Origin of the sequence: Xanthomonas hyacinthi (assembly GCF_009769165.1) — a bacterium.
GTDB classification, from domain to species: domain Bacteria; phylum Pseudomonadota; class Gammaproteobacteria; order Xanthomonadales; family Xanthomonadaceae; genus Xanthomonas_A; species Xanthomonas_A hyacinthi.
In genome coordinates this window covers 4,085,464-4,200,806 of the sequence record NZ_CP043476.1, presented here as the reverse complement: position 1 = coordinate 4,200,806, position 115,343 = coordinate 4,085,464, and the positions used below count along the sequence as shown (strand labels likewise).

Here is a 115,343-nt window from a genome sequence, read left to right as displayed (position 1 = left end):
ACAGTGCGCGACCACCGCCCCCGGGGCGGCCATGTTAGCGGCTCACCGGCCTGCCCGGCCATCGCCGGACGCCACAAGCGTCCGCGCTGAACATGCCCCGTGCGGCGCCCAGCCTGGCTGGAGTCGCCGCCGGTCCTGAACCACCTAAAAGAAAGAAGCGCTCCCGCGGCTCGCCGTGGTGTCGTAGCGCTGGAAACCCAAGCCGCCCTCCCCGCGCCTGCGCGATGGGCGGCGAAGCGTGACCAGAAGCGAAACCCCATGGCGTTCCGCGCGGTAGCAGCGCGAGGAACGCAACAATGAAGCGAATGCTGATCAACGCCACGCAGGCGGAAGAACTGCGTGTGGCCATCGTGGACGGCCAGACCCTGTACGACATCGATATCGAGCAACCGTCCAAGGAACAGAAGAAGTCCAACATCTACAAGGGCCGCATCACGCGGCTCGAACCCTCGCTCGAAGCCGCCTTCGTCGAATACGGCGGCGAGCGCCACGGCTTCCTGCCGCTGAAGGAAATCTCCCGCGATTACTTCCAGGCCGGCGTCGACCACAACAAGGCGACGATCCGCGAACTGCTGCGCGAGGGCCAGGAGGTGGTGGTCCAGGTGGACAAGGAAGAACGCGGCAACAAGGGCGCCGCACTGACCACGTTCATCTCCCTGGCCGGCCGCTACATGGTGCTGATGCCGAACTCGCCCAGCGCCGGCGGCGTCTCGCGCCGGATCGAGGGCGAGGACCGCGCCGCGCTGAAGGAAGCGCTGGACAAGCTGAACATCCCCGACGACATGGGCGTGATCATCCGCACCGCCGGCGTCGGCCGCGATGCCGAAGAGCTGCAGTGGGACCTGGACTACCTGCTGCAGGTATGGAAGTCGATCGCCGAGGCCGCGCTGGCCAAGCCGGCACCGTTCCTGATCTACCAGGAATCGCGGCTGATCATCCGCGCCCTGCGCGACTACCTGCGCGCCGACATCGGCGAGATCCTGGTCGATACCGTCGAGATGTACGGCGATGCCCAGGAGTTCATGCAGCAGGTGATGCCGCAGAGCCTGCGCAAGCTCAAGCACTACACCGACGACATCCCGCTGTTCAACCGCTTCCAGATCGAATCGCAGATCGAGGCGGCCTACGAGCGCAGCGTGCGCCTACCCTCCGGCGGCTCGATCGTGGTCGACCAGACCGAGGCGCTGACCGCGGTGGACGTCAACTCCTCGCGCGCGACCAAAGGCAGCGACATCGAGGACACCGCGTTCCAGACCAACCTGGAGGCCGCCGAAGAGGTGGCCCGCCAGCTGCGCCTGCGCGACCTCGGCGGCCTGGTGGTCATCGACTTCATCGACATGGCCTCCAACAAGCACCAGCGCGAAGTCGAGAACCGCCTGCAGAACGCGCTCAAGTACGACCGCGCGCGGGTGCAGATCGGCCGCATCTCGCGCTTCGGCCTGCTCGAGATGAGCCGCCAGCGCCTGCGCCCGTCGCTGGGCGAGTCCAGCCAGATCGTGTGCCCGCGCTGCGACGGCCATGGCCGCATGCGCAGCGTCGAGTCGATGTCGCTGTCGATCATCCGCGTGGCCGAAGAGCACGCGATGAAGGAGAACACCGGACAGGTACTGGTGCAGGCCCCGGTGGAGATCGCCAACTACCTGCTCAACGAGAAGCGCCGCGCGCTCAGCGAGATCGAGAAGCGCCACGACGCGCCGATCGTCATCGTCGCCGACGAACAGCTGCACACCCCGCACTACGAAGTGACCCGCCTGCGCGAGAACGAGCTCGGCGAGGAAAGCGCCAAGCCCAGCTACCAGCGCAACACCCCGCGCAAGCTGCCGGTGCATGCGCTGACCAAGGCGCAGCTGAACATTCCGGCGCCGGCGGTGACCAATGTGAAGCACTCGCAGCCGGCGCCGGTGCGCGAAGTGGTCGAGGTGCCCGAACCGGTCGCCGCGCCCGTGCAGATCCAGGCCGCGGCGCCCGCCCCGGTCGCGGCCCCGGCCCCGACCACCGGCGTGGTCGGCTGGCTGAAGCGGATCTTCGGTGCCGGCGAAAGCACGGCCCCGGCTCCGGCCGCGAGCGAGCCGGCGCAGCGCCAGCGCGCCCACGACGGCAATCGCAACCGCAACGATCGTGGCGACCGCAACGCGCGCCGCGACGGCAACCGCAACGGCGGCCAGGGTGGCAATGGCGGCAACGCCGCGCGCGGCAACGGCGGCAACCTGCGCCGCGACGAGCGCCGTCCCGGCAACGGCGGCAGCAACCCGCAGGGCGGCCAGCAGAACCTCGCGGCCAAGCCGCCGCGCAACGAGCAGGCGCCGCAGCAGGTCAAGCCGCAGCAGAACCCGCCGCCGCCGCCGAAGGTGCCGAAGCAGCCGCAGCCGCAGAACCCGCCGCGTCAGCCCAAGCCGCAGCAGGAGCCGGCGCAGGCCGCGCTGCAGAGCGACAAGCCGCAGCGCCAGCCGCGCCAGGACGAGGTCGCCGCCAAGCCGGCCACGGCAGCAGCCGCCGCAGCAACCCAGGACGCCACCACGCTCGCGGCTGCCACCGTGGCCGCTGGTGCCGCCGCGCTGAGCAGCGATGCACCGGCCAGCGAGGTCGACAGCGCCGCGCCGGCGCCGGCCGCACCGCAGCCGAGCGTGGCGCAGGCGAGCATCGATGAACGCGAGAGCGTCGCGGAAACCGCGCAGGCCGTTCCGGCCGGCGAGAACGGCGACGCCGACGACGCCAATGGCGAGGCCGGCGGCCGCCGCCGTCGCGGCCGTCGCGGCGGCCGTCGCCGTCGTCGCGGCAATGGCGAAGCCGGCAGCGGCGGCGAAGGCGCAGCGTTCGACGACATCGAACTGGATGCCGGCGACAGCGACGGCGAAACCGCGCCGGCGCCGAGCCGCAGCCAGCCGGAATTCGATTTCGTCGACGATGCCTCCCCGGCCGAAGCCACCGAAACCACCGAAGCCAAGCCACAGCAGGCACCGCGCGCGGCGCGGGAAAAGCGCGAGCCGCGTCCGCCGCGGCACGAGCAGGCTGCTGCCGCGCAGACGCCTGCCGCTGCTGCGCCCTCAGTACCGGAAGCCGAAACCGGCCCCGCCGCAGCGCAAGCTGCGCCGGTTGCCGCAGCCGCGGTCGCAGCGACCGCAACGGCGCCTGCGGTTGCCGAGTCGGCACCGGCACCGGTCGCTACAGCGCCTGCGCAAGCAGCGCCGCCGGTAGCGGCTGCGCCCTTGCCGCCAGCCAACGGCGTGCCTGCCGCGCAGGTCGAGGCAGTGCCTGCAGAAGAACCTGCTCGGCCGTTCGTCGCCGGGCCGGCAGCGTCCGACACGCCGCCGCTGGCGACAATCGAAGCCGCGCGGCAACCGACGACCCCGACGCCAATCGTCGAACGGCCTGCTCCGATCGCCGCAGCGACGCCAGCGGCGGAAACGAAAACGGAAACTGCAGCGGCACCGCTCGCAGCAGTTGAGGAACCTGCAACGCCGTCCCCGGTGGTTGCCGAGCCGCAGCAAGCAGCCGCTCCGGCAGCGCAACCGATCGCCGAGGAAGAAGCGCCCGGCAAACCGGCCTACGTGCCGGTACAGACCACGCTGCTGGACGCCTTCCACGAGGAGCCGGCGGCCGAACCGACGCCGCTACACGCGCCGGTTGCAGCAGTCCCGGTGTCGAACGGCACCGGGAGCAGCAGCGCCGGCACTGCCGAACCGGCAGCGGCCGCTGCGGCCGGCAACGGCCTGTTCGATGCGCCGCCTGCACCGCCGGCGGATGCGCCGGTCGCCGTCGCCCAGCATCAGCTGCACGCCAAATCCGGCGAGGGCGAGAGCGACGACGACAAGGGGCACAAGGAACGCGCCAGCTGATCCGGCGCCCGTTCCTTGCAGCAGAAGAAAAGCGGCCTTCGGGCCGCTTTTTTTGTCTGCCACTGGCGAGCCTTGCAGCTTTTGCGCCGCGTGATGCGGAGGTGGTCCGGACGCGAATCCTTGTCTGCGCAACGCAGGAATCGGGCTCCGCACGCAGCCGGACTGCGGACACCCCACAAGCCGCTTCGCGCCGGCCACCTGGCCGCACAACGGCGCCGATACCCAAGTCGGCCGACGATCCCCGATCCTGCCCCCCTGTGGAGCCGCGACAGGCGTCTGCATAGCGCCTATCGCGGCCGAAATCGGGCCTGCACGGCCTTGAACGAGCAACGGAAAACCCGCCCCATCCTGCCGACCGGGGGATACGCTCCGCCACTACACCCGGCCATGCCGGACGCACGCACGCACGCACGATGCGGCACAAAAAAAGCGACCGGTCAGGTCGCTTTTTTGCATGACGCAGATACACGATACACCCGCTCCCGCTACAGCGGATGCGCCGGATCCAGCAGGCCGTACTGCGTCGCCAGGCGCGCCAGCGCGATGCTGTCGTGGATGCCGACCTTCTCGAACAGCCGCGCCTTGTGCGTGTTGACCGTCTTGGCGCTGAGGCTCAAACGCTTGGCGATGTCTTCCTGGCGCAGCCCGCGGGTCAGCAGCATTGCGACTTCCAGCTCGCGCGGAGACAGCGCATCGAATGGCGAACCGCCGCCTTCCAGATTGGCCAGCGCCAGGTTCTGCGCGATGTTGGCGCCTAGGTAGCGCTTGCCGATCGCCACGTCGCGTACCGCGCGCAGCAACTCCTGCGCGTCGCCCGCCTTGCCCACATAGCCGGACGCACCGGCCTCGAGCAGGCGCTTGGGCAATGGGCCGTCTTCCAGCACCGACACGATGATGACCTTGGTCCCGTGATCGCCCTTGATGATGCGTTCGGTGACCTCGAGTCCGCTGACACCCGGCATGTGCAGATCGCAGAGCACGATGTCCGGCTTCAGCTGGCGGATCTGCGGCATCGCGGCCTCGCCGCTCTCGGCCTCACCGACGATTTCGATATCGATCTGATTCGAAAGGATCAGCTTCATGCCGGTACGGACAAGAGCGTGATCGTCGACCAAAAAAACTCTAATGGCCATCTCGTATAACCCCAACGCAGCGAACGCCGCACGATCAGACTAGCGGCGTGAATTGTTCAGGGCAACCGAAAATTGTAGACAAAATCATCCTGAATCGCCCAGGGTTTTGAGCAGGCTCGACCCTCTGAGAGGATTGCGTCATGAGCAGGTCGAACAAGTTCTCACCCGAGGTGCATGAGCCGAGGTGCATGAGCGGGCGATGAGGAAGCTGCAGGAGAACCGCGGGGAGTACGCATCGACACTAGCGGTCTTTTCTGCCTTGCATTGTTCACCGCGGTCGATGCCCGCAGCCAAGCAACTTGCGGGCCGCGTCGCGTCGGCCACAAGCCTCGGCCAGGCCAACGTCGGGATAGCCCATCCCGGACACCACCGGACGCCGGGCAACAAAAAGCCCGCATTTCTGCGGGCTTTCTGGACTTCCTCGGACCTTGCAGCAGTCCCTTGAATTGGTCGGGGTAGCCGGATTCGAACCGACGACCACTAGTCCCCCAGACTAGTGCGCTACCAGGCTGCGCTATACCCCGGTAAAAACGTCCGCCGTTGCGGCGGCTCCGCCTCGTGGCGAGTTGTCGATTATAGCGGGATCGGCGCGGCCATTCCTAGCCGCTTGCGCCGCTGTCGCTCAGCGCCGCAGCAACTGCAGCACTTCTTCCAGTTCCTGCCGCACCTGCTTGATGATCTGGTTGCTCAGCGCCGACTCCTGCCGCGCGCCCTCGCCTTCCAGGCGCAGCCGCGCGCCGCCGATGGTATAGCCCTGTTCGTACAGCAGGCTGCGGATCTGCCGCACCATCAGCACGTCGTGGCGCTGGTAGTAGCGGCGGTTGCCGCGGCGCTTGACCGGTTCCAGGCTGGGAAATTCGGTTTCCCAGTAGCGCAGCACGTGCGGTTTGACGTCGCACAGCTCGCTGACCTCACCGATGGTGAAGTAGCGCTTGGCCGGAATCGGCGGAAGTTCGCGGTTACTGCCCGGATCCAGCATAAGCCTCCACTCGCTCCTTGAGCTTCTGTCCCGGGCGGAAGGTCACCACCGTCCGCGCCGAGATCGGGATTTCTTCGCCGGTCTTGGGATTGCGACCGGGCCGTTGGTTCTTGCGGCGCAGATCGAAGTTGCCGAAGCCGGACAGCTTCACCTGCCGCCCCTGCTCCAGCGCATCGCGCAGCACATCGAAGAAAGCATCGACGAATTCCTTGGCCTCGCGCTTGTTCAGCCCGACTTCGTCGAACAACCGTTCGGCCATTTCCGCTTTGGTCAACGCCATTGCCCTGCCATCCCCTACGTCTCAGCCGCGAATCCGCGCATCGTGTTCGCGCGCCAGCGCCGCCACTGCGTCGGCGACCACGGCATCCACATCGCGATCCGTCAGAGTGCGCGAGTTGTCCTGCAAAATCAAGCCCATAGCGAGACTCTTGAAACCCGCCTCGACCCCCGGCCCGACGTAGCGGTCGAACAGCACCACCTCGCGCAGCAGCGGCCCGACCGCGCCGCGCACGCTGTCCGCCAGCGCCGACCAGGCCACCGCCTCCGGCACCAGGAAGGCCAGGTCGCGGCGCACCGACGGGAACCGCGACAGCTCGGCGGCACGCGGCAGCGCGCGCGCGGCCAGCGGCGCCAGATCCAGTTCGAAGCCGAGCACGTCCACGTCGATCTGCAGCGCCTGCAGCAGGCGCGGATGCAGCTGGCCGATCCAGCCGATCCGCGCGCCATCGCGGTACACGTCGGCGGCACGGGTCGGATGCGCGAACGGCAGCGCCGACGGACGGTAGTCCAGGCGCGCGCCGGCGGCGCTGGCCAGCGCGTCCAGGTCGCCCTTCAGGTCGTGGAAGTCGACCTTGCGCGCCGGCAAGCCCCACTGCAGCGCGTCGGCATCGCCGCACACCGCCGCCGCCACGCGCTGCGTTTCCGCCGGCGCCGCGCCGGCGGTTGCGGCCGCCGCGAACACCTTGCCCAGTTCGAACAGGCGCACCCGCCCGGCCTGCCGGGCGACGTTGCGGCCCAGCGCCGCGACCAGTCCGGGCAACAGCGACGGGCGCATCACCGCCAGCTCGGCGCTGAGCGGATTGGCCAGCGCCACGACGCGCCCCTCATCCAGGCCCCACTGGTCGAGCAGGGCCGCATCGACGAAGGCATAGTTGATGGTTTCCAGCAGCGCGCGCGCGACCAGCTGGCGGCGCACGCTCAGTTCGTCCAGCTGCGTCTCGCTGCCCATGGCGATGCGCGAGGCACCGCCCGGCAGCGTGGTCGGCAGCCGGTCGTAGCCGTGGATGCGCGCCAGCTCCTCGATCAGGTCCTCTTCCAGGGCGATGTCGAAGCGGCGGCTGGGCGCGGTGACCTGCCAGCCGTTGGCGGCCGCGGCGACCTGCATGCCCAGCGCGCGCAGGATGCGCTCGACTTCGGCGTCGGCGATCTGGATGCCGAGCACGCGCACGATGCGCGCGCGGCGCAGCGCAATCGGCGCCGGCATCGGCAGGTGCTCGCGCAACTCGGCCTCGACCACCGGACCAGCGCGGCCGCCGGCCAGCTCCAGTACCAGCCGCGTCGCCAGTTCCAGCGCCGGCCGCGGCAGCGCCGGATCCACGCCGCGCTCGAAGCGGTGGCCGGCATCGGTGTGCAGGCCGAGCCTGCGGCCGCGGCCCATGATCGCCGCCGGTGCGAAATGCGCCGCTTCCAGGAACACGTGCCGGGTCGCATCGGTGACGCGGGTGTCGTACCCGCCCATCAGTCCGGCCAGGGCGACCACGCGATCGCCGTCAGTGACGGCCAGGAAGCCGTCGTCGAGCGTGGTATGGCGGCCGTCGAGCAGTTTCAGCGTCTCGCCAGCGCGCGCGCGGCGCACGCCGACCGGGCCGTGCAGCGTCTCCAGGTCGAAGGCATGCATCGGCTGGCCCAGTTCCAGCATCACGTACTGGGTGATATCGACCAGCAGCGACACCGGACGCACGCCGCTGCGGCGCAGGCGCTCGGCCATCCACAGCGGCGTCTTCGCCGCCGGGTCGAGATCCTCGACGACGCGGCCGCAATAGCGCGGCGCAGCGCCGCCCGCCTGCAGGCGCACCTCCAGGCGGCGCTCGCTGGCGACGGCGACCGGCGCGGCCGTGAACGGCAGCACTGCGCTGGCGCAGGCCGCGGCCACGTCGTAGGCGATGCCGCGCACGCCGAAGCAGTCGGCGCGGTTCGGGGTCAGCTTGATCTCGATGCTGGCGTCGGGCAGACCCAGATAGTCGGCCAGCGCCTGACCGATCGGCGCATCGTCGGGCAGTTCGAACAGGCCCGACGCGTCGCTGTCCAGGCCCAGTTCCTTGGCCGAACACAGCATGCCGTTGGACTCGACGCCGCGCAGCTTGGCCGCCTTGATCGCGATGCCGCCGACCTGGGCGCCGACCAGCGCCAGCGGCGCGACCAGCCCGGCGCGCGCGTTCGGCGCGCCGCACACGATCTGCAACAGGGCGCCCTGCCCGGCATCGACCTGGCACACCTGCAGGCGGTCGGCCTCCGGATGCCGCACCGCTTCGACGATGCGCGCCACCACCACCTGCTGCAGCGATTCGCCGAGCGGCGTGACCTCCTCGACCTCCAGGCCGATGGCGGTCAGGGTCGCGGCCAGTTCATCGCGCGTGGCCTGGGTGGGAACGTGGCTGCGCAGCCAGTTTTCGCTGAATTTCATTGAGGGGCCGGGAATCGAGAATGGGGAATGGGGAATGGAAGAGCGGTTTACTGGAACGGATGGAGATGCGGGAAACGAGCTTCAGCCTTGCTTTTACCCATTCCCGATTCCCGTTTCCCGACTCCCAGCCTCAAGCGAACTGCCTGAGGAACCGCACATCGTTCTCGAAGAACGCGCGCAGGTCGTTGACGCCGTAGCGCAGCATCGCGAAGCGTTCCACGCCCATGCCGAAGGCGAAGCCGGTGTAGCGTTCCGGATCGATGCCGACGCTGCGCAGCACGTTCGGGTGGACCATGCCGCAGCCGAGCACTTCCAGCCAGCGGGTGCTGCCGTCGGGCTGCTGCCAGGCGATGTCCACTTCCGCGCCGGGTTCGACGAACGGGAAATAGCTGGGGCGGAAGCGCATCTCGAAATCGCGCTCGAAGAACGCGCGTACGAACTCGGACAGGGTGCCCTTGAGGTCGGCGAAGGTCGAGTGCTCGTCGACCAGCAGGCCTTCGACCTGATGGAACATCGGCGAATGGGTCTGGTCGCTGTCGCTGCGGTAGACCTTGCCGGCGGCGATCATGCGCAGCGGCGGCGCGCCGCCACTCTCGACAAGCCGGCCCATGTAGCGCACCTGCACCCCGGAGGTATGGGTGCGCAGCAGGCGCCGGTCGCCGCTGCCGTCATCGGCGATGTAGAAGGTGTCGTGCATCGCCCGCGCCGGATGGTGCGGCGGAAAGTTCAGCGCCTCGAAGTTGTGCCAGTCGTCCTCGATCTCCGGGCCGTCGGACAGCTCGTAGCCGAGCCGCGCGAAGATCTCGGTGATGCGCTCCAGCGTGCGCGTGACCGGGTGCAGCCCGCCGCGCTCGCCGCGCCGGCCCGGCAGGGTCACGTCGATGCGCTCGGCCGCCAGGCGCGCATCCAGCGCCGCGGTTTGCAGCAGCGCGCGACGCGCGGCCAGCGCCGCGGAGACCGCATCGCGCGCCTGGTTGATCGCCTCGCCGGCCAGCTTGCGCTGCTCGGGCGGCAGCGCGCCGAGCTGTTTCAGCTGCGTGGTGATGCTGCCGCTCTTGCCGAGCAGCGCGACCCGCAGCTGCTCCAGCGCTTCGGGACTGGCCGCCGCGGCGATGTCCGCCAGCGCCTGTCCGCTCAGGGATTGGATCTCGTTCATTGCACTCGCGCCTCACTTCAGCCGACCACCCGATCCGCATCTTTTGCTCGGGAAACCTCCCGCAAGTGGGATACATCTCACTTGCGACAGGCACAAAACGCAAAAAGGGGAAGGACTCGCGCCCTTCCCCTGCATGTCTGCTATTTCCCTGCTGTTGTTCAACAGTCCGCACATGGATGTGCGGGCCGTTGCAGAGGGACCTGCATTATGCCGCCAGCGCGCCCTTTGCCTTCTCCGCCAAGGCGGCAAAGCCCTGCGCGTCGTGCACGGCGATGTCCGCCAGCACCTTGCGATCCAGGGTGATGCCGGCCTTGAGCAGGCCGTTCATGAAACGGCTGTAGCTCAGGCCATTGATGCGGGCCGCCGCGTTGATGCGGGTGATCCACAGCGAACGGAACACGCGCTTCTTCTGCTTGCGGCCGATGTAGGCGTACTGCTGCGCCTTGATCACCGCCTGCTTGGCGACGCGGAAGACCTTGCGACGGGCGTTGTAGTAGCCCTTGGCCAGGTTCAGAACTTTCTTGTGACGACGGCGTGCCTGGACGCCACGTTTTACTCGAGCCATGGTTCAGTCCTCAGAGGTAAGGCAGCATACGGTCAAGACGGCCAGCGTCCTCGGCACGAACATGGTTCGTCTGCCGCAGATTGCGCTTCCGCTTGGTCGCTTTCTTGGTGAGGATATGGCTACGGTTGGCGTGGCCGCACTTGTATTTGCCGGAGGCGGTCTTGCGGAAGCGCTTGGCCGCCGCCCGGTTGGTCTTGATCTTGGGCATTGCAATGTCCTTGATGGTGTTTTGTCACTGGTCAGGGCGGTGGCCGCGCCACGCTTTCCGTCCGTGCCCGTACCGGCTTGTAAGCCCTCGATCCTCAAAGAATCGGGGCGGGTCCTATTGCCGCGTTGACGGCAAACCCGATGCACCGGGCCGCGCAGTATGCCAGGGCTTGGAATGCCTTGCAAATCATGTATTTCGATCCGGGCGCGTGGCGCCGGGAATCGAAAATCGAAAATCGAAAAGGCTGCGGCATCGGCGGGTACTTGTCGCACCATCAGACTGGGAAGCGCTCGCAGCGTGCTGCCGCCTCGAACGGATACCGGCCTGGCCCTGCGTGCCGCACCGGACGGGCACGGCGGGCGACTTGCCCCCAGGCAGCGGGTAGCCACGCGCCTCCACCGCCAGGCGGCGGCAGGAAGCGACGATCGGAAAACGCATACGGGCGCCAGCAGGCGCCCGGGGGCGGCCGCGCCCCCGCGCGAGGCGGGGCGCGATCCTGACGCGCTGCGGTCAGCGCTTCTTCGGCGCGATCATCATCACCATCTGCCGGCCTTCCAGGCGCGGACGCGATTCGATGACGATGTCTTCGCCGAGGTCGGCCTCGATCCGCGACGCCATTTCGCGCCCGAGTTCCTGGTGGCTCATCTCGCGGCCACGGAAGCGGATGTTGACCTTGACCTTGTCGCCCTCCTCGAGGAAGCGGCGCATGTTGCGCAGCTTGATCTGGTAATCGCCCTCGTCCGTGACCGGACGGAACTTGATTTCCTTGATCTCGACCTGCTTGGTCTTCTTCTTGGCTTCGTTGGCCTTCTTCTGCTGCTCGAACTTGAACTTGCCGAAGTCCATGATCTTGCAGACCGGCGGATCGGCCTGCGGCTGGATCTCGACCAGGTCGAGCCCATCCTCTTCGGCCAGCGCCAGCGCTTCGTCGCGGGTCAGCACGCCGACCATCTCGCCGTCCTTGCCGATCACGCGAACGCGCGGGACGCGGATCTCTTGGTTCTTACGGTTCTGTTTGTTGTCAGGGGTACTGATGTTGCAATCTCCCAGGGGAATCGGACCGACGTGGACGGAGGCTCCGCCCGCATCGGGGTTGTCTTACGCCAGTTGCTCGGCGCGCAGCCGTTCGGCGAAGGCGGCAACCGACATGGTTCCCAGATCCTCCCCCGATCGCGTGCGGACTGCAATGGCGCCGTTTTCCTTCTCGCGGTCGCCCGCCACCAGCAGGTACGGCACCCGCTGCAGCGTGTGTTCGCGAATCTTATAGCCGATTTTTTCGTTCCGCAAATCGGCCTCGATGCGGAAGCCTTGATTTGCAAGGAGTTTCCGCACGCTGTCTACATAGTCGGCCTGCGCATCGGTGATGTTCATCACCATTGCCTGCACCGGCGACAGCCAGGCCGGGAACGCGCCGGCATGGTGCTCGATCAGGATCCCGATGAATCGCTCCATCGAGCCGACGATGGCCCGGTGCAGCATGACCGGGGTTTGGCGCTGGCTCTGCTCGTCCACGTACTCGGCGCCGAGGCGCTCGGGCATGAAGTAGTCGACCTGCATGGTGCCCAGCTGCCAGGTGCGGCCGATCGCGTCCTTCAGGTGGTACTCGATCTTGGGCGCGTAGAAGGCGCCCTCGCCCGGCAGCTCCTCCCATTCCACGTTCACCGCGCGCAGCGCGCGGCGCAGCGTCTCCTCGGTGCGGTCCCAGAATTCGTCGGTACCGATGCGCTTGTCCGGGCGCAGCGCCAGCTTCACCGAAATGTCGGAGAAGCCGAAATCCGCATAGACTTTCAGCGCCTGCAGGTGGAAGGCGGTGACCTCGGACTCGATCTGCTCTTCGGTGCAGAAGATGTGGCCATCGTCCTGGGTGAAACCGCGCACGCGCAGGATGCCGTGCAGCGCGCCGGACGGCTCGTTGCGGTGGCAGGCGCCGAACTCGCCGTAGCGGATCGGCAGGTCGCGGTAGCTGTGCAGGCCCTGGTTGAACACCTGCACGTGGCCCGGGCAGTTCATCGGCTTGACCGCGTAGGTGCGCTTCTCCGACTCGGTGAAGAACATGTTGTCCTGGTAGTTGTCCCAGTGGCCGGACTTCTGCCACAGCGACACGTCCAGGATCTGCGGGCAGCGCACCTCGCCGTAGCCGCTGGCGCGGTACACCTTGCGCATGTACTGCTCGACCACCTGCCAGATCGACCAGCCCTTCGGATGCCAGAACACCAGGCCCGGACCCTCTTCCTGCAGATGGAACAGGCCCTGCTGCTTGCCGATCTTGCGATGGTCGCGCTTGTCCGCTTCCTCCATGCGCAGGATGTAGGCGTCCAGCTGCTTCTTGTCGGCCCAGGCGGTGCCGTAGATGCGCTGCAGCTGCTCGTTCTTGGCATCGCCGCGCCAGTAGGCGCCGGAGATGCGGGTCAGCTTGAACGCCTTGAGGAAGCGCGTGTTGGGCACGTGCGGGCCGCGGCACATGTCCACGTATTCCTGGTGGTAGTACAGGCCCATCGCGGTGACGTCGTCGGCCATGTCCTCGATCAGGCGCAGCTTGTAGTCCTCGCCGCGCTGGCGGAACAGTTCGATCGTCTCGGCGCGCGGGGTGACCTTCTTGACCACGTCGTAGTCCTGCGCGATCAGCTCCTGCATGCGCTTCTCGATCGCCGCCATGTCCTCGGGGGTGAACGGGCGCTCGCTGTAGATGTCGTAGTAGAAACCTTCGGCGATGACCGGGCCGATCACCATCTTGACCTCGGGGTACAGCTGCTTGACCGCATGGCCGACCAGGTGCGCGCAGGAGTGGCGGATGATCTCCACGCCCTCGGCGTCCTTGGCGGTGATGAGGCGCAGGCTGGCGTCATGGTCGATGAGGTCGCAGGCATCGACCAGGCGGCCGTCGACCTGGCCGGCGATGGTCGCCTTGGCCAGGCCCGGGCCGATGGACTGGGCCACGTCCATGGGACTGACGGGGTGTTCGAATTCGCGGCGGCTGCCGTCGGGGAGCGTGATCGTGATCATGGGAATCGGCAAGAAGGGGAGCGAGACGGATCGGGCGTTTCCCGCGCCGCGCCGGAAGCCGGCGGCGCAAGGCGCGGGATACAAAGAAGGCGCCACAAGGGCGCCTGCTCGGACAGCCTTGGACGGGGTTTCATGCTGGGGCGATGGTAGTGCTCATGTCGCACGCTCGGCCGGCGTTGCCGCGGGCCACCCGTAGTTCCGCATTGAAGAATTACCAAATGGTAACCCATTTGGCGGAATTGTGAATTCGCACCGTCGGCAACGCCGCTGCCGCCGCGAATCCCGAATCCCGAATCCCGAATCCCGAGCCTACGCTGCGCCGCAGCAGGTGCTCTTCCGTACGCCATGGCATGCTTCGAGCTGTTTCCCTGCACTGCGAGCGCCGTCATCAAAGGCAAGGCCACATCGCTCGATATCGCCTATCTGGCGGGCGTATCGCAGCCCACCGTGTCGCGCGCACTGCGCGGCAGCCCGGCGGTCAACGAGCAGACCCGGCGCAAGATCCTGGCGATCGCCAACGCGCTGAACTACAAGGTCGACAAGCACGCCTCCAGCCTGCGCCTGCGCAATGCCGGCACCCTGGCGCTGCTGTTCTTCGAAGACCCGACCACCGACGATTCGCTGATCAACCCGTTCTTCCACGCGATGCTGGGCTCGATCACCCGCGCCTGCGCGCGCCACGGCTACGACCTGCTGGTGTCGTTCCAGCAGCTGTCGGACAACTGGCGCGCCGACTACGGCGACAGCCAGAAGGCCGATGGCCTGATCCTGCTCGGCTACGGCGACTACCTGCAGGCGCAGCAGCGGCTGCAGCACCTGGTCGAGCAAGGCACCCACTTCGTGCGCTGGGGCGCGGTGCTGCCCGGGCAGCCGGGGGTGTCGATCGGCAGCGACAACTTCCAGGGCGGCCACGACATCACCGCGCACCTGCTGCAACAGGGTTGCCGGCGCGTCGCCTTCCTCGGCGACGCCTCGAACCACTATCCCGAATTCCTCGAGCGCTACCGCGGCCATGCCCAGGCGCTGCGCACGGCCGGATCGGACATCGTGCCCGGCCTGCAGCTGGATGCGATCACCACCGAGCAATCCGGCTACGAAGCGGCCTTGGCGCTGCTGCGCGGCGGCGAACGCTTCGACGCGGTGTTCGCCGCCAGCGACCTGATCGCGATCGGCGCATTGAAGGCGCTGCGCGAACACGGCCTGCGTGTGCCCGAGGACGTGGCCCTGGCCGGCTTCGACGACATCCCGATCGCCGCCTGCGTGGCGCCGGCGCTGTCGACGGTGCAGCAGGACACCAAGCTGGCCGGCGCGGTGCTGGTCGAGACCCTGCTGGCGCAGATCGCCGGGCAGCCGGTCGCCAGCCGCACCCTGCCGGTGACGCTGGCGCTGCGCGGTTCCTCGCTGCGCAGCTGAGCGCTTGCCGGCCGGCGAACGCGGCCGCCACCGCAGCATTTCCGCCTCCAGAACGTGCCCGCGCGCCGCGGCCGGATTTTGCTTACGAAAGCAGAATGATTATCATCCGCGAGAGAGCGTCGCGGACTGCCGCGGCTGCACGCCGCCGCCTGGAACGCCGATGCCCCCTGCCCGTCCCGCTTCCCACCCGACCTCCCCGCTCCCGACCACAGCCGCCTCACGCCGCAGGCAGGTGCGGTCGGCAGCGTGGATCGGCGCCCGATGAGCGTGACCATTGCCGGGATCGCCTTGGCCGCGGTGTGCGCGGCGCTGTCGGCGCTGGCTCTGTACGCGGGCTCGCCGAACTGCCGCCTGGCGCCGTTGCGGCGCCTGCGCCGGTTCGGCAACGGGCTGGGCCTGGCGCTGGCGATCGCCTCGCTGGTGGCCTGGATCGCGCAATTGGGCGTCGGCGCCGGGCTGTGCGCGATGCTCGCCAGCTGGATGCTGGCGCTGATGCTGGTACCGACCGTCGGCGCGCTGCGCGGCGATCCGGGCCACGGCGTGCGGAGCCGGCCGCGATGATGTGGAGCCGTGGACTGGCCGGGCTGATTGCCGGCTTCTTCCTCGCCACCGCGCTGACCGGCCTGGTCTGCTGGCTGCCGCCCGGGCCGTGGCAGCAGGCGCTGGTCCCCGCGCTGATCGCGTTCGTGCCGCTGTGGGTGGGCGTGGCGATCGGCGCCTTCGCGTTCGCCAGCGGCCGTCGCGCCTGGCTGTGGTTGAGCGCGCTGGCACTGGCCGGCTTCGCCCTGCTATGGGCGCTGAAGGCCCTGGGCTGGGCGCAATGAGGACATTCGCATGAAACTGCACGCCGCCACCCTGCGCACCTTCACCACGCTGCATACCTGGATGGGCCTGGTCGCCGGCTTCGCCTTGTTCGTGGCCTTCTACGCCGGCGCGATCACCGTGTTCCACCACGACCTGCCGCGCTGGCAATCGCAGCAGGTGGTGCCGGTACAGACCCTGGACGATGCGCAGCGCCTGCTCGACGCCACCCTGGCGCGGCATCCGCAAGCCAAGCCGATGCTCGGCATGCTGTTCCCCAGCAGCGAATTTCCCAAGGCGCTGATCTACTGGCCCGATGCCGAGGGCGTGTGGCAGATGGCCACGCTGGACGATCTGCAGGGCGGGCCGGACCTGCCGCAAGCAGGACTAGCCACGCTGGTCAACGAGCTGCACTACACGCTCGGCCTGCCGGTGGCCGGCATCTATCTGATGGGCATCGTCAGCCTGCTGTACGCGGTGGCGATCGTGTCCGGGGTGATCATCCATCTGCCGAAGCTGCTCAAGGACCTGTTCGCGCTGCGCCCGGGCCGCAATCTCAAGCAGTTCTGGCTGGACGCGCACAACGTGGTCGGGGTGCTGAGCCTGCCGCTGCACCTGATGTTCGCGGTGACCGGCGCGGTGCTGTGCCTGTCGCTGGTGCTGATGGCGGCGCTGAATCCGCTGGTCTTCGACGGCAAGCTGCCCGAGGCGGTGCCGGTGGCGATGGACACCGCGCCGGTGCGCAGCGCCAGCGGCGCGCCTGCGCCGGTGGGCACGCTGGCCGACTGGAACGCGCGCGCCGTCGCCGAGGCACGGCGGCAGGGCCTGCACGACTTCGAGCCGGTGTACATGAAGCTGCAGCACGCCGGCGACCGCAACGCCACGGTAGAGATCAGCGGCGAGTCGCCCGACACGCTGGGGCCGACCGGCACGGTGGCGCTGGACGCGGCCAGCGGCAAGGTGATCGCCACCCAGCTGCCCGGCCGCCGCGACGCCAACCACGCCACGCTGACCTCGGCCTACGCGCTGCATTTCGGCGAGTACGGCAATGCGCTGGTGCCGTGGCTGTACTTCCTGCTCGGCATCGGCGGCGCGTTCCTGTTCTATTCGGGCAACCTGTTGTGGATCGAATCGCGGCGCAAGCGCCGCCAGGCGCAGCAGGGCCGCGCGCAGATCAACATGGCGCGGGCCACGGTCGGCGTGTGCATCGGTCTGTGCGTGGCGATCTCGGCGGCGTTCGTCGCGGTGCAGGTGCTGGAACGCGCCGCGCCGGACGCGGTGGATGCCGGCATGCGCTGGACCTGCTTCGGCAGCTGGGCGCTGTGCGCGCTGTGGGCGGCGCTGCGCGCGCCGGCGCAGGCCGCGCGCGAGCTGCTGTGGACCGCGGCCGCGGTGACCGCGGCGATCCCCCTGGCGCACGGCCTGGCCAGCGGCTGGTGGATGTGGACCAGCGCCGCCGCCGGGCAATGGCCGTTGTTCTGGGTCGACGGCATGGCCGTGGCGATGGCGGTCGGCTTCGCCGCATTGGCGCGCGCCACCGCGCGCCGTGCACGGCATGGCGAACCGAACAGCGTGTGGGCCGAGCCGCAGCCGGCGGCGGCGTGAACACCGCCAGCTTCTTGTAGGCGGCTTCAGCCGCGACGAACGGCGCAGTCCAGTCACCCAGCTTCGGAAGCAGTCGGGACTGAAGTCCCTCCCACAGTGCACCCAGCCGGCTCGCCGCAGGTCCCTGTGGGACTTCAGTCGCGACGCTTTATCGATAAAGCGTTGCGGCCAAGGCCCGTTCTACAAGAACAAGCATCAAGGGAGACGCTATTGCGACGACGCCACGCCGTCCTTGGCCGCCATCAGCCAATCCAGCCGCGCGCGCAGGTCCGAACGCACGATCGGCGCGTCGGACAGGAACACGCGCACCCCGTGCGCCGGCACCTCGGCACGCAAGCGGTCCGCGACCTCGAGCGCGCTGCCGTCGAAGCCGTCGTGCCAGGTGCCCGGCTGCAGGTAGCGCCGCACTTGCAGCGTCTTCGGCGCGTCGCTCTTGTTCAGCAGCACCAAGGCGGTCTGGGTGCTGCCGGCATGCTGGAACACGCGATAGAACACCGCCTCGTCGCCGGACAGGCGCAGGTTGAGCTGCAGTCCGCGCTGCAGCGCCGGCGTGCGCTGGCGCAGCGTCGCGATGCGCTGCAACGGCGCGAAGATCGGGCTCTGCGGCGCGGCATCCACCCGCGCCTGGCCGAAATAGTTGCGACTGCCGGCATGTTCGGCACGGCCGCGCATGAAGCCGGTTTCCGAGCCGTAGTAGATCACCGGAATGCCACGCGCGGTGAACAACCAGTTGTGCGCGTCGATGAAGCCGGCATCGCTGGCGTCGAGCCGCGCCATGTCGTGGTTGTCGTAGAAGGTCATCAGCTCGTACGGGTTGGCGTACGGGCCGCGCTCCAGGTACAGCGGCGCCTGCAACTGCTCGAAGCCGCCGCGCGTATGCCCGAACACCGTGGACAGCGCCTGCTTCAACGGGAAATCCAGCACGCTGACCCCGGCGTTGCGCGCCCAGGTGTGCCCGGCGATCTTGCGCGCGTCGTAGTCGAAGGCCTCGCCGAACATGAACATGCCCGGCCGCTGCGCGCGGATGCGGCGCACGAATTCGTGCCAGAAACTGTCCGGCATCCAGCCGATGGTGTCGATGCGGAAGGCGTCGGCGCCCTGCTCCAGCCATTGCGAATAGGCCCCGACCAGATACTCCATCACCGCCGGATTACGCTCGTTGAAATCCGACAGCTCGGCCAGGCCGCCGCCGGTGTTGTAGAACGCGTGCAGCGGGTTGTGCGCCGGATCCAGCCTGGCCGGCGGCAGGTTCTGGTGGTCGGCGACGAGCGTGCCGTCGCGATCGAACACCTGGCCGAACATCGGCTGCCGCTTCGGCATCGTGTACGCTGGCGAGCCATGGTTGCCGACAATGTCCAGCACCACCTTCAACCGCTGCGCATGCATCGCCTGGGTGAAGCCGGCGAAATCCAGGCCCGGGCTGGGCAGGTGTTCGTCCAGCTTGTAGAAATTGACGCCCCAGTAGCCGTGGTAGCCGGTCTTGCCGCGATCGCTCAGGTTGCTGCCCCAGCTGATCGGCTTGCCGCCGGTGAACGCCTGGTCCGGGTTGTCGACGATCGGGGTGATCCATACCGCGCTGAAGCCCAGGCCGCGGAGATAGCCGGCATTGTCGACCACGCCCTTGAAGTCGCCGCCCAGGTAGCCGATGTTGTCGCTCTCGCCGGGCGGCGCCGGCAGCGGGATGTCGAAGCTGCGGTGCGCGCCGCCCTGGTCGCGGTGATCGTTGCCGGGATCGCCGTTGACGAAGCGGTCGGTGACCACGAAATACACCGCCTCGCTGGCGAACGGCTGCAGCGTGCCGTAATACTCCGCCGCGTCCTGCGCACGCGCCGATTGCGCGCAGGCGCCCAGCAAGGCCAGCGCCAGCAGCGAAATCCGATACGTCATTGTCTTGCTCCGGGTTCGGCGGGAACCCGCAGCACGCACAGCGCCGCCAGCAGCAGGCTGGCGCCGCCGATGCCCAGCGCGTACAGCGGGCGGCCGCCGAGCCAGTGCGTGAGCACGAAGCCGAGCACGCTGACCGCGACCAGCTGCGGGATCACGATGAAGAAATTGAAGATGCCCATGTACACGCCCATCTTCGCCGCCGGCACGCTGTCGGACAGCAAGGCATACGGCAGCGACAGGATCGAGGCCCAGGCGAAGCCCACGCCGAGCATCGACAGCAGTAGCCATTGCGGGTCGCGGATCCACAGGAACGACAGCAGGCCGGCCGCGCCCAGGCACAGGTTGAGCATGTGGCTGAAGCGCAGGCCGACTGAGCGCACCAGCAGCGGAATGGCGATCGCCGCCAGCGCGGCGAAACCGTTGTAAGCGCCGAACAGCACCCCGACCCAATTGGCGCCGTCGTTGTACGCCGCCGAGGCGGTGTCGGTGGCACCGTAGTGCGTCTGCGTCACCGCCGCGGTGGTGTAGATCCACATCGCGAACAGCGCGAACCACGAGAAGAACTGCACCCAGGCCAGGCGTCGCATCGCCTGCGGCATCGCCTGCACGTCGCGCATGATCGCGGCCAGCATGTGCTCGGGCCGCAGCCGCGGCGCCAGCCATCGCAACACTCCGTAGCCGGCGAACAAGCCCGCCAGCACGTACAGCATGCGGTCGCCGCCGCTGCCGAAGATCGCCGCCGCGCCGGCAAGGCCCAGTAGCAGCCAAATCGCCGCGGCGGCATCCGAACGCGGCATGGTTGTCGCGTGTTCGGCGGCGTGCGACGGCGGCGCGTCGTCGAACTCCTGCAGCGTTTCGGGCGGATACTCGCGCGTGCGCAGCACGGTCCAGCCGATGGACAGGAACAGCACCGCACCGCCCAGGTAGAACGCGTAGCGCACCGTGGCCGGCACGTGGCCGGGCCCGGCGGTATTGCTCACGCCCCACTGCGCCAGCAGCCACGGCAGCATGCTCGCCACCACCGCGCCCACGCCGATGAAGAAACTCTGCATCGCATAGCCGCTGGCGCGCTGGCGTTGCGGCAACTGGTCGCCGACGAAGGCGCGGAACGGTTCCATCGAAATGTTGATCGACGCATCCAGCACCCACAGCGTGCCGGCCGCCACCCACAGCGCCGGCGAGTTCGGCATCACCAGCAGCGCCAGCGTGGTGAACAGCGCGCCGACCATGAAATACGGGCGGCGCCGGCCGAAACGGTTCCAGGTTCGGTCGGACAGATGGCCGACGATCGGCTGCACGATCAGCCCGGTCAACGGCGCGGCGATCCACAGCCCCGGCACCTGCTCCATGTCCGCGCCCAGGGTCTGGAAGATGCGGCTGGCATTGGCGTTCTGCAGCGCGAAACCGAACTGGATGCCGAGGAAGCCGAAGCACATGTTCCAGATCTGCCAGAACGACAGCGCCGGCTTGGTGCGCGGCACCGTGCTCATCGGCGCACCTGTACGGCGCCGGCCGGCGCGATCAGCAGCGCGGCGATCTCGGCCGCATTGACCACGCCATCGGCGCCGCCCTGGCCGCCGGTATAGCGCGCGAAATGCTGCAGCGCGCTCATGTTGGCCGCAGGCGCCAGGCGGATGCGGCAGGCCTGTCCGGCCTTCAGCGCGAACACGGCGGCCGTGGAGTCCTGCTCGCCGACGCTGTGCGGCATCACCACCGGCATGCGCTGCGGCGCGGCAGCGCCGCATTGCAGCTGCAGTTGCTTCACCGCGGCGGTGACGCCGGTATTGATCGGGCCGTGCGCGTTGACGTAGCGCAGGCTCAGCCGGTACTCGCCATCGCGTGGCGCGGTCCAGCGCCAGTCGTCGCGCCCACTCAGGCGGACCGCGTCGCCGATGCAGACCGTGGGGCTGTGCAGCGACTCCCAATGCGCATCGCGGCGGGTCAGGCTCAGGCACTGCACGTACTCGCGCAACGGCAGGCGCGCGCCGTCGGCAGCGCCTGGCTGGCGCTGACCGTCGACGTACAGCACCGTGTCCGCGGCCGCCGCGATGCGCCAGCCCTGTGCATCGCGCTCGACGCGCGGCGCCATTGGTGCCAACGGGGCGAAAGCATCCGCAGCCACAAGCAGCGGCACCGGCGCACTCGCCGTGTCGCGCGCGACCAATTGCACGGTGGTCACGCCGTCATCGGTGCGCGTGTCGCCGGCCACCAGCAGGTCGCCGTGCAGCTGCGTGGGCCGCCGCAGCACGATGCGCCGGTCGCGCAGTTGCAGCGCGATCTCCTTGCGATCGCCGAACAGCATGGGCAGCAGACTGACCGGTAGCTTCGGCGCGACCCTGCCGTCGTCCTCCACGCCGAACACGCCTTCGATCACCATCGCCAGGTAGCCGGCCACCGACCACAGCTGCCGCGGCGAATTGACCACCGGCCCGCTGAGCGGACCATCGTCCACATGCGCGGCCTGGCTCAGGAATTCGTAGTTCTCCATGTTCGAGCCGGCCAGCGCGGCGCCGCGCAGCAGCGAGCGCACTTCGAAGGCGATGCGCGCGCTGTCGTCGGTATGCCGCGCCGCGCGCAGCGCATAGGCGCTGACGAACGGCCAGATCGCGCGGTTGTGGTAGATCGGCACGTCCTGCTGCTGCGGCCAGACCACCGGGCTGCCGGCCTCCACCGCCGGATAGCGCGCCAACGCCTGGCGTGCGCGCTCGCGCGGCAGCACGTCGGCCAGCACCGCCAGCGACAGGCCGAGCAGGTCGTAGCGTTCGTAGGCCACCGGATGCGCGGCGCTGCCGAGATAGCTGACGTAGGTGCCGCGGTCCTCGCGCCAGAAGCGCTGCGCGATCGCCTGTTTCAGCGCATCCGCCCAACCGGCATAGCGCGCCGCCGCCGCAGTGTCGCCCTGCTCGCCCGCCAGGCGCTCGCCCAGGCGCAGCGCCTGGTAGTGCAACACATTGGTGGACAGCGCGAACGACTCGGCGATGAAGCGCACGTCGTTGCGTGTCCAGGCCGGATAGGTCTGCTCGCGCCAGTCCAGGAACGAGGTCTCGCCCCGGTACAGGCCGAGGTGCGGATCGAACGCGAATTCGCGGTCCTGCGCCAGCGTCGCGTCGAGCACGGCACGGGTGTCGGCAGCGAACTGCGCATCGTCGAGCAGATGCCGCGCAGCCAGGAACCAGACCACGCGATCGCTGCTCACCGGCCAGCTGCCGCCGGAGCCGGTGTCCTGGGCCACGAACAGCCCGGGTCGCGCGTCCGCGCCGCGCATCGCCGACAGCTTGAAGCGCAGCGAGCGCCGCGTGCGCTCCGGATCCAGCCGCGCCAGTGCGAGATCGGCGGCATAACTGACGTCGCGGGTCCACACGTAGGGCCAGCGTTCGCCGGTCTGGTAGCAGTCGCACGGCAGCGGCTTGCCATGGTCGAAGGCGGGATCGCGGATCGCGTCCACCTGGTCGTCGCGCAATTCCTGCTGCGCCAGCGCGAACAACCCATCGAACAGCGGGCTGGCGGTCTCGCTGCGCAGCGGCTGCGCCGCCAGCGTGCGACTGCCCTGCGCCGAGGTCAGCACGAAGCCGCCATCGGCGGTGGCCGCGGCCTGCGCGGTCCGGCCGCGCCATTGCAACGACGTCTGCCACGCAGACACCGACACCGCAGCACCCAAGGTGGCGGCCAAGCAGATCATCTTCAGCATCGAAGCGGCGGACCGGCTCGCGCCCGTCGGCCTCCCTCCCTCTTTGCCTGCATTGTAGGTTCGCCGCACCGGCATGCCGGCGCCGCGGTCGCGGCCTCTTCGAGAAGCGCTGCGGACATGGTAGACGCGCCGCAGCGCAGCGCGCGCATCTGCATACGTATTCATCGCCTTGGCCGCAGCGGGCTCGCAGCGCCTCGCTATAGTCGCCGCAGGTGCAACGGCCGCCTTGGGAGGGGATATGCCGCAGCTTCATGCCATGCCACGCATGCGTCCGTCGCCGCCCCTGCGGATGCTGCTCGCGGCCGCGCTGTTGTGCATCGCACCGCTGCTGCGCGCAGAACCGAAGACCGTGGCCAGCGTGGACTCGCCGGGCAAGGTGCTGCAGGTCGCACTGCAACTGGACGACGGCAAGCCGAGCTACCGCGTGCAACGCCTGGGCGACACCGTGATCGGCGAATCCAGGCTGGGCTTCCAGTTGCGCGACGGGCGCCTGGACCGCGATCTGGCGGTGCTGGCGCAAGCCATGCGCAGCGTGGACGAAACCTGGGAGCAGCCGTGGGGCGAGCGCCGCTACGTGCGCAACCATTACAACGAATTGCGCGTGGAGCTGGGCGAGCGCAGCGGACTGCGGCGGCGCTTCACCGTGGTGTTCCGGGTCTACGACGACGGCCTGGGCTTCCGCTACAGCTTCCCGCAGCAAGCCGGCCTGCGCGAAGCGATCATCGACGAGGAACTGACCGAGTTCGACATCGTGCCGGAGGCGACCGCGTGGTGGATCCCGGCCGGCGAGCCGATCCACTCCGAATACCTGTACCGGCAGACGCCGCTGAACCAGGTCGCGCTGGCGCATACCCCGATCACCTTGCGCAGCCGCGACGGATTGCACATCGCCCTGCACGAAGCCGCCCTGGTCGATTACGCCGGGATGTGGCTGCGCCGCGGCGACGGCCAGCGCCTGCACGCGCAGCTGTCGCCGTCGGCGCAAGGCTGGAAGGTCAAGCGCAGCCTGCCGTTCGACACGCCGTGGCGCACCGTGCAGATCGCCGACCACGCCGGCGGCCTGGTCGACTCCAATCTGATCCTCAACCTCAACGAACCCAATGCGCTGGGCGACGTGCGCTGGGTGCATCCGGCCAAGTACGTGGGCGTGTGGTGGTCGATGCATTTGAACCAGGAAACCTGGGCGACCGGGCCGAAGCATGGCGCGACCACCGCCAACACCCGCCGCTACATCGACTTCGCCGCCGCGCACGGCTTCCGTGGCGTGCTGGTGGAAGGCTGGAATCCCGGCTGGAACGGCGAATGGTTCGGCAACGGCGGCGGCTTCGATTTCACCCGGCCAACCCCGGATTTCGACATCGAAGCGCTCAGCGCCTATGCCGCCAAGCGCGGCGTACACCTGATCGGCCACCACGAAACCGGCTGCGCGGTGCAGCACTACGAAGACCAGCTCGATGCCGCCCTGGAGCTGTATGCGCGCCTGGGCGTGGACACGTTCAAGACCGGCTACGTCTGCGACGACGGCCAGGTGGATCGGCGCAATGCGGCCGGCGGGCCGCTGTGGCGCGAATGGCACGACGGCCAGTTCATGGCGCAGCATCACCTGAAGGTGGTGCGCGCAGCGGCGGCGCGGCACCTGTCGGTCAACGCGCACGAGCCGATCAAGGACACCGGCCTGCGCCGCACCTATCCCAACTGGCTGTCGCGCGAAGGCGCGCGCGGCATGGAATACAACGCCTGGGGGCAGCCGCCGAACCCGCCCGAGCACGAGGTCAACCTGGTCTTCACCCGCATGCTGGCCGGGCCGATGGACTACACCCCGGGCATCCTCAGCCTGAAGGGCCGCGACGGCCAGCCGATCCCGAGCACGCTGGCGCGGCAGCTGGCGCTGTACGTGGCGATCTACAGCCCGATCCAGATGGCCGCCGACCTGCCCGAGCATTACCTGCAGCACCGCGACGCGTTCCGCTTCATCGAGGACGTGGCGGTGGACTGGGACGATAGCCGCGTCCTCGACGGCGAGGTCGGCGACTACGTGACCATCGTGCGCAAGGACCGCCATAGCCGCGACTGGTACCTGGGCAGCATCACCGACGAACACGGCCGGGTGCTGCCGGTGTCGCTGTCGTTCCTGGAGCCGGGTGTGCGCTACCGCGCCGAGATCTACCGCGACGGCGACGCCGCCAACTACCGCAGCAACCCGTTCGACTTCGTGCGCGAGCAGCGCGAGGTCGGCAGCGGCGATGATCTGCAACTGAAGCTGGCGCCGGGCGGCGGCCAGGCGATCCGCTTCACGCCGGTGGACGCTGCGGCCGCTGCCGGCGGCAATTCGGCGGCACGTCGCTAGCGCATTTCCGCTGCAAACACGGTCACGCGGTGATAGGACTTGTGTGCGACTTCAGTCGCGACGGGCTTCGCCGGGAATGCCTGTCGCGGCCGAAACCATTCCCCAGCCTGCAACAGCCGCGAGAAAAGCATATTCAGTCGCCCGAGCATGCTACGCGCGAACGCATGCCGCCCTGGCCCATGGCAATGGCTGCGCCTCGTATCTGCACCTTTCCCCCAGGCATCGTCCCTGCGCATCCGCACGCGTCGATCGCCACCACCGGTTGCATACCGCGCATCCACGCACTTCGCCGCGCACTGAGCGCGAAATCCCCCCGACACCGACCTCGCGATCACGACGCTCTCGTTTCACCGCCATCGCCATCGCCATCGTGGAATCGATTCCAATGCGATGAAACCCAGTGAATACGTATGCAGCCGGCGGTCGCGGCGGATCGCGGTGTCTACCATACGTCGCAGTCGCGTCGCCGAACAATGGCGGCGCGATCCCTACATTCGGTCGATGTACCGGATCAGAAAAATTCGCAAGACAACATTGCCTGGGAGGGGAAAATGTTGAACCACAAGCGCAATGCGCTGACGCTGGCCTTGGCCATCGCCATGACGCCGATGCTGGCCGCCGCACAGTCCCAGACGCCGCCCGCCGCCGCCACCACAGCTGCCGACGGTCCGGTCACCGAACTGGACAAGGTCGAGGTGACCGGCATCCGCCGCGGCATCGAGAACGCGATCGCGATCAAGCAGGATTCGACGTCCATCGTCGAGGCGATCTCGGCCGAGGATATCGGCAAGCTGCCCGACGTGAGCATCGCCGAATCGCTGGGCCGCCTGCCCGGCCTGGCCGCGCAGCGCGTGGCCGGGCGCGCACAGGTGATCAGCGTGCGCGGCCTGTCGCCCGACTTCGCCACCACCCTGCTGAACGGCCGCGAAGTGGTCAGCACGGGCGACAACCGCAGCGTCGAGTTCGACCAATACCCCTCGGAACTGGTCAACGGCGTGACTGTGTACAAGACTCCCGACGCAGCGCTGGTCGGCCAGGGCCTGTCGGGCACCATCGACATGCAGACCGTACGCCCGTTGAGCTTCCCGGACCGGGTGATCGCCGTCAGCGGCCGCCTGCAGAAGACCTCACTGGGCAAGGCCGCCGATGTCGACGCATTCGGCAACCGCTTCAGCGCCAGCTACATCGACCAGTTCTTCGACAAGACTCTGGGCATCTCGATCGGCTATGCGCACAGCGACAACCCGATCCAGGAGAACCAGGTCGGTCTGTACGAACCCTGGACCACCGAGCATACCGACGCCGGCGATCGTGCCGGCGTGGCCCCGGGCACCTATTTCTCCGACGGCATCAAGGCGTTGCGCCGCACCGGCAACAACAAGCGCGACGGCGTGATGGCCACCGTGCAGTTTCGTCCGTCCAACGCGTGGACCAGCACCTTCGATGCATTCCATACCGAAGCCGAGCAGATCGACACCGCCAACCAGTTCGAGCTGAGCCTGAGCGGCAATGGCGAGGATGCCAACGATCCGAATGCGATCCTGCCGGTCTTCAGCAACGTCGGGCGTAACGCCGATGGCAGCTTCACTGGCGGCACGATTTCCAACGCGTATCCGCTGGTGCGTGGCATGTACAACAAGCGCAAGGACAAGATCGATGCGTTTGGCTGGAACAACGCGTTCAACTTCGAGAGCGTCAAGCTGGTAGCCGACCTGAATTACTCCAAGGCCACCCGCAAGGAGACCAACCTGGAGAACAATCTCCAGCTTGTTCCGCGCCCGCAGTTCGACACCATCGGCGTCACGGTCAACCCGAACGGCTTCTCGCAGATCAGCCCCGGCTTGGACTACTCCAACCCCGATGCGCTGTTGCTGACCAACACCATCTATGGTTCCGGCTACGGCAAGGTGCCGCAGATCGAGGACCGCCTGAAGGGCGTCCGCCTGTCGGCTGCCTTCCCGGTACCGCAGGCCTTGTCATGGTTCTCGGATGTCGATGTGGGCGTGAACTACGCCGACCGGCGCAAGCAGAAGACCCAGGCCGAAGGCAACATCCTGCTCGGCGCGCAGGGTGATACCAGCATCGCCAGCGACCTGCAGTACGACCCGGTCAACCTGGGCTTCGCCGGCATCGGCTACATCCCGGCCTGGAACGTCCCGGCTGCGGTTGGACGCTACATGACGTTCAATCCGGTTACCGACCTCGACTACCTGATTCCGAAGTCGTGGACCGTGCAGGAAAAAATCACCACCGCCTGGCTGCGCGCCAACATCAACACCGATATCGGCGAGGTCGCCGTGCGCGGCAACATCGGCGTGCAGATGCAGCGCACCGATCAGAGCTCGCAGTCCAGCTACTTCGATCGCTCGCGCCCGGCTGGCCAGAACGTGCTGCCGATCGATGCCGGCAAGACCTACAACGACTGGCTGCCGAGCTTGAACCTGGCCTTCACATTCCCGCACCAGCAGACCCTGCGCTTCGCCGCCGCCAAGCAGGTCGCACGCCCGCGCGTGGACCAGCTGCGTGCCGGCCTGGAGTTCGGTGTCGACACCTCCACCGGCAGGCCCGGCGGCAGCGGCGGCAACCCGTTGCTGGATCCGTGGCGCGCCACCGCGCTGGACCTGTCATACGAAAAATATTTCGACGAAAAGGCCTACGTGGCCGCGGCGATCTTCTACAAGGATCTGAAGAGCTACGTCTATACGCAGTCGCGCGACGACTACGACTTCTCCGACCTGGTCGCCAGCTATGTGGTGCCGCCGGGCATGACCGCCCCGGTGCAGACCATCGGCACCTTCTCCTCGCCGCAGAACGGCAAGGGCGGCACCCTGCGCGGCCTGGAACTGACCGCCTCGCTGCCGCTGGACATGCTGACCGACGGCCTGCGCGGTTTCGGCATCCAGGCCAGCGCCACCTTCAACGACAGCGATATCAAGATCCTCGACCCGGAAAGCGCCTCCAGCGTTGGTTCGGATCCGATCAGCCTGCCGGGCCTGTCCAAGCGCGTGTACAACTTCACCGCCTACTACGAGCGCAACGGCTTCGAAGCGCGCGTCAGCCAGCGCCGGCGCTCGGACTTCATCGGCGAGATCGGCAACTTCAACGGCAACCGCACCCTGCGCTACGTAGTCGGTGAGAACGTGACCGACGCGCAGCTCAGCTACACCTTCGGCAACAGCAGTACCTTGAGCGGACTAACCCTGCTCCTGCAGGCGAGCAACCTGACCAACGAGGCGTACCGCACCTATGCCGGCAGCAAGGACCGCCCGCTGGAATACACCGAGTGGGGCCGCACCTACGTGCTCGGGGTGAACTACACGTTCTAGGCCAACCCAGGGTGCCTGCAGCAAGCCCGTCGGCGCCATGCCGGCGGGCTTTTCTTGCAGTATCCGCTGCGCAGCGGCGTCCATACTGAAGAATTAGGCCTCGCTGCCCGGCAAGCCGGGCAGCGGGCCAGAGGGCGCAGCGACGGCTACACGCCTTCCAGGCACATCATCGCGTAACCGGGCAGCTGCAGGCCGCCCTCGCGCTTGCCTGGGTCGATGCCAGGGACTGCCAGCGCCCGCCATTGCCCCTCGGGCAGCGCCACCTCGGCGGCTTGCGCCGACAGATTGAACGCCAGCAGCAGCGTCTGCTGCGCATGCCGGCGCTGGAACATCAGCACCGGCTCGGCGGTCTCGGCGAACACGATATCGCCTTCGCGCAAGGCCGCATGCTGTTTGCGCCAGGCCTGGAACTGCCGGAACGCGAGCAGCACCGAATGCGGATCGGCCAGCTGCGCCGCCACCGATTGCGCGCGATGCGCCGGCGCCACCGGCAGCCAGGGCTTCCCGGTACTGAACCCCGCTTGCGCGCTGTCGTCCCATGGCATCGGCGTACGGCATCCATCGCGGCCCTTGAAGCTCGGCCAGAACGCGATGCCATACGGATCCTGCAATGCCTCGAACGGCACCTCGGCCTCGCCCAGGCCCAACTCCTCGCCCTGATAGACGCAGACCGAACCGCGCAACGCGCATAGCAACGCGAACAGCAGCCGCGCCAGCGCCGGCGTCTGCGCGCCGCGCCCCCAGCGCGTCAGCGCACGCGGCACATCGTGGTTGGAAATCGCCCAGCACGGCCAGCCTTCGGTCATCACCGCCTCGAGGCGCGACACCGTCTCGCGGATGTAGCGTGCGCTGAAATCGTCGGTCAGCAGCTCGAAGCTGTAGCCCATGTGCAGATGCCCGGCCCGCGTGTATTCGGCGGTGGTGGCGAGCGAGTCCTCCGACGAGATCTCGCCCAGGCTCACCGTTCCGGGATAGCGATCGAGCAGACCGCGCAGCTTCTGCAGGAACGGCAGATTCTCCGCCTGCGTGTTGTTGTAGTAGTGGTACTGGAACGCATACGGATTGTCCGGACTGAAGCCCCGCCCTAGCCGCTTTTCCGGGGGCTTGGGCGGATTGTCCCGCAGCAACGGATCGTGGAAGCAGAAGTTGATCGCATCCAGCCGGAACCCATCGACCCCGTGCGCGAGCCAGAACGCGACATTGTCCAACGCGGCCTGCTGCACCTCGGGATTATGGAAGTTCAGATCCGGCTGCGACGACAGGAAGTTGTGCAGGTAGTACTGGCCGCGACGCGGCTCCCACTGCCAGGCGACGCCGCCGAAGATCGACATCCAGTTGTTCGGCGGCGTGCCATCCTCGCGCGCATCCGCCCACACGTACCAATCAGCCTTGGGATTGTCGCGGCTCTGCCGACTTTCCTTGAACCATGCGTGCTCCACCGACGTGTGGCTGAGCACCTGATCGATCATTACCTTCAGGCCCAGCGCATGCGCCTTGGCCAGCAAGCGATCGAAGTCGGCCATCGTGCCGAACAGCGGGTCGACCTCGCGATAGTCGGCGATGTCGTAGCCGAAATCGGCCATCGGCGACTTGAAGAACGGCGAGATCCAGATCGCGTCCACACCAAGCGACGCGATGTAGTCCAGCTTGCGCACGATGCCGGGCAGATCGCCGATGCCATCGCCGTTCGCATCGAGAAAGCTGCGCGGATAGATCTGATAGATGACGGCACCGCGCCACCATGCAGCCTGAGTCATGCAACGCCCCCCTTCGGGCAGAGATCGCGTGCGCAGTGGGCACGCGGAAAGCTGCGTTAGGGTAACCTCGATGTGCGAATTGCAGAGGTGCTTGCATACGTATTCAGCGCAGCCGCACATCGGTACATGGGAGCCGCCTTGGTAATTATCGGACCACCAGACGCTGCAGCGCTTCCCGCGTTCCCTCCAAGACGCGTTGCTCCGGCAGATGTCGTCATCCCCATTTGCATCAACGCCAATTCTTGTCGATTCCCTGGGAAAGACTGTTCTCGGTCCCCAATCGTCGTGTCGGCGATCGGGTCGTTCACCCTGTCGGTCGACATCGAAGTTGTGGAGATCGCCGATCGCCAAGGCTGGCTGTCGGGCGAGCATTTCAGCGTGGACGGGACGCTGGTCCAGGCCAGGGCCAGGCACAAGAGCTTCAAGCGCAAGGACGGCGATGACGGAGGGCGGCGATTTCCGTGGGCAGTCCCGCAGCCAAGGAGCGGCTTCAGTCGCGACGGGCTGTCTCAGCAAAGCCCGGCCGCGGCTGAAGCCGCTTCCTACAAGGGATTTCAAGACCCGCAAGCATCCGAACGCACTGCACTGGCGCCGCCGCAACCCGCTCCCTTCGCCCCAAACGCAACGGGCGCCCTGCGGCGCCCGTTGCTCTACGTCGTAACGGCCGGCGCGAACGCCGAACCGGCTACGCGCGCGCTTGCTCAATGGCCGAGCTTGGCCTTCAGCGCCGCAATCAGCTTGACCGGCGCATCGCCGCTGGCCGGCAGGCCGCGCGGGTCGACCGCCGACACGTACACCCCGGCATCCACCGCGACCACGCGGATCAGGAAGTTGCTGCCTGCGTAGGCCACGTCGTAGGAACCGAGCACCTGCGCGCGGCTGGCGATGGTGACGCCCTCGATGCCGCCCAGCGCGTCGCCGACCTGGCCGAACACCTGGTCGCGCGCGCCCGGCACCACGAAGCCGCTATTCGACGCCGCCGGTACCTTGCCCGGCGCGCTGCTGGCGCCGGGGCGCTGCGCGGCCGAGGCCAGCGCCGGCACCTTCATCGCCGCCGAGGTGTCCGGCTCGGTCAGGTCCGGCGGCACTTCCAGCGGACGCATTTCGGGGGCCAGCGCGTAGTCGCCGCGCGGCTTGCCCTTGTGGAACCAGCTGCAACCGCTGGTGGCCGCGACCATGGTGGTCGCCAGCACGGCGGCCGACAGCACGCGGACGTAGGGAACGGAAGCATGCATCGATAAATCTCCTGAGGTCAGGCCGCGAGCGTTTCGCGGCTGGATAGTTCTTCCAACGCGGCTGCGTCGGCGGCGAGACGGTCGGCCGTGGCGTGGTGCGCCGCGGACAGCGGCAGTAGCGGCAGCCGCAGGCCCTGGCCGATACCGACGCGCTGCAGCAGCGCCTTGACCGGGATCGGGTTGGATTCGATGCCGCAGAAGGCATGGAACGGCTGCAGCCGCGCATCCCAGGCCTGCGCCGGTTCCACCTGGCGCGCGCGCGCCAGGTCGCACAGGCGCCGGTAGGCGCCCGGCAAGGCATTGGAGGCGACCGAGATCAGCCCGTCGTAGCCGCCGAGCATGGCCTGCGCGGCGCTGCCGTCGTCGCCGCTGAGCACGGCGAAGCCGTCGCTGCGCAAGGCCAGCAACGCGGCGATGCGCTGCGGATCGCTGCTGGCTTCCTTGATGCCGACGATGTGCGGATGCTGCGCCAGTTGCGCCACCGTCTCCGGCAGCAGGTCGCAGCCGGTGCGCCCGGGCACGTTGTACAGCACCACCGGCAGGCCGCCGTGTTCGGCCACCTGCAGGTAGTGCGCGAGCAGGCCGGCCTGGGTCGGGCGCACGTACGGCGGCGCCACCACCAGCGCGTACTGCGCGCCGTTGGCCGCGGCGCGGCGGGTCAGCGCGACGGTCTTGGCGGTGCCGGACAGGCCGGTGCCGGCCAGCAGCGGCACGCGTCCGGCGAGCGCCTGCGCCGCTTCGCGCAGCACCAGGTCGTACTCCTCGTCCAGCAGCATGGCCGCCTCGCCGGTCGATCCCGCCACCACCACGCCCTGCACGCCGCCGTCCAGCTGGCGTTTGAGCAGGCGCTGCCAGGCGTCGAGGTCGAGGTCGCCATTGCCCTGGAAGGGCGTGGCCAGGGCGGTGATGATGCCGGAGAGGGACAAGATGCCGGATGCTCGCTGTGAAGATGAAGGGCCGCGTGCGGCCTGCACGGACGGGATTCGTCCCGCATGTTACTTGCGGCCTGAAAGCGCGGGCAAGTATGCTGCATACTGCACCGAGCGACCGCCCGGACGCCGTTCAGCCTTACGCAATGCCGGAAGCCCCTTTGACAGACACCACGCCCCGGCCCGCGCCGACCGAAAACCACCTCCTGATCAACGCCTATACGACGCATCCGGAGTCGCCGCTATTGCCGGTGACGCGGCGCATCGCCGACAGCGGCTGCAATCTGGTCGATGCGCGCCTGGCCACGGTCGGCCGCGACGTGTCGGTGACCGCGCTGGCGACCGGCTCGTGGGACTCGGTGGCCAAGCTCGAGGCCATGCTGACCCGGCTCGACCGCGAGGAAGGCATGAAGCTGGTGTGGTACCGCACCGGCGCCAAGCAGGCGCAATCCAACCTGCTGCCCTACATCGTCGAGGTCATCGCCGCCGACAAGCCGGGCATCCTGTTCCAGCTGGCGGACTTCTTCGACCGCCAGGGCATCACCATCGAGAACCTGCAGAGCACCCGCTACCGCGCGATGCAGACCGGCGCGGAGATGTTTTCGGCGCAGGTGACCATCGGGGTGCCGGCGAACATGCACATCGCCGCGCTGCGCGACGACTTCCTCGAGTTCTGCGACCACCTGAACCTGGACGCGATCATGGACCCGATGAAGTTCTGAGCGGTGCTGGACATCGACGCAGTCGAACGCAGATGATGGCGATGCACGCGGAGGACACCCGATGAAGGACGGCGACACCCTGGACCGCACCACGCTGGCATTGCCGCTGGCCTTGTCCGGCGGCGCCAGCGCCACGCTCGGCGATTACGCCGGCCGCTGGCTGGTGCTGTATTTCTATCCGAAGGACAGCACCCCCGGCTGCACCACCGAGGGCATCGACTTCAACGCGCTGCTGCCGCAGTTCGAGCAGGCCAACGCCGCCGTGCTCGGCGTCTCGCGCGATTCGCTGAAGTCGCACGACAACTTCTGCGCCAAGCAGGGCTTCCGCTTCCCGCTGGTCAGCGACGCCGACGAGGCCCTGTGCCGCGCGTTCGACGTGATCAAGGAAAAGACCATGTACGGCCGCCAGGTGCTCGGCATCGAGCGCAGCACCTTCCTGATCTCGCCCTCGGGCCGGCTGCTGCGCAGCTGGCGCAAGGTCAAGGTTCCCGGCCACGCCCAGGCCGTGTTCGACGCGCTGCAGGCCGCCGCCCAGCAGTGATCATTCGCGTTTCCCGCACGCCGCATCACCCTGCCCTGCGCAGGCCGTGATGGTCTTTCCCTGTCCCATTCCCAGGAATCCACGATGACCCGAGGCAAGCGCATCTACGTGCTGGATACCAACGTGCTGATGCACGACCCGACCGCGCTGTTCAAGTTCGAGGAGCACGACGTGTTCCTGCCGATGCAGGTGATCGAGGAGCTGGACAACGCCAAGAAGGGCATGTCCGAAGTCAGCCGCAACGCGCGCCAGGTCAGCCGTTTCCTCAACGAGCTGATCGAAGGCGCCGGCGCCGAGCAGATCGAATCGGGCATCCCGCTCAGCCATCCGCAGGGCATCCAGCTCAAGAGCAGCGGCAGCATCGGCCGGCTGTACTTCCAGACCCGCCCGGTCGAGCCCGGGCGCAGCTTCGGCACCGTGGCGCCGGACAACAAGATCCTGGCCGCGGTGCTGGCGCTGCGCGAGGACGGCCCGGAAACGCCGGTGATCCTGGTCTCCAAGGACATCAACCTGCGGATCAAGGCGGCGATCAGCGGCCTGATCGCCGAGGATTACGAGAACGACCGCGCGCTCGACGATTTCAGCCTGCTGTACACCGGCGCGATCGAGCTGCCGGAGGATTTCTGGCAGAAGCACAACCAGGACCTGCGCAGCTGGAGCGACAAGGGCCGCACCTGCTACGAGATCGCACTGGCCGAGGACGAGGACTGGTATCCGAACCAGTACCTGTACCTGCCCGGCAACGACGAAGTGGAACTGCGCGTGGTCAAGGTCAGCGGCGAGCGCAAGGCGACGCTGGCGCTGGTCGACGATTTCCGCAGCGGCCAGCACGCGGTGTGGGGCATCGCCGCGCGCAACCGCGAGCAGAACTTCGCGCTCAACGCGCTGATGGACCCGGAGATCGACTTCGTCACCCTGCTCGGCACCGCCGGCACCGGCAAGACCCTGCTGGCGCTGGCGGCGGGACTTGCGCAGACCATGGACCAGCAGCGCTACCGCGAGATCATCATGACCCGCGCCACGGTCAGCGTCGGCGAGGACATCGGCTTTTTGCCCGGCACCGAGGAAGAGAAGATGACACCGTGGATGGGCGCGCTGACCGACAACCTGGAAGTGCTCACCCACAACCAGGAAGGCGGCGCCTGGGGCCGCGCGGCGACCAACGACCTGCTCGCCAGCCGGATCAAGATCCGCTCGATGAACTTCATGCGCGGGCGCACCTTCCTGTCGCGTTACCTGATCCTGGACGAAGCGCAGAACCTGACCCCGAAGCAGATGAAGACGCTGATCACCCGCGCCGGCCCCGGCACCAAGATCGTGTGCCTGGGCAACGTCGAGCAGATCGACACGCCGTACCTGACCGAGACCACCTCGGGCCTGACCTATGCGGTGGACCGGTTCAAGGCCTGGCCGCACAGCGCGCACGTCACCCTGCGCCGCGGCGAGCGTTCGCGCCTGGCCGACTACGCCTCGGAGGTGCTGTGAACGCCGCCAGCGCCCGCCTGGCCGGCGCGGCGCTGGCGCTGGCGCTGCTCGGCGCATGCACCACCACGCGCGGGCCGGCCAGCGTGCCGACCGCGATCAAGGCCGGGCAGTCGTGGGTCGTCACCCGCAACAGCACCGCCGCGCAGGTGCTCGACACCTGCTCGCGCGACAGCCCGGCGCGCCACGACGGCGCGGTGAGCGGCTATTGGGTGCCGAGCGTGGAGCAGGTCGCGCAGCTGGAAACGCGGCTGGCGCAATTGCAGCCCGGGATCGCCGATCCGGGCAGCTACGACCGCCAGTACGTCGGCATCCTCTACCGCGGCACGCAGGCGATCTACGTCAACGCGTTCAAGCCGCACGACGACAGCGCGCTGGACCCCAGCGTCGATGCGGTGCGCGTGTGCGGCGGCGGCGGCGGCTTCTGGGGCGCGGTGTTCGACCCGGCCAGCGGCACCTTCTCCGAGATCGCCGTCAACGGCGCGAAGTAGGCCGCAGCGCATGCGCCGGCAGCCCTCGCCCAGCCCGTCGCGCGCCGCGCGCCGCAGCGGCACATGAACTTCGAACTGCCGCGCTGGGCCTGGGCGTTCGCCGGCGCGCTGGCCTGCGTCGCCGGCATGGTCAACGTGGTCGGCTACCTGGGCTTCGAGCACCAGGCGGTGACCCACCTGACCGGCACCACCACCCTGCTCGGCGCGGCGCTGGCCGATGGCGACATGCGCGTGATCGGGCAGCTGCTCGGCGTGGTCCTGGCCTTCCTCGGCGGCGCCGTGCTCAGCGGCATCGTGGTGCAGGACAGCCGCCTGCGCCTGGGCCGCCGCTACGGCGTGGCGCTGGCGCTGGAGGCGCTGCTGCTGCTGGCGGCGATGCAGGCGTTCAAGCAGCAACAACTCCTCGGCGCGCTGTTCGCCGCCAGCGCCTGCGGCCTGCAGAACGCGATGACCACCACCTACAGCGGCGCGGTGGTGCGTACCACCCACCTGACCGGCATGTTCACCGACCTGGGCATCGGCCTGGGCCAGGCGCTGCGCGGCCTGCCGCTGCCGCGGCGGCGCATCCGCCTCAGCCTGCTGATCATCGGCGGCTTCCTGCTTGGCGGCGTGCTCGGCGCCTGGGCCTACCGCCATGTCGGCTTCGATGCGCTGCTCGCGCCGGCGCTGCTGACCGGGCTGGTCGGAACGAGCTATGCGCTGCAGGCCCACTACCGGCGCCACGAGCGCTGAACGCGCAGTCGCCAAGCCGCGGCGGGCGCTGCACAATCGGCGCATGAGCGCACCCTCCGTCGTCTCCGCCCTGAGCATCGCCGGCACCGATTCGGGCGGCGGCGCCGGCATCCAGGCCGATCTGAAGACCTTCGCCGCGCATCGCGTGCACGGGCTGTCGGCGGTGGCCGCGCTGACCGCGCAGCACACCCGCGGGGTCGGCGCCGTGCACGTGCCGCCGCTGGCGTTCCTGCGCGCGCAGATCGACGCCTGCTTCGCCGATTTCGATATCGGTGCGGTCAAGCTCGGCATGCTCGCCAATGCCGCGGTGATCCACCTGGTCGCCGATGCATTGCAGGAATACCGCCCGCCGTTCGTGGTGCTGGACCCGGTGATGGTCGCCACCAGCGGCGCCAGGCTGCTCGAGGACGACGCGCTGGATGCGCTGCGCCAGCGCCTGCTGCCGCTGGCGACGCTGGTCACCCCGAACACGCCGGAAGCGCAGTTGCTGCTGGGCCGTGCGATCGAGAACGCCGACGATGCCGAACACGCCACCGCCGCGCTGCTCGAGGCCGGCGCGCAGGCGGTGCTGCTCAAGGGCGGCCACCTGGCCGAAGGCCATCGGGTGATCGACCGCTACGACGACGGCGTCAGCCGCAGCGAATTCAGCCACGCGCGGCTGGAACTGCAGGCGCACGGCACCGGCTGCACCCTCGCCGCGGCGATCGCCGCGCAGCTATGCCAGGGCCTGGCGTTGCCGGTGGCCTGCGAAGCGGCGATCGACTACGTCGCCCGCGCGCTGCAGGGCGGCTACCGCCCCGGCCGCAGCGAGGTGGTGGTCCTGGACCACTTCGGCGCCGCGCGCCACGCATGAGCATGCACGCATGCATCGAGCCAGCCGCTGCCGGCCGGCGCCGGCGACGGCCAGCGCTGGACCGTAGCTTGCGCGCATCCCCACGGCGCCGCGCCAGGCGCTGCTGTGGCTGCCCGCGCTCGGCGTGGCGGTGTTCCTGCACGCCGCGCACGCTCGAGGTGCAGTCGCTGGATGCGGCGCAGCTGGGCACCGCTGCCGACCATTTCGCCTGGATGCAGCCGCCGGCGGCGGTGGCGCAGGCCCTGCTCGGCGCCGCAGAATGAATTTTCTCCGTGCAGGGCATTGACGGGTCCAGGGGACTCGGTAATAATTCCGCTCCTGATCACGCGCCCGTAGCTCAGTTGGATAGAGTACCTGGCTACGAACCAGGCGGTCGGGAGTTCGAATCTCTCCGGGCGCACCAGTCAGATAAAAAACGACAAGCCCGGTTTGTCGTTTTTTTTTGCGTGCGTGCCGCGTGCACGCAGGCAATGCGAGCGCACCGCTGCGCGCAAGCCGCGCGGCACGCCCTGCGGCAGCCGCGCACGCCGGTGTAGACGAACTGGCAGAACTCGGGAATAATCCCGCGCCTGAGCACGCGCCCGTAGCTCAGTTGGATAGAGTACCTGGCTACGAACCAGGCGGTCGGGAGTTCGAATCTCTCCGGGCGCACCAGTCGGATGAAAAACGACAAGCCTGCGCTTGTCGTTTTTTTTGCCTTGCGGCTGGCCGCATGCGCGCGCCGCAAACGCGCGCACTACGCCTTCACGCGGCGACCTTGCCGCCGATGCCGGGCGCCTGCGCTGCCGCCGCGCCCTGCAGCTCGATCACCGCATAGCCCGCCGCACGCCATGCATCCAGCCCGCCGCGCAGCGGCACCACGTCCTCGTAGTGGCGCTGGCGCAGGCGCGTGGCCAGCACCGCCGCCGACACCTCGTTCGGACAGGCGCAGTAGATGACGATCTTGCGATCGCGCGGCAACGCCGCGACGATGGCGTCGATGCGGCGATCGTCCACCTCCAGCGCGCCGGGAATCGCGAACGGCTCGATCGCCCGATAGCCCGGCGCACGGATGTCCAGCAGCACCGGCGTCGCCTCGCCCTGCATCAGCGCGTACAGCTCATCGACATCGATGCGCAGCGTCTCCATCGATTTCAGCAGCGCATGCCGGCGCCAGGCGCGATAGCCCACGTAGAGCGCCAGCAAGCCGGCCAGCAATAGCACCGCACGCGTGCCGAGCAGGCTCAACCAGTCCAGCACGTCCTGCACCTGGTCGGCGAACAGCAGGCCCAGCAGCAACCCGCAGCCGGCCCACAACGCCGCCCCCAGCGCGTCGTAGCACAGGAACAGACCCGGCCGCGCGCGCATCGCCCCGGCCATCGGCACCGACACCATCGACAGGCCGGGCACGAACTTGGCCACCGCCAGCACACGCACGCCCCAGCGGGCGTAGAAGCGCTCGGTCTGTTTCATGCAGGTATCGCGCGACAGCGACAGGCGGCACAGCGACTGCAGCGTGCGGGTGCCGTAGCGCCAGCCGGCGCCGAACCAGACCAGGTCGCCGATCAGGCTGGCCGCCATCGACACCGACAGCGCCGCCAGCAGGCCGCTCCACACCGCGCCGCCGTCGAGCAGCGCATAGCTCGCGCCGACCAGGATCAGGGTCGGCAATGCCGGCACCGGCAGGCCCAGCGATAGCGCCAGCACATTGACGAAGACCAGGCCCAGGCCGTAACGCGCGATCAGTTCCTGCATGGCCGTGCCTGCGCCCGGAAGAAGAAGGGATGCGGCATTATCCTCCCGGCATCGGTGTCCGGCGCGCGCGACCGCGCACCACCGGCGGAACAGACCCGCCCGCCCTCTCAGTCCAATCGCAACTGCAAGCGCGCCAGCCACGCCTCGAACACGCCAGGCTGGCGCATGCGCGCGCGCCACCAGGCCAGCGCCGCGCCCTCCTCGCCACTGCGCCACGCCAGCTGGAACAGCTCGTCCGGTTTCGGTTCCTCGACCTGCTTGCGCAGCAGCGCACCGCGCGCCAGCGCCGCCCGCGCGTAGGGTTCCGGCAGGAAACCGAAGCCCAGCCCGGCCAACTGCAGGCGGTACTTGCTGCGCATGTCCGGCACGGTCAGCGCATCCTGGCCGAACAACAGCCCGACCGTGCGCGGCAGCAGCCGCCGCGCCGAATCGGCGACCGCGATCGCCCGATGCTCGGCCAGCTGGCTGCGGCCGAGCGGCTCGGCCGCCTGCGCCAGCGGATGCGTGGGCGCGACCACGAACACGAACGCCAGCGTGCCGAACGCTTCGGCGACATAGCCGCCGCCGCCGGGTCCCTCCCCGGCCGCGCCGAGCAGCAGGTCCACGCGCCGGTCCAGCAGCGCCTCCCAGGTGCCGGACAGCGATTCCTGCAGGATCCGCAGCCGGGTCTGGTCGGCCACCGCATAGAACGCGGCCACGTCCTCGGCCAGGCAGTCCGGCGCGAACACCGAATCCAGGCCCAGCGCGAACTCGGTCTCCCAGCCGGAGGCGACGCGGCGCACCCGCAGCTCCAGATCGCCGGCCGCGCGCAGCAGGTGCCGGCCCTCGCGCAACAGCTCGGCCCCGGCCGCGGTGAGCGCCACTTTCGGCCCCAGGCGTTCGAACAGCTGCACGCCCAGGTCCTGCTCCAGCTTGGCCACCGTGTAGGAAATCGTCGACGGCACCTTGTACAGCGCCTTGCCGGCGGCCGAGAACGAGCCGCGGCGGTCGATGGCGTCGATGATCTGCAATGCGTCGAGGCTGATCTTGAGCATTCGAATTTTTCGATGATAGGTGCCGAATCTATCCGTTTTTCAAACCCGGCGACAGTGCGGATACTTGCCCTCACCGCAAGGCAGCCACGAAATCAAGCAGATATCGCGACCGCCCTGCCTATCGATCCACTTGCACATACCGCCACTACCAGGAGCTTCCCATGCTGCAGATCCGCACCAGCGATACCCGCGGCCGCGCCGAACACGGCTGGCTGTCCTCGCGCCACACCTTCTCCTTCGGCCATTACCACGACCCGCGCCACATGGGCTTCGGGCCGCTGCGGGTAATCAACGAGGACCGGGTGCAGCCGGGCCAGGGCTTCGGCACCCATGCGCACCGCGACATGGAGATCCTGTCCTACGTGCTCGACGGCGCGCTGGAGCACAGGGACAGCATGGGCAACGGTTCAGTGCTGCGCTACGGCGACGTGCAGCGCATGAGCGCCGGCTCCGGGGTCACCCACAGCGAATTCAACCACTCCGCCAGCGAACCGGTGCACTTCCTGCAGATCTGGCTGTTGCCGGAACGCGCCGGGATCGAACCCGGCTACGAGGAAAAGCACTTCGCGCCGGAGACCAAGCGCGGCCAGCTGCGCCTGGTCGCCGCGCCGCAGGGCGAGGACGGTGCGGTGCGGATCCACCAGGATGCGCGCATCTATGCGGCGATCCTGGACGGCGAGGAGCGCATCGCCTACCCGCTGGCCGCCGGGCGCGGCGCCTACGTGCAGGTCATCCGCGGTGCGCTGACGCTCAACGGCCAGGCGCTGCAGGCCGGCGACGCGGCGCAGATCGCCGATGAGCCCCAGCTGCGCTTCGCCGACGCGCAGGACACGGAATTCCTGTTGTTCGACCTGCCGCGCTGAACCGCAGCGCCAGCCCGGAAGCCGGCGTGCGCAATCTCACCTGGCTCAATCCCGGCGGCACACAGATGGAAAAGGCCGCGAATAGATCATTACCAGTCTCACCCAAGGCTGACCAAGGACACGATTCCAGCATTCCGACCACCGCAGCGGCCGGCTTGTACCTGCCTGGATACCCATGAACCGCATCAAGGCAGGCGCACGATCCCAGCCCCGGCTGGAATCTGGCCCCCGCCCGATGCGCCACGGATGGCGCAACATTCCTCGCTTCGACGCCGGACGCGCCTTTGGACGCTGCATCGTCCCAATTTACCAAAATTGGGAATTTTGGTAGTAGGCTTGAGTCCTACCCACTCCCTCGGCATGCCCCATGGCACTCCCCCTGGACTTCCTCGACCTGGAAAAAGCCCCCGCCAGCGACATCAAGACCAAAGGCTGGCCCGGCCTCATGCGCAAGGTGCGTGCGAACGGTGCCATCGTGGTCACCAACCACCACCATCCCGAAGCGGTGGTGGTGGACGCGGAGCAATACCGCCGGCTCGTGGCCGAAGCGAGCGCCGCGTCCACGGCCATTGCCCGCACCCAGTCGCTCAAAGCGCTGCAAGCGAAATTCGACGCGCACCTGGCCTCCTTGAAGGACGCAAGCAGCCTGGCCCAGGCGCTGAGCCGCCCTGCCCGACGCGGCAAGAAAATCGCCCTCGGCAAATCCCTGTAGGCCGTGGGCAGGATTCTGGTCCTGGCCGGCGTCAACGGCGCCGGCAAGAGTTCGCTGCTGGGTGCGATGCTGCAAGAGGACCAGGCGACCTGGTTCAATCCGGACTCCTTCACTCGAGCGCTGACGGAACAAGGATGGCCGCTCGAGGAAGCCAATGCCCAGGCTTGGCATGAGAGCAGGCGGAGGCTGCAGCGCGCCCTCGCCGAAGGCACGGACTACGCTTTCGAGACCACGCTCGGGGCGACCACGATTCCCGCCCTGCTGCGCCAGGCCTGCGAGCAGCACGAGGTGACGATCTGGTTCTGCGGCCTGGCAAGCGTGGATCTGCACCTGCAGCGCGTGGCTGCCCGGGTGGCGCACGGCGGGCATGACATTCCGGAAGCCAGGATCCGTCACCGCTATGACGCCTCTCGCGCCAACCTGATCGACCTGATTCCCCACCTGACCACCCTGCACGTCTACGACAACAGCAGCCCCGCAGATACCGACGGCCAGGTCGCTGCGCTGCTGGTGCTGGAAATGGAGCAGAGCCGCGTCCATTACCCACTCGCCGCCGAGGAGTTCGAGCAAACTCCGGAATGGGCCAAGCCCATCGTCATGGCAGCCCTCGAGGCGCACGCCCCTCGAATGCCGCACAGATTCTGATCGGCACACGCCGGAGCAAGACAAGCGTGCGGGCAAGGATGCTGCGGCCGGACTTCGCATAGCCACTGGTCTTGGATGCGCTTCATCGGGTTCTTATCCGCCGGCACGACATGCGCATCGTGGGAACCGGCAGGCGAAGCTTCAGACCCTACCGTGTCCGGGAATGAGCGCCGCGCAAGCGGCGCGCAGCGAAGAGCCGCAACAGAATGCCAGCGCCGGGGAGGAGGCATGCCTTGCGGTCGGGACAGCGACGCCAGGATTCCCTTCAAGAGGCCCGGCGCTGGTGGAGATGGAATGCGTTGCAACCCAATTCAGCCGACATACCGAGCCGAGTGGAAAGGCGGACAGGCGGTATCCTCGGCCACCGGATTTGATGGATCTGTTCTTCAGCGGATTTTCGACTTCGTCTGAACGAAGGTTTCAGGCTAAACGCGTCATAAGCCGCAAAGCCGATAAATTTTTGAAACGTTATCCGGTTAGTCAGATATTCAAAAACTGCGGATTTCAATTTGCTTTACCTGGAATGAATGTTCGCCCAAAGCGCAGGTTGGTTATTTCGTTCCAGAATCTGGACATTCGCAGACCCAATGCGCCCCTGCGCATGCAGAGCGGAGCATCGCCGCATCGCATCCTGTGGATTTTGATATGCGTATCCAACAGCACACACGCAGTTCTGCCTGCCCGCTCGATCCATCCATCCCAGACGTGCCAGTCGCACCGAAACACACACAAGTCGCCTACGGCTGGCCGCTTGGGCTAGAAGCGTTGAAAAAGAATCCGGTGCAGGGACGGTCGGACTCCGGCCACGCGCCCAAGCGGCACCGTGGCGAAAACACCGTCGCCGAAATCCAGGAGGCCGAAGCAGCCTACGACGTATTCGTCGTCGCCAAATACCTCGCCGACCCACTGCATGGCACGGCCGACAATACGGCCGAACTGATCAATGAAGTGCCCATGTCAGGCGAACCCGAGCATCCCCCGAAAGCCGAGCAGCCCGTCCCCAACGAACACACGCATGCCAACCACACGCCAGTGCCGGCACACCACCACGCTCAGCCCGCTGTCGATGCCGGGCATCGCCAGGATCTGCACCCGATCGCACATGCAACGCGCGAGAGCATCCTGCACACACTGGCCGAAAACGGCGCACCGGACGGCACCTTCGAACTGGCGATGAGTTTGAGCATCAGCGGTGCGATGCTGCCGTTGTCGGGCCTGGCGATCTACGCCGCCTACAAGGAAACACGCGAGGTAACCGAACAACGCAGCGCATTGCGACAGCGCAGCCACCAGCTGCAGTCGCAGCGGACGTTGCTGCAACCGGCACTGGAGAGCGACACGCTTGCAGATGCAGCAGGCGCTCAGATCCATGCCCTGAACGATGCGATCGATACAGTCGCTTATCATCAACAACGCAACACACGCGATGGCCGCATTGCGGTGACCTCGCTGGCATCCGCCGCCGTGATCTCCACGAAGGCTGCGGAGGAACTCGCAATCCAGGGCGGGCTGGCAATCGGTGCCAAGAGCGCAACTGCTGCTGGCTTGATCGGCCACAGCACCGCTGCAGCAGGCGCCGCGTCCGCAGCCGGTATTGCCGGCACCTTCGTGCTCGCCCCGTTGGCAAGCGTTGCGGCCGTCGGGCTGGGCGGCACGTTCCTGCACCAGTCGCGCAAGGAGAAAGCGCGCGTCGTTGCCGATGTGGCGCGTGTCGAAAGCTTTCTCCAACAACTGGAACCCAGCGACCTCAGCCCTGGCGCACAACGCTACCAGCACTTCTTGAGCACCAAGCTGGCGCAGCGCAGTGGCTTTGCTGGCAGCTTCAACACCTGGAACAAGGGTTTCGTCGTCGGCGGCGCCACCTACACGGCCAGCGCCTTTGCAAAAACCGGGATCAGCGCCGCCGTGTTGCTCAGTGCCGCCACCGTGACCGGACCAGTGGGCACCGGATTGATTGTCGGCGCCGGCCTGCTGGGCGCGGCCACGATGGGTGTCGGCGGACATCAATTCCTGCTGGCGCATGGCAGGCAGAAACGCTATCGCAATTACGAGACGTCGGACATGCCCAACGTGGACCGGGCATTGCTCGCAGTGGCCGACCTGCTCCCCGCCAGCAAGGCAACCGCCGCGGCCACACAAGGCGAGTCCGAACTGCGCAGTGCACTGCCCGCCAGTACCGGTGATCGGGAAACGGCGCCGGATATGGTTGTGGAGGGCAGCGCCGCCGACCGACAAAAGCAGTACCACGCCATGCCCCGCTGCACCGACGAACCCGCGGCAACCGCTCAACCGGCAAAGGCGGATCAGGCATTGCCTGCTGTGGCCGATGCGCTGCCTGCTACCGAGACCGCTCGCACCGCTCCGCAGCATGGGTTCGAACTGCGTAGCGCACTACATGCCTGTACCGACGGTCAGGAGAAAGCACGGGAAACGTTCTTGCAGAGCTGCGCCGACGACCAGAAAAAACATTATCGTGCCGTGCCGCGTTCCACCGACGAGCACAGGGCAACCGGGCAACCGGCTCACAAGGCCTCGCTCAAGAAACGGGCCAAGGCAGCGCTTCTTGCAGGTGCGACCTACGGACGCGCCGTGCTGACCGGCAAGCCCCACGAGGCTGGCGAGAAAGCCGCACGAAGCTATGCAAAACACACCGACACGTTGACCGAAACAGGACTGGCGCAGTGGCTGCAAACGCCAGGCTCGGTCAAGCCACAGATTGCGTACATGCAATGTTGCCTGGAGTTACAGAAAAAATATCTTCAATCCAAACTGCGCGCGCGTGTGGAGCTCCCACCGATGGATGCCGCCACTGGTCCGGCCCGTGACGCAGAGACCGTACGCACGCCCGCTCAGCAGGCGCAAACACGCCTGACGGTGCAATTGCGTGAAGCGCATGAGCGCGACGAATTCCAGCTGCGAACCGTGAACCTGATGCTTGAAGAGCTGGGCATGGCAGAGGAAGAGCTGGAAAGTTCGGACACGAAAAAAAATGAGCGCGCGGGAAATAGGATGCAAGGGCTGCAACAGCGCCTGATCGGCGTATTGACCGCGAACGAAATCACGCCGCAGCCAGGTGCCACAGGCTTCGCGCATTTCTGCATGAAGCAGGCCCGCCAGTACACAACCGATTTGCGCGGCACTTTACTGTCCACCGAAATGCAGGCGGCACGCATCCGCGAAGACGCTGCGGCTGCCGCAACGTCCGCGCCCACTGCTTAGAGCGGCTAACAAAACCTATCCTGATTAGCCCCGTTGCTCAGCCACCAGTTGCAGGATTTGCGACGGTGTAGCCGGACGATGGCATCGTCGCGAATAACGGAGGTGGGCCATGGGCATCAATGTCGTGCAGTTTCAGCCGGGATTGTCGATGAGTGAGTTCACGGATCGCGATGGCACCGATGCCAGGTGCTACCGGGCGCTGTACCGGTGGCGTTGGCCGAAAGGATTCCGCTGCCCGAAGTGCGATGGTCGTGCGCGCTCGCGCTTTCGTCGCGATGCCCAGGTCTACTACCAGTGTCGAGCGTGCCGCCATCAAACCACCTTGCGCGCCGGAACGCTGCTCCAGTCCAGCAAGTTGCCTCTGCGCCTGTGGATGCAGGCGATCTACCTGCTCACCTCCAGCAAGGCCAACCTGGCGGCGCTGGAGCTGAAGCGGCACTTGGGGGTGAACTACAAGGCGGCCTGGCGCATGAAGCACAAGATCATGCAGGCGATGAGCGAGCGTGAAGACCCCAGGAAACTCAGCGGGTTCGTGCTGAACCGCCCCGGGTTTTCCGGAGGCCCCTTGGTTTGAGTCACGCCGACATGACGGACTCAGGGGAGTGCGAATAGTAGTTGGCCTCCGCCTCGGTCGGCGGGATATTCCCAATCGGCTCCAGCAATCGGCGGTTGTTGAACCAGTCGACCCAGGTGAGCGTGGCCCACTCGACCTCCTCGCGCGTTCGCCAGGACGACCTGCGATGGATGACCTCGGCCTTGTAGAGGCCGTTGATGGTCTCGGCCAGCGCGTTGTGCCCCGAGGGCAGGCTTCGCGCTCATAGGAGTCCCCCACGCTGCCTACCGAGGGCTCCAGGCCGGCCTCAGCGAGCCGCTCCGTGTAGCGGATCGACACGTACTGAACGCCTCGGTCGCTGTGGTGAATCAGGCGATCCGGGCCGACCGGCTTCCTCGCGTAGAGCGCCTGTTCGAGCGCGTCGAGCACGAAGTCCGTCTGCATCGAGGACGACGCCTTCCAGCCCACGATGCGACGGGCGAAGACGTCGATGACGAAGGCGACGTAAACCCATCCTTGCCACGTCGAGACGTAGGTGAAGTCGCTGACCCACAGCGCGTTCGGCCGATCGGCCTTGAATTGCCGATTCACATGATCGAGCGGACACGGTGCTTTCGGGTCGCTCACCGTCGTTCGCACGGTCTTGCCTCGAATGACGCCCCGCAAACCCTGCCGCTTCATCAGCCGCTGTACGGTGCATCGCGCCACGTCGAACTGCTCGCGTCGCATCTGCCGCCAGACCTTGCGCACACCGTAGACCTTGAAGTTGTCGTCCCACACGCGCTGGACTTCCGGCATCAACGCCTCATCGGTCTTCGCGCGCGCGCAGCGCAACGCGGGATCGGCCAGCCTGGCCGCGTGCGCGTGGTAGGTCGACGGGGAGATCGGCAGCACCCTGCAGATCGGCTCGACCCCGTGGACGACTCGATGCTCATCGATGAACTGCTTCATCGCTTGAAGGGGCGGTCGAGCTCCGCCTGCGCAAAATACGCCGACGCCTTGCGCAGGATCTCGTTGACCTGGCGCAGCTCGCGAACCTCGCGCTCAAGTGCCTTGATGCGCTCCTTCTCGGACGTCGTCATCCCCTCGCGCTTGCCAACGTCGCGCTCGTGCTGCCTCACCCAACCCCGTAGCGTCTCGGCCGTGCAGCCCACCTTGGCCGACACCGACACCATCGCCGCCCATTGCGATTCGTACTCGCATTGGTGCTCCAGGACCATCTTCACCGAACGTTCCCGGATTTCCGGGGAGAACTTGCTTGCTCTGCTCATGGCTCCATCTTCTCAAGAAATGGAGCCTCCGGAATTCCCGGGGCGGTTCAAAGCAGAGCGGCTCTATCCGCTGGAGGCCTACGCTGCTCGGCAACGGGACCAAGGTTTCACTTGGGGCCAGTGGTGGGTCATGACGCCCCTGGCCGCCATGATGGCGATAGGAGCGCTGGCCTTTCTGAAATGGTTGCCGATGGCGCTCATTGTGATCTGGGTCCAGCTAACCACTTAGGACCGCTGGACAAAACCGATAATAGTGGCACTACAGCGCGCCGTGCGAATCGCTAGGGCGTTTCGGATATATGTAATTGACGAGCAAAATCCAGAACCTTTCGGCGCAGTGGCTCCACGGCAAGACACTCGTCACTGAGCACCTCAAATGGAGGATCCAACAAACGCTGCTTAACTAGCGTTAGGCAGCGAGAGGAGTCATGAAGCCTTGACCCATAGCCTATAGCTTGAGCTTCTGGCCGCTGTGCGAACGCCGCCTCGGCCCAAGGCCTAGTGTTCCTGTAAAACGCAGGCATGCTCTCAATCAGTTCCGTGCGCGTCAATCCCAAAGCCGGTAAAAATTGACTATGAAAACTCACATAGCTAAGCGAGTTAGCCAGTCGCAGCTTGACTAAATGATATCCAGCCAAACTTGACACAGAAAGATGGCCAGGCGGGCTTAGTGGCACATCGTGAAAAACAGACTCCATGATGGCCGCTCTCGCCGTTGAAGCAACGTAGTAGGTATGTGCGGCGGATCCATCGGGAAGATTTATCGGCGCAAAACGAGTATCCCCCCACCCTTGTGAGAAGGTGAAGGCCGTGTTGCTATAGGAATGCGTAGCGTAGACGTGATACCAGAAGCCTGGATCTTCTTCATCGAGAACTGACAGATTGAAATCTTCCGCCTTTCCTGGCGATTTCATTCAAAAACTCCTTAGGCTTGATAACTGCGCAACCGTTTGCTGGCGGCCTTCACAACGTCAGCCGGCCGATCCAGAGCTTCCTTAGGAGCAACCGCACTTCCATCTTGGCCGGCAATCCACCCATTCGGGTAGTGAAACCATGAGGCGATTGACCAAGAATCTGGAATAGGGCCGAGAGCGGCGAGAATATCCTTGATTATAGGAAGAGGACGCCCCATCACATCGAACTGATAACTTGCATAGCGATCCTTCCCATCCATATCAACGGAGTAAATCCGTCCGCGCCTCTTCCAATCACTGGCGGGATGATTTTTGTTCGCTGGAGGCGAACTTTGCATTTCATTGATCTGCTCAGCCGTTAGCCACTCATCAGCCTCAATAATGGTTTGCATGGAGCGCCTTTGCGCAATGCGCTCAAGCAAAAGCGACTCGTTAGGGGTTGCGCTTTCTACAACGGCCTCAGCCACTTGCTCAGCTCGACGCAACAACGGTGTCGGATCAGCCTGCAGCATCAGATGAGCAGTTCTTTCCAGCGCTTCAGTCAAAGACGAAAGCGTTGCTAGCCGAGAGGCCGGCACCGAAATCTGAAAGTGAACAAGGCTAGACACTTCCCGTTCGGCTTTGAGACCGACAAAGGTATTGATTTCCTTACGGGTACTCATTTTGATCTCCGCTGATCAGCTCGCGCCAAATATGCTAAAAATCTACATGATGTTGGCATTCTTGTCAAATCAACCGTTGGGCAACGAGCCCTCCCTGAATTCCCTTATCGCCCGCCCCAGAGCTGGGTGGCACGCGTCTGCCAGTGCACTAGGACTGAACTCCGTCTCATATGCGTGGGCATGCTCTTACCGGTCTGACAGCTCGTGCCCGGTGTATTCCTCCCGCATCTCCCGGTGGACCCCAGCCGCCTTCAAGGCCCCGATGACCGTATCCCGGAAGCTGTGGTGCCCCACCCTGCCACCGCCCCGCGCCTTGATGCCCAGCTTGACCAGGTAGCGTGAAAACGCGTGCTGGGTCCGGCCTGCCGGGCCGTTCTTGGCGTCGAAGCTGAGTTCGGGGAAGAGCTTGGTTTCGCCGGCCGCCTTAAGCCGCTCCACGCGCTCCCACAGGCCCAACTTGATAAGATCCGGGTGCACGGGGGTCTTCCGCTCGCTGGCATCCGTCTTGAGGCTCTTGTCCTCGCCCATCCAGGTGAAATGGAAGATGGGGATGCCGTCTTCCTCCCGACAATCCTCCAGCTCCAGCCTGGCCACCTCGTTGGACCGGGCACCGGCGCGGGAACGGCGCCAGCGTCGACGCGGGCGCCGAGTGCTCCGCCGTCAGCTTCTGGAACAACGACAAGTCGTTGTGGTCGTTGATCTCCACCTGCCCGAACGAGGCCCCACCCGGCAGCTTCACGTCCTTGAGGATCAGCTCGAGCGACGACGTGCCCTCCAGGCTCCTCAAGAGCTCATCCAGCTCTGACCCCATGCTGCCGTTCCTGATGGCTGCGAAGGCTCGAGCATAGCGCTGCTGCAACAGCAACGCGTAGCCAAGCGCCGCGCGATCGCACGTCGTCCCAGCGCTGCGTTTGATGACCTTGCGCCCGAAGCGCGCCTGCAGATCCGCAGGAATGCGCAAACGAACGTAGTAGCGGCCGGTCGTGCCGCGGGTGAGGTAGTGCGCTACTCGCATGGAAGTGTCCAAGCGAGTGTCCAAGGTCGGGAAAAAGAAAAACGCCCGCAAATCGTTGATTTGCGGGCGGTTTCTTGACACTGGCGGAGTGAGAGGGATTCGAACCCTCGATAGAGCTTTTGACCCTATACTCCCTTAGCAGGGGAGCCCCTTCAGCCGCTCGGGCATCACTCCGGATCTAAACGCTGCGGATATTCCGCGACCGGGCGCGAAGGATACCGGTTTGTAGGGCTTCAGGTAAACCCTTTCGGCGCATCAATCGGAAGATTGATCGCCGTGACCGCCACCGTGCGAGGTGTGTTGTTCGTCGCCGCGTTGGATGCGCTGATAGATTTCTTCGCGGTGCACCGGGACGTCTTTTGGTGCGGTGATGCCAATGCGTACTTGATTGCCCTTGACCCCGAGCACCGTCACGGTGACCGAATCGCCGATCATCAAGGTTTCGCCTACCCGGCGAGTCAGGATCAACATTTTTAAAATTCTCCAGGGAACCGGTGATTCCCACCGGTACGGCGTCCCGACCTGGGGCGCCCCATCACGAAAGGGAACAAAGAGGATCGATGTTAAGGGAAGCCACGCCCTGCCAGCAAGGCGGCGCGACTTCGTGTTCAGGGGAGATGTTGCTTGACCCAGGCGGGCACGCCCTCAAGCGCAAGGGCAAGGGCGGACCCGTCCTCGCCACCACCCTGGGCGAGGTCCGGGCGGCCGCCGCCCTTGCCCGAGATCTGACCGGCGATATGGCTCAGCAGTTCCCCAGCCTTGACCCGGCCCATTGGGCTGCCGTTCACCCCGGCGACCAGGGCCGCCTTGCCGTCGCTGGCACCGGCCAGCACGATCACGCTGTCGCCCAATTGCTGCTTCAGGCGGTCCATCGCCTCGCGCAAGGCCTTGGCATCGAAGCCTTCCAGGCGCACCGCGAGCACCTTCACCCCGGCCACCTCGACCGCGGCGGCGGCCAGATCGGCGGTGGCGCCGGAAGCCAGCTTGGCCTTCAACGCCTCCAGCTCGCGCTCCAGGCGCTTGTGCTTGTCGCCCAGCTGGCGAATCTTCTCGACCACATCGCCGGCGCTGCCGCCGACCAGTTCGGCCGCCTCGCGCAGCTTGGCCTCTTCCGCCGCCACATGGTCCAGGGCGCCCTGCCCGGTCACCGCCTCGATCCGGCGCACGCCGGCGGACACACCGCCCTCGCTGGCGATCTTGAACAGGCCGATGTCGCCGGTGCGCGCGACATGGGTGCCGCCGCACAGCTCGGTGGAGTAGTCGCCCATCTTCAGCACGCGCACGCGCTCGCCGTATTTCTCGCCGAACAGCGCCATCGCGCCGAAGTCCAGCGCTTCCTGCATGCCCATGTGGTGCACTTCGACCGCATGGTTGGCGCGCACCTGCGCGTTGACCTTGCGCTCGACCACGGCGAGTTCTTCGGCGCTCAGCGGCTGGAAGTGCGAGAAGTCGAAGCGCAGCCGGTCCGGCGCGACCAGCGAGCCCTTCTGCTGCACATGGGTGCCGAGCACCTCGCGCAGCGCGGCGTGCAGCAGGTGCGTGGCGGAATGGTTGAGGATGGTGGCGCCGCGGCGGTCGCTGTCGACCTGCGCCGACAGCGTGGCGCCGACCTGCAGGCGGCCGCTGCGCAGCTGGCCGACATGGCCGTGGAACTGGCCGGCGAACTTCTGCGTCTCCACGACCTGGAACAGCACGCCGTCCGCGCTCAACTGGCCCAGGTCGCCGACCTGGCCGCCGGATTCGGCATAGAACGGCGTGCGATCGAGCAGCACGATCGCCGCATCGCCGGCCTCGATCGCCTCGACCGGGCGTCCGTCCTGCAACAAGGCGACCACCTTCAGTGCATCGGCCTGCAGCCCGTCGTAGCCGAGGAACACCGTCGGAACCAGCTGCGCCACCAGGTCGGCCGGCAACGTGGTGCCGCCGCCGAACTTGCCGGCCGCGCGCGCGGTCTCGCGCTGGCGCTCCATCGCGCTTTCGAAGCCAGCCATGTCCACGCCCATGCCGCGCTCGCGGGCGATGTCCGCGGTGAGGTCGACCGGGAAACCATAGGTGTCGTACAGGCGGAACGCATCCGCACCGGGGATGCTGCCGCTGGCGCGGGCGGCGATCTCGTCGAAGATCTTCATGCCCGAATCCAGGGTCTCGGCAAAGCGCTCCTCCTCGGCCTGCAACGCGCGTTGCACGGTGGACAGCGCCGCAGGCAGTTCCGGATAGGCCTCGCCCATCAGTTCGGACAGCGTGGCCGCCATCTTGTGGAAGAACGGCTGGCGCACGCCGAGCATCCAGCCGTGGCGCAGGGCGCGACGGATGATCCGGCGCAGCACGTAGCCGCGGCCCTCGTTGGACGGCAGCACGCCGTCGACGACCAGGAACGAGCAGGCGCGGATATGGTCGGCGATCACGCGCAGCGACTTGTTCTCCAGGTCGGCCATGCCGGTCAGCTCGGAGGCGTGGCGGATCAGCGTCTGGAACAGGTCGATCTCGTAGTTGCTGTGCACGTGCTGCAGGATCGCGGCCAGGCGCTCCAGGCCCATGCCGGTATCCACGCACGGCGCCGGCAACGGCACCAGGGTGCCGTCGGGCTGGCGATCGAACTGCATGAACACCAGGTTCCAGATCTCGATGAAGCGGTCGCCGTCCTCGTCCGGCGAGCCCGGGGGGCCGCCGGCGATATGCGCGCCGTGGTCGTAGAAGATCTCGGTGCACGGGCCGCAGGGGCCGGTGTCGGCCATCTGCCAGAAGTTGTCCGAGGCGTACGGCGCGCCCTTGTTGTCGCCGATGCGCACGATCCGCTCCGGCGGCACCCCGATCATGTCGCGCCACAGTTCGTAGGCCTGCTCGTCGGTGTGGTAGACGGTGACCAGCAGGCGCTCCGCAGGCAGCTTCCAGACCTGGGTCAGCAGTTCCCAGGCCCAGGCGATCGCCTCTTTCTTGAAGTAGTCGCCGAACGACCAGTTGCCCAGCATTTCGAAGAAGGTGTGATGGCGCGCGGTATAGCCGACCGAATCCAGGTCGTTGTGCTTGCCGCCGGCGCGCAGGCAGCGCTGCACGTCGGCCGCGCGCACGTAGCTGCGCTTCTCGGCGCCCAGGAACACGTCCTTGAACTGCACCATGCCGGAATTGGTGAACAGCAGCGTCGGATCGTTGCCCGGCACCAGCGGTGCGGACGGGACGATGGTATGGCCCTTCCCGCGGAAGAACTCGAGGAAGTCGCTGCGGATCTGGGAGGTGGAGAATTTGGCAGATGCGTTCATGGGCTGGCTATAGACGAGCGGACGGATTTCCGGGCCTCCCCCCTCAGGATGAGGGCGTGCGCAAACCGGACAAGACAATCCGCCAAGGTTAGCAGGCCCGGCCCGCTCAGTCCTCCGGCGCGCAGCGCGTGGCCGCGCGGATGCTGTCGCCATCGAAACCGCGCCGCGCCAGCAGATCGGCGGCCTTGCGCCGCTGTGGCAGGTCCGCCGGTCCGGCCGCGCCGAAGCGCCGCTGCACCAGATCGCGGGCGTTTTCGGTCCAGTCGCCGTCGAATGCGGCCATCGCGGTGGCGATGGCCTCGCCGTCCAGGCCATGGGTGCCCAGTTCGGCGCGAATGTGCAACGGTCCGTAGCCGGTATTGGCACGGCTGCGCACCAGCAGCTCGGCGAAGCGGCCATCGTCCTGCCAGCCCTCGCCCGCCAGGCGCTCCACCGCCGCGGCGGCGGCGTCCGGCTCCACGCCGCGCACCCGCAATTTGCGGGTCAATTCCTTGCGCGAATGTTCGCGGCGCACCAGCAGGCCCAAGGCCCGCTGCAGCGGCGTCTGTTCCGGCTGCCGGCGGCGCCGGCGCGGTTCCTGTGCTTGTTCGTCGTCACCCATGCAGGCTCACCACCACGCGCGTCAATGTGCCGTCCTTGGCACCTGCCCTCCTGGCTTGCTCAAGACTGCCGAGAGAGACGAGCGGCACTGACTCCACCGCTCCCCCGGCAGAAGACCATCACGCCTCGGCGTCTGCGTCTTCGGCTTCGGCCGCGCTCGGCGCGATTTCCGTCGGCTGGAACTTCTCGCGCAGCTCGCTTTCCAGCTTCGCCGCCACCTGCGGGTTGTCGCGCAGGTACTGGCGCGAATTGTCCTTGCCCTGGCCGATGCGCTCGCTGCCGTAGCTGTACCAGGCACCGGCTTTCTCGACCAGCTTGGCTTCCACGCCCATGTCGATCAGCTCGCCTTCGCGGCTGATGCCTTCGCCGTACAGGATCTCGGTGATGACCTGCTTGAACGGCGGTGCCAGCTTGTTCTTGACCACCTTGATCTTGGTCTGGTTGCCGATGATCTCGTCGCCCTTCTTGATCGCGCCGATGCGGCGGATGTCCAGGCGCACCGAGGCGTAGAACTTCAGCGCATTGCCGCCGGTGGTCACTTCCGGGCTCTGGCCGGGCATCATCACGCCGATCTTCATGCGCAGCTGGTTGATGAACACCACCAGCGTGTTGGAGCGCTTGATGTTGCCGGTCAGCTTGCGCAGCGCCTGGCTCATCAGGCGGGCCTGCAGGCCCGGCAGCTGGTCGCCCATCTCGCCTTCGATTTCGGCCTTCGGAGTCAGCGCGGCGACCGAGTCGATCACCACGATGTCGACCGAGCCAGAACGCACCAGCATGTCGGCGATTTCCAGCGCCTGCTCGCCGGTATCCGGCTGCGACAGCAGCAGTTCGTCAACGTTGACGCCGAGCTTGCCGGCATAGATCGGGTCCAGCGCATGCTCGGCATCGATGAACGCCGCGGTGCCGCCCTTCTTCTGGCACTCGGCGATGGCCTGCAGGGTCAGCGTGGTCTTGCCCGAGGATTCCGGACCATAGATCTCGACCACACGGCCCTTCGGCAGGCCGCCGATACCCAGCGCGATATCCAGCATCAGCGAGCCGGTCGGAATCACCTCGACGGCCTCGATGATGCGATCGCCCATCCGCATCACCGAACCCTTGCCGAACTGCTTCTCGATCTGGCTCAGGGCGGCAGCGAGCGCGCGCTTCTTGTTCTCGTCCATTTTGGTGTCCTTCGGAGGTGAGGATGATTTACGGGGTAGGTTCAATTTAGCGGCCAGGTATCGCACGGGCTGAGACGGTGTGCGGCGAAGAAAAAATAATCCGTCCGAGCCCATGTACGACAGCGGCGAATGGCGATGTGCCAGGTCGGAAAAATCCGGCTGGCGGTGTAGTGCAATGTCCTAAAATCAGCGATTGGGCCGCAGCAGGCCGCAGTACAGGCCTTCGATGGCGAAGTCCTGGTCGGGCAGCACTTCGATCGGCGCGTAGTCCGGGTTGCGCGGCAACAGGCGGATGCGGTCCTTGCCGATCTTGAGCAGCTTGACCGTGATCTCCTCGTCGATCCGTGCCACCACGATCTGCCCGGAGCGGGCGTCGCGGGTGCGGTGCACGCCGATCAGGTCGCCGTCGAAGATGCCTTCGTCGCGCATCGAGTCGCCCTGCACCTTGAGCAGGTAGTCCGGCGCCAGCGAGAAGAACACCCGGTCCAGCACCACGAAATCGTCCGAACCGATGTCCGCGCCGATCGGCAAGCCGGCGGCGACCCGCCCCAGCACCGGCAGGCGCAGGATGTCGGCGTTGTCCACCTGCGGCGCCGGTGCCGGCGCGGCCGCGCCGGTCACCAGCCGGATCCCGCGCGCCTGGCCGGGCACCCGGCGGATCGCGCCGGCCTGCTCCAGGGCTTCCAGATGGTATTGCGCGGCGCGCACGCCCTTGAAGCCGAAGGCGCGGGCGATCTCGATCTGCGAGGGCGGCGCGCCGTCGTGCTCGATACGCTCGGCGATCAGGTCGAGGATCGCTTGCTGGGTTTCGGTCAGTTCCATGGTTAGTAGTAATACTACTAAAAACGGAAATGGGCAACTGTTGTGTGGCCCGCCGCCGCATCATCACTTCGGCGGCGCAGCACCGCTCCGCTCAGCGGCCGCTGCGCCAGATCGAGATCAGGATCCACACGCCCGACAGCGCCGCGCCGATGAAGCCGCCCACCCCGATCGCCAGCAGCCAGCGGCTGGAGACGCCGCCGACGCTGTTCATCACAATCGAGGAACCGATGATCAATGCAGCGGTGACGATGCCCATGGTCAGCCGATTCGCGGCGCGGTCGACCTGGTCGCCGAAGCCCTTCAGCGAGGTCGTCTCGACGTTGAGCTGCAGCCGTCCGCGCCGCGCCGCCTGCAGCAGCCGGCGCGCGTCGCGCGGCAGGTCGCCGAGCAGTTCCAGCGCGCCGAGCACGGTGCGGCGGCCGCGCTTGGCCATCGCGCGCGGGGCGAAGCGCTGCAGCATCACCCGCTCCAGATACGGCGCCGCGGCGCCGGCCATGTCGAAGTCCGGATCGAGCTGGCGCCCTATCCCTTCCAGGGTCAGGAAGGTCTTGATCATCAGCGCCAGGTCGGCCGGCAGCGCCAACGCGTGCTGACGCAGGATCGCGGTGACGTCGCCGAGCATCGCGCCGACCCGCAACTCCTTCAACGGCACACCGCGGTACTGATCGACGAAGCCGGCGATCTCCAGCTGCAGCCGCGCCTCGTCGATCTCGACGTCGCCGTCGGTCCATTCCAGCAGCACGTCGGCGACCGCCTCGGCCTCCTGCGCGACCAGGCCGTGCAGCAGTTGCACGACCTGGTAGCGGCGCTGCTCGGAGATGCGCCCGACCATGCCGAAATCGATCACCGCGATGCGCTCGCCGGGCAAATAGAAGATGTTGCCCGGGTGCGGATCGGCGTGGAAGCAGCCGTCCTCGAGCACCATCTTCAGCACGATGTCGGCACCCACGCGGGCCAGCCGGCGGCGGTCCAGGCCGGCGGCATCCACACCCGCCAGGTCGCGCCCGCCGATGCCGGCGACGAAGTCCTGCACGTTGAGGGTCTCGCAGGTCCACTGCCAGTGCACGCGCGGGATCACGATCTCGTCGTGGCCCTGGAAATTGGCGGCGATGCGCTCGGCGTTGCGACATTCGCCGGCGAAATCCAGCTCGCGCCGCAGCGACACGGTGAACTGGCGCACCACCTCCGCCGGGTGGTAGCGCTTGAGGTCGGCCGCGCGCGCCTCGACGATCTCGGCGAGCCGCGCCAACAGCCGCAGATCGGCCTCGATCACGTCGCGGATGCCGGGGCGGCGCACCTTCATCACCACCGGCGTGCCGTCGTGCAGCCAGGCGCGGTGGGTCTGCGCCAGCGACGCGGCGGCCAGCGGGGTTTCCTCGACCTGGGCGAAGATCGCCGACGGCGCCTGGCCCAGTGCCTCCAGCAGCTGCGGCAGGATCTGCGCGTAGGGCAGCGCCGGGGCTGCGTTCTGCAGTTCGCCGAGTTCGTCGATCCACTCCGGCGGCAGCAGGTCCACACGCGTGGCCAGCACCTGGCCGAGCTTGACGAAGGTCGGGCCGAGATCCTGCAGCGCGCGCCGCACCCGCTGCGGCGCCGACATGCGCAGCATTTCTTCTGCGTTATGCCAGTGCAGCAGGCGCCCGGCGCGTTCCAGCACGTCGGCCATGCCGATGCGGCGGACCACGTCGCCGAAACCGTAGCGGATCAGCACCGAGGCGATTTCCTGCAATCGCCCCAGGTCGCGGACCGTGCTCAGCGCCTCCCACATCGCAGTCGCCATCTAGAGTCCGCCAGCGCTCACAGCAGCGCGCCAAGCCCGCGCAACGCGGCAGCCACGGTCTGCCGGCGCACCGCGTCGCGGTCGCCGTCGAAATGGAACAACTGCGCGCTGGCGTAGCCGCCGCGCCGCTTCCAGCCGACCCACACGGTGCCGACCGGCTTGTCGGCGGAACCGCCGCCGGGGCCGGCGATGCCGGTCACCGCCACCGCGATGCTGGCGCCGGAATTGACCAAGGCGCCGGACACCATTTCGATCACCGTCTCGCGGCTGACCGCGCCATGGTGCTCCAGCGTCTGCGGACGCACGCCGAGCAGCGCCTGCTTGGCTTCGTAGCTGTAGGCGACCATGCCGCAGTCGAACCAGTCCGAGGAGCCGGCGATGTCGGTCATCGCCTTGGCGATCCAGCCGCCGCTGCAGCTCTCGGCGGTGACCAGGCGCTCGCGCGCGCTGCGCAGTTGGTCGCTGAGCGCAGTGGCGAGCTGCAGGAGTTGCGGATCGGTGGGGACGGTCATGGCATTACCCGAGAAACCAATGCGCTTTGTAGCCGAATTCAGCACGGCTGTCGCGCCTGCACGGCGCGGCGCCAGGCGCCAGGCGCGGCTTCAGCGGTCTTGGTGCAGGTAGCTGGCCTGGCGCGGCAGGCGCAGGCTGACCAGCAACGCCACCACCATCATCACCGTCACGTACCAGAAGAACGCCTCCTCGTGGCCGAGCTTCTTCAGACCCAGCGCCACGTATTCGGCCGAGCCGCCGAACAGCGCGTTGCCGATCGCATAGGCCAGGCCCACCCCCAGCGCGCGCACCTGCGCCGGGAACATCTCGGCTTTGACGATGCCGCTGATCGAGGTGTAGAGGCTGACGATGGCCAGCGCCAGCACGATCAGCACGAACGCCGGCAGCGGATCGTGCACGTATTGCAGCGCGGTCAGGATCGGCACCGTGCACAGCGTGCCGAGCACGCCGAACAGCAGCATGTTGTTGCGCCGCCCGATCCGGTCGGAGAGCATGCCGAACAGCGGCTGCATGCACATGTACAGGAACAGCGCGCCGGTCATCACGAAACTGGCGGTCTTGTTCGGCAGATGCGCGGTGTTGACCAGGAACTTCTGCATGTAGGTGGTGAACGTGTAGAAGATCAGCGAGCCGCCGGCGGTATAGCCGAGCACGGTGAAGAACGCCGCAGCGTGGTTGCGGAACAGCCCCACCAGCGAACCGGCCTCCTCGCTCTGGCGTTGCTCGGCGCTCTGGGTCTCGGTGAGGGTGCGGCGCAGCAACAGCGCCACCACGGCGGCGATCGCGCCGATCACGAACGGGATGCGCCAGCCCCAGGCGCGGATCTGAGCCTCGCTGAGCACCGATTCGATGATCACGATGGTCAGCACCGCCAGCAACTGGCCGCCGATCAGGGTCACGTACTGGAAAGAGGAAAAGAAGCCGCGCTGGCCGCGCAGCGCCACTTCACTCATGTAGGTGGCGGTGGTGCCGTACTCGCCGCCCACCGACAGGCCCTGGATCAGCCGCGCCAGCAACAGCAGTAGCGGCGCCAGCGCGCCGATGCGCTCATGGGTCGGCAGGCAGGCGATCAGCAGCGACCCGCCGCACATCATCGTCACCGAGATCAGCAGCGAGCGCTTGCGTCCATAGCGGTCGGCGATGCGGCCGAACAGCCAACCACCGACCGGGCGCATCAGGAACCCGGCGCCGAAGATCGCGGCGGTGTTCAGCAGCTGCGCGGTGCGGTCGGCCTGGGGAAAGAACGCGCCGGAAAAGTAGATCGCGCAGAACGCATAGACGTAGAAATCGAACCATTCCACCAGGTTGCCCGAGGAGGCGGCCATGATGGCGAAGACGCGGTGCCGCTTCTCCTCGGCGCTGTAGTGTGGCGTGGTCGGATCGGTTGCTGCCATGCGTCTGGTCTCCGTATTAGGGAGGATGCCTGCGGCGCAGGCGCTAACACCTGGCAAGCATGCCAGCCATCGGGCCGGTGCGCCACACCAGGCGATGTCGGCGGCGCGCCTAATGCTGTTGCCACTCCTCCTGCGCGCGCGGCGGCAGCAGCGCGCGGATCGGCGCGCCGTCGGCGCTGGCGGCCAGGCGTTCGGCCTCGGTGATCGGGATGTCCACCTGCAGCAGCCAGCCGTCTTCGTCGGCCTGCTCGCGGCGGATCACCTGCAGCTGGTGCAGCTGCGAGCGCAGGCGGCCGGCGCTGGGCGGCAGGCGCAGGCTGCCCTGCACGTGCTGCAGCCCCAGGCGCTGGCCGAGCACGCCCTGCAGCAGGTCGAGGCCGCGTTCGTCGCGCGCCGAGATCCACACCCGCTCGCGGCGCGCCTCGTCCGGCACGCCGTCCTGCGCATCGTGGCGCACCTCGGCGCCGTCGATGCGGTCGATCTTGTTGAACACCAGCAGCTGCGGCAGATCGCCGGCACCGACCGCGTGCAGCACCTCGTCGACCTGGGCGATGCGCTCTGCGCGCAACGGATCGGCGGCATCGACCACGTGCAGCAGGAAATCGGCCTCGCGCGCCTCGGACAGGGTCGAGCGGAACGCCGCCACCAGCTCGTGCGGAAGATTGCGCACGAAGCCGACGGTGTCGGCCAGCATCGCATTGCCGCCGGGCAGCGCGATGCGGCGCACGGTCGGGTCCAGCGTCGCGAACAGTTGGTCGGCGGCGTAGGCCTCCGCGCCGGTCAACGCATTGAACAGGGTCGACTTGCCGGCGTTGGTGTAGCCGACCACCGCGATCCGCGGCAGTTCGCTGCGCACCCGCGCACGGCGCATCTGGGTGTGCTGCACCTCGACCTTCTCCAGCCGCTTCTGCAACTGCTCGACCCGCTTCTGCAGCAGCCGGCGGTCGGTTTCCAGCTGGGTTTCGCCGGGGCCGCGCAGGCCGATCGAACCGCCGCGCTGGCGCTCCAGATGGGTCCAGCCGCGCACCAGCCGCGTGGCCATGTGGCGCAGCTGCGCCAGCTCGACCTGCAGCTTGCCCTCGTGGCTGCGCGCGCGCTGCGCGAAGATGTCCAGGATCAGTCCGGTGCGGTCGATCACGCGCCGCTCCAGGTACTTCTCCAGGTTGCGCTCCTGGCCCGGACTCAAGGCATGGTTGACCAGGATCAGGTCGGCGCCGCTGGCGTCGGCCGCGGCTTTGACCTCTTCCAGCTTGCCGCTGCCGATCAGCGTCGACGGACTCGGCTTGTCGATGCGCGCGGTCAGCGTGGCGGCGATGCTGGCGCCGGCGGAGCGCGCCAGGTCGGCGAACTCCTCCAGCACATCGTCCTGCAGCGGTCCCCCGGCATAGGGCTGGATCAGCAGTGCGTGTTCGCCGCGGCGGGAACGATCAAACACCCGCGGCTCCGGTCTTCAACAGCGTCCTACTCGGCTTCGTCATCGTCCGCACTACCACCCTCGTTCTGCTGCACATAGCCACCGCCCGGTCCGACGCGCACGTTGCGCGCGGGCACCACGGTGGAAATGGCGTGTTTATAGACCATCTGGCTCACGGTGTTGCGCAACAGCACCACGAATTGGTCGAAGGACTCGATGGTACCCTGCAGCTTGATGCCGTTGACCAGGTACACCGAGACCGGCACCCGTTCGCGACGCAGCGCGTTCAGGAAAGGATCCTGTAAGGATTGCCCCTTGGACATGCTTCACTCCCGTTTATAGTTTTTATGTGCCCGGCACGGCACTGCAGCTCCCCTGCCGTGGCCCGGACCGCCGATGTTACACAACCGCGGGCACCAGCACAGCAAGGCGTGTAGCCAAATCAGCCAAGAAAGTCCGCCACGGCGACATCCAGCCGCGCGCCGTCGCATTCGGGGTCGAACCAGCGCACGTCCAGTTCCCCGCGCAGCCAGGTCAACTGCCGCTTGGCCAGCTGGCGGGTGGCGAAGATCCCGCGATCGCGGAACGTCGCCGCATCGCTGGCGCCGTCCAGGTGTTCCCAGGCCTGGCGGTAGCCGACCGCGCGCAGCGCCGGTAGCTCCAGCGGCTGCGCCACCTGGCGCAGCGCCGGCAACGCGCGCAGCGCACGCACCTCGTCGAGGAAGCCCTGCGCCAGCATCGCGTCGAAGCGCAGCTCGATGCGCCGATGCAGCAGCGCGCGCGCGGCGGGCGCCAGCACCAGCTTCAGCACCTGCAGCGGCAGCCGCGGCGGTCCGGGCTGCGCCTGCCACTCGCTGATCGGGCGGCCGCTGAGCTGGAACACTTCCAGCGCGCGCTGGATGCGCTGCGCATCGCCGGGCCGGATCCGCCGCGCAGCCAGCGGATCGACCTGCTGCAGCTGCGCGTGCAGCGCCGCCCAGCCTTCGACCTGCGCGCGCGCGGCCAGCGCCGCGCGCAGCTGCGGATCGGCCGGCGGCATCGGCGCCAGGCCCTCCAGCAGCGCCTGGAAATACAGGCCGGTGCCGCCGGCCAGGATCGGCAGGCGGCCGCGGGCCACGATCGCGTCCAGCGCGGCGCGCGAGTCCAGCGCGAACTCGGCCGCCGAATAGGGTTGCCACGGATCGCGCAGGTCCAGCAGATGATGCGGCACGCGCGCCAGCTGCGCGGCATCGGGCTTGGCCGCGCCGATGTTCAATCCGCGATACACCAGCGCCGAATCGACGCTGACGATCTCGCCGCCGTAGCGCTCGGCCAGGGCGATCGCCGCGGCGGTCTTGCCCGATGCGGTCGGCCCCATCAACGCGATCGCGCGCGGGCGCCGGTCGGCCGCCATCAATCCTCATCCGGCCAACGGATCGCGGCGGATGCGGCGCCGCTGCGCGGCAGCGGCACCGCCGCCAGCGCCTGCCAGACCTTCAGCGCGTCCACCGTGGCGGCGACATCGTGCACGCGCAGCAGCAGCGCGCCGCGCTGCGCGGCCAGCAGGTGCGCCGCCACCGAGCCGGCCACGCGCTGCTCCGGCGCGGCGCGCCCGGTCAGTTCGCCGATGCTGCGCTTGCGCGACAGCCCGGCCAGCGCCGGCACGCCGAGTTCGACGAAACGCGACAGCTGCGCCAGCAACTGCAGGTTGTCGGCGGTGCCCTTGCCGAAACCGAAGCCCGGATCGACCAGCAGGCGGCGCTTGTCGATGCCGGCCATTTCCGCGGCGAAGATGCGCTCGGCCAGGAACCGGTGCACCTCGCCGACCACGTCGTCGTAGTGCGGCGCGCTGCCGGCGGCGTAGGCGTCGTCGGGCATGTGCATCAGCACCACCGGCACGCGCAGGTCTGCCGCCGCGTCCAGCGCACCGGGCCGGCGCAAGGCCTGGATGTCGTTGATCATGCCGGCGCCGGCGGCGACCGCCGCGCGCATCACCTCCGGCTTGAACGTGTCCACGCTCAGCGGCAATGCGGTCTGCGCCGCCAGCCGCTCGATCACCGGGATGACCCGGCGCAATTCCTCCTCCACCGATACCGGGGTGGCGCCGGGACGCGTCGATTCGCCGCCGATGTCGAGCAGGTCGGCGCCCTCCTCCACCAGGCGCAGGCCATGCGCGACAGCCGCCTCCACCGTCGCATGCGCGCCGCCGTCGGAAAACGAGTCGGGGGTGACGTTGACGATGCCCATCACCCGCGGACGATCCAGCAGCAGGCGGCGTCCGCCGCAATCCAGGCTCGGCGAGGTCTCGAACATCAGCGGTGCTCCTGCCTGCTGCCGCAGCGCATGCGGATGCCGCGCGTAGCGTCCGCTGCAGTGCGGGCAGCACTGCGGATCGTCGCGGAGACGGCAGCATGCGCAACGGGCGGCGGCGACGGGCAAAGGGGCGATGGCATGGGCGGCTTATGGTGGTAACGGAAGGCTATTGTCGCGCAGCCAGCGTGCGTGCGACGACGTGGCGGCGGGATGCGTGCAAGACATGGCGTCCGCCGCTACGGCTGGCGACCCTGCAGCGTCGCTGTCGCAAGCATCGGCAACAAAAAAGCCAGGGATCGCTCCCTGGCTTTCTGGCGGACCCGAGCGTGCGCTTACAGCTGCTCGGCCGGCCCGGCGATCGGCGGCAGCGGCCGCGAATTGCCCTTGTCGTTGCCGCCATCCTTGCCGGACTTGTTCCAGCCCATCGGCGGCGGCGGATCGCGGCCTTCCATGATCGCGTCGATCTGCGGCACGTCGATGGTCTCGTACTCCAGCAGCAGCTTGGCCATCACGTGCAGCTTGTCCAGGTTCTCGGTCAGGATCTGCGTGGTCTTGGCATAGGCCTTGTCGAGGATCGAACGCACCACTTCGTCGATGCGCCGCGCGGTATCGTCGGACACGCTCTTGTGCTGGGTGACCGAACGGCCCAGGAACACCTCGTCGTCTTCCTCGCCGTAGGCGATCGGTCCCAGCTCGTCGGACAGGCCCCACTTGGTGACCATGTTGCGCGCCATCTTGGTCGCCCGCTCGATGTCGTTGGAGGCGCCGGTGGTGACCTTGTCGGTGCCGAAGATCAGCTCTTCGGCGACGCGGCCGCCGTACAGCGAGCACAGCTGCGACTGGATCGCGACCCGGTTGATCGAGTACTTGTCGCCTTCCGGCAGGTACATGGTCACGCCCAGCGCACGCCCGCGCGGGATGATGGTGACCTTGTAGACCGGATCGTGCTCGGGCACCAGGCGGCCGACGATGGCGTGGCCGGCCTCATGGTAGGCGGTGAGCGTCTTCTCTTCCTCGCTCATCGCCATCGAGCGGCGCTCGGCGCCCATCAGGATCTTGTCGCGGGCACGGTCGAAGTGGTCCATGCGGACCTCCTTGACCGTTTCGCGCGCGGCGAACAGCGCCGCCTCGTTGCACAGGTTGGCCAGGTCGGCGCCGGAGAAACCCGGAGTGCCGCGCGCGATCACCATCGGCTCGACATCGTCGGCCAGCGGCAGCTTGCGCATGTGCACCTTCAGGATCTGCTCGCGGCCGCGCACGTCCGGCAGGCCGACCACCACCTGGCGGTCGAAGCGGCCCGGGCGCAGCAGCGCCGGGTCGAGCACGTCCGGACGGTTGGTCGCGGCGATCACGATCACGCCTTCGCCGCCCTCGAACCCGTCCATCTCCACCAGCAACTGGTTCAGGGTCTGCTCGCGCTCGTCGTGGCCGCCGCCCAGGCCGGCGCCGCGGTGGCGGCCGACCGCATCGATTTCGTCGATGAAGATGATGCACGGCGCGTGCTTCTTGGCCTGCTCGAACATGTCGCGCACGCGGCTGGCGCCGACGCCGACGAACATCTCGACGAAGTCGGAGCCGGAAATGCTGAAGAACGGCACCTTGGCCTCGCCGGCGATGGCCTTGGCCAGCAGCGTCTTGCCGGTGCCGGGCGGGCCGACCATCAGTACGCCGCGCGGAATCTTGCCGCCGAGCTTGGTGAACTTGGTCGGGTCGCGCAGGAAGTCGACCAGTTCGCCGACCTCTTCCTTGGCCTCGTCGCAGCCGGCGACGTCGGCGAAGGTGATCTTGATCTGGTCCTCGCCCTGCAGCTTGGCGCGCGACTTGCCGAACGACATCGCGCCCTTGGCGCCGCCGCCACCGCCCTGCATCTGGCGCATGATGAACAGCCAGAAGCCGATGATCAGGATGACCGGCAGGAAGTTCAGCACCAGCGACCAGAAGCTCGGGCCGTTGGCCGGCTTCTGCCGGGTCATCTCCACGTTCTTGCCGTACAGCACATCGACCAGCTTGTCGTCGCGCGGCCCGTAGACCATGCTCTCGCTGCCGTCGTTGCGCTTGAAGCGGATCGCGGTCACCGACAGCCCGGTGTCGTCGGTGAAATCGACCGTCTTCACCCGCCCACCATCCACTTCCTTCAGGAACTGGGTGTAGGTGACGGTGTCGTTGCCGGCACCGCCGGCCAGCCGCGGCGAGAAGCTCTGGAACACCACCATCAGCACGACGGCGACGACTACCCACAGCAACAGATTCTTGGTCAAGTCGTTCATCCTCATTGGCTCCGGTGTCCCTTCAACTCTATTCTCGATGCGTTATGCGACGGGTTCAGCTTACTCGATCCGGGCACGCTTGCCCTGTCCGAGGACATAGACCTCCGGCGAGCGCTTGCGCGAGGCGGCCGGTTTGCGGATGGACACCTTTTCATAGCGGCGACGCATCTCGCGGATGTAGTCGTCGGACCCCACGCCCTGGAACAGCTTGATCAGGAACGCCCCGCCCGGTTTGAGGTGGGCATCGGCGAACGCCATCGCCAATTCGGCCAGGTGCATCATCCGCGGCTGGTCCACCGCATCCATGCCGCTTTTATTGGGGGCCATATCCGACAGCACAAGGTCTACCGGGTTGCCGCCCAGCATCGCCTCGAACTGCGATAGCACCGCGTCTTCCCTGAAGTCGCCGTGAAGGAACTCCACACCGGCCAGCGGCGGCATCTCCAGGATGTCCAGCGCCAGCACCCGGCCGCGCTCGCCCAGCGACTTGCGCACCTGCTGCGACCAGCCGCCCGGCGCGGCACCGAGATCGACCACCAGCATGTCCGGCTTGAGCAGCTTGTCGCGCTGCAGCAGCTCTTCCAGCTTGTAGGCGGCGCGCGAACGCATGCCTTCGGCCCGGGCCTTCTTCACGAAGGGGTCGGCGAAATGTTCGCGGAGCCAGCGTTGGCTGCTTTTGCTGCGGGTTGCCATGGGATCGCGGTCGTGGTGGGCGGCCATGATACCCTGATCGCCCTTGGCAACCCCGTTCCCGCCTGCATGTCGATCAGCCTGACCCCGACCCAGAACCGCTTCCTGCGCGGCCTGGCGCACGACCTCAAACCCCTGCTGCAGATCGGCGGCAAGGGCATCACGCCGGCCTTCCTGGCCGAACTGGACGAGGTGCTGGAGCGCCACGAACTGGTCAAGGTGAAGGTCGGCGGCGACGACCGCGAAGTCCGCGACGCGAGCATCGCCAGCCTGGTCGAGCAATCGCACAGCGTGCTGGTGCAGCGCATCGGGCATACCGCGATCCTGTACCGCCCGGCCAAGGAAGACCGCCAGATCGTGCTGCCGCGCGGCTGATCCGCTTCCCGGTGACATCATGCAGCTGACCCAGGACCTGCCCGATTACGCCTACACCCTGCGCATGGCCGACGGCCGCCAGGCCAAGGTGAACGATCGCCTGCTCACCCGCAGCTTCATTCTCACCCCGGACACCCTGGTCGAGCACTGGGACGCCCCGGCCGCGGCGGAGCTGCAGCCGCAGCACCTGCAGCCCTTGCTGGAACTGAATCCGGCGCTGGTGATCCTGGGCACCGGCGAGCGCCAGGTATTCCCGCCCGCCGCCGCGCTGGCGCTGTTCCTCACCCGCGGCATCGGCATCGAAGTGATGAACAACGCCGCGACGGCACGCACCTACAACGTGCTGGCCGCCGAAGGCCGGCGCGTGGCGGTCGGGTTCCTGCTGGAAGGCTGAGCGACGCCGCGGCCACATGTTGTGCGGGCCACGTTTCGCTTTCCGAGCGGTCTCTCGCGGCGCCTGCCTGGTGCGCGGCGCCGGGCCTGGCATTGCGCCGGGCCGGGGATCCGCCCGATCACCGACGCGCCGATTACTTGTTCGGCAAATACAACAGATGATCGACGGGCTTGCCGTTGTAGCGGACTAAGCGGCGCCGCTTGCGGTCGCCGCTGAGCGCCCGGCGCGCTGTGCCGGGCCGGGGATCCGCCCGATCAATGACGTGCCGATTACTTGCTGGGCAAGTACAGCAATGGGTCGACCGGTTTGCCGTTGTAGCGGATCTCGAAGTGCAGCATGTCGCGCGCGGCGCCACTGCGGCCCATCTCGGCGATCTGCTCGCCGGCCTTCACGTTCTGGCCTTCGTTGACCAGGCGCTTGCGGTTGTGGCCGTAGGCCGACAGCCATTGCTCGTTGTGCTTGATGATGATCAGTTCGCCGTAGCCAACCAGGCCGGCGCCCGAATACACCACCACGCCATCGGCGGCGGCACGCACCGCCTGGCCGCTGCTGCCGGCGATGTCCACGCCCTGCCTGGTGGTCTCGCCGACCACGAAACGGCTGACCACCGCGCCGTCGGCCGGCCAGCGCCAGCTGAAGCCGCTGCTGACCGGGGTCGGCGCAGCGGCGGCCGGCGGACGCGCCGCCGTTCCCGACGAGGACGGCGGCGGCACCGCGGCGCTGCCGGGTCGCGCGGCAACCGTGCTGCCACCGCCCGGCGGATACAGCTTCAACGACTGCCCGGGGTAGATCGTGTACGGCGGCGGCAGCCGGTTCCAGGCGGCCAGGTCCTGCGGCGCGATGTTGTTGACGCGGGCGATCGCATACAGCGTGTCGCCGCGGCGCACGGTGGTACTGACCCCGGGCTTGGGCACCGACGGACGCGGCGCCGCCGCGCTGGGCTTGCCGGACGTACGCACCACGGTGGCGCTGCTGCATGCGCCCAGACCTATCGCCACCAGCAAGCACACGCTGCCACGCAGGCCGTTACGCACCACCCGATCGACGCTCATCCGTACTTCGCTCTCCATATGACCCACACCACCAGCAGCGCCAGGATCGCCATCGCGATCCAACCGAGCGGTTCGATCCAGCGCCGCAACGCGGCTTCCGCACGCGGCCCACCCAGGCGGATCGCGCCGGCCACCAGATACACGCGCTTGCCGCGGCCGACCAGCATGCTCGCCAGGAACGGTAGCAGCGGGATTCCAACGATGCCTGAGGCCCAGGTAAATATCTTCAGCGGGATCGGGGTGAAACCGGCCAGCACCAGCAGCCAGAACGCACGCCACGGCGACTCGGCGACCACCTCGCGCAGATGGCTCACCTGCGCATCGATCTTCTGCGTCCAGCCCAGCCATTCGATCAACGGCTGCACCGCGGCGAAAGCGAAATGGCCGAGCATGTAGCCGACCAGCGCGCCGGCCAGCGAGCCCATCAGGCTCAACGTGGCGAACCACAGCGCGCGCCGCGGCTGCGCCAGCGACATCGGCGCCATCATCACCTCCGGCGGCACCGGGAACACGATCGCCTCGGCGAAGCTGAGTCCGGTCAGGAACGCCGGTGCGCGGCGGTGCCGCGACCAGCCGATGGCACGCTCGTACAACGGCCCGAATATCTTCATCCAACCCAACTCCGCTGATTCAATCTAGGGTGCTTCAATCCAGGGTGATTCAATCCAGCATGCCCGACAGCAGCGGGACGAAGGTCACCGGCGCCAGGACGTCTTGTTCGATCCGGCCGTCGGCATCGCGGCGCAGGCGCACCAGCGATTGCGAGGAGGGGCCGCCGACCGGCGCCACCAGGCAGCCGCCCGGTGCCAGTTGCTCGACCAGCGCATCGACCAGCGCCGGCGCCGCGGCGGTGACCACGATCGCATCGTAGGGGCCGTGCTCGGCCCAGCCGATGCGGCCGTCGTCGTGCTTGCTGCGCACGTTCATGCCGAGCTGGCGCAAGCGCTTGCGCGCCTGCCGCAGCAGGTCGCCGATACGCTCCACGGTATAGACCTCCAGCCCCAGCGCGGCCAGGACCGCGGCCTGGTAGCCGGAGCCGGTGCCCACTTCCAGCACCTTCTTCGGCGCCGCCTCGAGCACGGTCTCGGTCATCCGCGCCACCACCCACGGCTGCGAGATGGTCTGGCCGTGGCCGATCGGCAGCGCGGTGTCCTCGTAGGCGCGCGAGGCCAGCGCCTCGTCGATGAACAGGTGCCGCGGCACCGTGCGCACCGCGTTGAGGACGGCCTCGTCGTGGATGCCGGACTCGCGCAGGCGCTCGACCAGGCGGTCGCGCACGCGCTGCGAGGTCATACCGATGCCGATCGCTTCCGGTTGCAGGCGCAGCCGCGGGGTCATGCCGGGTCGCTCAGCGCGGCGCTGAGGCCACCGACCCAGCTGGCGACGGTCTCCAGCGCCTGGTAGCGGGTCAGATCGACCTGGATCGGGGTGATCGAGATGAAGCCGGTGCGCACGGCGTGGAAATCGGTGCCGGGGCCGGCGTCCTGCTCGCGGCCGGCCGGGCCGATCCAGTACACGGTGCCGCCGCGCGGGTCCGGCTGCGGCAGGCACGGCTCGGAACGGTGGCGATTGCCGAGCCGGGTGACCTCGAAGCCCTTGACCTCGCTCCACGGCAGGTCCGGCACGTTGACGTTGAGGATGGTGTCCGCCGGCAGCGGATCGGCCTTCAGCCGCGCCACGATCTCCACCGCCGCGCGCGCGGCGGTCTGGAAGTGCCTGGGTTCGTGGTTGTGGGTGACCAGCGACATCGCCAGCGCGGGCAGGCCCAGGAAGCGCCCTTCCATCGCCGCCGACACGGTGCCCGAATAGATCACGTCGTCGCCCATGTTGGCCGAATTGTTGATCCCGGAGACCACCATGTCCGGTTCGTCCTCGAGCATGCCGGTGAGCGCCAGGTGCACGCAATCGGTGGGCGTGCCGGCGACGCTGCAGGTGTGCGGGTCGATGCGCTTGATCCGGATCGGCAGGTCCAGGGTCAGCGAGTTGCTGGCGCCGGAGCGATCGCGATCGGGTGCGACCACGGTCACTTCGTGGCCCGCGCCGCGCAGTTGCTCGGCCAGCATCTTGATGCCGGGGGCGTCGACGCCGTCGTCGTTGCTCACTAGTACGCGCATGATGCTCCTCGGAAACCCCCGGCATGATACCGGATGCATCCTGCCAGGTCGCTGACAGCGCGCTTGCGCGACCGCGCCAGCGGGTTACGCTGTGCGCCATGTCGCAGCCCGAAGACGAAGATCCCGCCGCGCTGTTCCGCGCGGCGATCGGCGCGGTCACGCCGCTCAACGCGACGCCGCCGGCCAACGCCAAGCCGCGGCCGAAGCCGCGCGCGCGCATGGCCGAGCGCGACGATGCCGAGGCGCGGAGCGAGTTCCAGCGCCTGCTGCGCGACAGCGCGCCGCTGGAGGCCGGCGACGTGGCCAGCTACCGCCGCGAGACCGTGCCGGCGCGGGTGTTCCAGCGCCTGCGCCGCGGCCTGTTCTCCGCCCAGGACGAACTCGACCTGCATGGCGCCAACGCGGCGCAGGCCGAGGCGTTGCTGCGCCAGTTCATCGCCGAGGCGCATGCGCACGAGTTCGGCTGCGTGCGCATCGTGCACGGCAAGGGCCTGCAGTCCGGCGGCATCCCGCTGCTGAAGAACCTGGTCGATCGCCTGCTGCGCCAGCGCAACGACGTGCTGGCGTTCCATTCCGCCCCGCCTGCGCAAGGCGGCACCGGGGCGATGCTGGTGCTGCTGGCGCGGCGCTGAAACGGCGCCACACCGCTCATTCCTGCGCCGCCGGCTCGGCCTGCGCGCCCTGCCCCGCGTCGACCACCTCGCCCAGCTCGTGCAGCAGCGCGGTGGCATAGCTGCCCGGCGGCAGCGCGAACCGCAGTTCCAGCACGTCGTCGTGCGTGTCCAGCCAACGCCACTGCAGCTCGGCCGCGCGCAAGCGGGTAGCGCGCCGTTCCTGCTTCAGGCCTTCGCGCTCCAGCCCCTCGCGCAGGCGTGTCGACGTCGCATCGTCCAGCGCGGCCAGTTCCAGCGCGCGCGCCGCAGCGGCGCTGCGCAGCTCGCCGGCACCCCACAACGGCGCCGAAGGATGGATGTCGAAGCGCTGCAGCCGCTCGGCCAATACGTCGGACCAGGGTTCCGGGCCGAACACGCTGCGGCTGCCGTCGAGCAGCCACACCTCGCCGTCCAGCGCGCTGTCCCAGTTGCCCGCCGCCACGCGTGCGGCCAGCACCCGGTTGAACAGCTCCGAGCGCGCCGCCGACAGCAGCAGCGCGCGCTGCTCGCGCCGCACCCGGCGCCCGCCGAACATCGCCAGCGCGTTGCCGACGTTGCCGCCGTCGCGGCCGAAGCGCTGCTCGCCGAACCAGTTGGGGATGCCGCGCGCGGCAATCTGCGCCAGCCGCGCCTCGATCGCGGCGCGCTCGCCGCGCACCTCGCGCAACACCAGCACGAAGCCGTTGCCGGCCAGCGCGCCGCGCGGCAGCTTGCGGTTGTGCCACTGCGACTGCACGACCTGCAGGTCTTCGCTGTGCAGCGCCTCCAGCGCCGGCGCCACGCGCTTGGGCAGGTGCACCGAGAACCGCTGGGTGGTGAGCGCATGGCGGTCCTTCATGCCCGCATAGCCGATCGCCATCTCCGCCACACCGGCCCACTGCGCCAGGCGGCGTGCGGCGAAGGCGGTGTTCATGCCGCGCTTGCGCACGGTCAGCAGCAAATGCTCGCCCTCGCCGCTCGGCTCGAACGCAGGCATTTCATCGACCTGGAAGTCTTCGACCACGCTGCGCATGCGCGCCTGCAACGGCGCGGCGCCGAACGCGCGCGGCAAGTCGCTCACAGCGCCACCAGCAACACCGCCGCCTGCGCCGCGATGCCTTCGCCGCGGCCGGTGAACCCCAACTGCTCGCTGGTGGTGGCCTTGACGCTGACGCGCTCGATGCCGACCTGCAGCAGCGCGGCCAGGCGTTCGCGTATCGCCAGCGCATGTGGGCCGACCTTGGGCCGCTCGCAGATCACGGTGACGTCGGCGTTGCCGAGCTGCCAGCCGCGCTCGCGCAACAGCTGCTCGCAATGGAGCAGGAACTGGGCGCTGTCGGCGCCTTTCCAGCGCGGGTCCGACGGCGGGAAATGCTGGCCGATGTCGCCCAGCGCCAACGCGCCGAGCAGCGCATCGCACAGCGCATGGATCACCACGTCGCCGTCGCTGTGCGCGAGCACGCCGCGCGTGTGCGGCACGCGCACGCCGCCGAGCATCACGTGGTCGCCATCTCCGAAGGCGTGCACGTCGTAGCCCTGGCCGATACGGAAGGGAGGAAATTCAGGCATGGGCATCGCAGGATCGCAAAAGGAAAAAGGAAAGGCATCGGCGGCGCGACGCCGCAGCGCGGCGCGGCCGCTTCACGGCTGCCGCGCACGCAGGAACAGTTCGAACTCGAAGCGCGCCAGGTCGGCCGGGGTGGTGACCTTGAAGTTGTCCTCGGCGCCCTCGACCAGCAGCGGCCGCAGGCCCAGCAACTCCATCGCCATCGCATCGTCGGTGACCTCGACCCCGGCCGCCGCGGCCTGTTCCAGCGCCCTGCTCAGTTGCAGGCGCCGGAACAACTGCGGGGTCAGCGCGCGCCACAGGCGCTCGCGCGGCTCGGTGGCGTCGATGCCGCCGTCGTCGCCGGCACGCTTGAGCGTGTCGCGCACCGGCGCGGCCAGGATCGCGCCGACCGGATCGCCGCGCCCGGTTTCCAGCAGCCGGTCCAGGTCGGCCAGGGCCAGGTTCGGGCGCGCCGCATCGTGCACCAGCACGAAATCGTCCGCCTTGACCGTGTCCGGCAGGGCATCCAGCGCGGCCAGCACCGAGCCGGCACGGCTGGCGCCGCCGATGCAGGTCAGCACCGGCTTGCCGGCCAGCTCGGTCCAGCCCGGCCAATCGGCATCGTCGGCGCCGAGCGCGACCATCGCCCCGGCCACCGCCGGATGCGCCAGCAAGGCCTGCAGCGCATGCGCGATCAACGGCTGGCCGCCGGCCTGCAGATACTGTTTGGGCAGCGGACTGCCGAAACGGGTGCCGCGACCGGCGGCCGGCACCACCGCCCAGACCGTGGCCATCAGGGTTGCTCGCTCGGCGGCGCCTGCGCCGGCGTGCCGTCGGCGGCCGGTGCGACGGGCACCGGCGCGTCCTCGACGACACGGTAGAACTTCTCGCCCGGCTTGATCATGCCCAGTTCGCTGCGCGCGCGTTCCTCGATGGCCGCCTCGCCGTCCTTGAGGTCCTTGACCTCGGCGGCGAGCGCGGCATTGCGTTGCTGCAGGCCTTCGTTATCGCGCTTCTGGTGCTCGACCTGGCTCTCGAGCACCAGGACCTCGCCGGAATTGCCCGGACCGAGCCAGAAACGGTACTGCAGCCACGCCAGCAGTCCCGCCAGCACCAGCAGCAGCCAGCGCCAGTTGCGCACGGCTTACCGCTTGAGCGAGACGAATGCGTCGCGCCCCGCGTAGCGCGCGCCGCTGCCCAGCGCTTCCTCGATCCGCAGCAGCTGGTTGTACTTGGCCACGCGGTCGCTGCGGCACAGCGAGCCGGTCTTGATCTGGGTGGCGGTGGTGGCCACGGCGATGTCGGCGATGGTGGTGTCCTCGGTCTCGCCGGAACGGTGCGAGACGATCGCCGCGTAGCCGGCCTGGTCGGCCATGGCGATCGCTTCCAGGGTCTCGGTCAGGGTGCCGATCTGGTTGACCTTGATCAGGATCGCGTTGGCGGTGCCGGACTCGATGCCCTGCTTGAAAATCTTCGGGTTGGTCACGAACAGGTCGTCGCCAACCAGCTGCACCTTGCTGCCGAGGCGCTCGGTCAGCAGCTTCCAGCCGGCCCAGTCGTCTTCGGCCAGGCCGTCCTCGATGCTGATGATCGGGTACTGCGCGGCCCAGTCGGCGAGGAAGTCGACGAACTGCTCGCTGGTCAGGCGCTTGCCCTCACCCACCAGGTGGTACTTGCCGTTGTCGTAGAACTCGCTGGAGGCCACGTCCAGGCCCAGCAGCACGTCTTCGCCGGCGGTGTAGCCGGCCTTGCCGATCGCCTCGAGGATGGTGTCCAGCGCTTCCACGTTGCTGCGGAAGTCCGGCGCGAAGCCGCCCTCGTCGCCGACCGCGGTGGACAGGCCATTGCCCTTCAGCACCGCCTTGAGCGCATGGAAGATCTCGGTGCCGGCGCGCAGCGCTTCGGAGAACGAGGCGGCGCCGACCGGCAGCACCATGAATTCCTGGAAGTCGACGTTGTTGTCGGCATGCGCGCCGCCGTTGATGATGTTCATCATCGGCACCGGCAACGCGACGTTGGCGGTGTTGCCGCCCGCCAGGTACTGCCACAGCGCCTGCTTGCGCGAGGCGGCGACCGCATGCGCGTTGGCCAGCGACACCCCGAGCAGCGCGTTGGCGCCAAGGCGGCCCTTGTTCTCGGTGCCGTCCAGGTCGATCAGGCGCCGGTCCAGACCCTGCTGGTCGGCACCGTCGAAGCCCTGCAGCGCGCTGGCGATGGTGGTGTTGACGTTCTCCACCGCCTTGCGCACGCCCTTGCCCAGATAGCGGGTCTTGTCGCCATCGCGCAGCTCGACCGCTTCCTTGCTGCCGGTGGAAGCGCCCGACGGCACCGCGGCGCGGCCCAGCGAGCCGTCGGCCAGCGTGACTTCCGCTTCGAGCGTGGGATTGCCGCGGGAATCGAGAATCTCGCGGGCGTGGATCTTGGCGATAGTGGTCATAGGTCCAGTCGGTTACCAGGAAAGGAGGGGGACACCGGAAACCCTCGGATTATCGCCGCAGCGCCGCTGCTTGCCAAATGAACGGCGCACCGCCGCGGGGTCGGACGCGGCGCTATCGGCGCCCGCACGCAGGCGCCGCGGCAAGCGCTACGGTGCGTCCGGCGCAGACGCGGCGCGGTACCACCATCGCCGCATCAACCCAGCCCATGCTCCAGGAAGCCATTGCGCTTGGTGATCGCATCCAGCGCCATCAACGTCTCCAGCAGCGCTTCCATCTTGTCCAGCGGCCAGGCATTGGGGCCGTCGGACAGCGCCTTGGACGGATCCGGATGGGTCTCGGCGAACACGCCGGCCACGCCCACCGCCACTGCCGCGCGCGCCAGCACCGGCACGAACTCGCGCTGGCCGCCGGACGTGCTGCCCTGCCCGCCCGGCAGCTGCACCGAATGGGTGGCATCGAACACCACCGGACAGCCGGTCTCGCGCATCACGCTCAGCGAGCGCATGTCGCTGACCAGGTTGTTGTAGCCGAAGCTGGCGCCGCGCTCGCAGACCATGATCTGCCCGTTGCCGGTGGACTTGGCCTTGTCCACCACCGGCTTCATGTCCCACGGCGACAGGAACTGGCCCTTCTTGATGTTGACCGGCTTGCCGGCGGCGCAGACGTTCCTGATGAAGTCGGTCTGCCGCACCAGGAACGCCGGGGTCTGCAGCACGTCGACCACCGCCGCCACTTCGTGCATCGGCGTGTATTCGTGCACGTCGGTCAGCACCGGCACGCCGATCTGCTTCTTCACCGCTTCCAGCACCTTCAGCCCTTCTTCCAGGCCGGGGCCGCGGAAGCTGGTGCCGGAGGTGCGGTTGGCCTTGTCGAAGCTGGACTTGAAGATGAAGTTGATCCCGAGCCTGCCGGTGATCTCCTTCAGCCTGCCGGCCACGTCCAGCTGCAGTTGCATCGACTCGATCACGCACGGGCCGGCGATCAGGAACAGCGGCTGGTCCAGGCCGACTTCGAAGCCACACAGTTGCATCAGATCACCTTGATCGTTTGAGCCCCTCTCCCATTGGGAGAGGGGTTGGGGTGAGGGTACGGGCGAAGCCTCGAGGAATTCAGGCGCGCGAGGGTGGCGCCCGTACCCTCATCCGGCGCTTCGCGCCACCTTCTCCCGGAGGGAGAAGGAATCAATCAGGCGCGCGCTTCCTTCAACAGCTTGCCGCCGGCCTTGCGCTCGCGCGCGGCGCGCACGAAGCCGATGAACAGCGGATGGCCCTCGCGCGGCGTGGACAGGAACTCCGGGTGCGCCTGGCAGGCCAGGAACCACGGATGGATGCCGCGCGGCAGCTCGATCATCTCCACCAGGGTGTCGTCCATCGACTTGGCGGAAATCACCAGGCCGGCGTCCTCGAGCTGGGTGCGGTAGCGGTTGTTGAACTCGTAGCGATGGCGGTGGCGCTCTGCCACCACGTCCTTGCCATACATCTCGCGCGCCAGCGTGCCGGGCTTGAGCCGCTGCTCCTGCAGCCCCAGGCGCATGCTGCCGCCGAGATCGGACTTCTCGTCGCGCTTTTCCACATCGCCGCTGGCGGTGCGCCACTCGGTGATCAGGCCGATCACCGGATACGGCGACTGCCGGTCGTTCTCGGTGCTGTTGGCGCCGTCCATGCCGGCGACATGGCGCGCGTAGTCGACCACTGCCGCCTGCATGCCATAGCAGATGCCCAGATATGGCACGTGGTGCTCGCGCGCATAGCGCGAGGTCAGCACCTTGCCTTCGAAGCCGCGGTCGCCGAAGCCGCCGGGCACCAGGATGCCGTCCACGTCGGCCAGCGCCGACAGGTCGCTGCCTTCCAGTTCCTGCGCTTCCAGCCATTTCAAGGTGACCGTGGTGCGCTGGCGCAGGCCGCCGTGCTTGAGCGCCTCGCCGACCGACTTGTAGGCGTCCTGGTGGTCCACGTACTTGCCGACCACGGCGATGGTGACCGCGTCGAGCGGATGCTTGGTGGCGTCCACCACCGCTTCCCATTCGGATAGATCGGCCGGACCGACCTTGTCGCGCAGCTTGAACTGGTCGATGACGATCTCGTCCAGGCCCTGCCGGTGCAGTTCCAGCGGCATGCCGTAGAGCACGTCGAGGTCGGCGGCGCTGATCACCGCGCGCTCGGAGACGTTGGTGAACAGCGCGATCTTGCGCCGCTCCGAATCCGGAATCGCCTGCTCGGAGCGGCACAGCAGCACGTCCGGCTGGATGCCGATCGAGCGCAGTTCCTTGACCGAGTGCTGGGTCGGCTTGGTCTTCAGCTCGCCGGCGGCGGCGATGTACGGCACCAGGGTGAGATGCATGAACAGCGCGCGCTCGGCACCACGCTCGGTGCGCACCTGGCGGATCGCCTCCAGGAACGGCAGCGACTCGATGTCGCCGACGGTGCCGCCGATTTCCACCAGGGCCACGTCGAACCCGGCGGTGGCCTCGTCCACGCAGCGGCGGATTTCGTCGGTGATGTGCGGAATCACCTGCACGGTGGCGCCGAGATAGTCGCCGCGGCGTTCCTTGCGGATCACGTTCTCGTAGATGCGGCCGGTGGTGATCGAATTCTTGCGCGACAGGCGGGTGCGCACGAAGCGCTCGTAATGGCCCAGGTCCAGGTCGGTTTCGGCGCCGTCGTCGGTGACGTACACCTCGCCGTGCTGGAACGGACTCATCGTGCCCGGGTCGACGTTGATGTAGGGGTCCAGCTTCATCATCGTGACCGACAGGCCACGTGCTTCGAGAATGGATGCAAGCGAAGCGGCCGCGATGCCCTTGCCAAGCGAGGACACTACGCCGCCGGTAACGAAGATCAGGGGGGTCATGGCTCGAAGGCCTCCCGGAAAGCCATAGTTTAACGGGTGAAGCCGATTTGCCCAAGCGCTTTCGGACCGATCGACTGCACAAAAAGAAGACGCCCCGGCAGCAGCCGGGGCGTCGCAGGTCGAAACAGGGCGCGCGCTCAGGGCTTGCGCGCTTCCTCTTCTTCCTCCTTCTTCGGCGCAGCCGCATCCTTGCCGGCCTTGTGCTTGGCGGCCGCAGCGGCGCGGCGCTTGGCCTTGGCGTCGGCGTCGGCCTTCTCCTTCGCGACCTGCGCCTCGTAGGCGGCGGCGCCGGAGGCGGCCGGTTCGGCGCTCTGCGCCTGGGCCATCGCCACCGGGATGGCGACCGCGGCAGCGACCAGCGCGACCAGGGTCAACAGCTTGCGAACGTTCATGGCGTACTCCTGTATAGGGCTGCAACGAGAATGGGGATGCCGTCGCGGTTTTTCCAGTGCCAGGCTAGCGCGCGGCCACGGCACTGGCCCTGAACACCGGCGACGTGCAAAAAGCCGCCGCACACCGCACACTTCCGGATCTGCTTCGCGCCACCTGTTGAGACGCATGAATACCCGCTACAACGCCGCCGACATCGAAGTTCTCTCTGGCCTGGACCCGGTCAAGCGCCGGCCGGGCATGTACACCGACACCGCACGCCCCAACCATCTGGCGCAGGAAGTCATCGACAACGCCGTGGACGAGGCGCTGGCCGGCCACGCCCGGCACATCGAGGCGATCCTGTACAAGGACGGCAGCTGCGAGGTCTCCGACGACGGCCGCGGCATGCCGGTGGACATCCATCCGGAAGAGAAGATTTCCGGCGTCGAACTGATCCTGACCCGACTGCATGCCGGCGGCAAGTTCAACGACCGCAACTACACCTTCAGCGGCGGCCTGCACGGCGTCGGCGTCAGCGTGGTCAATGCGCTGTCGAAGAAGGTGGAGCTGTTCATCAAGCGCGACGGCAACGAATACCGGATGGAATTCGGCGACGGCTTTCCCGCCTCCAGGCTGGAGATCGTCGGCAGCGTCGGCAAGAAGAACACCGGCACGCGGCTGCGCTTCTGGGCCGATCCCAAGTATTTCGACTCGCCCAAGTTCGCGGTGCGCGCGCTGCGCCACCTGCTGCGCGCCAAGGCGGTGCTGTGCCCCGGGCTGACCGTGAAGCTGCACGACGAGGCCACCGGCGAGCAGGACACCTGGTACTTCGAGGACGGCCTGCGCGACTACCTCAAGGGCGAACTGGCCGAGCGCGAGCTGCTGCCGGCGGACCTGTTCGTCGGCAATCTGAAGAAGGACCGCGAGATCGTGGACTGGGCGGTGGCCTGGGTCGCCGACGGCGAGCTGGTGCAGGAAAGCTACGTCAACCTGATCCCGACCGCGCAGCACGGCACCCACGTCAACGGCCTGCGCAGCGGCTTCACCGACGCGCTGCGCGAGTTCTGCGACTTCCGCAACCTGCTGCCGCGCGGGGTCAAGCTGGCGCCGGAAGACGTGTGGGACCGGGTCGCCTTCGTGCTGTCGCTGAAGATGACCGACCCGCAGTTCAGCGGCCAGACCAAGGAGCGCCTGTCCTCGCGCCAGGCGGCCGGCTTCATCGAAGGCGCCGCGCACGACGCCTTCAGCCTGTGGTTGAACCAGAACGTGGAAACCGGCACGCGCATCGCGCAGATCGCGATCGACCGCGCCAGCGCGCGGCTGAAGACCGAAAAGCAGATCACCCGCAAGAAGGTCACCTCCGGCCCGGCCCTGCCCGGCAAGCTGGCCGACTGCATCAGCCAGGACCTGTCGCGCACCGAGCTGTTCCTGGTGGAAGGCGACTCGGCCGGCGGCAGCGCCAAGCAGGCGCGCGACAAGGACTTCCAGGCGATCCTGCCGCTGCGCGGCAAGATCCTCAACACCTGGGAGGTGGCCTCCGGCAGCGTGCTGGCCTCCGAGGAAGTGCACAACCTGGCGATCGCGATCGGCTGCGACCCGGGCAAGGACGACATCAGCGGGCTGCGCTACGGCAAGGTGGTGATCCTGGCCGACGCCGACTCCGACGGCCTGCACATCGCCACCCTGCTGACTGCGCTGTTCCTGCGCCACTTCCCGGCGCTGGTCAAGGCCGGCCACGTGTTCGTGGCGATGCCGCCGCTGTTCCGCGTGGATGTGGGCAAGCAGGTGTTCTACGCGCTGGACGAGGAAGAGAAGCGCTCGCTGCTGGAGAAGATCGCGCGCGACAAGCTCAAGGGCCAGCTCAGCGTGACCCGCTTCAAGGGCCTGGGCGAAATGAACCCGCAGCAGCTGCGCGAATCCACGATCCACCCGGACACGCGGCGGCTGGTGCAGCTGACCGTCGACGAAGGCGACGAGACCCGTGCGCTGATGGACATGCTGCTGGCCAAGAAGCGCGCCGGCGATCGCAAGCAGTGGCTGGAGACCAAGGGCGACCTGGCTTCGCTGGAGGTCTGAGGAGCCGGGATTGGGGAGTCGGGAGTCGGGATTGGCGCTAGCCCGATAGCCCCCTGAGGTACCCGCAGCGCCGCTGGTGGCGGGCCGGTGATCGGTTGGAGCAGTGCAGGGCGGCCTGAGCCATCCGGCACTGCGACGCGCTGCACGCCGAGCATGCCTTTGTGCACATCCGCCTGCGCTGCGCCGCGGCCTAGCATGCCGGCTTCCCTTCTGCCGAGCGCCCTCCCCGTGCCGAACCTGTCCAAGCCGCTGCTGGCGGCGTTGTTGCTGGCCGTCCTGCCGATCTCCGCCGCGCTGGCCGCCGATGCCGACGCTGCCGACAAGCCAGACAAGACCGACAAGGCCGACAGCGCCGAGCCGGCCAGGCCGGCCGCGTTGCCGGCCGACGCGAAGGTGCGCCAGGTCACGCACGTGGACGGCAGGTCGCTCAGCTACACCGCCACGGTCGGCACGCTGCCGGTGAAGGACGCACAGGGCAAGACCGTCGCCGACGTGGTGTTCACCGCCTACACCGTGGACGGCAAGGACCGCCCGGTGACCTTCGCCTTGAACGGCGGTCCCGGCGCGGCCTCGGTGTACCTCAACCTGGGCGCGATCGGACCGAAGGTGGTCACCTTCGGCAGCGAGGGCGACAGCGCCTCGGCGCCGGCGACGTTGCACGACAACCCCGGCACCTGGCTGGACTTCACCGACCTGGTGTTCATCGATCCGGTCGGTACCGGCTTCAGCCGTGCGCGGGTCGCCGACGAGCAGGCCAAGAAGCTGTTCTACAACCCGCAGGCCGACATCGAATACCTGTCGCGCACGATCTACGACTGGCTGCTGAAGAACCAGCGCCTGCAGTCGCGCAAGTACCTGGTCGGCGAGAGCTACGGCGGCTTCCGCGGGCCGCGCATCACCCATTACCTGCAGACCCAGCTGGGCGTGGCGATGAACGGCGTGGTGCTGGTCTCGCCGTACCTCAACCCGACCCTGGACGACAACGGCGACGTGTCGCCGCTGGCGTGGATGCTGACCCTGCCCTCGATCGCCGCCGCGCACCTGGAGCGCGAGCAGCGGCTGACCCCGGAGGCGATGCGCCAGGTGATCGACTACACCCGCGGCGACTACGTCACCGCGCTGCTGCGCGGACGCTCGGACGCGGCCGGCAGCGAACGCATGATCCAGCAGGTGGCGACGATGACCGGGCTGGACCCGGTCTACGTGCGCCGCGCCGGCGGCCGCCTAGAAACCCAGGCCTACCTGCGCGAAGTGTTCCGCGACAAGGGCCAGCTCGGCAGCCGCTACGACTCCAACGTGACCGCGTTCGACCCGTTCCCGAACGCGCCCGAGCAGCGCGCCAACGACCCGCTGCTGGACAGCATCATCGCCCCGACCACCACCGCGATGGTCGATTTCGTGACCCGCGTGGTCGGCTGGAAGGTGGACGCGCGCTACCAGGCGCTGAACTACGACGTGAACAAGCTGTGGGACTGGAACGACGAACTGCGCAAGGGTTCGGTGACCGAGCTGCGCCAGGCGGTGGCGATCGATCCCAGGCTGCGGGTGCTGATCGTGCACGGCTGGAACGACCTGTCGTGCCCGTTCATGGGTTCGGTGCTGACCGTGGACCAGATGCCGGTGATGGGCAACGACCCGACCCGGGTGCAGGTCAGGAACTATCCGGGCGGGCACATGTTCTACAACCGTCCCGATAGCCAGCGTGCGCTGCGCGGGGATGTTCTGGCGATGTATCGGGCTAACTAGCGGGAGTGGGGAATCGGGAATGGGGAATCGCAAAAGCGGCTCCCTGCGAATCCGAAGGACAGGTGTCTTCGGCTTTTACGATTCCCGTTTCCCCATTCCCGGTTCCCAGCCCTTCACGCCCACCCGAACAGCGCAAACAGCCGGAAGATCAAATACGCCACGCCGGCGGCGGCCGGGATGGTCAGGATCCAGGCCCAGACGATGCGCTCGATGACGCCGAAGCGCAGCGAGCGCGGGTTCTTGGCGAAGCCCACGCCCATGATCGCGGTGGAGATGCTGTGGGTGGTGGACACCGGCATGCCGAAGTGCGCGGCCAGGGTCAGGATCGTCGCCGAGCTGGTTTCCGCGGCGAAGCCGTGGATCGGGTGCAGCTTGACCATCTTGTGGCCCAGCGTCTTGATGATCTTCCAGCCGCCCGACGCGGTGCCGGCGGCCATCACCACCGCGCAGGTCAGCACGATCCAGGTGGCGATGCCCTGGCCCTGGCTGGCCGCCGGGTGCAGGAACGCCAGCCACGCCGGCAGCTCGTCCAGCGCGCCGGTGCTCTGCGCGCCGACCAGGGTCATGGCGATGATGCCCATGGTCTTCTGCGCATCGTTGTGGCCGTGCGCATAGCCCATGTACGCGGCCGAGGCGATCTGCGCCTTGCCGAAGAAGGCGTTGACCCAGCGCGGCCGCGCCAGCCGCCCGAGCGGCCCGCCGAGCCTGGCCATGCCGGCGATGATCGCCCACAGCAGCAGCATCACCGCGATGCCGAGCAGGAAGCCGGCGATCGGCGAGGTGATCATCGGCACGAACACCTTCCACAGCAGGCCCTTATTCCTGGCCCAGTCGCCGACGGTCTGCGACCAGATCAGCGCACCCCAGTTGTTGTGCGCAGCGGCCAGGCCGGCGCCGCACAGGCCGCCGATCAAGGCGTGCGAGGACGAGGACGGCAGGCCCTTCCACCAGGTGGTCAGGTTCCAGACGATGCCGCCGAGCAGTGCGCACAGGATCACCTGCGGGGTGACCGTCACCACGTCGGTGTTGAGCAGGCCCGCAGCGATGGTCATCGCCACCGCGGTGCCGGTCAACGCGCCGACCAGGTTCATGCCGGCGGCCAGGACCACCGCCCAGCCGGGGCTGAGCACCTTGGTCGCGACCACCGTGGCGATGGAATTGGCGGTGTCGTGGAAGCCATTGATGAACTCGAACACCAGCGCGGCCAGGATCACGATCAGGACCAGCGTCAGCATCGTGCGCTCCTCACCTCGGGCATGCTGGCCGCGGCGGCGGGCATGGCGGCGCCGCCGCGCATGCAGCGGATCCGGACCGTGCCCATTACGAATTCTTCAGCACGATCTGGTAGACCACCACGCCGGCCTCGCGGCAGCGGTCGATGGCCTTCTCCAGGATCTCGAAGAACTCCTTGAGCAGGAACATCTGCAGGTTGTCCAGGCGTCCGGAGTAGATGTCGCGGTACAGCTCCAGCATCAGCCGGTCGGCCTCGTTCTCCAGCGAGCGCAGCCTGTCATTGAGCGCGCTCATCCGGTCCAGGTGCATGTTGCGCAGGTCGTGGACCATCTCCACCACCACCGCCGCGGCCTGTTCCAGCATCGCCGCACGCGGCGCGAAGTCGATGTGCTCCAGGTGCTGCACCGCCAGCGAATAGCGGTCGGCGAACTTCTCCACCTGCTTGGGGATCTTGTACAGCGCCGAGCTCAGCGCCTCGATGTCCTCGCGCTCGATCGGGGTCATGAAGCTGTCGACCAGCGCCTGGCCGATCTTGTCGGCCGCCGCGCGCTCGCGCAGCCGCGCCAGCTTGAAAGCGTCCAGCGCCGGCTGCCGGTCCGATTCGCGCAGCATCGAATGCAGCGCCTTGGTGCTGTCGTAGGCGGCCTGCGCCGCTTCGTCGAGCAGGGTGTAGAACTGCTTGCCGGAACCGAAGATGGTCTGCAACGAGAACATGAAACGCGCTTCCGCCGTCGCGGGAGGGACGGCACCGGGGCGGAATTATGACCGTTTGCCGACAACACGGGGGAGTTGGGCGACCGACGGCGCGGTGTCGGCGCGGCATGGACGCGGCCCGCACCCGGGTTTGCTACCATGCAGCCGCGCCGTTGTCGGGCGCACCCTATGGACGACCACCCCAGCCCCCCTCCCCCGCGCCGCCTCGGCGCCCATGTCCCCGCTTCCCTTGCCGCCAGGGAGCGCGCGCATGCTTGAACTGTTGATCGTGGTGGCCCTGGTGCTGCTGAACGGCTTCTTCGCGATGTCCGAGATGTCGCTGATGACCTCGCGCAAGAGCCGCCTGAAGCAGATGGCGCAATCCAGCACGCGCGCGGCCAAGGCGCTGGCGCTGGCCGAGAATCCGGAAAATTTCCTGTCCACGGTGCAGATCGGCATCACCGCGATCGGCATCCTGACCGGCGTGTTCGGCGGCGAGGCGATCGGCGAGGCGATCGCGATCAAGCTGCAGGCGTGGTTCCCGGCGCTGTCGGCCAGCTTCTCCCTGATCGGCCAGCCACAGCCCTGGTCGGCGCTGATCGGCAAGACCCTGGCGATCGTGCTGATCACCTTCCTGACGCTGATCTTCGGCGAACTGGTGCCCAAGCGCCTGGCGCTGACCCGCTCGGAAGTCATCGCCGGCTTCGTCGCGATGCCGATGGGCTGGCTGGCCCGGATCGCCGCCCCGGGCGTGTGGGTACTGTCGCACTCGACCCGACTGGTGCTGCGCATGCTCGGCCTGGGCAACGCGCAGTCGGCGTCGGTGACCGAAGAGGAGATCCGCATGCTGGTGGCCGAGAGCCACGAGGCCGGGGTGATCGACAGCCACGAGCGCGACATGATGAACCGGGTCATGCGCCTGGGCGACCGCACCGCCGACAGCCTGATGACGCCGCGCAACCGCATCGCCTGGCTCGACGCCAATGCCGAGGCCGAGCGCAACTTCCAGGCGATGCGCGAGCACGCGTTCTCGCGCTATCCGGTGTACCGCGGCAGCGACCAGGACATCGCCGGCGTGCTGGAAGTGAAATCGCTGGTCACGCGCATGGACGGCAACGCCACCCAACTGTTCCTGAGCCTGCGCGAGGCCCTGTTCGTCTCCGAATCCACCCATGCGATGAAGCTGCTGGAGATCTTCCGCGAGGAACAGCAGTCGATGGCGCTGGTGGTGGACGAATACGGCGAGATCCAGGGCCTGGTCACGATCAGCGACCTGATGGGCGCGGTGGTCGGGCGCCTGCAGTCGGTGGACAACGCCGACGAAGACGCGCTGGTGGTGACCCGCGCCGACGGCTCGCTGCTGATCGACGGCTCGCTGGCGATCGAGGACCTGCGCGAACTGCTCGGCGGCGCCGAACTGCCCAAGGCCGAAGAAGGCGACTACAACACCCTGGCCGGCCTGTGCATCTACTACTTCGGCCGCATCCCGCACGCCGGCGAGTTCTTCGACTGGGCCGGCTGGCGCATCGAGATCGTCGACCTGGACGGCGCGCGCGTGGACAAGCTGCTGCTGAGCAAGCTGCAGGACGAGAACAGCGATGACATCACCGGGTGACGCGCCCGCCGCGGAGCCCGGCCACGGCTACAGCGCCGAAGGCATCCGCACCCTGCTCGACACCTTCCTGCTCGGCGATCCGGACGAGCAGTTGCGGCTGCGCACGATCCTGGCCGACCTGCAGCACAGCGCGTTCGGCGTGTTCCTGTTCGTGGCGATCCTGCCGGCGTTCCTGCCGGTGCCGGGCCTGGCCGGCGGCATCAGCGGGCCGCTGGTGACGCTGATCGGCGCGCAGATGCTGATCGGCCTGCGCAAGCCCTGGCTGCCGCGCTTCATCGGCGAACGCGGCCCGCGCCGGCGCACCATGCAGCGCTTCGTCGGGCGCATCGCGCCCTGGCTGCGGCGGCTGGACAAGCTGCTCAAGCCGCGCCTGCCGGCGCTGCTCGAGACGCTGCCGGCACGCGCCTTCAGCGGCCTGCTGCTGGTGGCGCTGGGGATCCTGCTGTCGCTGCCGATCCCGTTCACCAACTACGCCTTCGGCGCGATGCTGCTGCTGTTCTCGCTGGCCCTGCTGGAGCGCGACGGCGGCCTGATGCTGGTGTCGTGGCTGGGCGGCCTCGCGGTGGCGCTCGGCCTGGGCCTGGCCTCGGACCAGGTGGTGGACCTGAGCCGCAAGTGGATGCACAAGCTGTAGCCCGAGGTTCGCGCCGAAGCCGCGCCGCGCGCGGCGTGCATGTCCCTCTCGCAACGCGGCGCTAATCCGAACGCGGCGCCTCGGCGAACACCTGCCTGCGCAACGGCTGCGCCGCGCGGTTGTCGGTTGTCGGTTGTCGTATGGCGTGCGCTGCAGACATCCGATCCGAGCCCAGGCGCAAGCAAGACCAAGCGAAAAACCGGCGGCATGGCGCGGCCTGATGGCGCGACCCGTCTACGCGCCGCGCCGCAGTAGCGCAGCCCATGCGCGTCGCGAACGCAGCGGCGGGGATGCGGTTGCGCGGGCCGATGCCTAGGCGGCCACGGCCTGGGTCCAGGCCTCGGCGGCGATCGCGAAGGAGCGCAGCCGCGCCGCGTGGTCGTGGATGTTGGCGGTCAGCAGCAGCTCGTCGGGCCGGTGGCGGGCGACGAAGTCCGCCATGCCGCGCGCGACCTCGGCCGCATCGCCGAGCACGCTGCAGGCCAGCGCGCGCTCCACGCCGGCCTTCTCGTGCGGCTGCCAGAACGCCTCGATGTCGTCGATCGGCGGCGGGATCAGGCCCGGGCGGCCGCGGCGCAGGTTGACGAAGCTCTGCTGCTGGGTGGTGAACAGACGCCGCGCGGCGGCGCTGGACTCGGCGCCGACCACATTCAGCGCCAGCACCGCGTATGCATCGCGCAGCCGTGCCGAGGGACGGAACTCGCGCCGGTAGAGCGCCAACGCCTCGTCCATCGCATCCGGGGCGAAGTGCGAGGCGAATGCGAACGGCAGCCCCAGCGTCGCCGCCAGGCGCGCGCTGAACAGGCTGGAGCCGAGCAGCCACACCGGCACCTCGATGCCGGCGCCGGGCACCGCGCGCACCAGCTGGCCGGGTTCGGCCGGCTCGAAATAGCGCAGCAGCTCGGCGACGTCGTGCGGGAACTGGTCGGCGCTGTCGAAATAGCGGCGCAAGGCGTGCGCCGTGGCCTGGTCGGTGCCGGGCGCGCGGCCCAGGCCCAGGTCGATGCGCCCCGGATACAGCGAGGCCAGGGTGCCGAACTGCTCGGCCACCTGCAGCGGCGCGTGGTTGGGCAGCATGATGCCGCCAGCGCCGACCCGGATCCGGCGGGTACCGCCGGCCACATGCCCGATCAGCACCGCGGTGGCGGCACTGGCGATGCCGGGCATGTTGTGGTGCTCGGCCAGCCAGTAGCGGTGATAGCCCCAGCGCTCGGCGTGCTGCGCCAGGTCCAGCATGTTGGCGAAGGCCTGCGCGGTATCGCTGCCTTCGCAGACCGGGGCGAGATCGAGGATGGAGATCGGCGTCATGGAGAGCGGGTTCCTGCAAAGCGACAGGTTCGAACTGGGGGCGCGGAGCGTCGATTGCAGCGGCCGGCGCCGGAACGCTGATTTGCGATGGCGGCGGTAGCGGGCCTGGTGGGCATTCCTGCGCCGGGATGGGTGGCGTGCTGCCGTACCCTCACCCCATGCCGTACCCTCACCCAACCCCTCTCCCACAAGGACTTCCTTCGGTCGCCGGGGGGAGAGGGGCTTGATTCCGCGTGCGGACTCTCCATTGCGGGCGCCGCAGGCCAGACCTACGGCATGGCATGCATGCCTTCATTGCACGGGCGGCGTCGACATTGCCGCACCCTCGCCGCGCCAGAAACGACGACGCCGGCATTGCGCCGGCGTCGTCGTATGCCTCGCGCGCGCGATCAGCTTTCCGGCGGCAGCGCGTTGACGGCCTCGACGCTGCCATCCTGGCCCGCGATCGGCTCGATCGGCTCTTCCTCGACCAGCGACCCGTCCAGCCGTTCCACCGCCTGCAACTTCTCGCCCTTGGACAGGCGGATCAGGGTCACGCCCTGGGTGTTGCGGCCGACACGGGAGATTTCCGAGGCGCGGGTGCGCACCAGGGTGCCGCCATCGGAGATCAGCAGCACCTCGTCGCGGGTGCTCAACAGCACCGCGCCGACCAGCTTGCCGTTGCGCCCGCTGGTCTGGATGCCGATCACGCCCTGCGTGCCGCGGCCCTTGCGCGGGTACTCGGCCAGCGGGGTGCGCTTGCCGTAGCCGTTCTCGGTGGCGGTGAGGATGTAGGCATCGGGCTCGTCGCCGTTGCGCAGCACGCCTTCGGCATCGGCGTCGGCGTCCGCCTCCAGCGCCGGCTCGACGTCCTCGGCGTCCTCGTCCTGGCCCTCGGCCGGCTCGGCCACGATCAGGCTGACCACGTATTCGCTCTTGGCCAGGCGGATGCCGCGCACGCCGCGGCTGCTGCGGCCGGTCGGTTTGACCCCGCCACGGCTCTTGCGGCGCGGGCTGCGCGCGTCGTCGCCGTCCTCGGCCACATCGGCCAGCGCGGCGTCCTCGTCCACGCCGTCGTCGCCGGCACCCTCGTCGATGGCGCCGTCCTCGGCTTCATCGTCCTTGGGCCGCTCGGAGAAGCGCACGGTCTTGCCGTTGGAGGCGAACAGCAGCACATCGCGCTCGCCGTCGGTCAGCGCCACGCCGACCAGGGCGTCGCCCTCGTCGAGGTTGATCGCGATCTTGCCGATCTTGCGCTGGAACGCGAATTCGCTGAGCGGGGTCTTCTTGACCATGCCGTTGCGGGTGGCGAAGAACACGTAGCGGCCGCCGGCATAGTCGCGCACCGGCAGCACCGCCTGCACGCGCTCGCCGTTCTCCAGCGGGATCCAGTTGATGATCGGGCGCCCGCGCGCATTCGGGCCGGCCTCCGGCAGCTGGTACACCGGCAGCCAGAACACCTTGCCGCTGCTGGTGAAGGTCAGCAGCGTGTCGTGGGTGTTGACCAGCCACAGCTGGTCGATGAAATCCTCTTCCTTGGTCGCCGCCGCGCTGCGGCCGCGGCCGCCGCGGCGCTGCGCGCGGTAGGCGCTGACCGGCTGGCGCTTGGCGTAGCCGGCATGCGACAGCGTCACCACCACGTCTTCCGGCGCGATCAGGTCGAGGATGTCGAGGTCTTCCTCGCTGTGGCGGATCTCGGTGCGGCGCGCATCGCCGTATTCCTCGCGAATGCTGAGCAGCTCCTCGCGGATCACCTGCAACAGCACGTCGGGGTTTTCCAGGATCCGGATCAGCCCGGCGATCGCTTCCAGCAGCTGCTTGTATTCCTCGGTCAGCCGCTCCTGCTCCAGCCCGGTCAGGCGATGCAGGCGCATTTCCAGGATCTGCGTGGCCTGCACTTCGGTCAGCTGGTAGCCGTCGGCGAGCAGGCCGACCCCGGCCGGCAGGTCTTCCGGCTGCGAGGCATCGGCGCCGGCGGCGCCGAGCAGCGCGCCGACCAGGCCCGCATCCCAGCGCCTGGCCAGCATGCGCTCGCGCGCTTCGGTCGGGTTGGCCGAGGTCTTGATCAGCTCGATCATCTCGTCGATGTTGGCGAGCGCGACGGTCAAACCTTCCAAGATGTGCGCGCGCGCGCGCGCCTTGCGCAGTTCGAAGATGGTGCGGCGGGTGACCACCTCGCGGCGGTGGCGGATGAACGCCTCCAGCATCTGCTTGAGGTTCATCAGCTGCGGGCGGCCATCGACCAGCGCCACCATGTTGATGCCGAACACCGACTCCATCTGGGTCTGCTGGTACAGGTTGTTCAGCACCACATCGGCGGCTTCGCCGCGCTTGATCTCGATGTAGATGCGCATGCCGTCCTTGTCGGACTCGTCGCGCAATTCGCTGATGCCTTCGAGCTTCTTTTCCTTGACCAGCTCGGCGATCTTCTCGATCAGCCGCGCCTTGTTGACCTGGTACGGGATCTCGTTGACCACGATCGCCTCGCGGCCGTTGTCCTGGATCTCGATCTCGGCCTTGGCGCGCATGCGCACCCGGCCGCGGCCGGTGCGGTAGCCGGCGACGATGCCGCTGGTGCCGTTGACGATGCCGGCGGTGGGGAAATCCGGGCCGGGGATGTATTCCATCAACCCGTCGACGTCGATCTGCGGATTGTCGATCAGCGCCAGGCAGGCGTTGATCGATTCGGTCAGGTTGTGCGGCGGGATGTTGGTCGCCATGCCCACCGCGATGCCGGCCGAGCCGTTGACCAGCAGGCTCGGAAACCGGGTCGGCATGACCGTCGGCTCCAGTTCCTTCTCGTCGTAGTTGGGCTGGAAATCGACGGTTTCCTTGTCGATGTCGGCCATCATTTCGTGGGCCAGGCGCGACATGCGCGCCTCGGTGTAGCGCATCGCCGCCGCGGAGTCGCCGTCGACCGAGCCGAAGTTGCCCTGCCCGTCCACCATCAGGTAGCGCAGCGAGAACGGCTGCGCCATGCGCACCAGCGTGTCGTACACCGACTGGTCGCCGTGCGGGTGGTACTTGCCGATGACGTCGCCGACGATACGCGCCGACTTGTAGTAGGGCTTGTTGCTGTGCGCGCCCAGCTCGTTCATCGCGAACAACACGCGGCGATGCACCGGCTTGAGGCCGTCGCGCGCATCCGGGAGGGCACGCCCCACGATCACGCTCATCGCGTAATCGAGGTAGCTCTTGCGCATCTCGTCTTCCAGGTTGACCTGGATGATTTCCTTGGCGGATTCTGCCATTCGGGTTCCGTAAGTCTGGTGGCTAATCGACCAGGACGCCGGCCCGCGGCAAGCGGGCCTGCCGGCACCGGAAACCTACGGCGCACAGCGGTCGATCGAACCGCCGGATTCTATCATGACAGGCGTGCGAATGCCCGATTTTTGCCGGCCCGAACAAGCACTTGCGTGGATTTGCGGGGCCGTGCAGGGCCGTGCTGGGCCTCTGGCGCGGTTGCCGCGGCTCAGCCGCCGAACGCGGCGCGCATGCGCGCCGGATCCGGACGCTCGATCACCCCGCGCTCGGTGACGATGGCATCGATCAGCGCGGCCGGGGTCACGTCGAACACCGGGTTCCAGGCGGCGATGCCCTCGGCCACGGTGCGCACCCCGCCCACGCCGAACAGCTCGCCCGGGTCGCGCTGCTCGATCTCGATCTGCGCGCCGTCGGCGCTGTCCATGTCCACGGTCGACGACGGCGCCACCACCATGAACCTGACGCCGTGGTGGCGCGCGGCGATCGCCAGCTGGTAGGTGCCGATCTTGTTGGCGGTGTCGCCGTTGGCGCAGATGCGGTCGGCACCGACGATCACCCACTGCACCGCACCGGTCTTCATCAGGTGCGCCGCGGCCGAATCGGCGATCAGGGTCGCCTCGATGCCGTCCTGCTGCAGTTCCCACACGGTCAGCCGCGCGCCCTGCAGCCATGGCCGGGTCTCGCCGGCGAACACCTTGGCGATGCGGCCCTGGGCCATGCCGGCGCGGATCACGCCCAGCGCGGTGCCGAAGCCGGCGGTGGCCAGCGAACCGGTGTTGCAATGGGTCAGCACGCCGCTGCCGGGCGCGATCAGGGCGGCGCCGAGCGCGCCCATGTGGCGGTTGGCGGCCAGGTCTTCCTCGGCGATCGCCTGCGCCTGCCGCGCGATCGCCTGGCGCCAGTCGGCACCGGCCGCGGCCAGCGTCTTGCGCATGCGCAGCAGTGCCCAGGCCAGGTTGACCGCGGTCGGCCGCGCCGCCTTGAGCCGCTGCAGTGCCGGCTCCAGCTTGGCCAACGCCTGCGCGCCGTCGTCGGCCTGGATCGCGCGCGCGGCCAGCACCACGCCCCAACCGGCGGCGATGCCGATCGCCGGCGCGCCGCGCACCGCCAGGGTGTGGATCGCCGCGGCGACCTGGTCGCTGTCGCGGCACTGCAGGTGCTCGACCACGAACGGCAGCTTGCGCTGGTCCAGCAGCTCCAGCGCCTCGCCGGTCCACCGGATCGGGCGGATATGGTCGTAGCGGGCGTAATCGATAGCGAGGGCGGCGTTCATCGCAGTATTGTAAACGGTGCGGGATGGGGGATGACCAGCCATACGGCTGTGGAAAAGCGGGGATTCGCAAATGCGGCGCGGCGGCGGTTGTAGGCCCTCGCCTCTCGCCTGGCTGGCGTCTGCCGCAGCGTCGGCGCGCGGTGGCTGCGGCGCTCAGTTGACGCTGAATTCCGCGCGGCAGCCCTTGTCCACCCAGATGCCGTCGCGATCCCAGCCCCAGCTGTCGTCCTGCACGCAGGCGGTGCCGGACAGCTGCCGGCGCAGCTGCACGCCGGTGTGGATACTGACTCCGCAGCGGCGCCGCGAACGGCCCTTGGATTCGCACAGCACCGGACGCGCGCCGGCCGGAAAGCCGGACCCGTCGCTGGCGCCGATCTCGAACTCGCCGCGGCAGCCGCGCGATACCCAGATCTCGTTGCGGCGCACGCCCCAGCTGCGCTCCTCGCGGCACGGCACCGAGGACAGCTGGCGCATCAGCCGCACCGGCGCGCCGCGCAGCATCACCGGACAGCTTTCGACCCGGCCGTCTGATTCGCAGCGCAGCACGCGGCGCATCGCGCTGCGCGTGGGCTGCGGCGGATTGGAACGGAACTCGGCGCGGCAGCCCAGCGTCACCCACACCCCGCTGCCGTCCGAGCCCCATTCGCTGCCGCGGACGCAGTCGTTGTCGGACAGTTGCCGGACCAGTTCCACGCCCTGCTCGGTCGGCATCGGGCAATGCACCCAGCTCATGTCGCGCGATTCGCAGCGCACCACCGCGGCCGCATACGCGTCGGGCACCTGCGCCAGCGTCGCCGCCGGCCATGCGGATACCGCCAACCCCAGCCAACACCAGCCACCGAGCCCGTACGACCACTTCATGCTTGGCGCTGCCCCCGTGCGTAGAACCTGAACAACCAAGACCACTACATCCACGTCGCGCCTCGAGCGCATGCTCGGCTGGATCAAACCATCATCGGTGTCGACAAAGCAAGAAGACGCTGCATGAACGCCGCACGGTTCAGGCGTGCGCGAAATCGTAGGCGAGCACATCGCCGATCAGCGCGGTACCGCGCATCGCCATCAGCAAGCGATCCACGCCGACGGCGACGCCGGCGCAATCGGGCAGCGCCGGCAAGGCCTGCAGCAAATGCTCGTCCAGCGGCGGCAGCGGCGCGCCGCGCGCACGGCGCAGCGCGTGATCGCGCAGGAAGCGGCGGCGCTGTTCGGCGGCGTCGTTGAGTTCGTGGTAGCCGTTGGCCAGCTCGTAGCCGCCCAGGTACAGCTCGAAGCGCTCGGCCAGCGGCGGCTGCGCGTCGCGGATGCGCGCCAGCGCGCACTGCGTGGCCGGCCAGTCGTGGACCACGGTGATGCGATCGGCCGGGAATGCCGATTGCAGGCGATGGCTCATCAGCAGGTCGAGCCAGTCGTCGCGGGTCAGCCCTGCAGCGTCGATGCGAACCTCGCGCAATGGCTGTTGCAGCGCCTCCAGCGGCGCCAGCAACGGATCCAGGCCCAGCATATCCAGGAACAGTTGCCGATAGGTGACCACGTGCAGCGTCGCCGTGCGCGCGACCAGCGCCAGCGCCTCGCGCACCAGCGCCACGGCCTCGTCCACCAGCTGCAGATGATTCCAGCCGACCCGGTACCACTCCAGCATGCTGAACTCTGGATTGTGGCGGCCGCCGGCCTCGCCGTTGCGGAACACCCGGCCCAGCTCGTAGCAGTCGCCGACGCCGGCGGCCAGCAGCCGTTTCAGCGGATATTCGGGCGAGGTGCGCAGCCAGCGCAGCGACGGGCCAGCATCGACGTGGCCGCTGAAGCGGGTCTGGAAACTGTCGATGTTGGGTTCGGTGTTGCCGGCCGCCGACAGCATCGGCGTCTCCACCTCGAGCACGTCGCGCGCGGCGAAGAAGGCACGGATGCGCGCGTTGAGCGCGGCGCGCAGGCGCAGCGCGGCGATGTCCACGGCGTCGCTCATCGCGGCGATCCGCAGGACCAGCGCGATGCGTGCAGGCGGCTCATTCCTGCCCCTCGTGCGCGCCGAGCAGCACCAGCAGCCGCGCTTCGTCCCACACCGCAATGCCCAGCTCCTGCGCCTTGTCCAGCTTGGAGCCGGCCTCGGCGCCGGCGACGACGAAGCTGGTCTTCTTCGACACGCTGCCGGCGACCTTCGCGCCCAGCGCCTCCAGCCGCGCCTTGGCCGCGTCGCGGCTGAGTTGCTGCAACGTCCCGGTCAGCACCACGGTCTGCCCGTCCAGCGGCGCGGCGCGGCGCTCGGCCTGCGCTGGCGCCGCATCCAGCAGGCGCCGCATCGCCGCATCGGCCTGGCGCAAGGCCTGCACTTTCGCGTCATCGGCCAGGTAGGCGGCCAGGTTGGCCGCGCCGGCCGCCGACAGCCCGGCGCCGGCCCAGCCGCTTTCGTTGGCGCGCAGCAGCGCCTCGAGCGTGGCGTAGGTCGCGGCCAGCCGCTGCGCGCTCTTGCCGCCGAGCTTGTCCACCGGCAGCGTCGCCAGCAGATGCGCCAGGTCGAGTCGCTCGCGCAGTTGCGCCGGCGGCCGGCCCTCGTCGGCGAAGCGGATGCCGGCCTGGACCAGCGCATCGACCACGGCGGCGTTGCCGGGTTGTTCGAAGAACGTTGCGATCGAGCGCGCGACCTCGCCACCGATATCGGGCAGCGCCTGCAGCAGCACCGCCGGCGTGGCGCGCACGAAGTCCAGCGATCCCAGCCAGTAGGCGAGCGCCTTGGCAGTGGTCTCGCCCAGCTGCGGAATGCCGAGCGCGAACAGGAAGCGCGGCAACGTGGTGGCGCGGCTGGCGGCGATGCCGGCAACCAGGTTCTCGGCCCACTTCGTCGCCAGCTTGCCGCCGAGATCCACCGCCAGGTGCGCGCGCAGGAATTCGGCGCGCTTCCAGTCCGGCGCGTCCTGCGCCAGCAACGCCTGCCCTTGCGTATCCAGCAGCAGCGCGCCCTTGCTGTCGGCCACGGCCTGGGCCAGATCGACCGCGGTCGCCGCGTCCAGCGCCGCCTTCATCCGCACCAGGTCTTCGACGCTGAGCGCGTACAGATCGGCCAGCGAATGCACGAAGCCGAACTCGACCAGCGCATCGGCCTGGCGATCGCCCAGGCCCTCGATGTCCATGGCCCGGCGCGAGGCAAAATGGCGCACGGCCTCCTTGCGCTGCGCGGCGCAGGCCAGCCCGCCGCTGCAGCGCCAGGCCACCGCGTCCTCTTCGCGCACGATGTGCGAGCCGCACACCGGGCACGCGGCCGGCATCGTCCACGGCACCGTGCCGGCCGGGCGGCGCTCTTCGATGACCCGCACCACTTCGGGAATCACGTCGCCGGCGCGGCGCACGATGACGGTGTCGCCTTCGCGCGCATCCAGCCGCGCGATCTGGTCGGCGTTGTGCAAGGTCGCGTTGGTGACGGTGACGCCGGCGACCTGCACCGGCTCCAGCCGCGCCACCGGGGTGACCGCGCCGGTGCGGCCGATCTGCACTTCGATCGCGCGCAGCACGGTGGACTGTTCCTGCGCCGGGAACTTGTGCGCCAGCGCCCAGCGCGGCGCGCGCGAGACGAAGCCCATCGCGGCCTGCTGGTCGTAGTCGTCGAGCTTGTAGACCACGCCGTCGATGTCGTACCGCAGCGCGTCGCGCCTGGCGCCGATCTGGCGGAAATACGCGATCAGACCGTCGAAACCGGTGGCCGTGGCGACCTCGGGCGCCACCGGGAAGCCGAAGCGGCGCAGCAGCGCCAGGGTCTGCGAATGGGTCTCGGGCAGTTCCAGGCCGCGCACCTCGCCGACCGAATAGGCGAAGAACGCCAGCGGCCGCCGCCGGGTGACCGCCGGATCGAGCTGGCGCAGCGAACCGGCGGCGCCGTTGCGCGGGTTGGCGAGCAGCTTCTCGTTGCGCTCCAGCGCCTTGGCGTTCCAGGCGGCGAAGGCGGCGCGCGGCATGTAGATCTCGCCGCGCACCTCCAGCACCACCGGAAACGGCGTGCCGAGGTCGCGCAGCTTCAACGGCACCGAGCGCACCTGGCGCAGGTTGGCGGTGACGTCCTCGCCGGTGCTGCCGTCGCCGCGGGTGGCGCCCTGCACGAACACGCCGTCTTCGTAGCGCAGGCTGATCGCCAGACCGTCGAGCTTGGGCTCGACCGAGAATACCGGCGCGGCCAGCTCCAGTTCGCGCTCGATGCGCCGCTCGAAATCGGCGACCTCGGCGAAGCGGGTGCGGTCGTCGGCGGCGTCGGCCACGCCCGGCGTCTCGAACGCATTGGCCAGCGACAGCATCGGGATCGCGTGGCGCACTTCCGGGAAGCCGCCGTCCGGCCGCGCGCCGACGCTGCGGGTCGGCGAGTCGGCGCGCGCCAGCTGCGGGTGTTCGGCTTCCAGCGCCTCCAGCTCGCGCATCAGCGCGTCGTACTCGGCATCGGTGATCGACGGATCGTCGTGCACGTAGTAGCGGTCGTTGGCGTCTTCGATGCGCTGGCGCAACGCGGCAACGCGCTGCTGGAGTTCGGATGGAGCGGTCATGCGCGGCCGGAGCCTGGTAACGGAGAGGGGAGCGATAGTAACTGGGTGCCTGGCAACGGGAAATGCGGACGCGGGACGGCAGGATGCCGTCCCGGGGGACAGCGCTGTCAAGCGATTTGACGAAAAAAGTGCCAGTTTTTTGAAGAAAAAAAGCGGCCTTCCTGCCATCCCAGCACAGCGCTTTTCTGTAGGAGACGCTTCAGCCCCGACGCTTTGCCGGGAAGGCCTCGGGGCCGAAGCCCCTCCTACAGAGAGCAAAGATGCAGCGCACTCGCGGCCATCCCCCGAATCCCCGGTCCCGAGCTCACCCCAACTACCAGCGCGGCGCCTTGGTCAACGGCGGCGCCTGGTGCTGGCGGTCGTAGGCGCGCAGGTCGTCGCGGATGTGGGCGATGCGCTGGCGGCCGAGCGCGTTGCGGCTGTCGTCCAGGACCACGCCGTCGAGCAGTTCGCCCATGCGCTGCACGGTCGGCAGCATCTTTTCCCAGGCGTCGAGCGCGGTCAGCGGCGCCGGCAGGGTCAGGAAGAACGCGATCGCCGGGGTCTCCATCTCGCGGATGTGGGCCATGTCGAAACTGCCCGGCTTCATGATGCTGGCCATGCTGAAGATCGGGCCGCGCTCGGGATGGCCTTCGACCAGGCGGTGGAACACGCTCATGTGGCCGAACACCAGCCCGGTCTTCTCGGCGGCGACGACGATGTCCTCGCCGCGCAGCACCTGGCCGGCGCGCGCGGCGACGTACAGCGAGACGATCTTGTCGAAGTCCTGGCTCGGCCGCTTGCCGAGTTCGGCATTGGCCGCCTCGGCGGCGGACAGGCCCAGTTCGGGTTGGCCGCCGAGGACGCCGTCCTGGTCGGGCGCGGCGATCGCGTCGCCGTCGGCGGCAACCGCGGCATCGCCGAGCGAGGGCTCGCGCCGCGGCGCGGCCGGGTCGGCCGGTTCCACGCGCCGGCCCTGGGTCGGTTTCTTCGGGCGGCCGAACAGGAAGATCGCCGCGATCAGCAGCAGACCGGCGGCGAGGATGCCGATGCGCAGCATTGCCATGTCGGACATTGCGGGGTTACTCCGGCAGGGGTGCGTAGGGGGAAGACACGGTATTTAGCATGTCACGTCAGGCCGCGCCCGCCAAACGCGCGGCTTCCTCGAGATCCACGCTGACCAGGCGGCTGACGCCCGGCTCGCGCATGGTGACGCCGCTGAGCTGGTGCGCCGCTTCCATCGTCGCCTTGTTGTGGCTGACGAACAGGAACTGCACCTTCTCGCTCATTTCCTTGACCATCGCCGCCAGGCGGCCGACGTTGGCTTCGTCCAGCGGCGCGTCGACCTCGTCGAGCAGGCAGAACGGCGCCGGGTTGAGCTGGAAGATCGCGAACACCAGCGCCACCGCGGTCATCGCCTTCTCGCCGCCGGACAGCAGCGAGATGCTGGACACGCGCTTGCCCGGCGGGCGCGCCATGATCGCCACGCCGGTGTCGAGCAGGTCTTCGCCGGTCAGTTCCAGATAGGCGTGGCCGCCGCCGAACAGGCGCGGATACAGCGCCTGCACGCCGGCATTGACCCGGTCGAAGGTGTCCTTGAAGCGGCCGCGGGTCTCGCGGTCGATCTTGCGGATCGCGTCCTCCAGGGTTTCCAGCGCGGTGTTCAGATCGATGTCCTGCGCTTCCAGGTATTCGGCGCGCTGCGCGGCCTCGCCGTATTCGCTGATCGCGGCCAGGTTGACCGGCTCCAGGCGGCGCATGCGTCCGTCGATCTGCTGCACCGCCTGTTCCCATTCGGCCGGATCGGCCTGTTCGGGCAGGCCGTTGATCACGTCCTCGAGCACGAAGCCGGCCTTGACCACCGCCGCCGACAGCTGCTCGGCGCTGAGCACCAGCGCCTGCTGGTCGAGGCGGCGCTGGGCGATGCGCTCGCGCTGCGCCAGGGCCTGTTCGTCGCGCTGCTGGCGGGTCTGTTCCAGGCCGCGCAATTCGTTGTCGATGCCGTCCAGCAGTGCGCGCGCCTCGCCGAGCACGCGGTCGCTGCGCACGCGTTCGCTCAATGCGGCCTGGTGCTCGGCTTCCAGCGCATGCACCGGCGAATCGCCTTCGCTCAGTTGCGCGCTGAGTTCGCCCAGGCGCGAATCCAGTTGCCCGCGCTGGTTGCCCATGCGCTCCAGCGCCTGGCTCAGCGAGGCGATCTGCGTGCGTTGCGATTCCAGGGTCAGGGCCAGCGCATGCGCGGCCTCGCGCACCCGGCGCGCGGCATCGCGGGCCAGGTCGCGCGCTTCGGTGAGCTGGCGGCGTTCGCTTTCCAACGTGTGCCGGGTGGTTTCCAGGTCGCCCATGCTGGTGACCGCGTCTTCCAGCTTGGAGCGCGCCTCGCGCGCCTGCTCGCGGCTGCTGTCCAGGGTTTCCAGCAGCTGCGCGATTTCCGTCTCGATGCGCTCGATGCGGGTGCGCGCGGCATCCACCTTGCCCTGCTGGCTCTGCAACTGCCCGGCCAGTTCGGACACGCTGCGGTGCGCCTGGTACAGCTGGCGCTGTGCGTCCTCGCGCTGCTGCTCGGCGGCCAGCGATTGCTCGCGCAGGCTCGCCAGGCGCTGGTCCAGCTCGGCTTCGCGGTCCTGCAGCGCGTCGATCTGGCCGCGCAGCGCCTGGATCTCGCGCTCGCGCAGCAAGGCGCCCTGCTTGGCCGCGCCGGAGCGCGACACGCGCAGCCAGCCCTCGCCCAGGCGCGCGCCGTCGCGGGTGACGATCGAGTCGCCCTCGCCCAGTTGCGGCAGCAAGGCGCGCGCGGCGGCAAGGTCCTCGGCCGCGTGCAGCCGCGACAGCAGCCGGCGGATCGCGATCGGACCCTGCACCTTGGCCGCCAGCGAGGTCGGCGCGAAGTTGCCGGCCGCTTCGCCATTGCCGACCAGGGCGATGCGGCCCTCGCCGAGTTCGCCCAGCGCATCGACCAGCTCGCTGGCGATGGAATTGCCCGGCGCAGCGACCAGCACGCCCTCGATCAACTGCCCGAGCGCGCCTTCGACCGCGTTTTCCCAGCCGCTCTCGACGCTGATGCGCTCGCCCACGCGCGCCGCCGCATCCAGCCCGCGCGCCTGCAGCCAGGCCACCGCGGCGCCCTGCTCCTGGCCGAGCGCGGCCTGCTGCAGGGTTTCCAGCGACGACAGCCGGCCGCGCGCGGCCTGCGCCTGCTTGCGTACCTCGGCCAGTTCCGCCTGCGCGCCGCGCTGCTGTTCCTGCAACGCGGTCAGCGCCTGCTTGCGGGTTTCGACCTGTTCGTTGAGCCCGTCCAGCGCGGCGCGCTGCGTCTCGTGCTGCAGCTCCACCTGTTCGAACGCGGCGGCCAGCGCGTCCAGATCCAGCCCGGCGCGCTCGGCGGCCAGCGCTTCGCGGCGGCGCTCGGCCTCCAGCGACTGCCGGTCCAGGTAATCGACGCGGGTGCGCTCCACTTCGCCGGCGCGCGAGGCCTCGGCGGTGTAGCGCTGGTGCGCTTCCCAGCGCTGCTGCCAGTCGGCCAGTCTGGTCTCGGCCTCGCGCAGCGCTTCCTGCTTGTAGTCGTTGTCTTCCTGCAACTGCTCCAGCTGCGGCCCGGCGATGTCCACCGATTCGCGCAGCAGCGCCAGCTTGGCCTCGTCGCCGCTGATGTGCTGGCCGAGTTCGGCCAGCGCCAGCTGCGCTTCGTCGCGCGCCTTGTGCAGGCGCTGCGACAGGTCGCGCTGGTGCTGGATCTGCTGCTCGATGCGCGCCAGCGTGCTGCCGACCTGGTAGACCTCGGCCTGCGCCTTGCTCAAGGCGTCGGCGGCTTCCTCGCGGCGCACGCGGCCGGTCTCGATCCGCGCCTCGGCGTCGCGCTGCTCGGCGATGAACTGCTGCAGGCGCGTCTCTTCCTGGCCCAGCGCCTCGCGCAGGCCTTGCAGGCGCCCGTCCAGACCACGGTATTCCAGCGCCTTCCACTGCGCGTCCTTGACCCGGCGCTCTTCCTGCAGCGCCTGGTACTGCTCGGCCTGGCGCGCCTGGCGCTTGAGGTGCTCGAGCTGCTTGCCGATCTCCTCGCGCAGGTCGCCCAGGCGTTCCAGGTTCTCGCGGGTATGGCGGATGCGAGTCTCGGTCTCCTTGCGCCGCTCCTTGTACTTGGAGATGCCGGCGGCCTCTTCCAGGTATACGCGCAGGTCTTCCGGGCGCGCCTCGATGATCTGGCTGATCATGCCCTGCTCGATGATCGAGTAGCTGCGCGGGCCCAGGCCGGTGCCCAGGAACAGGTCGGTGATGTCGCGGCGCCGGCACTTGGTGCCGTTGAGATAGTAGCTGCTGCTGCCGTCGCGGCTGACCTGGCGCTTGACCGAGATCTCATTGAACGCGGCGTACTCGCCGGAGATGGTGTGGTCGGCGTTGTCGAAGATCAGCTCCACCGTGGCCTGCGACACCGGCTTGCGCGCCGAGGAGCCGGAGAAGATCACGTCGGTCAGCGAGTCGCCGCGCAGGCGGCTGGCCGAGCTTTCGCCCATCACCCAGCGCACCGCGTCGATGATGTTCGACTTGCCGCAGCCGTTCGGACCGACGATGCCGGTCATGTTGGTCGGCAGGTGCAGCGTGGTCGGATCGACGAAGGACTTGAAGCCGGACAGCTTGATGGTCGACAGGCGCATGGGGCAGGCAATCCATGGCAGGCGCGGCCGGCAGGCCGGCACGCGCTGCCGCTAGTGAATATCCAGGTGAAGTCCCGCTTCCAAACCCTTGATACGACTACGATCGCCGGACAGGAAACAGGCACGAACCGGTGAGTATAACGGCCTCAGCGGGCGCCGGGGCCGGAGGCCGCAAACGAAACGGGCACCTTGCGGCGCCCGTTTCGGTGCAGCATGGACGCCGTGGATCAGGCGTCGGCTTCGACCACGACCTTGACCGTGGTCTCGACGTCGGCGTGCAGGCGCACCAGCACCTCGTACTCGCCGATGTTGCGGAACGCGCCTTCGCCCAGCACCACTTCGCCCTTTTCCAGCGGCAGGCCGGCGGCGGTGAACGCCTCGGCGATGTCGCGCGGGCCGACCGAGCCGTACAGCTTGCCTTCGGTCGAAGCGTTGGCCTTGACGGTGACGCTGGCGCCTTCCAGCTTGGCCGCACGGGCCTCGGCGTCGGCGTGGATCGACTGCGCCTTGGCTTCGTATTCGGCGCGCTTGGCTTCGAACTCGGCGACGTTGGCGGCGGTGGCCGGCACGGCCTTGCCCTGCGGCACCAGGTAGTTGCGGCCATAGCCCGGCTTGACCTCGACCTTGTCGCCGAGACCGCCCAGGTTGGTCACTTTCTGCAGAAGAATCAGTTGCATGGTGTTGCTCCGTTATTCGTTAGCGAGCGCCTTCAGGCGCCCGCAACGTTTGCTGTCCGAATAGGAGAAGCCGGGAATCGGGAATCGGGAATCGGGAATCGCAAAATCCCCAACCAACACCGCACTCTTCAATCGCCAGACTTCCATTGAGTAACCCGCACCTGGAGGTGCGGGCTGTTGCGGAAGGACCCGCACAGATCTGCGGGCGCTTCCGACGCCATCACATCAAATATCGTGGTTGTCCGTGTACGGGATCAGCGCCAGGAACCGCGAGCGCTTGACCGCCGTGGCCAGCTGCCGCTGGTACTTGGACTTGGTGCCGGTCACGCGGCTCGGCACGATCTTGCCGTTCTCGGTGAGGTACTGGCGCAGGGTGTTGAGATCCTTGTAGTCGATCTCCTTGACGCCCTCGGCGGTGAACTTGCAGAACTTGCGGCGACGGAAGAACTTGGACATGGCAGTGCTCCTTAGGCGGCTTCGGCGGCGTCGCCGTCGGTTTCGGTGGCGGCGGCAGGCGCATCGCCTTCCTCGTCGTCGCGGCGACGGCGCTCGCTACGCTCGGGCTTGTCGCCCTTCTCGTCCTTGCTCTTCATGATCAGCGACTGCTCGGTATCCGGGCCGTCGCGCTTGATCACCAGGTGGCGCAGCACCGCGTCGTTGAAGCGGAAGCTCTCGACCAGCTCGGCGAGGATGGCCTGGTCCACTTCGATGTTGAGCATGACGTAATGCGCCTTCACTAGGTTCTGGATCGGGTACGCCAGCTGGCGGCGACCCCAGTCTTCCAGGCGGTGGATGGTGCCGCTGCCGTTCTCGACCAGCGACTTGTAGCGCTCGATCATGGCCGGGACCTGCTCGCTCTGGTCCGGATGGACCAGGAACACGATTTCGTAATGACGACTCATGTGGTTATACCTTTCGGATGTGGCCCGAGGGCCGGACAGCCCCCCGCCAGGCCCGGGACGGGTGCGGTGGGGCAAGGAATCCCGCCACGACGGGCGCAGGAAGCCGGAAAGTATGGCAGCGCGGGGGCCTAGCCGCAAGGCCCTGGCTGGACAGGCGCGCCGCGCAGCCGCGGGACGCCATGCGCGCATGGCATGCGCGATCGGCGTCGCGCGCCGGGACCTGGACCTGGTGGACCTGGACCCTGGTCCGGCGACCTTAGACCGGCTATGCCCGGCGTTCGCACGCCCGGTTTTCGCCAGCCAGACGCCGGCGCTCAGCGCGCGGCGGCCGCCGCATGCTCGGCGTCGGTAGTGAAGCTCGTCGTGCATCCGCGTGCTCGGCCACTGCGTGTCCTGCATCGAGCGCACCACGGGCAAGTGCTGCTTCAACAGCGTGCTGGCGCGGATCATCAACAAGCAGGGCCGCCAGCAGTTCGGCAAGGGCTGGGGCGAAGCGAAGGCACCGGATTGCTCCGGGTTCACCATCGCCCAGTTGCAGGCGATGAACTTCGCGGCGATGGACCTGAGCGAGTTCTATGCCTCGATCGTGCCGACGCTCCCGAATGTCGAGGCGATCCGCGACGCCAATGCTGGCCAGATCGCGAATTGCTACTACGGCCAGGGGCAATGCCAATGATCCTGTCCGGACTCGCCGGAAGCGTGCTGCTGGGACTGGCGTCGGCCGGCGCCGCCGAACGCGTGCCGGTTCCCGACGCCCGCCCATTGCTGCTGGCGGCGCTGCGCGCCCCGGATGGACAAGCCCATGGTCGCCTCAGCGGTGAGCTGGCCGAGGCGATCGGCCGCCGGTTCCAGTCCGGCAGCCCGATCTTCATCGATGTCACCACGGCACATCGCTACATCCAGCCCGGTTGCGGCCGGCTCAACGTCACCTTCTGGCAGGACGGCGTCCTGTTGCCCGGCGCTGCCCAGCCACAACGGCAGACCATCGAATTCGGCATCAACTACTGCCTCGACGGCTCGCCGCCGAAATCGCTGGAGATCCGGCCATGAGCCCGCGTCGGCTTCGATGGCTGCTTGTCGCCGCGCTGGCGCTGGCGCTGGCGCCGATGTCCGCCGTTGCGCAATCTTTGGTGGCGGGGCTGGCACTTCTACGAGGATCCGGCACCGGAACCCGAAGCACCGCAAGCCGAGCCTCCGAAGGCCACGCCTTCGACAGAATCGGTCGTGCTGCGCGACTTCCAGCGCCTGCAAAAGGCGGTCGAGGACACCCGCAACATTGCGATCATGCGACCCACCGAGGTCAACGTGCGTCGCTATATGGAGCTGGAGGCACAAGTGATCGAGCGAGCCTCGTACTTCGCCGACGTCGCCCAGCGCGTCGCCTGGACCCATCCGAACCTCGATCCGACCCTGCAAGGCCGCCCGGTCAACGCCCGGGCGCTGGAGGTCTACGAGCAGCAGCAAAACGCCGAGCGCAGCCATACGGTGACCGAGCTGGGGCGCGACCACGTGCTGCTGTTCTTCTTCCGCAGCGACTGCCCGTACTGCCATGCCTTCGCGCCGACGCTGGAAGCCTTCCAAACCCGCTACGGGTTGCAGGTGTTGGCGATCAGCGTCGATGGCGGGCCGATGCCCGGCTTCCCGAACGCGCGGCACGACAACGGCATCGCCACCACTCTGTACGTCGACCAGGTGCCGGCCGTGTTCCTCGCCCAGCCCTACAGCGGCCGGATCACCCCGATCGGCTTCGGCGTGCTGTCCGAAGCCGAACTGCTCGAACGCATCGCCACCCTGGCCTCACCCGACAGCGAACGGATGCTGCCGGGCCTGCGCCAAGTCACCCGTCTGCAATGACCCAAGGAGCGTGCCATGCCCCTGCCCGCCATCGTTCGCCAACTCCTGATCGCCATCGGCACCGCGCTGTGCCTGTTCGCGCTCGCCCTGCCGTTGCAGGTACGTGCCGGCGATCTGAACAGCGAGGTCAATGCGATGTTCGACGAACTGGGGGCGATCGGGAACTACACCGCCCCCGGCGCGTTCCGTGGGCAGGCCTACAACACCTACACCGGCGGCAGCCTGATCATGCGCTCGCCGAACAAGGTCTATCAGCTGGCGGCCATCCAGTTCCCCAGCGCGAAAGCCGGCTGCGGCGGCATCGACGTGTTCGGCGGCTCCTTCTCCCACATCTCGGCCGAGGAGTTCAAGAACATGCTGCGCAACATCACCGCCGCCCTGCCCGGCATCGCCTTCCAGCTCGCACTGGAAGTGGTCTCGCCATTGCTTGGGGGTCTGAGCAAATGGGCCAAGGGCCTGGAAACCTGGATCAACAACGCCCGCATCAACTCCTGCGAGACCGCCAAGGCCATCGTCAGCACCGCGGCCGAATCGGTGGGGTTCAGTACCCAGGAAACCTGCGCGGATCTAGCCATCGAGATGGGCTTGGAAAGCGATCGCGACGCCGCCCGCCGGCGTTGCGGCAGCAACCGCGCGAGCATCCTGTCCAGCGCCCGCGCCTCCACCGATGCCGCCATCCGCAACAAGGCCCCGTTCGTTGGAAACCTCACGTGGAAGGCGCTGCAGCACGCCGGGTCCTACCTGGACGACGCCGAGCGCGAACTGATCATGAGCCTCGTCGGCACAGTCATCTACTACCCGGAAGAGGACAATCGCGACCCGACGCCGATGGCGCCGACACTGACCTCGATCAGCCAGCTGCTCTACGGCCAGGCGGCCTCCGGCAGTAACGTCGTCCAGCACCTGCTCAAGTGCAACAACTACAGCGACTGCGACCAGGTGACGATCGACACCGGCTACCAGCACGTGCCGTTCACCCAGCGGGTCGAGACGATGATGCGCTCGATCGCCGACAAGATCGCCTCGCGCACACCGATCCCGAACCCCTCACCCGAGGTCGGCTTCGTCAACCAGGTCAGCGAGCCGGTCTACAAGATGCTGTCGATCGGTTCGACGATTCCCGGCTCCGGCCTGACCGACAGCCTGATCGGGCAGTACCGCGACGTCATCGCCGCCGATTACGCGTACGTGTTCCTCGAACGCAACTTGCGCGTTGGCATGGCAGCGCTGGACAAGGACTTCCAGCTCGACCAGATCCAGCGGGAACGGGCGCAGGAAGTCCGCCAGCGGGCGCAGGCCATGCTGCTGCAGCTGTCGCAGGAGAAGAACCTGCTCTACCAGAAGGTCGGCTCGTTCCGCGCCGTGGCCAATCACCTTGAACAACTGGAGCGTCAGTTGCGCTCGAACCTGCCGCAGCAGGTGATCGACATGCTCGGCCAGCAGGCCGCCTACATGAACTGACCCCGGTCGTGCCGGCAAGGGAACCTCGGGGGCTGCGGCGCACGGGCGGGATCGAAACGCTAGCCGGCCTGATCGATGGAAGCGGCGATATCGGCGATGGAGCGGAACAACACCAGGGGATCATCCTTGGACGCAATGAAACCGCGTCGCCCCCAGAACGTTGCGGCCTCCGCGTCGACCGCATTCACGATCAGGGCCCTGCCACCCACGAGGGACGCCGCCGCGACACACCGCCGCAGAGCATGCTTGAGCAGCCCGGTTCCAATGCCCTTGCCCTTCCATCGCTCATCCGTGGCGAGTTGCCCCAGCAGCAGGCAGGGGACCGGATCGGGCGGCTGTCCGGTTCGAATGGAACGCGGCATCCGCCCGGGCACGATGGCCGTCGGTGCAAGACCGTAGTAGCCGACCACCCGGTTGTCCTCATGAACCACCATCACCGCGGTAAAGCCCTTCTCCTGGTTGGACAGCGCGCGCGTCTTCAACCAACGATCCAGGGCCGGCTTGCCGCACGTGAACCCCGATACCTCATGTTTCGAGCCGAGCGGCTCCGGAGCAGAGAGCGACACGTCTCAATCCTGGCGGCTCATCGCGTCCTGCCGCTCCCATGGCGCGCGGCGCCGAAGCAGTTCCACCATCTCGGGCACCGGGACCACGGGGCCGGACAGCACCTGCATGAAGGCGTCGAAGCCCTCCGGCGTCATTCGGACAGGCGCCGTCTCCATCAGCACGTCCTCGGCCGCTCGCACGGCGGCCTCGCGCACGAAATCGGTCCGCGAACGCCCACGTAGCGTCGCGGCACGATCGATGATGGCGATGTCGGCGTCGGGCAACCGCATCGAAAGTGGGTGGTCCTTGCGCTCGGCCATACGGGGCATGACGTGTCTCCTAAGCCGTCTCGGGCGATGGATCGTAGCGCATATTACAATACGTCGCCACCCAAAGCATGCCTGTTTCCCTCGCCTCGGCTCGCGAATCGACGAAACGTCCCCGGACAGCAGTGTGCCTGTGTAGGGACGACGGCCGGAAGGCTGCCGGCCTACGGATTGGTGCAGTCGCAAGCCGCCGCGGCACGCCGCGTCGCCGCCACCTGCGCCACCACCAGTGCCAGCGCCGATGCGGCCAACACGGCGCCTGCGGCGGACACCGACGCATAGCCCAGTCCGCCGGAGATCACCGCGCCGCCAGCGGCAGCGCCGAGCGCATTGCCGAGATTGAAGGCACCGACGTTGACCGACGACGCCAACCCCGGTGCCTCGGCCGCCGCGCGCATCACCCGCATCTGGATCGGCGGCACCACCGCGAAGGCGGCCGCGCCCCACACCAGGATGCCGAGCGCGGCGCCGAGCTGGGTGCCGGCCAGGATCGGGAGCAGCAGCATGATCGCGACCAGGACGGCCAGCACGCCGATCAGGGTGGCGTCCACGGAGCGGTCGGCCAGGCGGCCGGCCACGACATTGCCGATCGAAAAGCCCACCCCGACCAGCACCAGCATCGCGGTGACGAAGCCCGGCGAGGCCCCGGTGCGCTCCTGCAGGAACGGCGCGATGTAGGTGTACAGCGCGAACATCGCCCCAGCACTCAGCACCGTGGTCGCCAGCGCCGCCAGCACCACCGGGCGGGTCAACACGCGCAGCTCGGCGCGCACGTCGGGCATGCGCCCGCGCTCGCCGGCCGGCAGCGCCAGCCACAGCGCGGCCATCGCCAGCACGCCCAGGCCGGCGGTGGCGGCGAACGACAGCCGCCAGCCCAGCGTCTGTCCCAGCCAGGTCGCCGCCGGCACGCCACCGATGTTGGCGATGGTCAGGCCCATGAACATGGTTGCCACCGCGCTGGCCTGCCGCTGCGGCGGCACCACGCTGGCGGCCACCACCGCGCCCAGGCCGAAGAACGCACCGTGGTTGAGGCTGGTGACCAGCCGCGCCAGCAGCAGGCCGGTATAGCCGGTGGCCAGCGCGGACAGCAGGTTGCCGACGGTGAAGATGGCCATCAGCAACATCAGCGCCTGGCGTTGCGGGAAACGCGACAGCGCCAGCGTCATCAGCGGCGCGCCGACCAGCACGCCGGTGGCGTAGGCGCTGACCAGCAGGCCGGCCTTGGGAATGGAGACCTCCACGCCGGCGGCGATCACCGGCAGCAGGCCCATCGGCGCGAACTCGGTGACGCCGATGGCGAAGGCGCCGATCGCCAGCGCGAGCAGGGGCAGGACGGAGGAACGGTCTGGGGATGCCGGCGCGGGAGCGCCAGAGGGGACGGAGGAGGAAGACATGGGGGCGGGGAGAGGGATGACAGAGAAGATCCATACGCTACCGTGCATCAATTCCCTTGAAAATCCGTCGGCTGCGCACAAGACTGTGGAATCTGTTTCACAGGTGTGGACATGGACAACCGGGTTGGGGAAATGCGGGTGTTCCTGGGCGTGATCGATGCCGGCAGCTTCTCGGCGGCGGCGCGGCTGCTGCAGATGACGCCCTCCACCGTCAGCAAGCTGGTGGCGCGGATCGAGCGCCGGCTCGGGGTGCGCCTGATCGAGCGCTCGACCCGGCACCTGGCGCCGACCGCCGAGGGCCGGCTGTACTACGAACGCGCGCAGGCGCTTCTGGCCGAGCTGGATGACATCGACCAGACCCTGGCACAGGGGGCGGACTGCGCCAGCGGGATCGTGCGGGTCAACGCCCCGATCGCCTTCGCCACGCTGGCGCTGGCGCCGCTGCTGCCGGCGTTCTGGCGCAGTCATCCGGGCGTGGTGGTGGACCTGTCCGCGTCCGACCAGCTGACGGACCTGTACCTGGACCGGACCGACGTGGCGTTCCGGGTGGGGCGGTTGAACGATTCAGCGCTGCATGCGCGCACGATCGCCACGATCCCGCGCCGGATCGTCGCCGCGCCGGCCTACCTGGAGCGACACGGCGTGCCGCGCACGCCGGAGGACCTGGCCGCGCACAACTGCCTGGACTTCAATTTCCGTCGCGTGGTGCCGCAGTGGCCGGGCCAGGCTGGCAGCTCGCTGCTGGCCAACAACGGCGAGACGCTGCGGCAACTGGCCGTAGCCGGGGTCGGCCTGGCGCGCCTGGGCGACTACCACGTGCGCGCGGACCTGGCAGCCGGACGGCTGGTCGAGGTGCTGGCCGGTGCCGGTATTTCCGACCAGGAGCAGATCAACGCGCTGTACCGCGGCGGCCCGCGGATGCCGCAGCGAGTACGCGCGTTCCTGGACTTCATGGTGCCGCGGCTGCAGGACTACTTGGCGATGCCCTTGTAGAGGAGCACCTGGATGCGGACCACGTTCTCGCTGCGGCCGTAGAAGGTTCTTATTTTCAGGTGCTGCTTGATCTACTTGGAGAACAACTCGATCTGCCAACGCGCTTTGTAGCAGGCGGCCACCTCAGCCGCCGAACGGGTCAGCCTGTGGGTGACCAGCACCGGATCGCTGTCCTTGCCAGGGCATCGGACCGTGATCCGGCGCACCGGGGCGCTGTCGCGATTCCGGCGCGCGAGGAACACGCCCCTCGGAATTCGGATGTTCGCCTTCGATCTGGAACGCCCCGCCCGCGAGGACGTGGCCTGACAACGAAACCGGGGGCAATTCGCCCCATTTCCCAAGGAGAGTCCCCTGCGGGGGACTGCAAGCTGGACGTCCCCGGGACAGGCAGAGACATCTCCGAGGAAACAGTGCCGTTATGTCCACCGCGACCAGTCGATCTCGTACGCCGCGCTGCGCCCCTTGGAGGCCGTGGGGACGAGGCAACCCTGTTCCACCATGTGCGCCAGTTCGCGGAAGGCCGTGGCGCGGCTGACCTTGGCCAGGCCCACGTACTTGCGCGTGGTCATCCCGCCCTCGAAACCATCCGGGCCGGCATCGAGAAGACGGTTAAGCACCTTGCGCTGGCGCTCGTTGAGGGAGGTCGTGGCCTGATGCATCCAGAACCGGGCCTTGGCCAGTACGGAGGCCGAGGTGGCCTGTGCCGCCACACTGGCGGCCTGAACCTGCTGCAAGAACCACAGCAGCCAGTCGGTGACGTCCAGACCGGATTTGCCGACCCGTTCCAGCAAGGCGTAGTAGTCGCCGCGTTCGCGCAGGAACTGTGCCGAGAGGCTGAACAAGCGCAAGCTGCGCTGTTCATCCTGCGCCAGGGCCATGTCCATCAAGGCCCGCCCCACGCGGCCGTTGCCATCCTCGAACGGGTGGATCAGCTCGAACCACACATGCGCGATTCCGGCGCGAAGCAGGCCATCCAGATCAGACGGGGGCTGCGCGAACCATGCCAGGAAGCGCTCCATCTCCGCTTCCAGCTGCGGCCGGGGTACAGCTTCGTAATGCACTTTCTCGTGCTCGAGCGGGCCGGAAACCACGCGCATGGGTTCATCGCCGCGTAGCTGGCCGGTGCGGATACGGCGCAACAGCGGGCGATCCTCGGGAAACAGGGACGCCTGCCAGGCGCACAGGCGTTCCAGCGTCAGTGGCTCCCGATAGCGTTGAGTGGCATCGAACAGCATGTCGACCAGCCCCTCGGTGGTTCGCTCCGGCGCAGGCAGCCCGGCATGCGGCAAGCCAAGGCGACGGGCGATCGAGGAACGTACCCCATCGGGATTCGGATGTTCGCCTTCGATCTGGCTGGTGCCCAGTGCGTCCTGCAGCAACAGGTCAGCCCCGGCCCGCGTCTGCAACGGGGCATCCAGCAGGCGCGCAGCCCCGGCCAGCTCCCCCTGCGACCTGCGGGCCGCCGCCAATGCTGGCGCAAGCCGCGCCAGATCCCAGGTAAAACCGGGCCAGTCCGGGGACTCCCAAATCCAGCGCCGCGAGGCCATTAGCCACCTAATCAGATCATCTATTGAAGCGATTATGCCGCTTATTCGCCTCCCGTCAACGCCCGGATGGCCGGCAAAGCATCGGCTGACGGCACAAGCGCCCGGAGTACAGAAACGAGGCCTGACAACGAAAACCGGGGCCAATTCGCCCCATTTCCCAAGGACTGCCCCCAGCCCGAACCGCAAGCTGGGACTCTGTCGGGGCAGGCCGAGGCATCGCCGGACTCCGCGCATGCCGGAGTACGTCCGTCGGGAACTGAGATGTGGGAGATCTACGCCTACCAGAATTCCGCGAGCCTCTACGGCATCTTCCATGCCGCAGCAGCGATCCACGCATCGGGCGACTACCTGTCGGCGATCGCCGCGGTGGCGTTCAGCGGCTTCGTCGCCGCGCTGATCGCCTATGCCTTCGCCCCGGAGAAACTGCTGGGCTGGAAGTGGCTGGGCTCGGTGGTGCTGGTGTTCTCCCTGCTGATCGTGCCAAAGGTGACGGTCGGCATCGTCGACAAGACCGGCGGCTCGCCGGTTCGGGTCGTGGACAACGTGCCGTTCGGCGTAGCGGTGCTCGGCAGCGTGACCAGTACGATTGGCCACACCCTGACGGGCCTGTTCGAGACCGCCTTCCAGACGATTCCCGGCGAAGGCGCGCTGCCAAGCGAGCTGGCCTATGCCCAGAATGGCCTGATGTTCGGCAACCGGCTGATCCGGGAAGCCGGCAACGTGGCGTTCCCCGACCCGAACTTCCGCACCGACACGATCAATTTCCTGCTGAACTGCACGGTATACGACCTGATCGACGGCACCGTGGACCCGGCCACGTTCTCGACCTCGGCCGACGTCTGGCCGTTGCTCGGAACCCCGAACCCGGCCCGGTTCAGCACGCTGTCCACCGCCGCCGGCAGCACCGTCGACACCTGCCCAAACGTCTACCTCAACCTCGACAACCGGCTACCCGCGCAGATCAGCCGCATCCAGGGAAAACTCGCCTTCCAGCTCAACCCCACCCTGCCCGGCACCGCCGCCGCGGCGGCGATCGCCGGCCAGGTGCAGCAGGCCTACCTGAAGAACCGCATCGCCGACGCCTCGGCCACGACCGCCGACCTGATCCGCCAGAATGCGGTACTGAACGTCATCCACGATGCCGGCAAGCTGGCCGGCCAGCGCTCCAACGATCCAGCCGCCATGGTGTTGGCGATGGGCCGTGCCCAGGCCACCGCACAGCAGAACGCTGCCTGGATCAACTACGGAAAAGTCGCAGAGCAGGCGCTGCCCGTGTTCCGCAACGTGATCGAGGCGATCACCTACGCCCTGTTCCCGCTGTTCGTGCTGTTGCTGCTGCTGACCAGCGGCAAGGAAACGATGATGGCGTTCAAGGGCTACGCCTCGGTCCTGATCTGGATCCAGCTCTGGCCCCCGCTGTATGCCGTGCTCAACTACATGGCCACCACCTACGCGGCCTACGACCTGAGCGCGGCGGCCGACCTCGGCACCGGCACCAAGTCACTGTCGTTGCAGACCGCCTCGACGATCTACTCCCGGGCCATCTCCGGCGAGGCCGTGGTTGGCTACCTGTCGATGAGCATCCCGTTCATCGCCTGGGCGGCACTCAAGCGCATGGAGAACTTCGGCACCGCCCTGGTCGGTGGGTTGTCCGGGCTGCAAGCCACGTTGTCCGGGGCCACCGGGGCGGCGGCGGCAGGCAACGTCAGCATGGGCAACGTGGCGATGGACCAGACCCGGCTGGCACCGAACCGCACCTCGGCGTTCATGGGCAGCCTGCAGGACGACATCAGCGGGAACACGCTGACCAGCAATGCGCTGACCGGGCGCGCGGCCATGTCGATGCTGCGCAACGAGGGTTTCGCGTCGCGGGTCGTATCGATGCGGGTGTCCGAGCAGGATGTCAGCGAGGCCAGCCGGATGGCCGACAGTGCGCGCAGTGAAGCGATCTCGGCGAACCGCGAGCGGTCCGCAGCCCTGACCGACACGTTTGCGAGGGGGTTGACCAAGCTCCAGTCCATTCGCCACAGCGAGGGAACCACGGATAGCAGCTCCGAGGAGCTTGGCGGGTCGCTCAGCCGATTGGACGGCATCTCGCGGCGCGTGGCTGAAACGACGGGACTGACACAATCTCAGATCGCCAGCGCTGCGTTCAGGCTGCCCGGTGCGTACCAATGGGGCAAGCGCAAGGGGGCGCACAGCGTTTCCTCCGGAGTGACGGCAAGTTCCGCCAAAAACTACACATCGGGCCTGTCGCAGGACGAGCGCAAGGCACTCGACTCGATGACGAGCGAGCAGATCCAGGAATTTCGGCACTTCGCCGACCGCCTTTCGCATGATCGCAGCCTGATCAACGCGATTGCGAGCGATGGGCGTGAGGCGCAGGAAATGGCATCCCGGCTGTCCTCGACAACATCGTTGTCGCAGCGTGCTGACGCCAGCTATGCCGAACGTCTGGCCTACACCGAGCAGCTTTCCAGCGCACGCGAGCGCGGCGAATCAATCTCCATCGATATCGCCCAGGATCCCCACAACCTGGAGATGTTCCGCCGCTACGCGGAGGACTACGGCGGCAACAGCGCCGCCGCGTTCGCGATGATGGAGTTCGAACTGGCACGCCAGGGCCTCTCGCCCAACCGGACCTTCAGCGACGGAACCGCAGTGCCGGACTCCTTCGACAGCATCCACGCGCGCCACACCGAGCAACGCGGCGCTATCGCACGGACTGCCGATGTGTCCGGCAGTCAGGAGCGCCATCGCGGGGCAGTCTCCACGTTCGACAACACGCCCGACGGCATCGAGATGGACACCGCGCCGAGTACGCTGCGCGATGACGTCCGCGGCGAGGGAGCACGGATCAGGACTCAGACCGAGGAAGCCCGCCGCGGGTTCGAGGAGAACGCCCAGATCGTCGAGACCGAGGACGGCACCCTCGCCAGCAGGAAGTCGTTGGGAATGCAATCCGGCGGCCAGGTGCTTCAGGACGGTCGCATCATGGCCGAAGAAGCCAAGGAGGTGACTCAGTCGCTGTATCAACGCGCCAAGGAAGCGATCAAGAAGAGACTCGATGGCGAATGAACCCGCGGCGCCTCACCGACCCGGATCGAAATCGTCTCGATCCACCATTGGCGGAAGGCCCTGCGCGCCTCCGGCATGCCTGAGCAACTCTTCCGACCGACGAACATCCTCCAGGTACTCCGGGTTGGCGATGGGATGATGCCCCGTGGCCGCCCACAAGTTCTCGTCCATTTCCTCCGGACTGGTCCCTGACCCGTCCCGGATGGGGTTCGCGAGACGCTCCCATTCCTCAGTCCCGCCTGGGGTTCGCCTTGGTTCGCTTCCGCTTCATCGGTTTGCCTCCGAAAAAAGTGAGCAGGCCGCCCAGCGCGAGGCCGACGAGCGCCAGCTTCAGGCCAAACAGCACCGCCAGTCCCCAGCTGCCTTGGTCGGCACCGAGGAGCACGCCAACGCCTGCGCCCAGCGCAATGCAGCCATAGAAGACGAGCTTTCGCATTTGGCACTTGTTGCTCGAGCTGGAAGGGACACTCAGACTACGAACGCACTCTGCCGTTTGAACGGAAAATTACGCCCTCTCGCGGCTAAATTCCACACTAGCCGACATCTCGTTGGGCACGGCGCGATACGACCGGGGTCGCTCGCTTCTTCGACTTCCAGGATTACGTCGAGGAACAGTTGGAAAGCTGCGCTTGAGATGTTGGGGATTGAATCAATCCGCGCCGTGCGGCTGCGTCGATTTGTACGAAGACCCAGTCACGCGGGTTTTGCGCAAACCGCGCACCATCATGCGGCGCCGCTGCCGAAAGACCGTACTTTCCGAGACGAGTGGAGGAAGCGAATCCTCCAGACGCTTGCTTCCCCCAACCACCTCGGCTTCGTGCCTTCCGGACAACGTGACAATATCGGCCCACTTGATCATCAAGCGCTGACGATCCTCCAGATAGTCGGTTCGATGATAGGCAGCACGCACCCGGTTGGCCTCGACATGCGCGAGTTGTCGCTCGATTACGTCAGGGCGAAAGCCCAGGCCATCGAGTTCGGTCGAGGCCAGCGCTCGGAAGCCGTGCACGGTGTACTCCCCGAACCCGATCCTGTGCATGCCCTCCCGCAATGTCGATTCACTCATTCCCGTCTTGGCGCGCGTACGGTGCGGAAGCACGAATTCGGTGTTTCCGGAGAACTCATGCAATTGACGGAACAACGCCACGACCTGCGGCGCAAGCGGCACGATATGGTCGCGCCTGCTCTTCATGCGCTCGGCAGGAATGGTCCACAATGCCAACCGCTCGCCAGTCGCCTCAAGAAACTCGGGCTCGAACTCCGACCAGCGCGCTCCGCGTAGCTCACCGCTACGCACGAAGATCAAGAGCATCAGGTGCAATGCGATGCGCGTCTCGGGGTTGCCCGGGTACTTCGCCAATGCCTTCAGGAAATCGGGCACCTTTGCCCAGGGAAGGGCGGCGTGGTGTCCACGCTCGGGAGGTGTCAGCGCTCCGTCCAGGTCGCGAACCGGATTCGTTTCTATGCGCCCCGTAGAAACGGCATAGTTGAACGCCTTTCGTATCCGTTGAAGCAGCCTTCCCGCGGAGTCCAGCGACCCGCGTGCCTCTACCTCCCTGAGGACGGGAAGGATCTCGGTCGGCGTCAATGCGGTGACAGGGCGACGCCCAGCTTCGGAAACGCATCCCGCTCCA

At 67.9% G+C, this 115,343-nt stretch carries 95 protein-coding genes, 4 tRNA genes, 5 pseudogenes and 1 other annotated feature (1 of these 105 running past the window's edge); of the genes and pseudogenes, 35 read left to right on the top strand and 69 right to left on the bottom strand.

Annotated elements, in window-relative coordinates:
* Positions 1-296 precede the first annotated feature (296 nt).
* Complete coding sequence (locus tag FZ025_RS18450) at positions 297-3,836, top strand: Rne/Rng family ribonuclease (RefSeq protein ID WP_104558687.1); 3,540 nt, start codon at positions 297-299, stop codon at positions 3,834-3,836.
* Between the two features lie 485 nt (positions 3,837-4,321).
* On the opposite strand, the gene FZ025_RS18445 is transcribed toward FZ025_RS18450, so the two are convergent.
* From FZ025_RS18445 to thrS, 10 genes are all read right to left on the bottom strand, one after another.
* Positions 4,322-4,969 (bottom strand): response regulator, encoded by a 648-nt coding sequence (locus FZ025_RS18445; RefSeq protein ID WP_104558686.1) that lies wholly within the window; start codon positions 4,967-4,969, stop codon positions 4,322-4,324.
* Positions 4,970-5,416: 447 nt separating this feature from the next.
* Positions 5,417-5,493 (bottom strand) — tRNA-Pro (locus FZ025_RS18440).
* Positions 5,494-5,591: 98 nt separating this feature from the next.
* The gene (locus tag FZ025_RS18435; RefSeq protein ID WP_009597860.1) at positions 5,592-5,948 is read right to left on the bottom strand and encodes a MerR family transcriptional regulator; all 357 of its coding nucleotides are present in this window, start codon (positions 5,946-5,948) and stop codon (positions 5,592-5,594) included.
* Positions 5,929-6,228 (bottom strand): integration host factor subunit alpha, encoded by a 300-nt coding sequence (locus FZ025_RS18430; RefSeq protein ID WP_002811076.1) that lies wholly within the window; start codon positions 6,226-6,228, stop codon positions 5,929-5,931. The genes FZ025_RS18435 and FZ025_RS18430 overlap by 20 nt, the downstream gene beginning before the upstream one ends.
* Before the next feature lie 21 nt (positions 6,229-6,249).
* Entirely contained in the window at positions 6,250-8,631 is a 2,382-nt protein-coding gene (gene pheT / locus FZ025_RS18425) for a phenylalanine--tRNA ligase subunit beta (RefSeq protein WP_046978918.1), read from the bottom strand.
* A gap of 130 nt (positions 8,632-8,761) precedes the next feature.
* Positions 8,762-9,787, bottom strand: coding sequence for a phenylalanine--tRNA ligase subunit alpha (gene pheS, locus FZ025_RS18420; RefSeq protein ID WP_104558685.1), 1,026 nt, complete (start codon positions 9,785-9,787; stop codon positions 8,762-8,764).
* Positions 9,788-9,992: 205 nt separating this feature from the next.
* Complete coding sequence (gene rplT / locus FZ025_RS18415; RefSeq protein ID WP_003466653.1) at positions 9,993-10,352, bottom strand: 50S ribosomal protein L20; 360 nt, start codon at positions 10,350-10,352, stop codon at positions 9,993-9,995.
* Positions 10,353-10,362: 10 nt separating this feature from the next.
* The gene (gene rpmI, locus FZ025_RS18410) at positions 10,363-10,560 is read right to left on the bottom strand and encodes a 50S ribosomal protein L35 (protein ID WP_002811096.1); all 198 of its coding nucleotides are present in this window, start codon (positions 10,558-10,560) and stop codon (positions 10,363-10,365) included.
* Positions 10,561-11,070: 510 nt separating this feature from the next.
* On the bottom strand, positions 11,071-11,610 hold the full coding sequence (infC, locus tag FZ025_RS18405) for a translation initiation factor IF-3 (protein WP_080601535.1): 540 nt from the start codon (positions 11,608-11,610) through the stop codon (positions 11,071-11,073).
* Positions 11,611-11,658: 48 nt separating this feature from the next.
* Complete coding sequence (gene thrS, locus FZ025_RS18400; protein WP_104558684.1) at positions 11,659-13,563, bottom strand: threonine--tRNA ligase; 1,905 nt, start codon at positions 13,561-13,563, stop codon at positions 11,659-11,661.
* Between the two features lie 345 nt (positions 13,564-13,908).
* Between thrS and FZ025_RS18395 the strand changes: the two genes are divergently transcribed.
* From FZ025_RS18395 to FZ025_RS18380, 4 genes are all read left to right on the top strand, one after another.
* On the top strand, positions 13,909-14,976 hold the full coding sequence (locus FZ025_RS18395) for a LacI family DNA-binding transcriptional regulator (protein ID WP_104558683.1): 1,068 nt from the start codon (positions 13,909-13,911) through the stop codon (positions 14,974-14,976).
* A 261-nt stretch (positions 14,977-15,237) separates the two neighbouring features.
* A complete protein-coding gene (locus FZ025_RS18390) occupies positions 15,238-15,537 on the top strand; it encodes a hypothetical protein (protein ID WP_104558682.1) in 300 nt (99 codons plus the stop codon).
* Positions 15,537-15,800 carry a hypothetical protein gene (locus FZ025_RS18385; protein ID WP_046978211.1) on the top strand — a complete coding sequence of 88 codons (264 nt, stop codon included), beginning with the start codon at positions 15,537-15,539 and terminating at the stop codon, positions 15,798-15,800. Before FZ025_RS18390 ends, FZ025_RS18385 begins: the two co-directional genes overlap by 1 nt.
* Positions 15,801-15,810: 10 nt before the next feature.
* Positions 15,811-17,382, top strand: a complete 1,572-nt coding sequence (locus FZ025_RS18380) for a PepSY-associated TM helix domain-containing protein (protein WP_046978199.1) — start codon at positions 15,811-15,813, stop codon at positions 17,380-17,382.
* A 207-nt stretch (positions 17,383-17,589) separates the two neighbouring features.
* Here FZ025_RS18380 and FZ025_RS18375 read toward each other — a convergent pair whose 3' ends face one another.
* Genes FZ025_RS18375 through FZ025_RS18365 form a run of 3 tightly spaced genes read right to left on the bottom strand, consistent with a single transcriptional unit; the run spans position 17,590 to position 22,957 of the window.
* Positions 17,590-19,269, bottom strand: a complete 1,680-nt coding sequence (locus FZ025_RS18375) for an alpha-amylase family glycosyl hydrolase (protein ID WP_046978200.1) — start codon at positions 19,267-19,269, stop codon at positions 17,590-17,592.
* Positions 19,266-20,759 carry an MFS transporter gene (locus FZ025_RS18370; protein WP_046978201.1) on the bottom strand — a complete coding sequence of 498 codons (1,494 nt, stop codon included), beginning with the start codon at positions 20,757-20,759 and terminating at the stop codon, positions 19,266-19,268. The genes FZ025_RS18375 and FZ025_RS18370 overlap by 4 nt, the downstream gene beginning before the upstream one ends.
* A complete protein-coding gene (locus FZ025_RS18365; RefSeq protein WP_046978202.1) occupies positions 20,756-22,957 on the bottom strand; it encodes a glucosidase family protein in 2,202 nt (733 codons plus the stop codon). The genes FZ025_RS18370 and FZ025_RS18365 overlap by 4 nt, the downstream gene beginning before the upstream one ends.
* A 238-nt stretch (positions 22,958-23,195) precedes the next feature.
* Between FZ025_RS18365 and FZ025_RS18360 the strand changes: the two genes are divergently transcribed.
* The gene (locus FZ025_RS18360) at positions 23,196-25,304 is read left to right on the top strand and encodes a glycoside hydrolase family 97 protein (RefSeq protein ID WP_386269098.1); all 2,109 of its coding nucleotides are present in this window, start codon (positions 23,196-23,198) and stop codon (positions 25,302-25,304) included.
* 551 nt (positions 25,305-25,855) lie between these two features.
* Complete coding sequence (locus FZ025_RS18355) at positions 25,856-28,630, top strand: TonB-dependent receptor (protein WP_046978204.1); 2,775 nt, start codon at positions 25,856-25,858, stop codon at positions 28,628-28,630.
* Between the two features lie 146 nt (positions 28,631-28,776).
* Here the strand turns inward: FZ025_RS18355 and FZ025_RS18350 are convergent, their stop codons facing one another.
* Positions 28,777-30,387: an alpha-glucosidase gene (locus tag FZ025_RS18350; RefSeq protein WP_046978205.1), complete on the bottom strand. Its 1,611-nt coding sequence runs from the start codon at positions 30,385-30,387 to the stop codon at positions 28,777-28,779.
* Positions 30,388-30,711: 324 nt separating this feature from the next.
* Between FZ025_RS18350 and FZ025_RS18345 the strand changes: the two are divergent.
* A pseudogene (locus FZ025_RS18345) lies at positions 30,712-30,837 on the top strand (IS5/IS1182 family transposase); the annotation flags it as partial.
* 251 nt (positions 30,838-31,088) lie between these two features.
* Here FZ025_RS18345 and FZ025_RS18340 read toward each other — a convergent pair.
* Both FZ025_RS18340 and dapA read right to left on the bottom strand, forming a co-directional pair.
* Entirely contained in the window at positions 31,089-31,622 is a 534-nt protein-coding gene (locus FZ025_RS18340; protein ID WP_046978206.1) for a hypothetical protein, read from the bottom strand.
* A gap of 17 nt (positions 31,623-31,639) precedes the next feature.
* Positions 31,640-32,548, bottom strand: coding sequence for a 4-hydroxy-tetrahydrodipicolinate synthase (dapA, locus tag FZ025_RS18335; protein ID WP_104558680.1), 909 nt, complete (start codon positions 32,546-32,548; stop codon positions 31,640-31,642).
* Positions 32,549-32,697: 149 nt separating this feature from the next.
* On the opposite strand from dapA, the gene FZ025_RS18330 reads away from it, so the two are divergent.
* The 9 genes from FZ025_RS18330 (at position 32,698) to FZ025_RS18290 (ending at position 38,026) form a co-directional block, all read left to right on the top strand.
* Positions 32,698-33,273: a glycine cleavage system transcriptional repressor gene (locus tag FZ025_RS18330; RefSeq protein WP_087943489.1), complete on the top strand. Its 576-nt coding sequence runs from the start codon at positions 32,698-32,700 to the stop codon at positions 33,271-33,273.
* A gap of 61 nt (positions 33,274-33,334) precedes the next feature.
* Positions 33,335-33,814: a peroxiredoxin gene (locus tag FZ025_RS18325; RefSeq protein WP_104558679.1), complete on the top strand. Its 480-nt coding sequence runs from the start codon at positions 33,335-33,337 to the stop codon at positions 33,812-33,814.
* Between the two features lie 84 nt (positions 33,815-33,898).
* Positions 33,899-35,299, top strand: coding sequence for a PhoH family protein (locus tag FZ025_RS18320; RefSeq protein ID WP_046978208.1), 1,401 nt, complete (start codon positions 33,899-33,901; stop codon positions 35,297-35,299).
* Positions 35,296-35,787 (top strand): hypothetical protein, encoded by a 492-nt coding sequence (locus FZ025_RS18315; RefSeq protein WP_046978209.1) that lies wholly within the window; start codon positions 35,296-35,298, stop codon positions 35,785-35,787. Before FZ025_RS18320 ends, FZ025_RS18315 begins: the two co-directional genes overlap by 4 nt.
* Positions 35,788-35,850: 63 nt before the next feature.
* Positions 35,851-36,519: a YoaK family protein gene (locus tag FZ025_RS18310; RefSeq protein WP_046978210.1), complete on the top strand. Its 669-nt coding sequence runs from the start codon at positions 35,851-35,853 to the stop codon at positions 36,517-36,519.
* 43 nt (positions 36,520-36,562) lie between these two features.
* Positions 36,563-37,372, top strand: a complete 810-nt coding sequence (gene thiD / locus FZ025_RS18305) for a bifunctional hydroxymethylpyrimidine kinase/phosphomethylpyrimidine kinase (RefSeq protein ID WP_046978212.1) — start codon at positions 36,563-36,565, stop codon at positions 37,370-37,372.
* 68 nt (positions 37,373-37,440) lie between these two features.
* Positions 37,441-37,635, top strand: coding sequence for a hypothetical protein (locus tag FZ025_RS18300; protein WP_146093570.1), 195 nt, complete (start codon positions 37,441-37,443; stop codon positions 37,633-37,635).
* 63 nt (positions 37,636-37,698) lie between these two features.
* Positions 37,699-37,775 (top strand) — tRNA-Arg (locus FZ025_RS18295).
* A 174-nt stretch (positions 37,776-37,949) separates the two neighbouring features.
* Positions 37,950-38,026 (top strand) — tRNA-Arg (locus FZ025_RS18290).
* Between the two features lie 90 nt (positions 38,027-38,116).
* Here the strand turns inward: FZ025_RS18290 and FZ025_RS18285 are convergent.
* Both FZ025_RS18285 and FZ025_RS18280 read right to left on the bottom strand, forming a co-directional pair.
* Complete coding sequence (locus tag FZ025_RS18285) at positions 38,117-39,106, bottom strand: DedA family protein/thiosulfate sulfurtransferase GlpE (RefSeq protein ID WP_046980749.1); 990 nt, start codon at positions 39,104-39,106, stop codon at positions 38,117-38,119.
* A gap of 107 nt (positions 39,107-39,213) precedes the next feature.
* Positions 39,214-40,140 carry a LysR substrate-binding domain-containing protein gene (locus FZ025_RS18280; RefSeq protein WP_046980750.1) on the bottom strand — a complete coding sequence of 309 codons (927 nt, stop codon included), beginning with the start codon at positions 40,138-40,140 and terminating at the stop codon, positions 39,214-39,216.
* Positions 40,141-40,301: 161 nt separating this feature from the next.
* Between FZ025_RS18280 and FZ025_RS18275 the strand changes: the two genes are divergently transcribed.
* The 5 genes and pseudogenes from FZ025_RS18275 to FZ025_RS18255 form a co-directional block, all read left to right on the top strand.
* Complete coding sequence (locus tag FZ025_RS18275) at positions 40,302-41,003, top strand: pirin family protein (protein ID WP_046980751.1); 702 nt, start codon at positions 40,302-40,304, stop codon at positions 41,001-41,003.
* Positions 41,004-41,370: 367 nt separating this feature from the next.
* A complete protein-coding gene (locus FZ025_RS18270) occupies positions 41,371-41,715 on the top strand; it encodes a type II toxin-antitoxin system prevent-host-death family antitoxin (protein ID WP_046980752.1) in 345 nt (114 codons plus the stop codon).
* Between the two features lie 3 nt (positions 41,716-41,718).
* Positions 41,719-42,360, top strand: a complete 642-nt coding sequence (locus FZ025_RS18265; protein ID WP_046980753.1) for an ATPase — start codon at positions 41,719-41,721, stop codon at positions 42,358-42,360.
* 645 nt (positions 42,361-43,005) lie between these two features.
* Positions 43,006-45,579, top strand: coding sequence for a type III secretion system effector XopK (gene xopK / locus FZ025_RS18260; RefSeq protein WP_104558678.1), 2,574 nt, complete (start codon positions 43,006-43,008; stop codon positions 45,577-45,579).
* A gap of 109 nt (positions 45,580-45,688) precedes the next feature.
* Positions 45,689-46,141 (top strand): annotated as a pseudogene (locus tag FZ025_RS18255) (transposase); the annotation flags it as partial.
* A 13-nt stretch (positions 46,142-46,154) separates the two neighbouring features.
* On the opposite strand, the pseudogene FZ025_RS18250 reads toward FZ025_RS18255, so the two are convergent.
* The 20 genes and pseudogenes from FZ025_RS18250 to rlmE all read right to left on the bottom strand — a co-directional run bounded on the left by FZ025_RS18250 (position 46,155) and on the right by rlmE (position 66,189).
* A pseudogene (locus FZ025_RS18250) lies at positions 46,155-47,403 on the bottom strand (IS3 family transposase).
* Positions 47,009-47,125, bottom strand: a sequence feature (AL1L pseudoknot). Its footprint overlaps the pseudogene before it by 117 nt.
* Positions 47,404-47,684: 281 nt before the next feature.
* The gene (locus tag FZ025_RS18245; RefSeq protein ID WP_104558086.1) at positions 47,685-48,317 is read right to left on the bottom strand and encodes an RES domain-containing protein; all 633 of its coding nucleotides are present in this window, start codon (positions 48,315-48,317) and stop codon (positions 47,685-47,687) included.
* Positions 48,318-48,328: 11 nt separating this feature from the next.
* The gene (locus FZ025_RS18240) at positions 48,329-48,979 is read right to left on the bottom strand and encodes a hypothetical protein (protein ID WP_146093508.1); all 651 of its coding nucleotides are present in this window, start codon (positions 48,977-48,979) and stop codon (positions 48,329-48,331) included.
* Positions 48,980-49,165: 186 nt separating this feature from the next.
* A complete protein-coding gene (locus FZ025_RS22525) occupies positions 49,166-49,573 on the bottom strand; it encodes a site-specific integrase (RefSeq protein ID WP_244292400.1) in 408 nt (135 codons plus the stop codon).
* A gap of 283 nt (positions 49,574-49,856) precedes the next feature.
* A pseudogene (locus tag FZ025_RS22790) lies at positions 49,857-49,994 on the bottom strand (DUF6538 domain-containing protein); the annotation flags it as partial.
* Between the two features lie 81 nt (positions 49,995-50,075).
* Positions 50,076-50,168: transfer RNA gene (locus FZ025_RS18230), tRNA-Ser, on the bottom strand.
* An 81-nt stretch (positions 50,169-50,249) separates the two neighbouring features.
* Positions 50,250-50,465 carry a carbon storage regulator CsrA gene (gene csrA, locus FZ025_RS18225; RefSeq protein WP_046980335.1) on the bottom strand — a complete coding sequence of 72 codons (216 nt, stop codon included), beginning with the start codon at positions 50,463-50,465 and terminating at the stop codon, positions 50,250-50,252.
* Between the two features lie 137 nt (positions 50,466-50,602).
* Entirely contained in the window at positions 50,603-53,251 is a 2,649-nt protein-coding gene (gene alaS, locus FZ025_RS18220; RefSeq protein WP_046980334.1) for an alanine--tRNA ligase, read from the bottom strand.
* A gap of 106 nt (positions 53,252-53,357) precedes the next feature.
* A complete protein-coding gene (gene recX / locus FZ025_RS18215; RefSeq protein WP_046980333.1) occupies positions 53,358-53,852 on the bottom strand; it encodes a recombination regulator RecX in 495 nt (164 codons plus the stop codon).
* A gap of 118 nt (positions 53,853-53,970) precedes the next feature.
* Entirely contained in the window at positions 53,971-55,014 is a 1,044-nt protein-coding gene (gene recA / locus FZ025_RS18210; RefSeq protein ID WP_046980332.1) for a recombinase RecA, read from the bottom strand.
* Positions 55,015-55,200: 186 nt separating this feature from the next.
* Complete coding sequence (gene lexA / locus FZ025_RS18205) at positions 55,201-55,836, bottom strand: transcriptional repressor LexA (protein ID WP_046980331.1); 636 nt, start codon at positions 55,834-55,836, stop codon at positions 55,201-55,203.
* A 91-nt stretch (positions 55,837-55,927) separates the two neighbouring features.
* Positions 55,928-57,604 (bottom strand): ABC1 kinase family protein, encoded by a 1,677-nt coding sequence (locus tag FZ025_RS18200; protein WP_046980330.1) that lies wholly within the window; start codon positions 57,602-57,604, stop codon positions 55,928-55,930.
* 29 nt (positions 57,605-57,633) lie between these two features.
* Positions 57,634-58,128, bottom strand: a complete 495-nt coding sequence (locus tag FZ025_RS18195) for a CinA family protein (RefSeq protein WP_046980329.1) — start codon at positions 58,126-58,128, stop codon at positions 57,634-57,636.
* 90 nt (positions 58,129-58,218) lie between these two features.
* Positions 58,219-59,523 (bottom strand): MFS family transporter, encoded by a 1,305-nt coding sequence (locus tag FZ025_RS18190; protein ID WP_046980328.1) that lies wholly within the window; start codon positions 59,521-59,523, stop codon positions 58,219-58,221.
* A 109-nt stretch (positions 59,524-59,632) separates the two neighbouring features.
* Positions 59,633-60,958, bottom strand: coding sequence for a ribosome rescue GTPase HflX (gene hflX, locus FZ025_RS18185; RefSeq protein ID WP_046980327.1), 1,326 nt, complete (start codon positions 60,956-60,958; stop codon positions 59,633-59,635).
* A gap of 26 nt (positions 60,959-60,984) precedes the next feature.
* The gene (gene hfq / locus FZ025_RS18180; RefSeq protein ID WP_003471569.1) at positions 60,985-61,260 is read right to left on the bottom strand and encodes an RNA chaperone Hfq; all 276 of its coding nucleotides are present in this window, start codon (positions 61,258-61,260) and stop codon (positions 60,985-60,987) included.
* Between the two features lie 119 nt (positions 61,261-61,379).
* Positions 61,380-62,330, bottom strand: coding sequence for a tRNA (adenosine(37)-N6)-dimethylallyltransferase MiaA (gene miaA / locus FZ025_RS18175; protein ID WP_046980326.1), 951 nt, complete (start codon positions 62,328-62,330; stop codon positions 61,380-61,382).
* Positions 62,330-63,229, bottom strand: a complete 900-nt coding sequence (gene folP / locus FZ025_RS18170; protein ID WP_046980325.1) for a dihydropteroate synthase — start codon at positions 63,227-63,229, stop codon at positions 62,330-62,332. The genes miaA and folP overlap by 1 nt, the downstream gene beginning before the upstream one ends.
* A 332-nt stretch (positions 63,230-63,561) precedes the next feature.
* Positions 63,562-65,496: an ATP-dependent zinc metalloprotease FtsH gene (gene ftsH, locus FZ025_RS18165; protein ID WP_046980324.1), complete on the bottom strand. Its 1,935-nt coding sequence runs from the start codon at positions 65,494-65,496 to the stop codon at positions 63,562-63,564.
* A gap of 60 nt (positions 65,497-65,556) precedes the next feature.
* The gene (rlmE, locus tag FZ025_RS18160; protein ID WP_046980340.1) at positions 65,557-66,189 is read right to left on the bottom strand and encodes a 23S rRNA (uridine(2552)-2'-O)-methyltransferase RlmE; all 633 of its coding nucleotides are present in this window, start codon (positions 66,187-66,189) and stop codon (positions 65,557-65,559) included.
* 66 nt (positions 66,190-66,255) lie between these two features.
* On the opposite strand from rlmE, the gene yhbY reads away from it, so the two are divergent.
* Together yhbY and FZ025_RS18150 are read left to right on the top strand one after the other, a co-directional pair.
* Complete coding sequence (gene yhbY, locus FZ025_RS18155; RefSeq protein WP_046980323.1) at positions 66,256-66,561, top strand: ribosome assembly RNA-binding protein YhbY; 306 nt, start codon at positions 66,256-66,258, stop codon at positions 66,559-66,561.
* A 19-nt stretch (positions 66,562-66,580) separates the two neighbouring features.
* The gene (locus tag FZ025_RS18150) at positions 66,581-66,955 is read left to right on the top strand and encodes an Mth938-like domain-containing protein (RefSeq protein ID WP_046980322.1); all 375 of its coding nucleotides are present in this window, start codon (positions 66,581-66,583) and stop codon (positions 66,953-66,955) included.
* Positions 66,956-67,224: 269 nt separating this feature from the next.
* Here the strand turns inward: FZ025_RS18150 and FZ025_RS18145 are convergent, their stop codons facing one another.
* The 4 genes from FZ025_RS18145 to surE are packed head-to-tail and all read right to left on the bottom strand — an operon-like array spanning position 67,225 to position 70,121.
* Positions 67,225-68,025, bottom strand: coding sequence for a peptidoglycan DD-metalloendopeptidase family protein (locus FZ025_RS18145; RefSeq protein WP_046980321.1), 801 nt, complete (start codon positions 68,023-68,025; stop codon positions 67,225-67,227).
* Positions 68,004-68,618, bottom strand: coding sequence for a YqaA family protein (locus FZ025_RS18140; protein WP_046980320.1), 615 nt, complete (start codon positions 68,616-68,618; stop codon positions 68,004-68,006). Before FZ025_RS18140 ends, FZ025_RS18145 begins: the two co-directional genes overlap by 22 nt.
* Positions 68,619-68,667: 49 nt before the next feature.
* On the bottom strand, positions 68,668-69,345 hold the full coding sequence (locus tag FZ025_RS18135; RefSeq protein ID WP_046980319.1) for a protein-L-isoaspartate(D-aspartate) O-methyltransferase: 678 nt from the start codon (positions 69,343-69,345) through the stop codon (positions 68,668-68,670).
* Positions 69,342-70,121: a 5'/3'-nucleotidase SurE gene (surE, locus tag FZ025_RS18130; RefSeq protein WP_046980318.1), complete on the bottom strand. Its 780-nt coding sequence runs from the start codon at positions 70,119-70,121 to the stop codon at positions 69,342-69,344. The genes FZ025_RS18135 and surE overlap by 4 nt, the downstream gene beginning before the upstream one ends.
* 98 nt (positions 70,122-70,219) lie before the next feature.
* On the opposite strand from surE, the gene FZ025_RS18125 reads away from it, so the two are divergent.
* Positions 70,220-70,753, top strand: coding sequence for a Smr/MutS family protein (locus tag FZ025_RS18125; RefSeq protein WP_046980339.1), 534 nt, complete (start codon positions 70,220-70,222; stop codon positions 70,751-70,753).
* A gap of 16 nt (positions 70,754-70,769) precedes the next feature.
* Here FZ025_RS18125 and truD read toward each other — a convergent pair whose 3' ends face one another.
* The 8 genes from truD to FZ025_RS18085 form a co-directional block, all read right to left on the bottom strand.
* Positions 70,770-71,834, bottom strand: coding sequence for a tRNA pseudouridine(13) synthase TruD (gene truD, locus FZ025_RS18120; protein WP_104558082.1), 1,065 nt, complete (start codon positions 71,832-71,834; stop codon positions 70,770-70,772).
* Positions 71,831-72,328, bottom strand: coding sequence for a 2-C-methyl-D-erythritol 2,4-cyclodiphosphate synthase (gene ispF, locus FZ025_RS18115; RefSeq protein ID WP_386269079.1), 498 nt, complete (start codon positions 72,326-72,328; stop codon positions 71,831-71,833). Before ispF ends, truD begins: the two co-directional genes overlap by 4 nt.
* Positions 72,329-72,394: 66 nt before the next feature.
* The gene (gene ispD / locus FZ025_RS18110) at positions 72,395-73,096 is read right to left on the bottom strand and encodes a 2-C-methyl-D-erythritol 4-phosphate cytidylyltransferase (RefSeq protein WP_046980317.1); all 702 of its coding nucleotides are present in this window, start codon (positions 73,094-73,096) and stop codon (positions 72,395-72,397) included.
* Positions 73,096-73,443: a cell division protein FtsB gene (gene ftsB, locus FZ025_RS18105; RefSeq protein WP_046980316.1), complete on the bottom strand. Its 348-nt coding sequence runs from the start codon at positions 73,441-73,443 to the stop codon at positions 73,096-73,098. Before ftsB ends, ispD begins: the two co-directional genes overlap by 1 nt.
* A gap of 3 nt (positions 73,444-73,446) precedes the next feature.
* Positions 73,447-74,739 carry a phosphopyruvate hydratase gene (eno, locus tag FZ025_RS18100; RefSeq protein WP_046980315.1) on the bottom strand — a complete coding sequence of 431 codons (1,293 nt, stop codon included), beginning with the start codon at positions 74,737-74,739 and terminating at the stop codon, positions 73,447-73,449.
* Between the two features lie 194 nt (positions 74,740-74,933).
* On the bottom strand, positions 74,934-75,770 hold the full coding sequence (gene kdsA / locus FZ025_RS18095) for a 3-deoxy-8-phosphooctulonate synthase (protein WP_104558080.1): 837 nt from the start codon (positions 75,768-75,770) through the stop codon (positions 74,934-74,936).
* Between the two features lie 155 nt (positions 75,771-75,925).
* The gene (gene pyrG / locus FZ025_RS18090) at positions 75,926-77,590 is read right to left on the bottom strand and encodes a CTP synthase (protein WP_046978066.1); all 1,665 of its coding nucleotides are present in this window, start codon (positions 77,588-77,590) and stop codon (positions 75,926-75,928) included.
* Positions 77,591-77,727: 137 nt separating this feature from the next.
* Positions 77,728-77,982 (bottom strand): hypothetical protein, encoded by a 255-nt coding sequence (locus FZ025_RS18085; protein WP_046978065.1) that lies wholly within the window; start codon positions 77,980-77,982, stop codon positions 77,728-77,730.
* A gap of 166 nt (positions 77,983-78,148) precedes the next feature.
* On the opposite strand from FZ025_RS18085, the gene parE reads away from it, so the two are divergent.
* Both parE and FZ025_RS18075 read left to right on the top strand, forming a co-directional pair.
* Positions 78,149-80,038 carry a DNA topoisomerase IV subunit B gene (gene parE / locus FZ025_RS18080; protein WP_046978064.1) on the top strand — a complete coding sequence of 630 codons (1,890 nt, stop codon included), beginning with the start codon at positions 78,149-78,151 and terminating at the stop codon, positions 80,036-80,038.
* Positions 80,039-80,233: 195 nt separating this feature from the next.
* On the top strand, positions 80,234-81,784 hold the full coding sequence (locus FZ025_RS18075) for a S10 family peptidase (RefSeq protein WP_046978063.1): 1,551 nt from the start codon (positions 80,234-80,236) through the stop codon (positions 81,782-81,784).
* Between the two features lie 113 nt (positions 81,785-81,897).
* Here the strand turns inward: FZ025_RS18075 and FZ025_RS18070 are convergent, their stop codons facing one another.
* Entirely contained in the window at positions 81,898-83,019 is a 1,122-nt protein-coding gene (locus tag FZ025_RS18070; RefSeq protein ID WP_104558078.1) for an inorganic phosphate transporter, read from the bottom strand.
* 85 nt (positions 83,020-83,104) lie between these two features.
* Positions 83,105-83,731: a DUF47 domain-containing protein gene (locus FZ025_RS18065; RefSeq protein WP_104558076.1), complete on the bottom strand. Its 627-nt coding sequence runs from the start codon at positions 83,729-83,731 to the stop codon at positions 83,105-83,107.
* 250 nt (positions 83,732-83,981) lie between these two features.
* On the opposite strand from FZ025_RS18065, the gene FZ025_RS18060 reads away from it, so the two are divergent.
* Complete coding sequence (locus tag FZ025_RS18060; RefSeq protein WP_104558074.1) at positions 83,982-85,325, top strand: hemolysin family protein; 1,344 nt, start codon at positions 83,982-83,984, stop codon at positions 85,323-85,325.
* Positions 85,309-85,959, top strand: a complete 651-nt coding sequence (locus tag FZ025_RS18055) for an exopolysaccharide biosynthesis protein (protein WP_046978194.1) — start codon at positions 85,309-85,311, stop codon at positions 85,957-85,959. Before FZ025_RS18060 ends, FZ025_RS18055 begins: the two co-directional genes overlap by 17 nt.
* A 312-nt stretch (positions 85,960-86,271) precedes the next feature.
* On the opposite strand, the gene FZ025_RS18050 is transcribed toward FZ025_RS18055, so the two are convergent.
* From FZ025_RS18050 to rpsF, 11 genes are all read right to left on the bottom strand, one after another.
* Positions 86,272-87,267, bottom strand: a complete 996-nt coding sequence (locus FZ025_RS18050) for an LLM class flavin-dependent oxidoreductase (protein ID WP_046978193.1) — start codon at positions 87,265-87,267, stop codon at positions 86,272-86,274.
* A gap of 389 nt (positions 87,268-87,656) precedes the next feature.
* Entirely contained in the window at positions 87,657-90,497 is a 2,841-nt protein-coding gene (gene gyrA / locus FZ025_RS18045; protein WP_104558072.1) for a DNA gyrase subunit A, read from the bottom strand.
* Between the two features lie 221 nt (positions 90,498-90,718).
* The gene (gene mtnA / locus FZ025_RS18040; RefSeq protein ID WP_046981330.1) at positions 90,719-91,783 is read right to left on the bottom strand and encodes an S-methyl-5-thioribose-1-phosphate isomerase; all 1,065 of its coding nucleotides are present in this window, start codon (positions 91,781-91,783) and stop codon (positions 90,719-90,721) included.
* 153 nt (positions 91,784-91,936) lie between these two features.
* On the bottom strand, positions 91,937-92,644 hold the full coding sequence (locus tag FZ025_RS18035) for a DUF3011 domain-containing protein (RefSeq protein WP_046981329.1): 708 nt from the start codon (positions 92,642-92,644) through the stop codon (positions 91,937-91,939).
* A 139-nt stretch (positions 92,645-92,783) separates the two neighbouring features.
* Complete coding sequence (epmA, locus tag FZ025_RS18030; protein WP_046981328.1) at positions 92,784-93,743, bottom strand: EF-P lysine aminoacylase EpmA; 960 nt, start codon at positions 93,741-93,743, stop codon at positions 92,784-92,786.
* 40 nt (positions 93,744-93,783) lie between these two features.
* Positions 93,784-96,300 (bottom strand): NAD-dependent DNA ligase LigA, encoded by a 2,517-nt coding sequence (ligA, locus tag FZ025_RS18025; RefSeq protein WP_104558070.1) that lies wholly within the window; start codon positions 96,298-96,300, stop codon positions 93,784-93,786.
* A 313-nt stretch (positions 96,301-96,613) separates the two neighbouring features.
* The gene (gene zipA, locus FZ025_RS18020; RefSeq protein ID WP_046978520.1) at positions 96,614-97,354 is read right to left on the bottom strand and encodes a cell division protein ZipA; all 741 of its coding nucleotides are present in this window, start codon (positions 97,352-97,354) and stop codon (positions 96,614-96,616) included.
* Positions 97,355-97,412: 58 nt separating this feature from the next.
* A complete protein-coding gene (smc, locus tag FZ025_RS18015; protein WP_046978521.1) occupies positions 97,413-100,931 on the bottom strand; it encodes a chromosome segregation protein SMC in 3,519 nt (1,172 codons plus the stop codon).
* A 227-nt stretch (positions 100,932-101,158) separates the two neighbouring features.
* Positions 101,159-101,608, bottom strand: a complete 450-nt coding sequence (gene rplI, locus FZ025_RS18010) for a 50S ribosomal protein L9 (RefSeq protein ID WP_046978522.1) — start codon at positions 101,606-101,608, stop codon at positions 101,159-101,161.
* A gap of 225 nt (positions 101,609-101,833) precedes the next feature.
* Positions 101,834-102,064, bottom strand: a complete 231-nt coding sequence (gene rpsR / locus FZ025_RS18005) for a 30S ribosomal protein S18 (RefSeq protein ID WP_003473336.1) — start codon at positions 102,062-102,064, stop codon at positions 101,834-101,836.
* A gap of 11 nt (positions 102,065-102,075) precedes the next feature.
* The gene (rpsF, locus tag FZ025_RS18000) at positions 102,076-102,510 is read right to left on the bottom strand and encodes a 30S ribosomal protein S6 (protein ID WP_003473337.1); all 435 of its coding nucleotides are present in this window, start codon (positions 102,508-102,510) and stop codon (positions 102,076-102,078) included.
* 388 nt (positions 102,511-102,898) lie between these two features.
* Here rpsF and traN point away from each other — a divergent pair, with 388 nt between their 5' ends.
* Genes traN through FZ025_RS17980 form a run of 4 tightly spaced genes read left to right on the top strand, consistent with a single transcriptional unit; the run spans position 102,899 to position 105,825 of the window.
* Entirely contained in the window at positions 102,899-103,186 is a 288-nt protein-coding gene (gene traN, locus FZ025_RS17995) for a conjugal transfer protein TraN (RefSeq protein WP_208803686.1), read from the top strand.
* Positions 103,183-103,560, top strand: a complete 378-nt coding sequence (locus tag FZ025_RS17990) for a hypothetical protein (RefSeq protein ID WP_208803685.1) — start codon at positions 103,183-103,185, stop codon at positions 103,558-103,560. The genes traN and FZ025_RS17990 overlap by 4 nt, the downstream gene beginning before the upstream one ends.
* Positions 103,561-103,584: 24 nt before the next feature.
* Entirely contained in the window at positions 103,585-104,364 is a 780-nt protein-coding gene (gene traF, locus FZ025_RS17985; RefSeq protein WP_104558066.1) for a conjugal transfer protein TraF, read from the top strand.
* A gap of 15 nt (positions 104,365-104,379) precedes the next feature.
* Entirely contained in the window at positions 104,380-105,825 is a 1,446-nt protein-coding gene (locus tag FZ025_RS17980) for a conjugal transfer protein TraH (RefSeq protein WP_104558064.1), read from the top strand.
* A 59-nt stretch (positions 105,826-105,884) separates the two neighbouring features.
* On the opposite strand, the gene FZ025_RS17975 is transcribed toward FZ025_RS17980, so the two are convergent.
* The 3 genes from FZ025_RS17975 to FZ025_RS17965 form a co-directional block, all read right to left on the bottom strand.
* Positions 105,885-106,391, bottom strand: coding sequence for a GNAT family N-acetyltransferase (locus tag FZ025_RS17975; RefSeq protein ID WP_046981733.1), 507 nt, complete (start codon positions 106,389-106,391; stop codon positions 105,885-105,887).
* 3 nt (positions 106,392-106,394) lie between these two features.
* Positions 106,395-106,700 (bottom strand): type II toxin-antitoxin system TacA family antitoxin, encoded by a 306-nt coding sequence (locus FZ025_RS17970; protein WP_046981734.1) that lies wholly within the window; start codon positions 106,698-106,700, stop codon positions 106,395-106,397.
* A gap of 161 nt (positions 106,701-106,861) precedes the next feature.
* A complete protein-coding gene (locus FZ025_RS17965; protein WP_425509712.1) occupies positions 106,862-107,968 on the bottom strand; it encodes an MFS transporter in 1,107 nt (368 codons plus the stop codon).
* Positions 107,969-108,202: 234 nt separating this feature from the next.
* Between FZ025_RS17965 and FZ025_RS17960 the strand changes: the two genes are divergently transcribed.
* Positions 108,203-109,084 (top strand): LysR family transcriptional regulator, encoded by an 882-nt coding sequence (locus tag FZ025_RS17960; protein WP_104558060.1) that lies wholly within the window; start codon positions 108,203-108,205, stop codon positions 109,082-109,084.
* 416 nt (positions 109,085-109,500) lie between these two features.
* Here the strand turns inward: FZ025_RS17960 and FZ025_RS17950 are convergent, their stop codons facing one another.
* Positions 109,501-110,631, bottom strand: a complete 1,131-nt coding sequence (locus FZ025_RS17950; RefSeq protein WP_046979030.1) for a Fic family protein — start codon at positions 110,629-110,631, stop codon at positions 109,501-109,503.
* 261 nt (positions 110,632-110,892) lie between these two features.
* Between FZ025_RS17950 and FZ025_RS17945 the strand changes: the two genes are divergently transcribed.
* Positions 110,893-113,709: a conjugal transfer protein TraG N-terminal domain-containing protein gene (locus FZ025_RS17945; RefSeq protein WP_046979029.1), complete on the top strand. Its 2,817-nt coding sequence runs from the start codon at positions 110,893-110,895 to the stop codon at positions 113,707-113,709.
* Positions 113,710-113,938: 229 nt separating this feature from the next.
* Here the strand turns inward: FZ025_RS17945 and FZ025_RS17935 are convergent, their stop codons facing one another.
* Entirely contained in the window at positions 113,939-114,145 is a 207-nt protein-coding gene (locus FZ025_RS17935; protein ID WP_046979028.1) for a hypothetical protein, read from the bottom strand.
* Positions 114,146-114,361: 216 nt separating this feature from the next.
* Positions 114,362-115,343: pseudogene (locus tag FZ025_RS17930) on the bottom strand (tyrosine-type recombinase/integrase) (its annotated part continues 350 nt past the right edge of the window); the annotation flags it as partial.

Coding starts and splice junctions, on each gene's coding strand:
- FZ025_RS18450 (WP_104558687.1), top strand. CDS start 297: ATGAAGCGAATGCTGATCAACGCCACGCAGGCGGAAGAACTGCGTGTG.
- FZ025_RS18445 (WP_104558686.1), bottom strand. CDS start 4,969: ATGGCCATTAGAGTTTTTTTGGTCGACGATCACGCTCTTGTCCGTACC.
- FZ025_RS18435 (WP_009597860.1), bottom strand. CDS start 5,948: ATGCTGGATCCGGGCAGTAACCGCGAACTTCCGCCGATTCCGGCCAAG.
- FZ025_RS18430 (WP_002811076.1), bottom strand. CDS start 6,228: ATGGCGTTGACCAAAGCGGAAATGGCCGAACGGTTGTTCGACGAAGTC.
- pheT (WP_046978918.1), bottom strand. CDS start 8,631: ATGAAATTCAGCGAAAACTGGCTGCGCAGCCACGTTCCCACCCAGGCC.
- pheS (WP_104558685.1), bottom strand. CDS start 9,787: ATGAACGAGATCCAATCCCTGAGCGGACAGGCGCTGGCGGACATCGCC.
- rplT (WP_003466653.1), bottom strand. CDS start 10,352: ATGGCTCGAGTAAAACGTGGCGTCCAGGCACGCCGTCGTCACAAGAAA.
- rpmI (WP_002811096.1), bottom strand. CDS start 10,560: ATGCCCAAGATCAAGACCAACCGGGCGGCGGCCAAGCGCTTCCGCAAG.
- thrS (WP_104558684.1), bottom strand. CDS start 13,563: ATGATCACGATCACGCTCCCCGACGGCAGCCGCCGCGAATTCGAACAC.
- FZ025_RS18395 (WP_104558683.1), top strand. CDS start 13,909: ATGGCATGCTTCGAGCTGTTTCCCTGCACTGCGAGCGCCGTCATCAAA.
- FZ025_RS18390 (WP_104558682.1), top strand. CDS start 15,238: ATGAGCGTGACCATTGCCGGGATCGCCTTGGCCGCGGTGTGCGCGGCG.
- FZ025_RS18385 (WP_046978211.1), top strand. CDS start 15,537: ATGTGGAGCCGTGGACTGGCCGGGCTGATTGCCGGCTTCTTCCTCGCC.
- FZ025_RS18380 (WP_046978199.1), top strand. CDS start 15,811: ATGAAACTGCACGCCGCCACCCTGCGCACCTTCACCACGCTGCATACC.
- FZ025_RS18375 (WP_046978200.1), bottom strand. CDS start 19,269: ATGACGTATCGGATTTCGCTGCTGGCGCTGGCCTTGCTGGGCGCCTGC.
- FZ025_RS18370 (WP_046978201.1), bottom strand. CDS start 20,759: ATGAGCACGGTGCCGCGCACCAAGCCGGCGCTGTCGTTCTGGCAGATC.
- FZ025_RS18365 (WP_046978202.1), bottom strand. CDS start 22,957: ATGCTGAAGATGATCTGCTTGGCCGCCACCTTGGGTGCTGCGGTGTCG.
- FZ025_RS18360 (WP_386269098.1), top strand. CDS start 23,196: ATGCCGCAGCTTCATGCCATGCCACGCATGCGTCCGTCGCCGCCCCTG.
- FZ025_RS18355 (WP_046978204.1), top strand. CDS start 25,856: ATGTTGAACCACAAGCGCAATGCGCTGACGCTGGCCTTGGCCATCGCC.
- FZ025_RS18350 (WP_046978205.1), bottom strand. CDS start 30,387: ATGACTCAGGCTGCATGGTGGCGCGGTGCCGTCATCTATCAGATCTAT.
- FZ025_RS18340 (WP_046978206.1), bottom strand. CDS start 31,622: ATGCATGCTTCCGTTCCCTACGTCCGCGTGCTGTCGGCCGCCGTGCTG.
- FZ025_RS18330 (WP_087943489.1), top strand. CDS start 32,698: ATGCCGGAAGCCCCTTTGACAGACACCACGCCCCGGCCCGCGCCGACC.
- FZ025_RS18325 (WP_104558679.1), top strand. CDS start 33,335: ATGAAGGACGGCGACACCCTGGACCGCACCACGCTGGCATTGCCGCTG.
- FZ025_RS18320 (WP_046978208.1), top strand. CDS start 33,899: ATGACCCGAGGCAAGCGCATCTACGTGCTGGATACCAACGTGCTGATG.
- FZ025_RS18310 (WP_046978210.1), top strand. CDS start 35,851: ATGAACTTCGAACTGCCGCGCTGGGCCTGGGCGTTCGCCGGCGCGCTG.
- thiD (WP_046978212.1), top strand. CDS start 36,563: ATGAGCGCACCCTCCGTCGTCTCCGCCCTGAGCATCGCCGGCACCGAT.
- FZ025_RS18285 (WP_046980749.1), bottom strand. CDS start 39,106: ATGCAGGAACTGATCGCGCGTTACGGCCTGGGCCTGGTCTTCGTCAAT.
- FZ025_RS18280 (WP_046980750.1), bottom strand. CDS start 40,140: ATGCTCAAGATCAGCCTCGACGCATTGCAGATCATCGACGCCATCGAC.
- FZ025_RS18275 (WP_046980751.1), top strand. CDS start 40,302: ATGCTGCAGATCCGCACCAGCGATACCCGCGGCCGCGCCGAACACGGC.
- FZ025_RS18270 (WP_046980752.1), top strand. CDS start 41,371: ATGGCACTCCCCCTGGACTTCCTCGACCTGGAAAAAGCCCCCGCCAGC.
- xopK (WP_104558678.1), top strand. CDS start 43,006: ATGCGTATCCAACAGCACACACGCAGTTCTGCCTGCCCGCTCGATCCA.
- FZ025_RS18245 (WP_104558086.1), bottom strand. CDS start 48,317: ATGAAATCGCCAGGAAAGGCGGAAGATTTCAATCTGTCAGTTCTCGAT.
- FZ025_RS18240 (WP_146093508.1), bottom strand. CDS start 48,979: ATGAGTACCCGTAAGGAAATCAATACCTTTGTCGGTCTCAAAGCCGAA.
- csrA (WP_046980335.1), bottom strand. CDS start 50,465: ATGTTGATCCTGACTCGCCGGGTAGGCGAAACCTTGATGATCGGCGAT.
- alaS (WP_046980334.1), bottom strand. CDS start 53,251: ATGAACGCATCTGCCAAATTCTCCACCTCCCAGATCCGCAGCGACTTC.
- recX (WP_046980333.1), bottom strand. CDS start 53,852: ATGGGTGACGACGAACAAGCACAGGAACCGCGCCGGCGCCGCCGGCAG.
- recA (WP_046980332.1), bottom strand. CDS start 55,014: ATGGACGAGAACAAGAAGCGCGCGCTCGCTGCCGCCCTGAGCCAGATC.
- lexA (WP_046980331.1), bottom strand. CDS start 55,836: ATGGAACTGACCGAAACCCAGCAAGCGATCCTCGACCTGATCGCCGAG.
- FZ025_RS18200 (WP_046980330.1), bottom strand. CDS start 57,604: ATGTGGGAGGCGCTGAGCACGGTCCGCGACCTGGGGCGATTGCAGGAA.
- FZ025_RS18195 (WP_046980329.1), bottom strand. CDS start 58,128: ATGACCGTCCCCACCGATCCGCAACTCCTGCAGCTCGCCACTGCGCTC.
- FZ025_RS18190 (WP_046980328.1), bottom strand. CDS start 59,523: ATGGCAGCAACCGATCCGACCACGCCACACTACAGCGCCGAGGAGAAG.
- hfq (WP_003471569.1), bottom strand. CDS start 61,260: ATGTCCAAGGGGCAATCCTTACAGGATCCTTTCCTGAACGCGCTGCGT.
- miaA (WP_046980326.1), bottom strand. CDS start 62,330: ATGGCGGCCGACCGGCGCCCGCGCGCGATCGCGTTGATGGGGCCGACC.
- folP (WP_046980325.1), bottom strand. CDS start 63,229: ATGTTCGAGACCTCGCCGAGCCTGGATTGCGGCGGACGCCGCCTGCTG.
- ftsH (WP_046980324.1), bottom strand. CDS start 65,496: ATGAACGACTTGACCAAGAATCTGTTGCTGTGGGTAGTCGTCGCCGTC.
- rlmE (WP_046980340.1), bottom strand. CDS start 66,189: ATGGCAACCCGCAGCAAAAGCAGCCAACGCTGGCTCCGCGAACATTTC.
- yhbY (WP_046980323.1), top strand. CDS start 66,256: ATGTCGATCAGCCTGACCCCGACCCAGAACCGCTTCCTGCGCGGCCTG.
- FZ025_RS18150 (WP_046980322.1), top strand. CDS start 66,581: ATGCAGCTGACCCAGGACCTGCCCGATTACGCCTACACCCTGCGCATG.
- FZ025_RS18145 (WP_046980321.1), bottom strand. CDS start 68,025: ATGGAGAGCGAAGTACGGATGAGCGTCGATCGGGTGGTGCGTAACGGC.
- FZ025_RS18140 (WP_046980320.1), bottom strand. CDS start 68,618: ATGAAGATATTCGGGCCGTTGTACGAGCGTGCCATCGGCTGGTCGCGG.
- FZ025_RS18135 (WP_046980319.1), bottom strand. CDS start 69,345: ATGACCCCGCGGCTGCGCCTGCAACCGGAAGCGATCGGCATCGGTATG.
- surE (WP_046980318.1), bottom strand. CDS start 70,121: ATGCGCGTACTAGTGAGCAACGACGACGGCGTCGACGCCCCCGGCATC.
- FZ025_RS18125 (WP_046980339.1), top strand. CDS start 70,220: ATGTCGCAGCCCGAAGACGAAGATCCCGCCGCGCTGTTCCGCGCGGCG.
- ispF (WP_386269079.1), bottom strand. CDS start 72,328: ATGCCCATGCCTGAATTTCCTCCCTTCCGTATCGGCCAGGGCTACGAC.
- ispD (WP_046980317.1), bottom strand. CDS start 73,096: ATGGCCACGGTCTGGGCGGTGGTGCCGGCCGCCGGTCGCGGCACCCGT.
- eno (WP_046980315.1), bottom strand. CDS start 74,739: ATGACCACTATCGCCAAGATCCACGCCCGCGAGATTCTCGATTCCCGC.
- kdsA (WP_104558080.1), bottom strand. CDS start 75,770: ATGCAACTGTGTGGCTTCGAAGTCGGCCTGGACCAGCCGCTGTTCCTG.
- pyrG (WP_046978066.1), bottom strand. CDS start 77,590: ATGACCCCCCTGATCTTCGTTACCGGCGGCGTAGTGTCCTCGCTTGGC.
- FZ025_RS18085 (WP_046978065.1), bottom strand. CDS start 77,982: ATGAACGTTCGCAAGCTGTTGACCCTGGTCGCGCTGGTCGCTGCCGCG.
- parE (WP_046978064.1), top strand. CDS start 78,149: ATGAATACCCGCTACAACGCCGCCGACATCGAAGTTCTCTCTGGCCTG.
- FZ025_RS18075 (WP_046978063.1), top strand. CDS start 80,234: ATGCCGGCTTCCCTTCTGCCGAGCGCCCTCCCCGTGCCGAACCTGTCC.
- FZ025_RS18070 (WP_104558078.1), bottom strand. CDS start 83,019: ATGCTGACGCTGGTCCTGATCGTGATCCTGGCCGCGCTGGTGTTCGAG.
- FZ025_RS18065 (WP_104558076.1), bottom strand. CDS start 83,731: ATGTTCTCGTTGCAGACCATCTTCGGTTCCGGCAAGCAGTTCTACACC.
- FZ025_RS18060 (WP_104558074.1), top strand. CDS start 83,982: ATGCTTGAACTGTTGATCGTGGTGGCCCTGGTGCTGCTGAACGGCTTC.
- FZ025_RS18055 (WP_046978194.1), top strand. CDS start 85,309: ATGACATCACCGGGTGACGCGCCCGCCGCGGAGCCCGGCCACGGCTAC.
- FZ025_RS18050 (WP_046978193.1), bottom strand. CDS start 87,267: ATGACGCCGATCTCCATCCTCGATCTCGCCCCGGTCTGCGAAGGCAGC.
- gyrA (WP_104558072.1), bottom strand. CDS start 90,497: ATGGCAGAATCCGCCAAGGAAATCATCCAGGTCAACCTGGAAGACGAG.
- mtnA (WP_046981330.1), bottom strand. CDS start 91,783: ATGAACGCCGCCCTCGCTATCGATTACGCCCGCTACGACCATATCCGC.
- FZ025_RS18035 (WP_046981329.1), bottom strand. CDS start 92,644: ATGAAGTGGTCGTACGGGCTCGGTGGCTGGTGTTGGCTGGGGTTGGCG.
- epmA (WP_046981328.1), bottom strand. CDS start 93,743: ATGAGCGACGCCGTGGACATCGCCGCGCTGCGCCTGCGCGCCGCGCTC.
- ligA (WP_104558070.1), bottom strand. CDS start 96,300: ATGACCGCTCCATCCGAACTCCAGCAGCGCGTTGCCGCGTTGCGCCAG.
- zipA (WP_046978520.1), bottom strand. CDS start 97,354: ATGTCCGACATGGCAATGCTGCGCATCGGCATCCTCGCCGCCGGTCTG.
- smc (WP_046978521.1), bottom strand. CDS start 100,931: ATGCGCCTGTCGACCATCAAGCTGTCCGGCTTCAAGTCCTTCGTCGAT.
- rplI (WP_046978522.1), bottom strand. CDS start 101,608: ATGCAACTGATTCTTCTGCAGAAAGTGACCAACCTGGGCGGTCTCGGC.
- rpsR (WP_003473336.1), bottom strand. CDS start 102,064: ATGTCCAAGTTCTTCCGTCGCCGCAAGTTCTGCAAGTTCACCGCCGAG.
- rpsF (WP_003473337.1), bottom strand. CDS start 102,510: ATGAGTCGTCATTACGAAATCGTGTTCCTGGTCCATCCGGACCAGAGC.
- FZ025_RS17990 (WP_208803685.1), top strand. CDS start 103,183: ATGATCCTGTCCGGACTCGCCGGAAGCGTGCTGCTGGGACTGGCGTCG.
- FZ025_RS17980 (WP_104558064.1), top strand. CDS start 104,380: ATGCCCCTGCCCGCCATCGTTCGCCAACTCCTGATCGCCATCGGCACC.
- FZ025_RS17970 (WP_046981734.1), bottom strand. CDS start 106,700: ATGCCCCGTATGGCCGAGCGCAAGGACCACCCACTTTCGATGCGGTTG.
- FZ025_RS17965 (WP_425509712.1), bottom strand. CDS start 107,968: ATGGGCCTGCTGCCGGTGATCGCCGCCGGCGTGGAGGTCTCCATTCCC.
- FZ025_RS17960 (WP_104558060.1), top strand. CDS start 108,203: ATGGACAACCGGGTTGGGGAAATGCGGGTGTTCCTGGGCGTGATCGAT.
- FZ025_RS17950 (WP_046979030.1), bottom strand. CDS start 110,631: ATGGCCTCGCGGCGCTGGATTTGGGAGTCCCCGGACTGGCCCGGTTTT.
- FZ025_RS17945 (WP_046979029.1), top strand. CDS start 110,893: ATGTGGGAGATCTACGCCTACCAGAATTCCGCGAGCCTCTACGGCATC.
- FZ025_RS17935 (WP_046979028.1), bottom strand. CDS start 114,145: ATGCGAAAGCTCGTCTTCTATGGCTGCATTGCGCTGGGCGCAGGCGTT.